Source organism: Haemophilus parainfluenzae (genome assembly GCF_003252725.1).
Lineage (GTDB): Bacteria > Pseudomonadota > Gammaproteobacteria > Enterobacterales > Pasteurellaceae > Haemophilus_D > Haemophilus_D parainfluenzae_L.
On sequence record NZ_QEPO01000003.1, the window covers coordinates 115344 to 200727 of the forward strand.

Annotated in this window: 84 protein-coding genes and 1 rRNA gene (1 of these 85 running past the window's edge); 54 read left to right on the plus strand and 31 right to left on the minus strand. The window is 39.6% G+C overall.

What is annotated here, in order from left to right; genetic code table 11:
• Positions 1 to 592 carry the final stretch of an MFS transporter gene (locus DPV85_RS05445; RefSeq protein WP_049363035.1) on the plus strand. It extends 725 nt beyond the left edge of the window, so only the last 592 of its 1317 coding nucleotides appear in the window; its start codon lies beyond the left edge, outside the window; the stop codon is at positions 590 to 592.
• Between the two features lie 149 nt (positions 593 to 741).
• On the opposite strand, the gene DPV85_RS05450 is transcribed toward DPV85_RS05445, so the two are convergent.
• The 9 genes from DPV85_RS05450 to nrfA all read right to left on the minus strand — a co-directional run bounded on the left by DPV85_RS05450 (position 742) and on the right by nrfA (position 10684).
• Positions 742 to 1836 carry a 5-methyltetrahydropteroyltriglutamate--homocysteine S-methyltransferase gene (locus tag DPV85_RS05450; RefSeq protein ID WP_111327338.1) on the minus strand — a complete coding sequence of 365 codons (1095 nt, stop codon included), beginning with the start codon at positions 1834 to 1836 and terminating at the stop codon, positions 742 to 744.
• Between the two features lie 109 nt (positions 1837 to 1945).
• A complete protein-coding gene (locus tag DPV85_RS05455) occupies positions 1946 to 3148 on the minus strand; it encodes a BaiN/RdsA family NAD(P)/FAD-dependent oxidoreductase (RefSeq protein WP_111327339.1) in 1203 nt (400 codons plus the stop codon).
• 3 nt (positions 3149 to 3151) lie between these two features.
• Entirely contained in the window at positions 3152 to 4207 is a 1056-nt protein-coding gene (nrfF, locus tag DPV85_RS05460; protein WP_111327340.1) for a heme lyase NrfEFG subunit NrfF, read from the minus strand.
• 1 nt (position 4208) lies between these two features.
• Positions 4209 to 4739, minus strand: a complete 531-nt coding sequence (locus DPV85_RS05465) for a DsbE family thiol:disulfide interchange protein (RefSeq protein ID WP_111327341.1) — start codon at positions 4737 to 4739, stop codon at positions 4209 to 4211.
• Positions 4732 to 6636 (minus strand): heme lyase NrfEFG subunit NrfE, encoded by a 1905-nt coding sequence (nrfE, locus tag DPV85_RS05470; protein ID WP_111327342.1) that lies wholly within the window; start codon positions 6634 to 6636, stop codon positions 4732 to 4734. Before nrfE ends, DPV85_RS05465 begins: the two co-directional genes overlap by 8 nt.
• A 147-nt stretch (positions 6637 to 6783) precedes the next feature.
• Positions 6784 to 7749, minus strand: a complete 966-nt coding sequence (gene nrfD, locus DPV85_RS05475; protein ID WP_075875743.1) for a cytochrome c nitrite reductase subunit NrfD — start codon at positions 7747 to 7749, stop codon at positions 6784 to 6786.
• On the minus strand, positions 7746 to 8423 hold the full coding sequence (gene nrfC / locus DPV85_RS05480; RefSeq protein ID WP_005695543.1) for a cytochrome c nitrite reductase Fe-S protein: 678 nt from the start codon (positions 8421 to 8423) through the stop codon (positions 7746 to 7748). The genes nrfD and nrfC overlap by 4 nt, the downstream gene beginning before the upstream one ends.
• Positions 8423 to 9088: a cytochrome c nitrite reductase pentaheme subunit gene (nrfB, locus tag DPV85_RS05485; RefSeq protein ID WP_111327343.1), complete on the minus strand. Its 666-nt coding sequence runs from the start codon at positions 9086 to 9088 to the stop codon at positions 8423 to 8425. The genes nrfC and nrfB overlap by 1 nt, the downstream gene beginning before the upstream one ends.
• Before the next feature lie 72 nt (positions 9089 to 9160).
• Positions 9161 to 10684 carry an ammonia-forming nitrite reductase cytochrome c552 subunit gene (gene nrfA, locus DPV85_RS05490; protein ID WP_197543639.1) on the minus strand — a complete coding sequence of 508 codons (1524 nt, stop codon included), beginning with the start codon at positions 10682 to 10684 and terminating at the stop codon, positions 9161 to 9163.
• 509 nt (positions 10685 to 11193) lie between these two features.
• Between nrfA and DPV85_RS05495 the strand changes: the two genes are divergently transcribed.
• Together DPV85_RS05495 and DPV85_RS05500 are read left to right on the plus strand one after the other, a co-directional pair.
• A complete protein-coding gene (locus tag DPV85_RS05495; protein ID WP_111327344.1) occupies positions 11194 to 16461 on the plus strand; it encodes a YadA-like family protein in 5268 nt (1755 codons plus the stop codon).
• A 114-nt stretch (positions 16462 to 16575) separates the two neighbouring features.
• The gene (locus DPV85_RS05500) at positions 16576 to 17295 is read left to right on the plus strand and encodes a DUF554 domain-containing protein (RefSeq protein WP_111327345.1); all 720 of its coding nucleotides are present in this window, start codon (positions 16576 to 16578) and stop codon (positions 17293 to 17295) included.
• A gap of 20 nt (positions 17296 to 17315) precedes the next feature.
• Here DPV85_RS05500 and mutM read toward each other — a convergent pair whose 3' ends face one another.
• From mutM to radC, 4 genes are all read right to left on the minus strand, one after another.
• Complete coding sequence (gene mutM / locus DPV85_RS05505) at positions 17316 to 18131, minus strand: DNA-formamidopyrimidine glycosylase (protein ID WP_070590532.1); 816 nt, start codon at positions 18129 to 18131, stop codon at positions 17316 to 17318.
• Positions 18132 to 18203: 72 nt separating this feature from the next.
• A complete protein-coding gene (gene rpmG / locus DPV85_RS05510; protein WP_005613503.1) occupies positions 18204 to 18374 on the minus strand; it encodes a 50S ribosomal protein L33 in 171 nt (56 codons plus the stop codon).
• 11 nt (positions 18375 to 18385) lie between these two features.
• A complete protein-coding gene (rpmB, locus tag DPV85_RS05515) occupies positions 18386 to 18622 on the minus strand; it encodes a 50S ribosomal protein L28 (RefSeq protein WP_005599762.1) in 237 nt (78 codons plus the stop codon).
• 218 nt (positions 18623 to 18840) lie between these two features.
• On the minus strand, positions 18841 to 19506 hold the full coding sequence (radC, locus tag DPV85_RS05520; RefSeq protein ID WP_111327346.1) for a RadC family protein: 666 nt from the start codon (positions 19504 to 19506) through the stop codon (positions 18841 to 18843).
• A gap of 202 nt (positions 19507 to 19708) precedes the next feature.
• On the opposite strand from radC, the gene coaBC reads away from it, so the two are divergent.
• The 5 genes from coaBC (at position 19709) to crp (ending at position 23022) form a co-directional block, all read left to right on the plus strand.
• On the plus strand, positions 19709 to 20911 hold the full coding sequence (coaBC, locus tag DPV85_RS05525; RefSeq protein WP_111327347.1) for a bifunctional phosphopantothenoylcysteine decarboxylase/phosphopantothenate--cysteine ligase CoaBC: 1203 nt from the start codon (positions 19709 to 19711) through the stop codon (positions 20909 to 20911).
• A 73-nt stretch (positions 20912 to 20984) separates the two neighbouring features.
• On the plus strand, positions 20985 to 21440 hold the full coding sequence (dut, locus tag DPV85_RS05530; RefSeq protein WP_005698440.1) for a dUTP diphosphatase: 456 nt from the start codon (positions 20985 to 20987) through the stop codon (positions 21438 to 21440).
• 3 nt (positions 21441 to 21443) lie between these two features.
• The gene (gene slmA, locus DPV85_RS05535) at positions 21444 to 22097 is read left to right on the plus strand and encodes a nucleoid occlusion factor SlmA (RefSeq protein WP_005698358.1); all 654 of its coding nucleotides are present in this window, start codon (positions 21444 to 21446) and stop codon (positions 22095 to 22097) included.
• A gap of 21 nt (positions 22098 to 22118) precedes the next feature.
• A complete protein-coding gene (locus DPV85_RS05540) occupies positions 22119 to 22337 on the plus strand; it encodes a YheU family protein (protein ID WP_005695554.1) in 219 nt (72 codons plus the stop codon).
• 16 nt (positions 22338 to 22353) lie between these two features.
• Positions 22354 to 23022, plus strand: coding sequence for a cAMP-activated global transcriptional regulator CRP (crp, locus tag DPV85_RS05545; protein ID WP_065243870.1), 669 nt, complete (start codon positions 22354 to 22356; stop codon positions 23020 to 23022).
• A gap of 509 nt (positions 23023 to 23531) precedes the next feature.
• Here the strand turns inward: crp and nagE are convergent.
• Positions 23532 to 24998: an N-acetylglucosamine-specific PTS transporter subunit IIBC gene (gene nagE, locus DPV85_RS05550; protein ID WP_111327348.1), complete on the minus strand. Its 1467-nt coding sequence runs from the start codon at positions 24996 to 24998 to the stop codon at positions 23532 to 23534.
• 227 nt (positions 24999 to 25225) lie between these two features.
• Here nagE and DPV85_RS05555 point away from each other — a divergent pair, with 227 nt between their 5' ends.
• From DPV85_RS05555 to nagA, 6 genes are all read left to right on the plus strand, one after another.
• Positions 25226 to 25915 carry an N-acetylmannosamine-6-phosphate 2-epimerase gene (locus DPV85_RS05555; protein WP_070582515.1) on the plus strand — a complete coding sequence of 230 codons (690 nt, stop codon included), beginning with the start codon at positions 25226 to 25228 and terminating at the stop codon, positions 25913 to 25915.
• Between the two features lie 11 nt (positions 25916 to 25926).
• On the plus strand, positions 25927 to 26865 hold the full coding sequence (locus DPV85_RS05560; protein ID WP_111327349.1) for an N-acetylmannosamine kinase: 939 nt from the start codon (positions 25927 to 25929) through the stop codon (positions 26863 to 26865).
• The gene (locus tag DPV85_RS05565) at positions 26858 to 27724 is read left to right on the plus strand and encodes a MurR/RpiR family transcriptional regulator (RefSeq protein WP_005698439.1); all 867 of its coding nucleotides are present in this window, start codon (positions 26858 to 26860) and stop codon (positions 27722 to 27724) included. Before DPV85_RS05560 ends, DPV85_RS05565 begins: the two co-directional genes overlap by 8 nt.
• 9 nt (positions 27725 to 27733) lie before the next feature.
• A complete protein-coding gene (nanA, locus tag DPV85_RS05570) occupies positions 27734 to 28612 on the plus strand; it encodes an N-acetylneuraminate lyase (RefSeq protein ID WP_111327350.1) in 879 nt (292 codons plus the stop codon).
• A 90-nt stretch (positions 28613 to 28702) separates the two neighbouring features.
• Positions 28703 to 29506 carry a glucosamine-6-phosphate deaminase gene (gene nagB, locus DPV85_RS05575; protein WP_111327351.1) on the plus strand — a complete coding sequence of 268 codons (804 nt, stop codon included), beginning with the start codon at positions 28703 to 28705 and terminating at the stop codon, positions 29504 to 29506.
• Between the two features lie 36 nt (positions 29507 to 29542).
• Positions 29543 to 30688 carry an N-acetylglucosamine-6-phosphate deacetylase gene (nagA, locus tag DPV85_RS05580; RefSeq protein WP_111327352.1) on the plus strand — a complete coding sequence of 382 codons (1146 nt, stop codon included), beginning with the start codon at positions 29543 to 29545 and terminating at the stop codon, positions 30686 to 30688.
• 63 nt (positions 30689 to 30751) lie between these two features.
• On the opposite strand, the gene recF is transcribed toward nagA, so the two are convergent.
• The 3 genes from recF to dnaA are packed head-to-tail and all read right to left on the minus strand — an operon-like array spanning position 30752 to position 34318.
• On the minus strand, positions 30752 to 31834 hold the full coding sequence (recF, locus tag DPV85_RS05585) for a DNA replication/repair protein RecF (protein ID WP_049385033.1): 1083 nt from the start codon (positions 31832 to 31834) through the stop codon (positions 30752 to 30754).
• Positions 31835 to 31839: 5 nt separating this feature from the next.
• Positions 31840 to 32940: a DNA polymerase III subunit beta gene (gene dnaN, locus DPV85_RS05590; protein ID WP_111327353.1), complete on the minus strand. Its 1101-nt coding sequence runs from the start codon at positions 32938 to 32940 to the stop codon at positions 31840 to 31842.
• Between the two features lie 10 nt (positions 32941 to 32950).
• Positions 32951 to 34318: a chromosomal replication initiator protein DnaA gene (gene dnaA / locus DPV85_RS05595; RefSeq protein WP_111327354.1), complete on the minus strand. Its 1368-nt coding sequence runs from the start codon at positions 34316 to 34318 to the stop codon at positions 32951 to 32953.
• A 318-nt stretch (positions 34319 to 34636) separates the two neighbouring features.
• Here dnaA and rpmH point away from each other — a divergent pair, with 318 nt between their 5' ends.
• The 12 genes from rpmH to rlmC all read left to right on the plus strand — a co-directional run bounded on the left by rpmH (position 34637) and on the right by rlmC (position 44556).
• Positions 34637 to 34771 carry a 50S ribosomal protein L34 gene (gene rpmH / locus DPV85_RS05605; protein ID WP_005539760.1) on the plus strand — a complete coding sequence of 45 codons (135 nt, stop codon included), beginning with the start codon at positions 34637 to 34639 and terminating at the stop codon, positions 34769 to 34771.
• Positions 34772 to 34783: 12 nt separating this feature from the next.
• Positions 34784 to 35152, plus strand: coding sequence for a ribonuclease P protein component (gene rnpA / locus DPV85_RS05610; protein ID WP_111327355.1), 369 nt, complete (start codon positions 34784 to 34786; stop codon positions 35150 to 35152).
• Positions 35107 to 35370 (plus strand): membrane protein insertion efficiency factor YidD, encoded by a 264-nt coding sequence (gene yidD / locus DPV85_RS05615; protein ID WP_005695569.1) that lies wholly within the window; start codon positions 35107 to 35109, stop codon positions 35368 to 35370. The genes rnpA and yidD overlap by 46 nt, the downstream gene beginning before the upstream one ends.
• Positions 35370 to 36998 (plus strand): membrane protein insertase YidC, encoded by a 1629-nt coding sequence (gene yidC / locus DPV85_RS05620; RefSeq protein WP_111327356.1) that lies wholly within the window; start codon positions 35370 to 35372, stop codon positions 36996 to 36998. The genes yidD and yidC overlap by 1 nt, the downstream gene beginning before the upstream one ends.
• 40 nt (positions 36999 to 37038) lie before the next feature.
• Positions 37039 to 37617 (plus strand): hypothetical protein, encoded by a 579-nt coding sequence (locus DPV85_RS05625; RefSeq protein WP_111327357.1) that lies wholly within the window; start codon positions 37039 to 37041, stop codon positions 37615 to 37617.
• A gap of 53 nt (positions 37618 to 37670) precedes the next feature.
• Positions 37671 to 39029 carry a tRNA uridine-5-carboxymethylaminomethyl(34) synthesis GTPase MnmE gene (mnmE, locus tag DPV85_RS05630; RefSeq protein WP_111327358.1) on the plus strand — a complete coding sequence of 453 codons (1359 nt, stop codon included), beginning with the start codon at positions 37671 to 37673 and terminating at the stop codon, positions 39027 to 39029.
• 10 nt (positions 39030 to 39039) lie between these two features.
• Entirely contained in the window at positions 39040 to 39597 is a 558-nt protein-coding gene (locus DPV85_RS05635) for a manganese efflux pump MntP (protein ID WP_049372881.1), read from the plus strand.
• A gap of 67 nt (positions 39598 to 39664) precedes the next feature.
• Entirely contained in the window at positions 39665 to 41542 is a 1878-nt protein-coding gene (ppiD, locus tag DPV85_RS05640; protein WP_111327359.1) for a peptidylprolyl isomerase, read from the plus strand.
• 100 nt (positions 41543 to 41642) lie between these two features.
• A complete protein-coding gene (gene hinT, locus DPV85_RS05645) occupies positions 41643 to 41993 on the plus strand; it encodes a purine nucleoside phosphoramidase (RefSeq protein ID WP_111327360.1) in 351 nt (116 codons plus the stop codon).
• Positions 41993 to 42340, plus strand: coding sequence for a putative periplasmic lipoprotein (locus tag DPV85_RS05650; RefSeq protein ID WP_049363082.1), 348 nt, complete (start codon positions 41993 to 41995; stop codon positions 42338 to 42340). Before hinT ends, DPV85_RS05650 begins: the two co-directional genes overlap by 1 nt.
• Positions 42341 to 42343: 3 nt before the next feature.
• Positions 42344 to 43387, plus strand: coding sequence for a beta-N-acetylhexosaminidase (gene nagZ / locus DPV85_RS05655; RefSeq protein ID WP_111327361.1), 1044 nt, complete (start codon positions 42344 to 42346; stop codon positions 43385 to 43387).
• A complete protein-coding gene (gene rlmC, locus DPV85_RS05660) occupies positions 43384 to 44556 on the plus strand; it encodes a 23S rRNA (uracil(747)-C(5))-methyltransferase RlmC (protein WP_111327362.1) in 1173 nt (390 codons plus the stop codon). The genes nagZ and rlmC overlap by 4 nt, the downstream gene beginning before the upstream one ends.
• A gap of 32 nt (positions 44557 to 44588) precedes the next feature.
• On the opposite strand, the gene DPV85_RS05665 is transcribed toward rlmC, so the two are convergent.
• The 5 genes from DPV85_RS05665 to DPV85_RS05685 form a co-directional block, all read right to left on the minus strand.
• Entirely contained in the window at positions 44589 to 45413 is an 825-nt protein-coding gene (locus DPV85_RS05665) for a metal ABC transporter permease (RefSeq protein WP_111327388.1), read from the minus strand.
• A 1-nt stretch (position 45414) separates the two neighbouring features.
• Entirely contained in the window at positions 45415 to 46266 is an 852-nt protein-coding gene (locus DPV85_RS05670; protein ID WP_111327363.1) for a metal ABC transporter permease, read from the minus strand.
• A gap of 3 nt (positions 46267 to 46269) precedes the next feature.
• Positions 46270 to 47166, minus strand: coding sequence for a manganese/iron ABC transporter ATP-binding protein (locus DPV85_RS05675; RefSeq protein ID WP_070582499.1), 897 nt, complete (start codon positions 47164 to 47166; stop codon positions 46270 to 46272).
• Entirely contained in the window at positions 47166 to 48047 is an 882-nt protein-coding gene (locus tag DPV85_RS05680; protein ID WP_049357006.1) for a metal ABC transporter substrate-binding protein, read from the minus strand. Before DPV85_RS05680 ends, DPV85_RS05675 begins: the two co-directional genes overlap by 1 nt.
• Positions 48048 to 48200: 153 nt before the next feature.
• Positions 48201 to 49076 (minus strand): D-alanyl-D-alanine carboxypeptidase family protein, encoded by an 876-nt coding sequence (locus DPV85_RS05685; protein ID WP_111327364.1) that lies wholly within the window; start codon positions 49074 to 49076, stop codon positions 48201 to 48203.
• Positions 49077 to 49377: 301 nt separating this feature from the next.
• Between DPV85_RS05685 and rlmN the strand changes: the two genes are divergently transcribed.
• The 7 genes from rlmN (at position 49378) to DPV85_RS05720 (ending at position 55779) form a co-directional block, all read left to right on the plus strand.
• Positions 49378 to 50526: a dual-specificity RNA methyltransferase RlmN gene (gene rlmN / locus DPV85_RS05690; RefSeq protein ID WP_049363743.1), complete on the plus strand. Its 1149-nt coding sequence runs from the start codon at positions 49378 to 49380 to the stop codon at positions 50524 to 50526.
• A 68-nt stretch (positions 50527 to 50594) separates the two neighbouring features.
• On the plus strand, positions 50595 to 51137 hold the full coding sequence (gene pilW / locus DPV85_RS05695) for a type IV pilus biogenesis/stability protein PilW (protein ID WP_111327365.1): 543 nt from the start codon (positions 50595 to 50597) through the stop codon (positions 51135 to 51137).
• 75 nt (positions 51138 to 51212) lie between these two features.
• On the plus strand, positions 51213 to 52244 hold the full coding sequence (locus DPV85_RS05700) for a RodZ domain-containing protein (RefSeq protein ID WP_111327389.1): 1032 nt from the start codon (positions 51213 to 51215) through the stop codon (positions 52242 to 52244).
• A gap of 18 nt (positions 52245 to 52262) precedes the next feature.
• Positions 52263 to 53369, plus strand: a complete 1107-nt coding sequence (gene ispG, locus DPV85_RS05705; RefSeq protein WP_005695590.1) for a flavodoxin-dependent (E)-4-hydroxy-3-methylbut-2-enyl-diphosphate synthase — start codon at positions 52263 to 52265, stop codon at positions 53367 to 53369.
• A 9-nt stretch (positions 53370 to 53378) separates the two neighbouring features.
• A complete protein-coding gene (gene hisS / locus DPV85_RS05710; RefSeq protein ID WP_111327366.1) occupies positions 53379 to 54650 on the plus strand; it encodes a histidine--tRNA ligase in 1272 nt (423 codons plus the stop codon).
• Between the two features lie 18 nt (positions 54651 to 54668).
• Positions 54669 to 55283: a YfgM family protein gene (locus tag DPV85_RS05715; RefSeq protein WP_111327367.1), complete on the plus strand. Its 615-nt coding sequence runs from the start codon at positions 54669 to 54671 to the stop codon at positions 55281 to 55283.
• 52 nt (positions 55284 to 55335) lie between these two features.
• Positions 55336 to 55779, plus strand: coding sequence for a methyltransferase family protein (locus DPV85_RS05720; protein ID WP_165816482.1), 444 nt, complete (start codon positions 55336 to 55338; stop codon positions 55777 to 55779).
• A gap of 53 nt (positions 55780 to 55832) precedes the next feature.
• On the opposite strand, the gene sodA is transcribed toward DPV85_RS05720, so the two are convergent.
• Positions 55833 to 56480, minus strand: coding sequence for a superoxide dismutase [Mn] (sodA, locus tag DPV85_RS05725; RefSeq protein ID WP_111327369.1), 648 nt, complete (start codon positions 56478 to 56480; stop codon positions 55833 to 55835).
• A 283-nt stretch (positions 56481 to 56763) separates the two neighbouring features.
• Here sodA and ccmA point away from each other — a divergent pair, with 283 nt between their 5' ends.
• From ccmA to DPV85_RS05785, 12 genes are all read left to right on the plus strand, one after another.
• Positions 56764 to 57405, plus strand: a complete 642-nt coding sequence (gene ccmA, locus DPV85_RS05730; RefSeq protein WP_111314841.1) for a cytochrome c biogenesis heme-transporting ATPase CcmA — start codon at positions 56764 to 56766, stop codon at positions 57403 to 57405.
• Between the two features lie 6 nt (positions 57406 to 57411).
• Positions 57412 to 58077, plus strand: coding sequence for a heme exporter protein CcmB (gene ccmB / locus DPV85_RS05735; RefSeq protein ID WP_049372896.1), 666 nt, complete (start codon positions 57412 to 57414; stop codon positions 58075 to 58077).
• A 68-nt stretch (positions 58078 to 58145) separates the two neighbouring features.
• On the plus strand, positions 58146 to 58886 hold the full coding sequence (locus DPV85_RS05740) for a heme ABC transporter permease (protein WP_049372897.1): 741 nt from the start codon (positions 58146 to 58148) through the stop codon (positions 58884 to 58886).
• Between the two features lie 29 nt (positions 58887 to 58915).
• Positions 58916 to 59119: a heme exporter protein CcmD gene (gene ccmD, locus DPV85_RS05745; protein WP_005699972.1), complete on the plus strand. Its 204-nt coding sequence runs from the start codon at positions 58916 to 58918 to the stop codon at positions 59117 to 59119.
• On the plus strand, positions 59116 to 59646 hold the full coding sequence (ccmE, locus tag DPV85_RS05750; protein WP_049364997.1) for a cytochrome c maturation protein CcmE: 531 nt from the start codon (positions 59116 to 59118) through the stop codon (positions 59644 to 59646). The genes ccmD and ccmE overlap by 4 nt, the downstream gene beginning before the upstream one ends.
• Positions 59646 to 61595, plus strand: a complete 1950-nt coding sequence (locus DPV85_RS05755; RefSeq protein ID WP_049372898.1) for a heme lyase CcmF/NrfE family subunit — start codon at positions 59646 to 59648, stop codon at positions 61593 to 61595. The genes ccmE and DPV85_RS05755 overlap by 1 nt, the downstream gene beginning before the upstream one ends.
• Positions 61596 to 61647: 52 nt before the next feature.
• Complete coding sequence (locus DPV85_RS05760; RefSeq protein ID WP_111327370.1) at positions 61648 to 62193, plus strand: DsbE family thiol:disulfide interchange protein; 546 nt, start codon at positions 61648 to 61650, stop codon at positions 62191 to 62193.
• Complete coding sequence (locus DPV85_RS05765; protein ID WP_111327371.1) at positions 62193 to 62660, plus strand: cytochrome c-type biogenesis protein; 468 nt, start codon at positions 62193 to 62195, stop codon at positions 62658 to 62660. The genes DPV85_RS05760 and DPV85_RS05765 overlap by 1 nt, the downstream gene beginning before the upstream one ends.
• Positions 62657 to 63574 carry a c-type cytochrome biogenesis protein CcmI gene (gene ccmI / locus DPV85_RS05770; protein WP_111327372.1) on the plus strand — a complete coding sequence of 306 codons (918 nt, stop codon included), beginning with the start codon at positions 62657 to 62659 and terminating at the stop codon, positions 63572 to 63574. The genes DPV85_RS05765 and ccmI overlap by 4 nt, the downstream gene beginning before the upstream one ends.
• Positions 63574 to 63972 (plus strand): SMU1112c/YaeR family gloxylase I-like metalloprotein, encoded by a 399-nt coding sequence (gloA2, locus tag DPV85_RS05775; protein WP_070582485.1) that lies wholly within the window; start codon positions 63574 to 63576, stop codon positions 63970 to 63972. The genes ccmI and gloA2 overlap by 1 nt, the downstream gene beginning before the upstream one ends.
• 19 nt (positions 63973 to 63991) lie before the next feature.
• Positions 63992 to 64585, plus strand: a complete 594-nt coding sequence (locus tag DPV85_RS05780) for a DUF8095 domain-containing protein (protein ID WP_070582484.1) — start codon at positions 63992 to 63994, stop codon at positions 64583 to 64585.
• A gap of 5 nt (positions 64586 to 64590) precedes the next feature.
• Positions 64591 to 64887, plus strand: coding sequence for a hypothetical protein (locus DPV85_RS05785; protein WP_049372903.1), 297 nt, complete (start codon positions 64591 to 64593; stop codon positions 64885 to 64887).
• A 56-nt stretch (positions 64888 to 64943) separates the two neighbouring features.
• Here DPV85_RS05785 and hda read toward each other — a convergent pair whose 3' ends face one another.
• The 6 genes from hda to ffh form a co-directional block, all read right to left on the minus strand.
• The gene (gene hda / locus DPV85_RS05790; RefSeq protein ID WP_049372904.1) at positions 64944 to 65639 is read right to left on the minus strand and encodes a DnaA regulatory inactivator Hda; all 696 of its coding nucleotides are present in this window, start codon (positions 65637 to 65639) and stop codon (positions 64944 to 64946) included.
• A gap of 71 nt (positions 65640 to 65710) precedes the next feature.
• Entirely contained in the window at positions 65711 to 66958 is a 1248-nt protein-coding gene (locus DPV85_RS05795; protein ID WP_111327373.1) for a nucleobase:cation symporter-2 family protein, read from the minus strand.
• 120 nt (positions 66959 to 67078) lie between these two features.
• Positions 67079 to 67705, minus strand: a complete 627-nt coding sequence (gene upp, locus DPV85_RS05800; RefSeq protein WP_005695610.1) for a uracil phosphoribosyltransferase — start codon at positions 67703 to 67705, stop codon at positions 67079 to 67081.
• 121 nt (positions 67706 to 67826) lie between these two features.
• On the minus strand, positions 67827 to 68165 hold the full coding sequence (locus DPV85_RS05805; protein ID WP_111327374.1) for a PM0253 family protein: 339 nt from the start codon (positions 68163 to 68165) through the stop codon (positions 67827 to 67829).
• A 183-nt stretch (positions 68166 to 68348) separates the two neighbouring features.
• Positions 68349 to 70592: a nitric-oxide reductase large subunit gene (locus DPV85_RS05810; RefSeq protein ID WP_111327375.1), complete on the minus strand. Its 2244-nt coding sequence runs from the start codon at positions 70590 to 70592 to the stop codon at positions 68349 to 68351.
• Positions 70593 to 70833: 241 nt separating this feature from the next.
• Positions 70834 to 72225: a signal recognition particle protein gene (gene ffh, locus DPV85_RS05815; RefSeq protein ID WP_111327376.1), complete on the minus strand. Its 1392-nt coding sequence runs from the start codon at positions 72223 to 72225 to the stop codon at positions 70834 to 70836.
• Positions 72226 to 72364: 139 nt separating this feature from the next.
• On the opposite strand from ffh, the gene DPV85_RS05820 reads away from it, so the two are divergent.
• From DPV85_RS05820 to selD, 3 genes are all read left to right on the plus strand, one after another.
• Complete coding sequence (locus DPV85_RS05820; protein WP_111327377.1) at positions 72365 to 73150, plus strand: cytochrome C assembly family protein; 786 nt, start codon at positions 72365 to 72367, stop codon at positions 73148 to 73150.
• Positions 73151 to 73228: 78 nt separating this feature from the next.
• Positions 73229 to 74497: an HlyC/CorC family transporter gene (locus tag DPV85_RS05825; RefSeq protein WP_111327378.1), complete on the plus strand. Its 1269-nt coding sequence runs from the start codon at positions 73229 to 73231 to the stop codon at positions 74495 to 74497.
• Between the two features lie 63 nt (positions 74498 to 74560).
• Positions 74561 to 75598, plus strand: a complete 1038-nt coding sequence (gene selD, locus DPV85_RS05830; protein WP_111327379.1) for a selenide, water dikinase SelD — start codon at positions 74561 to 74563, stop codon at positions 75596 to 75598.
• A gap of 47 nt (positions 75599 to 75645) precedes the next feature.
• Here selD and DPV85_RS05835 read toward each other — a convergent pair whose 3' ends face one another.
• Together DPV85_RS05835 and gap are read right to left on the minus strand one after the other, a co-directional pair.
• A complete protein-coding gene (locus tag DPV85_RS05835; RefSeq protein ID WP_111327380.1) occupies positions 75646 to 77463 on the minus strand; it encodes an AMP-dependent synthetase/ligase in 1818 nt (605 codons plus the stop codon).
• Between the two features lie 229 nt (positions 77464 to 77692).
• Positions 77693 to 78712: a type I glyceraldehyde-3-phosphate dehydrogenase gene (gap, locus tag DPV85_RS05840; RefSeq protein ID WP_014063969.1), complete on the minus strand. Its 1020-nt coding sequence runs from the start codon at positions 78710 to 78712 to the stop codon at positions 77693 to 77695.
• Between the two features lie 219 nt (positions 78713 to 78931).
• On the opposite strand from gap, the gene gmk reads away from it, so the two are divergent.
• The 6 genes from gmk to DPV85_RS05870 all read left to right on the plus strand — a co-directional run.
• On the plus strand, positions 78932 to 79558 hold the full coding sequence (gmk, locus tag DPV85_RS05845; RefSeq protein WP_111327381.1) for a guanylate kinase: 627 nt from the start codon (positions 78932 to 78934) through the stop codon (positions 79556 to 79558).
• Between the two features lie 60 nt (positions 79559 to 79618).
• Positions 79619 to 79885, plus strand: coding sequence for a DNA-directed RNA polymerase subunit omega (gene rpoZ, locus DPV85_RS05850; protein WP_005698386.1), 267 nt, complete (start codon positions 79619 to 79621; stop codon positions 79883 to 79885).
• A 75-nt stretch (positions 79886 to 79960) separates the two neighbouring features.
• Positions 79961 to 82081 carry a bifunctional GTP diphosphokinase/guanosine-3',5'-bis pyrophosphate 3'-pyrophosphohydrolase gene (gene spoT, locus DPV85_RS05855; RefSeq protein ID WP_111327382.1) on the plus strand — a complete coding sequence of 707 codons (2121 nt, stop codon included), beginning with the start codon at positions 79961 to 79963 and terminating at the stop codon, positions 82079 to 82081.
• On the plus strand, positions 82081 to 84162 hold the full coding sequence (gene recG, locus DPV85_RS05860) for an ATP-dependent DNA helicase RecG (RefSeq protein ID WP_111327383.1): 2082 nt from the start codon (positions 82081 to 82083) through the stop codon (positions 84160 to 84162). Before spoT ends, recG begins: the two co-directional genes overlap by 1 nt.
• Positions 84163 to 84192: 30 nt before the next feature.
• Entirely contained in the window at positions 84193 to 84984 is a 792-nt protein-coding gene (murI, locus tag DPV85_RS05865; RefSeq protein WP_111327384.1) for a glutamate racemase, read from the plus strand.
• Between the two features lie 321 nt (positions 84985 to 85305).
• Positions 85306 to 85384: ribosomal RNA gene (locus DPV85_RS05870) — 16S ribosomal RNA — on the plus strand; the annotation flags it as partial.

Consider the following 85384-nt stretch of genomic DNA (forward strand, 5'->3'; position numbering starts at 1 on the left):
TACATTTATCATGGTGGCAACCTATTCCTTGTTTTATATTATGACTGCCTTTGCTCAAGCGTATTCTCGTACACCGGCAACGCTTTCAGAAGCGGGCTATCCTATGGGGTTAGGTATTCCTGCTAATACCTTCACAGGATTACTTTTAATGAGCGCGATTGTTTTTGCGATTTTTATCAGTATTTCAGGTCTTTATGCAGATAAAATCGGTCGCCGTAAATGGTTAATTTGGACAACGGTCAGCATTTTAATTTTTGCATTATGTATGCCATTATTCCTTGGAAACGGTACACCAGCTTCTGTATTTGCTTTCTTGGTTATTGGTATGGCATTAATGGGCATGACATTTGGCCCAATGGCAGCGTTATTGCCTGAATTATTCCCAACAGAAGTGCGTTATTCTGGTGCCTCTTTAGCTTACAACATTGCATCCATTATCGGGGCAACCATTGCAGCAATGATTTCATTAAAAATCAATGCGCTTTATGGCTTAATGGGCGTGGGGATTTATTTAGCTATTAATGCATTCTTAACCTTGTTAGCATTATTAGCCTCAAAAGAAACGAAAAATGTCGATTTAACGCAAATCTAGTGATAAATTAATCATGAAAAAGCTGATGTAAATAACATCAGCTTTTTTTATTTGTTGAAAGGATGCAATAAAAAAGAGCGTATTGCTACGCTCTCAGTCGATAAAAGTGCGGTTAAAAACAGCATGTTTTTAACATAGGTATGAAAGAATTAATCTTCACCCCATACTTCTTTGGCAATTTCTTCAACATAACGAACTTTAGCCCATTGCTGTGCTTCCGTCATGATATTCCCTTCTTCTGTTGAAGCAAAACCACATTGTGGGCTTAAGCAAAGCTGCTCAAGCGGAACATATTGTGTCGCTTCTTTAATGCGAGTTTTAATAGCCGCTTTATCTTCTAATTCCGGGAATTTTGAACTGATTAAACCTAATACAACACGGCCTTTGTGTGGATTATTGGCAAAATGTTTTAATGGTTCAAAACCACCAGAACGTTCATCATCATATTCCAGGAAATAGCCATCGTATTGAGTTTGGCCGAATAACGCATCCGCAATTGGGTCATATGCGCCAGTTAGTAAATAAGTTGAACGGAAGTTGCCACGGCAAACGTGCGTTGTGATAACCATATCTGCTGGTTTAGCGGCTAATACAACTTGAATATTTTCAAGCGCTTGTGCTTTATCCGCTTCAAATTCTGGTTTTAAGTGATTATTACAGAGTGAGCCCCAATACACATCATCAAATTGTAAATAACGACAGCCTGCATCATAGAAGGCTTTAATCGCATCTTTATAAGCTTGCTGAACATCTTTGGCAAATTCTGCACGTGTCGCATAAACGCCAGTATCCCATTGGATTGGATACATTAATTGGTTTGGACTAGGGATGGTATATTTTACAACGCCACGATCCCCAACAATGTCTTTTAATTTTTTAAAATGTTCGATAAATGGATGGTTAGGATTCCAAGAGACTTTACCGCAGCAACGTGTATTGTAAGGTTGGGTTTCCACGCCATTAAATTTATAACCGTGTTCTGGGTGATAACCTTCGATGCCATTTAAGTTTTCTAAGAAATCGATGTGCCAAAACGCACGGCGATATTCCCCATCCGTGATGACTTGGATACCTGCATCTAATTGTGCTTGTACTAATTTAGCAATTTCTTGATCTTCAACTTCCGTTAATTGTTCACGAGAAAGTTCGCCTGCTGCAAATTTTGCACGGGCTTCTTTTAAAGGTTGAGAACGTAAGTATGAGCCCACAGTATCAGCATGGAAAGGAAGTGTTTTTGATGTCATGTTTATATCCTTCTTTTAATTTTAGCATGATAATTTTAACGTAAGGATATTTCATGATCAAAGTAATGATTTTTTCACTCATGATGAAAATAATTAATACAGAGAAATATTAGCTTTCAGCAATTCCCATCGCACAAACGGCTGCAGAGCTCCATGCCCACTGGAAGTTATAACCACCTAACCAGCCGACAACATCCAACACCTCACCGATAAAATAGAGACCTTTAATCTTTGTCGCCTCCATGGTTTTGGATGAAATCTCATGAGTATCAACGCCCCCCATCGTGACTTCAGCCGTTCGGTAGCCCTCAGTGCCATTAGGAATAAATTGCCAATTGTGGATTAAATTCTCTAAATTTTCTAACCGCACTTTACTTAAGTTTGCGATCACTTCATCTTGAATCAAGCCTTGTTCTAACCAAAGTTCGACTAATTTTTTCGGCAATAAACGACTTAATACGGTTTTAAGCTGCAATTTCGGCGAAGATTGACGCATCTCATCTAGGTGATGACGAATATCGTTATAAGGCAATAAATCTAAATGAATGCTTTCACCAGGTTGCCAATAATTGGAGATTTGCAAAATGGCTGGGCCAGATAAACCACGATGGGTAAATAGCATTTGATGAGTAAAGGTTTTGTGTTGATTCGTCGCAGCCACATCTAATGAAACGCCAGAGAGTGCAGAGTAGAATTTGTCACTTTCTCGCCACGTAAATGGTACAAGGCTTGCACGCGGAGGAATCACATTTAATCCGAACTGTTCTGCAATTTGATAACCAAAAGGTGAGGCGCCTAAGCCAGGCATAGAGAGCCCGCCTGTCGCAATAATCAAATTCTGGCATTGCCATTCAACCGCATTTACCTTTAATTTAAACCGCACTTTAGGGTTGTTTTCAACCGCTTCAACATCACTCACTTCGCTGCGTAGTTGAATGTGAACACCGTATTTGTCACATTCGGCTCCGAGCATCTTCACAATATCTTCTGCACCGTTATCACAAAATAACTGACCTAATTCTTTTTCGTGGTAAGGAATGCCATACTCAGCGACTAAAGCAATAAAATCCCATTGTGTATAACGTTTTAAGGCGGATTTGACGAAGTGTTTGTTCTGGCTGATATAACGGCCAGACGTAATTTCCATATTGGTGAAATTACAGAATCCACCGCCAGACATTAAAATTTTTCGGCCAATTTTCTTACCATTATCAAAAATAGTGGCTTGTTTGCCCAGTTTGCCTAACTGAGCGGCACAAAATAAGCCGGCGGCACCAGCTCCAATAATGATATTTTCTGAATAGCGACTCATAATTTATTGTGATACTTGCCCTTTTTCAAAATAGTCTATCATTTTGATTCGTTGGATGACAGTACGGCGATCCACGGCAGCATTACCTGAATCTAATAATTGCTGCCAATAAGCTTTGGCTTTTTCAGCTTCATGATTTTTAAAGGCCTCAGTCGCCAATAATGTTATTACCGATATTTCATGTTTATCTTGTTTTAATGCGTCATCCATTATTTGCTGGATTTGTGGTGTGATGTTTTGACCGGCTTGATAATAAAGTGCGGTCGCTTTTAGGCCTAAAATAGCGGGTGTTGTACCTGAAATTTTTTCTGCATTGCTATAGGCGATGAGCGCATGATCAAATTCATCATTTTGCATATAAGCATCGCCTAGCTGAGCCCAAAGCTCAGGGTTATTCACATCTTCTCGAATTTTATTTTGAATTTTGAGTACCACATCTTCTTTTTGATGCACCATTGGCGTATCCGTTTTTTTATTGGCGAGTTCAATCATCTCTTTTTCACCTTGCTGAACACGCTCAAAACGATCAAGGGAGAAGTAATAACTTAAAGGAAGAATCAATAAGATTGCAAAGACCCAAATGGCGGATTTGGTTTCAAATTTGACCGCACTTTTTTCTTCTTTAGGGTCAGTATGAGGTTGATTTTCGAGTTGTTTTGGTTCGCCTTCTGATTTTTTGGTGGAAAATAAAATTAACGCAAAAGCCCCAATTAATAGCAAAATAGGCAATAGCCAGAGTAGTGCCGTATTCCATTGGAAAGGTGGCTTATAGTTCACGAAATTACCGAAACGAGCTGTCATCGTGTCGATAATTTGCTGATTCGTTTTTCCTTCATCTACCATTTTATAGACTTCAATACGTAAGTCATAAGCAATCGGTGAATTAGACTCAACTAAGTTTTGATTCTGACACTGTGGGCAGCGTAAGGATTTTGCCAGTTCAACAGCACGAGTACGATCAGCTTGGTTTTTAAACGCATAGGTATCCACCATTTCTGCGTGAGCAAAAAGGGCGAAAGTCAGTAAAAGTGCGGTCAGAAATCGGGTTAATTTTTTCATTTTACTTTTTAGTTAATTCATCAAGTTTTGGTTTGATCTCAGTGAGCCATGTTTCGCGATCCATATAGCCAGAATGACGATAACGGATCATGCCGTGCTCATCGACAACATAGGTTTCTGGGGCTCCATCTACGCCCAATTGCATCGCAAATTCACCACGGCTATCGTCAATAGTGAGTATGAACGGATTGCCCATACGTTCGAGCATTGCAATGCCGTTTTGAGGTTTGTCACGATAGTCGATTCCAACAATGGGCACTTCTTTTGAAATTTCCATCAAAAGAGGGTGTTCCTGTTGGCAATAGCCACACCAACTTCCCCACACATTAAGTAGGAAAGGTTTCTTTGGAAAATCTCTTGGGCTGACAATTTGATTCGGTTCAAGCAAATTCGCTTGATAGAATTCCGGCACAGGCTTATCAATGAGTGCTGAGGCAATTTGTTTTGGATCTTTGTGTAAGCCAACAAAAAGCAGTAAGCAAATACTCAATAACAAAATCAGCGGTAAAAACAAAATAAACTTTTTATTCATCACGTTTTCTCTTCAAATTGATGGCTGAACATAATGCGCCAAGTGCCATTAAAATGCCTCCGAGCCATAACCAGCGAATAAGCGGTTTGTAATGTAAGCGGAATGTGAACTCGCCTTTGCCTAAGTTATCACCCATAACAATATATAAATCACCCCAAAAGCCTGCATCTAAGCCCACTTCACTCATGGTCATGGTGCGAACATCATAATAACGGCGCTCCGGTACAATTTCAGCGTAAGGTTTGCCTTTTTCTGACACGCTAAAGAAAGCGACTTCGGCGGTAAAGTTTGGCCCAATTTCATTGGAAAAACGATCGTAGTGGAACTCAAATTGGCCTAATTGTTGGCTTTGTTGTGGTGCGAGTCTAACACCTAATTCACTGCCAAAGTAACTACTCATCACTGCACCTATTGTGGCAATAGCTACGCCGCAGTGTGCGAGAATCATCCCAAAATAGGCAAGTCTTACTTTTGCCCAATTTTGCCATAAAGTGACGAATAAGACCCAAATCGCGAGGGTGAGTAATACATAAGCGAAGAAATGGAAACGTAATACACCATCATTTTGCAACGCATTCCAAATCATGCCATAAGCAATTACTGCAGCGGGAATGAGTAATAACAAGCGTTTGAAAAAGCGTTTTTTATCGGCTTTAAACCAACTTAAGCAAAGCGTCGCCGCCATTGCAAAAAGCACTAAAGTGAGCAATGGCAAGAAAATGCTATTAAAGTAAGGCGCGCCCACAGAAATACTTCCCCAATTCATAGCTTGGAATAGCATTGGATAGAAAGTGCCTAAGAAGGTACTGACGGTGGCAACGGTCAATACGATATTTAAGCCTAAAATAGCCCCTGTTTTAGAAATAAGAGGGAATTTGACCGCACTTTCATTGCTATTTGTGCGTAGGGCAAATAAGCTCAGCGAACCAACAGTTAGTAAGAAGAAAATGAGTAATAACACATAACCGCGAGAACTATCCAAGGCGAACGCGTGAACTGATGTTAATGCGCCTGAACGGACAATAAATGTGCCTAATACACTGAATGCAAAAGCGAGTAGGGAAAAGAGTATTGTCCAGTAGCTAAACATGCCTTGTTTTTCCGTCACCATCAAGCTGTGTAGCAGTGCGAGTCCCAATAACCATGGCATAAGTGAGGCGTTTTCTACAGGGTCCCAGAACCACCAGCCGCCCCAGCCTAATTCATAATATGCCCACCATGCACCGAGCACTATCCCTAATGTTAAGAATAACCAAGCAACGAGAACCCAGGCTCGCATCGCACGAGCGATTGCTTGTGCAGAACGATTAAAGATTAAGGCAGAAATGGACATGGCAAAGTTAACGGCAAAGCCCACATAACCCACATATAACAGTGGTGGATGGAAAATTAAGCCAATATCTTGCAGCATTGGGTTGAGATCTCGCCCTTCCGAAGGGGCAGGAAAAGCACGTCCAAATGGATTGGAGTAGAACAAAATAAAAATAGCAAACCCAAGACAAATTAAGCCGAGTAAAGAAAGGGTTTGAGCAGAAAAAGTGCGGTCATTTTTGCGAGAGAAAAAGGCAAAAGCCACTAACCAAAGACTTAATGTGAAAAGCCAAAATAAAATGGAGCCTTCATGTCCGCCCCAGGTGGCGGCGACTTTAAAAAATGTTGGTAGTTGAGAATTGGAGTGCGCTGCCACGTATTCCAAAGTGAAGTCATCCATTGCAAAAGAGTAGGCAAGAATACCGATTGAAACGCTCGTAAAAATACCGAAGCAATAACTTAATCCCCAAGCTGTGTTGGTGAGAGAGGGTTTATTTCGCCAAATACCAATTTGCGGCACGATGGAAAGTAAGAGCGCCGCGGTGGTGGCAAAGAGTAATGAGAGAAATCCGAATTCGGGGAGCATAGTATTGTTCAGTATTAATGGTTGTATTTGACAAAATAAGGTTAATTTTAAGCATGAAAAACATACGTAAAATTAACCGCACTTTAGTCTTCTAAATAAACAAAAGGCGTATTGTATACGCCTTTTGATTAAATAAGAAATTTATCCTTACGCAACGGTAAGTTGTCCTGCATACAAGATGAAGTAACGTAAGCAGAGAACCCCGATTAAGTCGAAGATTGACACAAGGATAATAAAGTTCTTGTTGTATTTTAAGTTGTCTTTTACGGCAAGGTTCGCAAGTAGAGGAATGATGATACCAATTAAGAATACCCCAATCCAGAACACTGCACCCCAGAAGCCGGAAAGTGCATTGTGTAATGCTACTACTTTCTGACCGCCACCGAAGTGTAGACCAACAAAGAAACAGATTAATAAACCAAGTTCAGTCACCATAATTGGCACTTCAAATTTGTGAATGAAGTGTGATTCATGGCTATCACCTTTTAATTTACCTGCAATGAGGATAAATAAGAAGGTTGCTGCGATACCTGAAGAAGTACCAGAAGCCAAGAATAACGCTGGTAGAACAGGGTTATTTAACATTGGGTAACTAATCAATGCTGAAAGTAAGAAACCGGTATAAGCCCCTAGTACAGCAGCTAAGATGAAGAGAATGACTTCTACAGGACCAGTTAAACGTTCTAATACATTGATAATTTTACCGACGAACCCAAGTTTTGGCATAAAACGTTGAATGAACGCCATGATATCTTCTTTGAAGATAACCGCACACCAACATACCAAAAACAGCATATAAACTTGGAATAACATTACCCCCATAGACATTACAGAGTTAAATTGATAGTTAAACATCAATTTCCAGAATGTCCAAGGACGTGCCAAGTGGAAAATTAACAGGGTTAAACCAATTAATGTTGGCACAGAACCTAAAACAGCTGCTGCTCGGATAATCCAATTTTTGCTTGGATTTTCTAATTTGTGACTACGTTTATAAGCAATCGCTAATTGTACCGCACCGGAAGAAATACCAAGTAAGAACAAATAGATAGCGATTGTTGAATCCCACACCAAGTTAGGTGTGTGAAACGGAACAGGATAATCTAATGTCATCTTCTTGGCTCCCCGTGTTGGAATGGAATATGGTAAAGATTTGGTTGAGTACCTAATTCCACTTTAGTGCGATAAACCGGATTTTCTTTCACTTTGCGGGAAACTGCACTGCTTGGATCATTCATATCACCAAAGGTTAATGCTTTGGTTGGACAAGCTTCTACACAAGCAGGTTGTTTGCCTGCTGCTAAGTTTGTATCGCGACAGAAGTTACATTTATCCGCAGTACGGTGTACTGGGTGAATGAAACGTACGCGGTAAGGACAAACTGCAACACAGTATTGGCAACCTACACAAAGATCTTTATGCACATCTACGATACCTGTTTCAGGATCAATAAATGATGCACCGGTTGGACAAACTGCCACACAAGGGGCGTTTGTACAGTGTTGGCAAGATTGACGGAAAAACTCGTATTCTTGATTTGGGAATTCACCGTAAGGTTCACTACGGAGAATTTCCAAACGTGAAACGCCTTCAGGAACGTGGTTTGTTTCACGACAAGCATCCATACAAGCGGTACAGCCGATACAAGCTGTTTCGTCGTGTACCATTGCATAGCGTTTCGGTTTATCCGCCTTTTCCTCTTTCGCTAAAGAGGTAACTGATGTCCCCGTCATAAGGATTAATGCCCCCATGCCGGAAACAAAGTTTCGGCGTGAACAAGCTGTCATTATTTATCCTTTTGTTCGGTTGATTGCGTTTGTGATTGTGCGTCTTTTGCCGCTTTGCGTTTTTGTTGTTCGCCGTGGCAATCTACACAAAGTTTCACACGATTTTTCGGTTGAATACCTTTCATCGCATCATCTTTCGGGTGTAATGTGTGGCAGCTTGCACAAGGCAATTTCATTGCGTGAACATCGTGTGCCCAAAGTTTTTCACGAAGTTTTGCCGGTTGGTGACAAGCAAAACAAACTTGGTTTTGTTCTTGCGCGGTATACATTGGTTTTTTATCACCAAAGATATCGCCATCAAAACGCATCACATCTTTTGCACCACGACGGTGATTTTCCGAAATATTACCGTGACAGTTTACACAGTTGATCGGTTTACCCGTGTTAGGGCTTTTTTGACTTAAGTGTGTACCATGGAATTTACCAAAATGTAATTCACCACCAGATTGATCCAAGGTTTGGTTTTTATCAACTTGGTCAAATTTGTGACATTTCGCACAATATTGGTTTGGATCACGTTGGTTATCCAATTGTGGCTCATAAGTGATTTGAGAGGCCGGTGTTTTTGCCATCTCTTCCGCACTTGCAGCCATTGGCATTGCCGCAAGCATTGCAAGCAATGCGAGGGATTTTGCCGATTTGCTGATTAAAGAAGTTAAATTCATTCTGATTACCTCAAATATATGGTTAAAAATGACCGCACTTCGGCACTTTAGTTACAAAGTGCGGTTCTTTTTTTATTGTTTTGTTGCGGTATCTTCAGCTAATTTGCCATTGGCTTTCGCTTCTTTTACCCATTGAGGTACAACAGTTTCTAAGAATTCTTTTTTCGCTTTACGTTCTTTCTCGATATCAATACCCATTACTTTCCATGCTTTATCAGCTGTAGAAATATCTGGTACTTCAACCGGAGTTTTCACGCCGTGTTTAGTTAAGATTGCTGCAAGTTTAGCACGTGCATCTGCTGCTTTGTCGATACCAGAACCTAATACGCGAAGCATTACATCAGGTGCGTGCATGTGACCACCGTGGCTTGCTGCTGCGTAGTCCCAACGCCATTGAGCGTGACGGATATCCATTAAAGCAGGTTCCATTTCTTCTTTAGTTGCACCAGCATCCCATGCCGCTTTCGCTTCAAAGTGAGCACGAACAACTTGATCTTCTAAACGACCCATTACATCTTTCACTTCTTTTTTACGTGAAGCAACGATGTCTTTAAGTTTTTCTTTGCTTTGATCGTGACAGTTTGCACATGTGGTATCAAATGCATCGAATGGGTTTTGGATTTGGTGGTCGGTGTAAACTTTACCGTCTTTACCTTGTACTTTAGGCATGTGACAGTCGATACAAGTTACGCCGTTTTTACCGTGCATACCTAAAGACCAAATTTCAAAGTCAGGGTGTTGAGCTTTTAACATTGGTGCTTTAGAAAGAGAGTGAGTCCAGTCACTGAAACCGATATCATCGTAGTATTTTTCGATGTCATCAACAGTTTGACCGTTATCCCAAGGGAAGGTTACTTGTTTTAAATCACCTGCGAAGTAGTACTCAACGTGACAGTTAGCACAAACTTCAGCACGTTTTTCAGTGCGAGCAGCTGTGTTAAAGCTTAAGTTAGCTTGTTCTTTACCTTCAGCTTTTGCTTTTGCTTGAAGTGCATTATTTAAGTGATCTAATGCACGAAGAACGTGTGGACGAGCAATACGTAATGCTGGTTTGCCTTCGGCAAAGTCTTTTGATGTAGTATCGTGACAGTCTGCACAACCGATTGAGTTGACCACTTCAGGTCCACCTTTAGCCCATTTTGCACCAAAGTAACCATCTTCACCCCATTCTGCAATTAAACGAGGAACGTCTGGACCTTTACAAGTCCAACATGCCATTGGTTGAGGGCCATCATTTGCATTTTTGGGCGCACCAGTACGTAAAATATTACGTACATCTTCTACTGCATAAACGTGACCACGAGGTGCGTTATATTCTTTTGCGAAAGAATAGCCCCCCCATAACACGATTAAACGAGGATCTTGTTCATTAGCATAGATGATTTTGTCGCCTTTTTCAGTCGCTTTCCACGAATTGAATTGGCTAGGATATTTCTCAGCAAATTTTTCATTCACTGCTTCGATTTTTAAATTAGGGTTTGGTGCTTCCACAGGTTGTTCAACAGGCTTGTATACCATTTCAGCCATCGCTGAGTTATACACACCTAAAGCTGCGAAAGAAGTGGCCAAAACAAGGCTTTTTCTCAATGCGTTCACGATAATCACTCCATTAGGAAAGAATAAAAAAACAATTTTAAATGCGAACAATTCCTATTAAGCTTTTGAATTCACTCATAAAAATAGCTCAACGCAAGCATAAGATACCAAAAAGCAGTAGTTTTCCTAAGGTTTTTTTTCAAAAGTTTGAGGTTGATCAAACTTTAAAATCAAAATACTCACAAAGAGGTATGTTTGGGTATAGATAAAGTGGTAAGAGGAGAATACCTTGAAAGAGGAAAAAGTGCGGTCGATTTTCATCGTGTTTTTTACTTGTTTGAGAGAGATTAAATCCTTGTGATTAGTCACTCTAGATGGCTTTTTCTAATACTATTGTTACGCAAACGTTAAAATGTAAATTTTTTGTAAAAAAACAGTGTAAAAAGCAAACATTTCCTTGATCTTATATTTGGGTCAGTTATACTCCCAAAACTTAATGATTTATTCGCTTAGTTTGTATTATTTGAGCGTGTTAGAAACTTGACCTATTTGTTTGGGAGAACCTTTTTATGAACAAAGTATTTAAGATTATTTGGAACAAAACGACACAATCTTTCGTCGTGACATCAGAATTAGCGAAAGGAGCCGTAAAAGCTTCTTCTAACTCCGAACAACGTGTATCAAGCGAAACACGTTTATCTTCTCTTTTCAAACTTTCTGCATTTGCACTTTCTTTATCTGCAGTGATGATGCCGGCGCAAGCGAACGTGATTGTGGGGGATGGAAGCAATGCGCCTACAAATGTACATCCTTTTAGTATTGCGGTTGGGAACAGTGCCACATCAGCAAGCGGTGGAAGTACTACCGCTATTGGTTATGGCGTAAATGGTCGTTATGACAATAGTGTGCTGATTGGTGATGGCACAGGAAATTATGGTGGAACAACGGGTAGTCGTAATATTCTCATCGGTCAAAATGCTCAAGTTGGCGATAGCACTTCTGTTGTACGAGTAAACCAGTCTATTGCTATTGGAGCTGGCATTAGAGCTGATAAAGCGGCTACATTTGGTGGTAATTCTATTACTGAGGGTGCATGGGCTCGAGGCGATCAATCAATTGCGATTGGCGGTAATGTTATTTCTTATGGTAATGCATCGGTTGCGATTGGTGGGGATGATACTGATAAAGCAGCGGCTACACAAACGACTTATATCAATACTAATGGCCAAGATAAAACGGGAACGGTTCAACAAGCATTTAAAGATTTAACTGGAGGGGATCTTCAAACTCCCCGTTGGATGAATACGATTGCTGGTGAGGCTGCTGTATCATTAGGAACAAAAACAAAATCTGGGGATCTTTCATTAGCATTAGGTTCATTGGCTGCAGCTCAAAAAACGAATGCTGTCGCTGTTGGTACAGGAGCTAATGCAACTTTTGCAAACTCTGTTGCGATTGGTGGCGGTTCTGCGACGGATAAAGCGGGGGTTGCCTATACTACTCGTACTATTTTAGGGACAACTTATACTTGGGCTGGTGGTGCTGATACTATCGCGGGGGACGTTGTTTCCATTGGTAAAAAAGGCTATGAACGTCAACTCATCAACTTATCACCAGGTGATATTTCTGCAAACTCGACTGATGCAATCAATGGTTCTCAGCTTTATGCTGCGATGGCAGAAATTGAAAAAATTCGTTATTTCTCGGTTAATTCGACTGTTGAGGGAAATAAAAATAATAATGGTGCAACGGCAGTTAATTCTATTGCAATTGGCCCAGATGCGAAATCAAGTGCAGTTAATGGCGTTTCATTAGGTAATAATGCAACCAGTAATTTTTCAAATTCTACAGCGATTGGTTTTGCGACCCATGCTAATGGTGGTAATGCTACAGCAGTGGGTACAAATGCTAAAGCCGTTACTAACTCGACAGCACTAGGTTCTAATACAGATGCTAAAGAGTTAGGCGTGGCCATTGGCCATACTGCCTCTTCTGCTTATGCAGGCGTTGCTACGGGGGCAAATGCAAATGTTAGTGGCATTTATGGTATCGCAATAGGTAATAATGCTAATGCTTCAGAACAAGCATCTATTGCTATCGGTAAGGGCGCAGCTGGCTCGGCAGCTGATGGTGTAGCGATTGGTTCATCAGCTAATGCAACGGTGCAAAATTCGGTTGCGTTAGGTAAAGATAGTGTGGCAGGTGGCAATATTTTCGGTGGAACAGCCCATGAAGCCGCTTTCAAAAATGATAATGGCGTGAGTGAAAATAAACAGTTTAAAGCTGGTTTAGCTAATAATTCGCTTGGTGCTGTTTCTGTTGGTAAAGAGGGTTTTGAACGTCAAATTCAAAATGTTGGTGCGGGCCGTGTTACTGCAGACTCTACTGATGCAATTAACGGTTCACAGCTTTATACCGTATTAACTTATAGTGGCTTTAACGTACAACAAAATGGTACTTCTAAATCACGTATCAATAACAATGGTTTTGTGAACTTTAAAGATGGTAATTTAACCACAGTAAATGTAACTGATGCTGAAAATGGCACTATTGTGAAATTTGATGTGAATACAACAAATATCACGACTAATACGACAACTGGTAATGCAACAGCTACAAATCCTAATAATATTGCTACGGCAGGTGATGTCACTGACGCAATTAATAAGGTGCGTAACATGCCAATTACTTTCACGGGTAATACCGGAAGCGCGGTCAAAAAATTAGGTGAATCTTTAGGCATTGTAGGTGATGGTACCGATATTACAAGTACAGCCGATGCAAACAATGTGACATTTACGTTAAATAAATCAACTGCCGTTACAGCAGGGGATAATAAGGCTGTAACCAGTGGGGCAGTTGATACCGCCATTAAAGCCATCAACCTGACTACAGCAGGTAATACAGGGGCTGGCGAGGTTAATCTCGCAACACAATCTTTAAATATCACAGGTTCAAATGGTTTAACGACAGTCGCAACTGGCAATGGTATTGAAGTTAAAATTGATGATGCAACTCGTCAGAAAATTGATAGAGAAGTTTCGGCCTCTGTTTCAAATGGTTCAGCTGCAGTTTCTGTTACAACTAACGGCACGACTAAAAATGCGGATGGCGTAGACGTAACAGATTATGCTGTCGATCTTTCTCAAGCAACAAAAGATGATATTCAAAAAGGTGTTGATGCGAATACTACCGTTAACACTAAAGGTTTAACGTTTACAGGTGATACTAAAGAGTCTGATGTTAAGAAATTAGGTGATAAAGTCGCAATTACTGGTGATGATAATATTACCACTGAAGCGAATCCTAATGGTGTTCAAGTTAAGTTAAACAAAGATCTTAAAGTTGATAGCGTCAAGGCAGGTGATACAACCATTAATAACGATGGTTTAAATGTTAACGGTGGACCAAGTGTAACCAAATCAGGTATTAATGCAGGTGACAAAAAAATCACAGGTGTTGCAGCAGGTACCGATGACACTGATGCAGTGAATGTTTCACAATTGAAAGAAGTGAAAGAGATTGCTAACAAAGGTTGGAATCTATCAGTAAATACCGGTGAAAATAAATCTAATATCGCACCAGATGGGACAGTCGATTTAAGAAGTGCTAATGACAACATTCAAATCACTAAAGATGGCAATAATGTAACATTTAAGTTAAATGACACGATTAATGTGACTAATGTTAATGCTACAGGTAATGTAACAGCAGGTGATACAACCATTAATAACGATGGTTTGACGATTACTGGTGGCCCAAGTGTGACTAAATCAGGTATTGATGCTGCAGGTAACAAAATTAGCAACGTGGCAGACGGTAATGTAGCACCGGATAGCAAAGAGGCTGTAAACGGTAGTCAATTATATTCATTAGGCGATACAATCAATAAGAAAATTGATGGTATGGGCTTTAATTTAACGACGAATGGTACTGAGACACCGGCTCTTTCCGAGGCAGATAAACGTATTACTAGCAATGAAACATTTGCAATTAACCAAGGTAAAAATATTCAAGTAACCCAGATTGCAAATGGCTATGAAATTGCTACAGCGAATAACATGACACTAGGCGAAAAAGCAGAGAATGGTCAACCGGGCAGTGATGGCTCATTAGATGTGAAAGGTAAAGATGGTTCTTCTGTTTCACTCAATGGAAAAGATGGTTCAATCGGTCTAGCGGGCAAAGATGGCGCAAATCCACTTACAATTAAGACCGCAGAGGGGCCTGCTGGTGTAGATGGTGACGATACAACTAAGAAACCGCGTTTAGATGTAAACGGTGAAAGTGTTGCTACTTTAAATGATGGCTTGAAGTTTACAGGTAATAATGAAAGTACAGTAAACAAACATAAACTGAATACCTTAGTGAAAATTAAAGGTGAAGGTGTAGCTGAAGCAGAGTCAACAAACTTTAAATCAGCAGCAGGTAATATCAATGTTAAAGCAGATGGCACTGATACATTAGAAGTTCAGTTAGCTAAAGATTTAAAAGGTTTAAATAGCGCTGAATTTAAAGATGCCGTAGGTGATGTGACAAAAATCACTCCAGCAGGTGTTGAAGTTAATAAAGCGGATAACTTGAATGCAGATGGTTCAGTTAAAGATCCAAATAAAACGGTATCAATCTCTAATACTGGCGTGAATGCAGGTGGAAATAAAGTCACTAATGTTGCAGATGGTGATGTTAATGCTAATAGCAAAGATGCGATAAACGGTAGCCAACTTTATAATGCTGTAGCGACCACTGATTTAACACCTAATACAACAGGAAAAATTGATGCACCTGTAGATGGAGCAAAATTGGTGAATGCAACCACAGTTGCAAATGCAATCAATAATTCTGGTTGGAATGTCACTGTGAATAAAGACGGTGGTGAAGCTGAAGGTGAAACTGTTCAAAAGGTAAGCCCAGGTAATACCGTGACTTATATTGCTGGACAAAATGTCAAAATTAAGCAAGATGGCATGAATTTCACTATTTCTACTACCAAAGATTTAAAAGCTGAAAATGTGACGGCAGCAACCGTTAACACGACTACAATCAATCTTGGCGAAGGCGATAATTCAACGCCAATTACAGTGGTAAGTGGTAAAGGTGCAGCACCAAACTTGGATGGTAAAACACCAAATCGTATGAACTTTGGTGGTGAAACTATCGCAACATTAAGTGATGGCTTAAAATTTGGCGCAAACGTAGGCGATGTTTACGGTGCGAAATTAAATAGCCAAATCAATGTGAAAGGCGCAGATAGCAACACAAACTGGAGTGAGTTTGATGGTGGCGATAATGTGATGACAAACATTGATAAGAGCGGTAATGTTCGTGTAGGTATCAAGAAAAACCTTAAAGTGGAAAGCGTAACTGCAAACAAATTCACTGCGGGTGATACGGTGATTGATGGCAATGGCGTCACCATTAAAAATGGTCCAAGTATGACTAAAAATGGTATTGATGCAGGTAATAAACAAATTACCAATGTTGCACCAGGACGCATTGCAGCAGACAGTACTGATGCGGTAAACGGCAGCCAATTACACGAAGTAAAAGCTGACATGAATAACAAGATCAACCACTTAAATGGTCAAGTGAACAAGTTAGGTAAACGTGTAAATGCAGGTACAGCAAGCGCGTTAGCGGCGTCTCAATTACCACAAGCTTACATTCCAGGTAAGAGCATGGTATCTGTGGCAGCGGGTAATTACCAAGGTCAAAATGCAGTGGCATTAGGTATGTCACGTATTTCAGACAACGGTAAAATCATTATTCGTTTAGCCGGTACTAGCGATACACAAGGTAAAGTGGGTGTAGCAGTTGGTGCAGGTTACCACTGGTAATTTATTGTTAATGAATAAAAGGCATGGGAAACCATGCCTTTTTTATTGTTAAAAGTGCGGTCGATTTTCATCCTGTTTTTCGTATAATAGAAAGAACTTAACTCGGAGAAGAATATGATTATCGGACCTTATATTAATGCACTGGCGATTATCAGTGGCGCAGTTATTGGGGCCGCACTCGGTGGGCGCATCCCAGAGCGTTTACGCACTCATCTAACCTTAATCTTTGGTTTGTGTTCCATGGGGATGGGTATTGTGATGGTGGCGAAAACCACCAATATGCCGGCAATGATTTTATCGGTGCTATTAGGGACGATAATCGGGGAATTGCTTTTATTAGAACACGGAATAAATAGGCTTGCCTCATCAGCGAAAGGCCTTGTTGAAAAGATGTTCCCTGATACACCAAGTAGCATGCATAGCCAAGAAGAGTTCTTGTCTAAATTTGTTGCAATTGTGATTTTATTTTCATTTAGTGGAACAGGGATTTTCGGGGCGATGAATGAGGGGATGACGGGGAATTTTGATATTCTTATTGTGAAATCCTTTCTAGATTTCTTCACGGCGATGATCTTTGCTACATCGCTTGGCATTTCTGTAGCGAGTATTTTTGTGCCACAAACATTAGTTCAAGTGATTTTAGCTTATTCTGCGGTGTTTATTATTCCTTTCGTGACACCTGAAATGCGAGGTGATTTTGCTGCGGTAGGCGGTATGCTAATGATAGCGGCAGGCTTTCGCATTTGTAATATCCAAATGTTCCATGTAGCGAATATGCTGCCGGCTCTTTTCCTTGCCATGCCAATTTCTCATTTCTGGAGTACCTTTTTCTAAAAAATAGGCGTGTATAACGCCTATTTCTTTTTCTGACAATAAGGACAATAAAAGCTGTTGCGTTGCCCAATAATCATGCTTTCAATTTTAGTGCCACATTTGGGACAAGGTTTGTCTTTGTTTCCATAAACCAACAATTTCTGCGCAAAATAACCAGGGCGACCATCGGGTTGTAAGAAATCTTTTAATGTTGTACCGCCTTGTATAATAGCTTTTGCTAATATATCTTTAATTGTTTCAACGAGTAAGGCGCATTGGTTTCGCGTGAGATTTTCAGCTAATTTCATCGGATGCAAACCACATAAAAAGAGCGTTTCATTAGCATAAATATTTCCTACGCCCACAACGACAGCATTATCCATTAAAAAGGTTTTAAGTGCGGTCGATTTCTTGCGTGATTTTTTAAAAAGGTATTCGGCGTTAAATTCATCTGAAAGCGGTTCAGGACCAAGTTTTAGGAAAAGATGAAAGTCATCTAAGCTTTCCGTCCATAACCATGCACCGAAGCGTCTCGGGTCGTTATAACGCAGTAATTTGCCATTATTCATTACAATATCAAGGTGATCGTGTTTATCAATAGGACTATCGTGCGGCACAATTCGAACAGAGCCAGACATGCCTAAATGGCCAATGATATAACCTTTTTCAGTATGAATAATGAGGTATTTCGCACGGCGAGAAGTATCTAAAATTTTGACGTTTTTGAGCGTTGTTAATTCAGGAGAGACAACCCAGCGTAATTGTGGTTGACGCACTACAATTTTTTCAATGGTAAAACCTTTTAAATAGGGACTGACACCGCGTAGGGCTGTTTCGACTTCAGGAAGTTCAGGCATAGATAATCTCGGTAATGAATTTGTGATATAAAAAAACCCGAACAATGTCGGGCTTTTTTCAAATCAGCAAAATTATTTGATTTTTGCTTCTTTATAGATAACGTGTTTACGCACTACTGGATCAAATTTTTTGATTTCCATTTTTTCAGGCATATTACGTTTGTTTTTATCAGTTGTGTAGAAGTGACCAGTCTCTGCTGTAGAAACTAAACGGATTTTCTCACGAGCGCCTTTAGCTGCCATGTTTTAGCTCCTTAGATTTTTTCGCCACGAGCACGGATTTCAGCTAACACTGCATCAATGCCTTTTTTATCGATAATACGCATACCTTTCGCAGTTAAACGTAAGGTCACGAAACGGTTTTCACTTTCAACCCAGAAACGGTGAGTGTGAAGGTTTGGAAGAAAACGACGACGTGTCGCATTCAACGCGTGTGAGCGGTTGTTACCCACAGCTGGACGCTTGCCTGTTACTTGACAAACTCTAGACATAATAATCTCCAATAATTTAAATATAAGCTCGAGCTTATGGTTCGGATAATGAAGCTTAAAACTAAGCTTGCTTCCTCGTCAGGTCGCAGTATCCGACCCACTTACTATATTAAAGGTCGCAAATTATACTGACTTTATTTTCATTTCTCAAGTCCAAAAGCGATTTTTCCGTCTTTAAATGGAAATGAACGATAAAAAAATCATCAAATTCCCTAAAACTATAACAGATTATGTTCTGCAAAAGAATAACAAGTCCCTTTGCCGACAATAAAATGATCTAAAATGCGAATATCCATTAACTCAGCGGCTTCAATAATTTTTTGTGTAATCAGTTTGTCGGAATAACTGGGTTCTGCGATACCAGAAGGATGATTATGAGCCAAAATTAAAGCGGCTGCATTGCAGTAAAGGCTTTCTTTGATGATTTCTCGTGGATAAACATTCGTTACATTAATTGTGCCTAAAAATAACCGCTCTTTTTTAATCAAACGATGTTGATTATCTAGAAATAACACCATAAAAATTTCACGTTCTTCGTGGTGAAGCTCCGCTTGAAGATAAAGCTTTACCGTAGATGTGTCGCTAAATACATGCTCTATCAGTAATTCTTGCTTCAGATAGCGTTTTGTCATTTCTGTGGTGGCTTGCAGTTGAATAAACTGAGTAATGCCTAATCCTTTTACTTTGCAAAAGGCTTCTTTATCTGCGCTTAATAAGGTTCGAAGAGAGCCAAAATGTTGCAGCACGTTATGTGATAATTCCATGACAGGGCAACCTTTAATCCCTGTTCGTAGAAAAATAGCAAGTAATTCATGATCTTCGAGGGCTTCAACGCCATATTTCAGTAATTTTTCACGAGGCATTAAAGGAGAGTTTGTCTGCATATTAAGATGATGAAAAGAAAAAAGTGCGGTCAATTTTCAGGATGTTTTCAATCTTTGCGAGAAATCAGTTTTGTTTTTGGTATAGCGATCGCAAAAATAAAATTTTTTATTGGTGAAATTTGAAGTAAAATAGGCGACCTTAAGTTGTTAAGTACTAACACACAAAACATATCCATTCTATTAAGTCGTAGCGGAGTAGCAGATGAGCTTGAGCGGAAAGCGTATTGTTGTCGGGATTACAGGGGGCATAGCCGCCTATAAAACCATTGAGTTTATTCGTTTATTACGCAAATCTAACGCAGAAGTTCGAGTAGCTTTAACGCCTGCCGCCGCTGAATTTGTCACGCCTTTAACGTTACAAGCCATTTCAGGCAATGCGGTTTCTCAATCTTTACTTGATCCTCAAGCCGAATTAGCCATGGGGCATATTGAGCTGGCTAAATGGGCTGATGCGATTGTGATTGCGCCAGCCAGTGCCGATTTTATTGCGCGTTTAACCGTTGGAATGGCAAATGATTTACTAAGTACGATTTGTCTTGCGACAAGTGCGCCTATTTTGCTCGCACCGGCTATGAATCAGCAAATGTACCGCCAGGCGATTACACAACAAAATTTGACCGCTCTTTCTGCGCGAGGCATTCATTTTGTTGGACCCAATAGTGGTTTTCAGGCTTGTGGTGATGTGGGCGCGGGCAGAATGTCAGAACCCGCTGAAATCTTTGAGTCGCTTCAATCACTTTTTGCTGTTCAACAAGATTTAGCTGATTTAAGTGTCACCATTACGGCAGGTCCGACGCGTGAAGCTATCGATCCTGTTCGTTATATTTCTAATCACAGCTCAGGCAAAATGGGCTTTGCAATTGCCGAGGCTTTTACAAAACGTGGGGCAAATGTCACCTTAATTGCAGGCCCTGTTAATCTGACTACGCCGAAAAACGTTCATCGTATTGATGTGACAACTGCCCATGAAATGTGGCAAGCCTCTCTTGAAAGTGCGGTCAAAAATCGTATCTTTATTGGCTGTGCCGCAGTGGCAGATTATCGAGTTGCGGAAGTTGCCGAGCAAAAAATTAAGAAAACCAATGATAACGATGAGCTTTCCCTTAAATTGGTGAAAAATCCAGACATTATCGCAAGTGTGGCAAGTTTAGAAAAAGATCGTCCATTTGTTGTGGGCTTTGCAGCTGAAACACAAAATGTTGCTGAATATGCGAAGAGCAAACTTCAACGTAAAAATTTAGATATGATTTGTGCCAATGATGTATCGGGTGGGCAAGTATTCGGACAAGATCAAAATGCCTTACAGATCTTTTGGAAAACAGGCGAAAAATCGTTGCCGTTGGCTGACAAAAATAAATTGGCAGAAGTGTTAGTCACCGAAATTGTTGAGCATTATCACAAATAAAATAGGCTCAAAATTCGTTGGATTTTGTGACCGCACTTTTGTATGACAGATTTCTTTTAAAGGATAAATAAGCATGAAAAAAATTGATGTAAAAATTTTAGATAGCCGTATTGGCAACGAATTTCCTTTACCAACCTATGCAACCGAAGGTTCTGCAGGTTTGGATTTACGTGCATTGCTTGAAGAGGGCATTGAAATTCAACCAGGTGAAACTAAACTTATCCCAACAGGCCTTTCAATTTATATTGCCGATCCGAACCTTGCAGCAGTGATTCTGCCTCGTTCGGGTTTAGGCCATAAACACGGTATCGTATTAGGTAACTTAGTGGGCTTAATTGATTCAGATTATCAAGGTCCATTAATGGTATCTGTATGGAATCGTGGCCATGAACCGTTCAAAATTGAAGTTGGCGATCGTATTGCACAATTAGTGTTTGTGCCAGTAGTACAAGCGGAATTCAATATTGTCAGCGAATTTACCGAAACTGAACGTGGTGAGGGCGGTTTTGGTCATTCAGGTAAAAAATAAACTATGGTAGAACAATTATCTCTCGTAGAAGTTGATGAGATTGCCGCGGAAATCAAACCGCCAAAAATCGAAAAACGTACAGTAAAAGAACGTCGGCAACAAGTGTTGACGGTGCTTACCCATATGCTGCATTCTGAACGCGGAATGGAGCGTATGACAACAGCGCGTTTGGCGGAAGAAGTGGGGGTGTCAGAGGCGGCACTTTATCGTTACTTCCCAAGTAAAACCAAAATGTTTGAAGCGTTGATCGATAATATTGAAGCAAATTTATTTAGCCGTATTACCACATCGATTCGTAATGAAACTAATACGATGAATCGAGTGCGTGACATTATGCAGATGATCCTCGACTTTGCGCGTAAAAATCCTGGTTTGACACGTATTTTAACCGGACATGCCTTGATGTTTGAAGAGCCACTTTTACAGGCTCGTGTTGCCCAATTCTTCGATCGCCTTGAAATGCAATTTGTGAATATTTTACAAATGCGAAAATTACGCGAAGGGCGCGGTTTTAATGTCGATGAACGTATTATTGCGGGGCATTTAGTGACGCTTTGTGAAGGACAGTTTATGCGTTATGTCCGCACAAACTTCCGTTTAGGCGCAAATCAAAGTTTTGAACAGCAATGGCGTTTTCTCGAACCGCTTTTTGCTTAATTGACTTTAGTTGATAAATATATGATTATTCCGTGGCAAGAATTGCCAACAGAAACCTTAGAAAATATTGTGGAAAGTGTGGTACTTAGGGAAGGCACCGATTATGGTTCACACGAATTTTCTTTAGAACAAAAAAAACAACACCTACTAAATAAGATTCACAATGGAAGTGCAGTGATTGTTTGGTCAGAATTACATGAATCCATTGATATCAAAGATAAAATGGAATTTCTAAAATGAATCAATAGGAGCTTATATGTCAGAAGATGTAGAATTACTTGAAGAACAAAAGTTACAAGACGATGATCAGCAGCGCGATCCTGCTCTGGATTGGTTCCTAACTCACTGCCATTTGCATAAATATCCGGCAAAATCGACCTTAATCCATGCAGGGGAAGATGCGAATATTTTATATTTCTTAATTAAAGGAAGTGTGATGGTTTCATCGAAAGATGATGAAGGCAAAGAGATGATTTTATCTTATTTAGGTGCCGGACAATTTTTTGGTGAAGCGGGTTTATTTGACGAAGGTTCGAAACGTTCTGCTTGGGTGAAAACCAAAACCCCTTGTGAAATTGCAGAAATTTCCTATAAAAAATATCGTCAGCTTATTCAAATTAATCCTGAGATTTTAATGTTCCTTACTTCTCAGTTATCAAAACGCTTGCAAAACACGTCTCGACAAGTGACTAACCTGGCCTTTTTAGATGTGGCAGGGCGTATTGCTCAGGCGCTTATGCATCTAGCAAAACAACCTGAAGCCATGACTCATCCTGATGGTATGCAGATTAAAATTACGCGTCAGGAAATTGGTCAAATGGTGGGCTGTTCACGTGAAACCGTAGGGCGAATAATTAAGATGCTGGAAGATCAGAATCTCATTCATGCGCACGGCAAAACCATTGTTGTTTACGGCACTCGATAGCAAAAATAACCGTCTTTAATCAGACGGTTATTTTATTTTTGTTACATTGATGTGATAGTTGAAATGCCTTTGTTAATTTTTATACAAAAAGTGAGAAAATACTTCTTTTAGTGAAATATCTTAATTGACAAAATAGCGGAAGACTTCTATCATAATACAGCCTTCCAATGTGGTTTGTTTGGAAGTCAGGATTGGTCTCCTGAATATATAAGTGGCTTTTAAAAGATTCTTAATCTTTTAATTTTATATCGCAGACTGGAACCCCAGAGATGCTTTAAATCTATGGTGGGCTAGGTAGAAATCCCGCAGGGATGCGATGCAGTAAGCCACTTGCTGTTAAGACCAATTCTGCTTAGTTCCACCACCCTTCAAAACAATCTTCAATTTTCAAACTTTCATTTAACTCACTTCGAACGAGAAATTCTCAGCTAAAGAGCGGTCATTTTTTACTTTATTTTTGGCAAAAAAATACCGACCCATTTCTGAGTCGGTATTTCATTTTGTGTATTTTATTTTACTTTTTGTTTCATGGCTTCTGCCACAAGTTCAGCTTCAGGTCCAAGAACCACTTGTAAGCCATCGTTACCAATTTTCACGATACCTTTTGCACCAAGAGACTTAAGCTGTTCTTCATTGATTTTGTGTTGATCCACTAAGCTTAAACGTAAGCGAGTGATACAAGCATCAATATTTTTGAAGTTATCTGCACCACCTAAAGCATCAATAAATTTGACCGCTCTTTCTTCGCGAGATTGGCTCGCTGCTGGTTGTGCAGTAGTGGTTTCTTCCGCTTCTTCGGTACGACCTAATGTTTTTAAGTTGAACGCTTTAATTGCAAAACGGAATACGGCATAGTAAATCACGAAGAATACTAAGCCTTGTACGATTAGCATATACCATTCAACGGCTAACGGGTTGCGTGATGAAAGCACCATATCCACGAGACCCGCACTGAAACCGAAGCCTGCAATCCAATGCATTGTCGCCGCGATAAAGACGGAAATACCGGTTAATACCGCGTGGATGAAGTAAAGCACTGGCGCAACAAACATGAAAGAGAATTCTAATGGTTCAGTGATACCGGTAAAGAATGAGGCAAATGCACCTGCAAGCATAATGGATGCAACTTTCGTTTTTTGGCTTGGTTTAGCACTGAGATAAATCGCTAATGCCGCACCCGGTAAGCCGAACATCATGACAGGGAAGAAACCGGCTTGATACATACCCGTTACACCAACTGTTGCCGTACCTTCAGTAAGTGATTTTGCACCACCTAAGAAGTTTGGAATATCGTTGATACCGGCTACGTCAAACCAGAATACTGAGTTTAATGCGTGGTGTAAGCCAACCGGAATGAGTAAACGGTTGAAGAAACCATAAAGACCCGCACCAACTGCACCTAAATCTTTAATGCTTTCACCGAATGACACTAAACCGCCGAAAATATATGGCCAGATGTAAAGCAATACGAAGCTGAGAAGCATCATAACAAAAGAGACAACAATCGGCACGAGACGTTTTCCGCTAAAGAAGGAAAGGGCTTTTGGTAATTCCACTTGATAGAAGCGGTTATAAAGTTCAGCCGAAATTACCCCGATTAAAATCCCAATAAATTGGTTATTGATTTTCCCGAAAGCGGCGGGCACTTCACTTACATCGATATGTTGTAGCTGAGCAACACTGCCAGGTGAAAGTAGAGTGGTTACCACATAGTAACCCACTAAACCTGAAAGTGCAGCGGAGCCATGTTTGTCCTTAGATAAACCGAAAGCAACACCAACGGCAAAAAGCAGGCCCATGTTATCGATGATAGCACCGCCTGATTTAATTAAAAATGCAGCAAGTTGACTGTTAGCTCCCCAGCCATCTGGGTCAAGCCAATAACCAATACCCATCAGTACAGCCGCTGCTGGTAAGACAGCAACAGGTACCATTAAGGCTTGCCCAATTTTTTGCGCATAACCTAACACATTCATTTTTTTCTCCTATTTATAAGTAATGAAGTATTACTTCATATTCTAAAGTAAAAAAAAATATTTTGTACAAATGTGGCAACTTTATCTCAAAATTGAGAAGCCGATCACAAATTTTGAAATTGTACTTCAAAAAATATTTTTTTATGGTGCAAGTTTTACTGCGTTTTACTATAATGACCAAAAAGCCAAAAGGAAACCAAGTGTTACTGTCTAATGTAGGAGTTTATATGTCGAAATTATCACATAATGAAGTCTTAGATAAAATCAAATTTGGTCTTATTGCTTCTTGTCAGCCTGTCGATGATGGCCCGATGGATAAACCAGAAATCGTGGCGGCCATGGCACAGGCTTCTGTTGCTGGTGGCGCAGCGGGCTTGCGTATCGAGGGCATAGAAAATCTTAAAGCAACACGCCCTACCGTGAATGTACCAATTATCGGTATTGTGAAACGTGATTTACCTGACAGCCCTGTACGAATTACCCCATTTTTGCATGATATTGAAGATTTAGCGAAAGCTGGTGCAGATATTATCGCCGTGGATGGGACAAATCGCCCTAGACCCGTAGATATTGAAAGTGCGGTCAAAAAAATACACGAATCAGGCTGTTTAGCCATGGCGGATTGTTCGAATTTAGAAGAAGGCTTGTACTGTCAAAAACTCGGTTTTGATATTGTGGGCAGTACGATGTCTGGCTACACCGGTGGCACTGTGCCGGAAGAGCCTGATTATCAATTAGTTAAAGATTTGAAAGCAGCAGGTTGTCGAGTCATGGCAGAAGGACGCTATAACACCCCTGAGTTGGCGAAAACGGCAATTGAAATTGGTGCTTATTGTGTGACAGTAGGTTCTGCATTAACTCGCTTAGAGCATATCGTAAGTTGGTTTACCGAAGCCATTCATTCAGCAAAAAAATAAAGGAAGAAGATATGTCATTAACAGTGGATAGTGGTCAGACATTACAGCGTTGTTTGGCATTAGATATTGGTGGCACGAAAATCGCTTCTGCTATAGTGAAAAATGGTGAGATTCAACAGCGAAAACAGATTTCCACGCCACAAGATGATGCTGCGCAAGCAATGCATCAAACCCTTGCTCAGTTGCTAAAAGAATATGAAGGACAGTTTGATTATGTCGCCGTTGCTTCAACAGGCATTATTAATCAAGGCATTCTGACCGCACTTAACCCTAAAAATTTGGGTGGATTAGCCCAATTTCCATTAAAAGATAGCATTGCACAGCATACTGATAAACCGATTGGTTTACTTAATGATGTGCAAGCTGCCGCCTATGCCGAGTATCAATTACAAAATCCTAATGATGTTCAAAATTTTACCTTTATTACGGTTTCAACAGGCGTAGGGGGCGGTTTAATTTTAAATCATCGTTTACTTACTGAGCCAAACGGCATTGCTGGGCATATTGGCCATACATTATCTGATCCTAATGGTCCAATTTGCGGCTGTGGTCGCCGTGGTTGTGTTGAAGCCATTGCATCCGGTCGCGCGATTGAAGCAGTTTCTTCTCAATGGGATGATCCTTGCGATCCAAAAGAGGTCTTTGCACGTTTCCGTCAAAATGATGAAAAAGCAACCGCACTTGTGACTCGTTCAGCACAAGCCATTGCGAATTTAATTGCGGATTTGAAGATTGGATTAGACATGCAAAAAGTCGTGGTTGGCGGTAGCGTAGGGTTGGCAGAAGGCTATTTACCGTTAGTTCAATCTTTATTAAGTGAACTTCCCGCTGTTTATCACTGCGAATTAGAAAGCGCTCAATTTGGACAAGATGCGGGCTTGATTGGTGCGGCGTACTGGGTAAAAGATTGCTTATTACAAGCAAAAAATACGGGGGTAGTGTATGGCTAAAAACGGCAATATTTTAAATACCATCAGCTCGTTATATCGTAGTTTAACGAAGACGGAAAAGAAAATTGCGGATGCAATTTTATTGAATCCCGATCTTGCAGTGCAAGCTCCTTTAGCTGAAATTGCCGCTCATTTAGAAGTGGGGGAGGCGACCTTTGTGCGTTTTTGCCGTACTCTCGGCTTTAAAGGCTTCAGTGATTTTAAATTGGAATTATCCATCGAGCTTGCCACAAAAGATGGCAAAGATAATACCGTATTAGATTCAGATATTACCGATTCTGACAACTCATTGAATATTGCACATAAGCTGAAATCTGCCATCAATAACGTGATGGATGAAACCATTAATTTATTAGATTTTGAGCAGTTGGAAGAGGCAGTAAAAGCCATTCAACAAGCAAATCGTGTCTTTTTATTTGGTGTGGGCACATCCGGCATTACTGCGGAAGATGCCAAAAATAAATTGATGCGTATCGGTGTGCAAGTGGATGCGACAGGTAACAACCATTTTATGTATATGCAGGCATCGTTATTGACGAAAAAAGATGTGGCAATTGGTTTGAGCCATTCAGGTTATTCTCAAGAAACCACTCATACCATGAAAATCGCCAAAGAAAACGGTGCCAAAACCATTGCGATTACGCACAGTTTGCGTTCACCCATCACAGAATATGCTGATCTTGTTTTAGTGAATGGGAATAAGCAAGGTAAGCTACAAGGCGACTCTATCGGCACGAAGATTGCTCAATTATTCGTATTAGATTTGATTTACGCTTTATTGGTACAGGCATCACAGGAAAGTGCGGTCAAAATAAAGCAAAAAACATTAAATGTCATTTTAGAACAACGTATCAAATAGGAGAGAAAAATGCGTAACTTAAAAGGTATTTTTAGTGCGTTATTAGTATCATTCAATGAAGATGGCTCTATCAATGAAAAAGGTTTGCGTGAAATCATTCGCTATAACATTGATAAGATGAAAATTGATGGTTTATATGTAGGCGGTTCAACAGGTGAAAACTTCATGCTTTCTACGGAAGAGAAAAAACAAATTTTCCGTATTGCGAAAGATGAAGCAAAAGACCAAGTCGCGCTAATCGCACAAGTGGGTAGTGTGAACTTACATGAAGCAGTGGAATTAGGTAAATATGCAACCGAATTAGGCTATGACAGTCTTTCTGCAGTAACCCCGTTCTACTATAAATTCAGCTTCCCTGAAATCAAACATTACTATGACACGATCATTGCTGAAACAGGCAATAATATGATTGTGTACTCAATTCCGTTCTTAACAGGCGTGAATATGGGGATTGAGCAATTCGGCGAACTTTATAAAAACCCGAAAGTGCTTGGTGTTAAATTTACCGCTGGGGATTTATATTTATTAGAACGCTTGAAAAAAGCTTATCCAAATCACCTCATTTGGGCTGGTTTTGATGAAATGATGGTGCCGGCAGTCTCTCTCGGTGTAGATGGTGCAATTGGTAGTACATTCAACGTAAACGGTGTGCGCGCAAGACAAATCTTTGAATTAACCAAACAAGGTAAATTGGCTGATGCACTTCAAGTTCAACACGTGACCAATGACCTTATCGAAGGCATTTTAGCAAATGGCTTATATCTCACTATCAAAGAGTTATTGAAACTAGAGGGTGTGGATGCAGGTTATTGCCGGGAACCAATGACAGCAAAAGCAACACCAGAGCAATTAGCGAAAGCGAAAGAGTTAAAAGCAAAATATTTATAAATTAATGGAAAAGTGACCGCACTTACTTCTTTCCTCTCTCTATAGCGGGGAGGAAAGAGTGTCAGTGTGGTACGGATAAGGAAGGTTATTATGCGTCTCATTCCTCTGAACAATGAACAACAAGTCAGCCGTTGGGCGGCGCGTCATATTGCTGATCGAATTAATCATTTTAAACCTACAGCAGAACGTCCTTTTGTATTAGGTTTACCAACAGGCAGTACACCACTTAAGACCTATCAAGAATTGATTAAATTAAATCAAGCCGGAGAAGTGAGTTTTAAACATGTGGTGACCTTTAATATGGATGAATATGTGGGTTTGTCAAAAGAACATCCAGAAAGCTATCACAGTTTTATGCATAATAATTTCTTCAATCATATTGATATTCAACCGCAAAATATCAATATTTTGAATGGTAACACAGCTGACCATGATGAAGAATGTCGTCGTTATGAAGAAAAAATTAAATCTTACGGCAAGATTCATTTGTTTATGGGCGGTGTAGGCGTTGACGGTCATATTGCCTTCAATGAGCCAGCGTCTTCTTTAAGTTCGCGTACCCGTATTAAAACCTTAACACCAGATACGATTATTGCGAATTCTCGTTTCTTTAATAACGATGTAAATCAAGTACCAAAATATGCTTTAACAATCGGTGTGGGTACATTACTTGATGCAGAAGAAGTAATGATTTTAGCAACAGGCCATAATAAAGCCTTAGCCGTGCAAGCTGCGGTAGAAGGCAGTATTAATCACCTTTGGACAGTAAGTGCCTTACAGCTCCATCGTCATTTTGTTTTAGTATGTGATGAGCCAGCACTGCAAGAATTAAAAGTGAAAACAGTGAAATATTTTACTGAATTGGAAAGCCGTGCGATTCATAGTGTGTTATAAGTGCGGTTAATTTTAATTGGATTTTAGGAAGGTATGATGAAGTATGCATTGATTAACAGCGTAATCTACACCAAAAATGAGGTGTTAAGAGATTATGCGGTGGTTATTGAAGGGGAATATATTCAATCCGTTATTCCACAAAGCGAATTAGAAAGTGGGATTAAAGCCATTGATTTAAAAGGGCATAATCTCACAGCTGGCTTTATTGATCTGCAATTAAATGGCTGCGGCGGCGTGATGTTTAACGATCAAACAAGCGTAGAAACATTAGAAATCATGCAAGCCACTAATTTGAAATCAGGCTGTACCAGTTTCTTACCAACGTTTATCACTGCACCAGATGAAGATATCAAACGTGCAGTAAATATTATGAGAGAGTATTTGAATAAGCATAAAAATCAAGCGCTTGGATTACACATCGAAGGTCCTTATTTAAGTATTGAGAAAAAAGGGGTGCACCGCCCAGAATATATCCGTGAAGCGACGCCTGAGATGAAAGATTTCTTATGTGATAATGCGGATGTTATCACCAAGCTTACCATTGCAGCTGAAAACCCAACGGTGCAATATATTCCTGATTTTGTGAAAGCAGGTATTATCGTGTCTATTGGGCATTCTAATGCGACTTATGAAGTGGCGAAAGCTGCCTTTCATAAAGGTGCGACTTTTGCGACTCACTTACACAATGCCATGTCGCCGATCAGCTCAGGACGTGCGATGGGTGTAGTTGGTGCGGTATTAGACTCCGATGTTTACACAGGCATTATTGTAGATGGCGTGCATGTGAATTTTGGTAATGTTCGCTTAGATAAAAAAGCGAAAGGTGACAAACTTTGTATCGTGACCGATTCTCTTGCTGCTGCAGGTGCGCCACCTGAATTGGAAACCTTCACTTTTGTAGGAAAACCGATTTATGTGAAAGAAGGTCGTTGCTACGATGCGAATGGTACGATTGCAGGTGCATCAATTACCATGATGGAATCCATCAAAAATGCTGTGGAGTATGTGGAAATTCCATTAGCAGAAGCAATTCGTATGAGTAATCTTTACCCAGCAAGAGCTATTGGCGTAGATGATCGTTTAGGCTCAGTTGAAGCTGGTAAGGTAGCGAACTTGGCGGTGTTCACAAAAGATTATGATGTGATTGGTACCGTATTGAATGGTGAATGGAAACCAAACTAAAGTGCGGTCAAAAATAGCATTGTTTTAAACGTAATCCGATCCTTAAACCGATCGGATTATTTTTTATGGTTGCAATTCGGTGATCTTACCGGTATCCACTTGGAACAATTTTCCTTTTTCCACTTGCATCTCTTTGAGTTGACCTTGAGTGATGGCAGTAACAAAGACTTGAGATCCACTTTGTTGCAAGCGTTCAGCTAGAAGCGCACGTTTATGTTGATCCAATTCAGAGGCAAAGTCATCAATTAAAAAGATACAATGACGTTGTTTTTGAATCATTAAGTGTTCACCTTGGGCTAAACGTAGCGCACACATCAATAATTTTAATTGACCGCGAGAGAGTACATCTTCCACGGGGAGCCCATTGGCTTTAAAGCGGAAATCGGCTTTTTGTGGACCTGAAACCGTATAGCCAATGGCTTTATCTCGCTCAAAGTTTTGCGCCAATAATTCTCCATATTCTGTCTCTTTCTCCCAGCCTTGATGAAAGCTCACAGTAATTTCTAATTCAGGTAAAAATAACTGGCAGGTTTTTTCGATCTCAGGACGTAAGGCTTCTGCATATTCAGCGCGCCAATCACTCACTTGATGGGCTAATTTAGCTAATTTAATGTCCCATATTTTTATTGCAGAATAAGGCTGGTTTTGACTGAGTGCGGCATTTCGTTGTTTTAATAAACGGTTTAAGGCAACCCAAGAGGAATGAAAGCTATTATGGTGGTGGAATAAACCCCAATCTAAAAATGCACGTCGAAAACTTGGCCCACCGTTTAATAGGGTAAGTCCTTCAGGCGTAATTAATTGCATGGGTAAAAGGTGAGCTAGATCGGCAATTTTATTACCGTCTTCACCATTTATTTTCGCAATGGTATTACCTTGACGAAGTTTTTGTAAGCCAACAGACCATTGATGCTGGCTTTCTTGAATTTGTCCAAAAAGCGTGAAATGAGGTTCGTCGTAAGAAATGATGCGATTTGCGACCGCACTTTTGAAAGAGCGCCCATGTCCGAGATAAAAAATGGCTTCTAATAAGCTTGTTTTTCCGCTGCCGTTGTTGCCGACTAAAAAGTTAAAGCCGTGATCAAATTCAAGATCCACGGCATTTAAATTTCTAAATTTTTCAACAATTAAGCGAGAAATGGCCATTATTTTTAGAGGCGCATTGGCATAATGACGTATTCTGCGCTTGCATCATCGCTGTTTTCAATTAAGCAGCTTGATGACGCATCTGTGAGGCGAATACGTACTTGTTGGCATTTTAAGGCATTTAATACATCTAAAATGTAAGTCACATTAAAGCCCACTTCCATTTCTTCACCTTGATAATTCACATCCACGATTTCTTCTGCCACTTCGTGTTCTGGGTTAGATGCGGTAATTTTAAGTTGGTTTTCACTTAAGTTTAAACGCACGCTACGTACACGTTCATTTGAAAGGATAGATGCACGAACAAAAGCTTGTTTTAAGGTTTCCCAGTTACCTTCTACGATACGAGTTGCATTACGTGGTAATACACGACGATAATCAGGGAAGCGACCATCAATGAGTTTTGAGGTAAACACTATGTGGTTTAAGTGGATACGAAGATTATTCGTGCCAATTTGCAAACGAGCAAGTTCGTCACTGCTTTCTAATAGGCGATTCAATTCTAATACACCTTTACGAGGGAGAATAACTGAATGAGTTTGCAGATCTTGATCTAATTCGATCGTGCAAACCGCAAGACGGTGACCGTCAGTGGCAACAGTACGTAATAAATTACCTTCTGTTTCAAATTTCATGCCGTTTAAGAAATAACGAGCATCCTGGTTTGCCATTGAAAATTGGGTTGCTTCAATTAAGCGACGCAAGGTGCTTTGCGGTAAGGCAAAATCCACTTCAGATTGCCAATCCGTTAGATTTGGATATTCTTCAGCAGGCAGAGTAGTGAGATTAAACTTACTGCGGCCTGATTCTACAATGGCGCGATCTTCTTCAAAGGTAACTGTAATTTCAAATTCATCTGATAGCGTGCGGCAAATATCTAAGAATTTTTTAGCCGGAATGGTGAAAGCGCCATCAGCGCTTGAAGAAGAAAGTTGAGTATAGCTAGAAAGCTCAACTTCAAGGTCTGTACCTGTAATGGTTAAACGGTTATCTTCAATTTGTAATAACACGTTATTTAATACAGGAATATTCGGACGATTGCTTAATACGCCACAAACTTGCTGTAAGGGTTTTAATAGATTTTCTCTTGAAATGCTAAATTGCATCATTGGCTCCTTATGCAGATAATGTGCGAATTAAATTCGCCCAATCTTCTTGAATACTGCTGTCTTTTTCACGGAATTTTGGCACTTCACGGCAGGCATTTAAGACTGTCGTGTGATCGCGTTCAAAGGCACGGCCAATTTCCGGTAAGCTTTTATTGGTTAATTCTTTTGCTAACGCCATCGCAACTTGACGAGGGCGAGTAACTGATCTCGCTCTGCTTTTTGATTTTAAATCAGCCACTTTAATTCGATAGTATTCTGCCACGACTTTCTGAATGTTTTCAATGGTTACCAAACGTTCTTGTAAGGCAAGAATATCTTTTAATGTGTCACGCACAAAATCAATATCAATGTGACCACCTTTGAAGTCTTGCATCGCTTTCACACGGTTTAACGCACCTTCTAATTCACGAACATTGGTGCGTAAGCGTTGGGCAATAAAGAATGCCACTTCTTCTGGCAGATCCATATGATGTTCTTCTGCTTTTTTCAGTAAAATCGCAACACGAGTTTCTAAATCAGGTGGTTCAATAGCAGTGGTTAAACCCCAACCGAAACGAGATTTTAGGCGTTCTTCAATTTTCTCAATTTCTTTTGGATAGCGGTCAGAGGTCAAAATAATTTGACGGCCGGTTTCAAATAAATTATTGAAAATATGGAAAAATTCTTCTTGTGTTTTTTCTTTTTCAGCAAAGAATTGAATATCATCCACTAATAATGCATCAAGAGAACGATAGAATTTTTTAAATTGATCCATTTTATTATCACGCATCGCTTTTACCATGTGTTGCATAAAATTATTAGCATGGATATAAAGCACGCGGGCATTCGGTTTATTCGCTAAAATGCCATTACCGATTGCGTGTAATAAGTGGGTTTTACCTAAACCTGTACCCCCATATAAAAAGAATGGGTTTGCTGTTGGTTCACCTGGTGCGAGAGCGAGTTTTTGACCTACGGCACGGGCGAGTTGGTTTGATTTACCTTCAACAAAGTTTTCAAATAAATGCTTACGATTTAGGTGCGATTCAAATTTGCTTGGTGCATCAGATTCTTGCTGAAAACTGACCGCACTTTCTTGATGATTAACTGTTTGAGTTGGGGCCGATTCAACAGCTTTTGGAGCAGGTTTTACCCCTTCTTTTACGATAATGTGTAAATTTGGATTTTTAGCAAGGGCTTGGCAAATTTGATGAATTTGAGCCAAATAATGATTTTCCACCCAGCTTTTTACAAACATATTGGACGCATATAACACCACTTGATTTTGCGAGATTACATCCGCTTGTAGTGGGCGTAACCAAGTGCTGAGATCCATCGGAGAAACCTGATCTTGTAGTTGTGATAAGCAATCTTGCCATAGGGTAGAAAGGCTCACGATAAATTATCCTTATGTTATATGCGTATAAAATAAAAGCCGCAAAAGTGCGGTTAAAAATCGAAGAGAATTTTACAATAATTTAGGCAAAAGATCTTCTGTTGCCCATCAAAAAAAGACAAAAAGGTTGCTTGAGATTTTGCCCAAAATCCGTATAATCCCCACGATTTTAGAAGAAACGGAAGATTATTTCGGAATTTTCTCTTTTCTTATTTGACGAAAGCCCAATTTATGATTAAAATTGCGGTCTATTTTTTATAACCCTTGTTGTGTTTTGAATATCAAAACAGTAAACCATTTTGATTTAGGTAGATTACAATGAAACGTACATTTCAACCTTCTGTATTAAAACGTAGCCGTACTCACGGTTTCCGTGCTCGTATGGCAACTAAAAACGGCCGTCAAGTTTTAGCTCGTCGTCGTGCTAAAGGTCGTAAGAGTTTATCTGCATAATCACCTCTTTTAGTGATTAAGCTAAACTTCTCTCGGGAGTTACGATTGTTAACTCCCGCTCAATTCAAAAATGTCTTCGAACAACCGTTTCGAGCAAGCACCCCTGAAATTACCATTCTCGCACGCAAAAATAATCTTGAGCATCCACGCTTAGGTTTAACTGTGGCTAAAAAACATCTTAAACGAGCACATGATCGTAATCGTATTAAACGTTTAGTTCGTGAAAGTTTTCGTTTATCTCAACATAATTTGCCTTCTTGTGATTTTGTCTTTGTGGCGAAACGTGGCATTGGTCAGCTTGATAATAAAACGTTTTTACAAACTTTGGATAAATTATGGGCACGTCACATTCGTTTGGCACAAAAATCCTCATCGCTTTAATTAAGTTTTATCAAGTAGCGATTAGCCCTTTAATCGGGCCCCGTTGTCGTTTTGTGCCAACCTGTTCTTGTTATGGTATTGAGGCGTTAAAAACACATGGATTGTTAAAAGGTAGTTGGCTTACGCTAAAACGTGTATTAAAATGTCACCCCTTAAGCGCCGGTGGATTCGATCCTGTTCCGCCGAAAAAGATTAATAATAACGATGAGAAAAAATAATGGACTCAAGACGTAGCCTATTAGTGCTTGCACTACTCTTTATTTCTTTCCTTGTTTATCAGCAATGGCAACTTGATAAAAATCCACCTGTTCAACAACAGACCACGGAACAAACAACAGCCGCCTCTTCTGATGTCCCGGCAAGTTCTTCTTCATCTGCCGAAGTAGTGGCAGACTCACAAACAAAAGGTCAAATTATCACATTAGAAAATGATGTACTCCGTTTGAAAGTGGATACATTAGGTGGTGATGTAATCAGTTCTGAACTATTAAAATATGATGCAGAATTAGGTTCAAAAGAACCTTTCGTCTTGTTAAAAGATACAAACGAGCATGTTTACATTGCACAAAGCGGTTTAATTGGTAAAAACGGGATCGATACAAAAGCAGGTCGCGCGCAATATCAAGTTACTGGCGACAATTTCAAATTAGCAGAAGGTCAAAATGAACTTTCAGTGCCATTAACATTTGAAAAAGATGGTGTGACTTATCGTAAAATCTTTGTATTAAAACGCGATAGCTATGATGTAGGTGTTAATTTTGAAATTGTGAACCAAAGTGGTAGCACAATTGAAGTTGAACCTTACGGCCAATTAAAACATACATTAGTTGAAAGCAGCGGTAACGTGGCAATGCCTACTTATACCGGTGGTGCATATTCTTCTTCTGAAACAAATTACAAAAAATACAGCTTCAGCGATATGAAAGACAAAAATCTTTCTATCGATACCAAAGCAGGTTGGGTTGCTATTTTACAACACTATTTCGTATCAGCTTGGATCCCAAATCAAGATGTAAATAACCAACTTTATAGTATTACAGACAGCAAAAATAACGTTGCGTCTATTGGTTATCGTGGTCCAGTAGTATCTGTTCCAGCGGGTGCAACAGAAACAATTACCAGCTCATTATGGACTGGTCCAAAATTACAAAACAAAATGGCTGAAGTGGCTAACCACTTAGACTTGACTGTAGATTACGGTTGGGCATGGTTTATCGCGAAACCATTATTCTGGTTATTAACGTTCATTCAAAGTATTGTATCTAACTGGGGTGTGGCAATTATTTGTGTCACCTTAGTGGTGAAAGCGATTTTATATCCGCTTACAAAAGCACAATACACTTCTATGGCGAAAATGCGTATGTTGCAACCGAAAATGCAAGAAATGCGTGAACGTTTTGGTGATGATCGCCAACGTATGAGCCAAGAAATGATGAAACTTTATAAAGAAGAAAAAGTGAATCCACTTGGCGGTTGCTTACCATTAATCCTTCAAATGCCAATTTTTATCGCATTATACTGGACGTTTATGGAAGCGGTTGAACTTCGTCATGCGCCATTCTTTGGTTGGATTCAAGATTTATCGGCACAAGACCCTTACTACATTCTCCCAATCTTAATGGGCGGATCAATGTTCTTGTTACAAAAAATGTCACCGACACCAGTTGCAGATCCAATGCAACAAAAGGTGATGAACTTCATGCCGTTGATCTTCATGTTCTTCTTCCTCTGGTTCCCGGCAGGTCTAGTACTTTACTGGTTAGTGTCTAACTTAATCACTATCGTACAACAACAAATGATCTACCGTGGTTTAGAGAAAAAAGGGTTACATACCCGTAAAAAATAATCACTAACCGCACCTTTGGGTGCGGTTTTTACATATATTTATGATGTTCAATACAAGACTAAAAGTCATTTCGTTATTTATTTTAATTGGGTTAATTATATATCCTACGTTTTCAGATAAGACCCTACTTCCTGGTGCACGTCTTGATGTTTATGTTTCCCTTGTATTAAGCATTCTTCTTTTTTTTGTCGTGATTTATTGGAAAGTGGAAAATGTCCTTTTACAAAGAAAGGCAAAGCCTAAAAGAGCTTCCAATAAAAAGAAACCCAAAGAAAATATTTTTTATCACATACTCATGAAAGTATTGGGGTATATTATTATGTGTAGTGGTTTTTTTTGTTGCTTTTTCTTACTTTCAAACACTTTCTTAACTTTCTATGTTTCCATTTGGGGACAAGAAGAAAACTATATAGCCGAGGTTACTTATAAGCGTAAAAACAAATCGATATATAGTATTAATATTTCATCTAATCAATATGGAAATGAAAGATTCACTTCTAAAAAGGTTTATAATTCGGTAGAGAATGGGCAAATACTCCAAATTTATAAAAAAAGAACGAGCTCGCTCTCCTATATTGATGCATCTGAAGTAATGAAACTTAATGCTCTTTCCAATTAATTTTTCCTCAAGATAACCGCAATATTAGAGCGGTCAATTTTTAGTGAGTTTTTATGAAAGAAACAATCGTCGCACAAGCGACAGCGCCAGGACGTGGTGGTATTGGTATTTTGCGTGTATCCGGCCCAAAAGCGGTTGAAGTAGCACAAGCAGTTCTCGGTAAATGTCCTAAACCAAGAATGGCAGATTATTTACCTTTTAAAGATGCTGATGGCACAGTATTAGATCAAGGCATTGCACTTTATTTTAAATCGCCGAATTCCTTTACCGGTGAAGACATATTGGAATTGCAAGGTCATGGCGGACAAGTGGTATTAGATTTGTTGCTAAAACGAATTTTACAACTTGATGGTGTTCGTCTTGCTCGTCCAGGTGAATTTTCTGAACAGGCTTTTTTAAACGATAAATTAGATTTAGCTCAAGCAGAAGCGATCGCGGATTTAATTGATGCGACTTCTGAGCAAGCTGCTCGTTCTGCATTAAAATCGCTACAAGGTGAATTTTCCAATAAAGTGAATCAGTTAGTGGATTCCGTGATTTATCTGCGTACTTATGTGGAAGCGTCGATTGATTTCCCCGATGAAGAAATTGACTTTTTGGCAGACGGTAAAATAGAAGCAAAATTACGAGAAATTATTGATCAACTTGATTTAGTTCGTAGCGAAGCGAAACAAGGCTCGATTTTGCGTGAAGGGATGAGAGTGGTGATTGCCGGTCGTCCAAATGCAGGTAAATCAAGTTTACTGAATGCTTTAGCGGGCAGAGAGGCCGCCATTGTGACAGATATTGCAGGAACCACTCGTGATGTGTTGCGTGAGCATATTCATATTGATGGCATGCCTTTACATATTATTGATACCGCAGGGCTTCGTGAAGCGACAGATGAAGTTGAACGTATCGGGATCTCGCGTGCCTGGACGGAGATTGAGCAAGCCGATCGTATTATCTTAATGTTAGACAGTAGCGATCCTGATAGCCAAAATATTGAAAAAGTGCGGTCAGAATTTTTGTCAAAATTACCTAATAATATGCCGGTGACTATCGTTCGCAATAAAGTAGATTTAAGTGGCGAGGCCGTTGGGCTAAAAGAAGAAAATGGAACAACGACCGTTTGTTTATCCGCCCAAACACATCAGGGTGTAGATTTATTGCGTGAGCATTTAAAACAGGCTATGGGCTTCCAAACAGGGATGGAAGGTGGTTTCTTAGCACGCCGTCGTCATCTTGATGCCTTAGAAAAAGCGGCTGAACATTTACAAATTGGGTTAGTCCAATTAACTGAATTTCATGCAGGTGAATTATTGGCGGAAGAACTTCGTTTAGTACAAGCTAACTTAAGTGAAATTACGGGGCAATTTACTTCGGATGATTTGCTCGGCAATATTTTCAGTTCTTTCTGTATTGGAAAATAAACTGTAGTTTATGACTTTTCATATGTTGTGGGTCATTGCACTTGGTCTTTCGATGGATGCCTTTGCAGTTTCCATCTCTAAAGGCTTAGCAATGCGCGCTTTTCGATGGAAACAAGCATTAGCTATCGCATGCTGTTTTGAGCTATTCCAAGGCATCATGCCTGCGATAGGCTATGTTGTCGGACTGCAATTTAGTCAGATGATTCAAAATTGGGATCATTGGCTTGCCTTTGTTTTGCTTGCGCTCATCGGTGTGAATATGATTCGAGAAGGACTTAGCTCGAATGATGAACCCGCTCCCTCATTGATTAGTTTAAAACACTTGCTAACACTTGGTGTGGCAACGAGTATTGATGCGTTAGCCATTGGTGTCTCTTTTGCTTTTCTTTCCGTGGACATTTTATTGGCTGTCTTCATCATAGGTTTAACAACCTTTGTCATCTCTTTTATTGGAGTAAAGAGCGGTCATTTTTTAGGAAAAAAATTCAAAAGCAAAGCAGAGATTTTTGGTGGTTTAGTGTTATTAGTCATAGCTGTGAAAATCCTACACGAACATGGTGTTTTTTAAGTGCGAATTTTCGCCTTTTAGATTATAATCTTACGAACTTTGTCTTTTTTAAAAGGGTAATAATTGAATGTTAATTGAAAAAATGCATGGCATCGCCCACAGTTTTATCGGAAAAGCGATCTTTGCTTTAATTCCAGTTTCATTTTTGATTGGTGGGATGTCGGGTTATCTGTATAGCAGCAATGATAGTTTTGCAGCAAAAGTAAATGGTGAAACAATCTCTCAACAAGATTTTTTAAATCGTTACAACCAAGAGTTTGAAGCGCGCGCACAACAAGAAGGCGAGAGTTTCTTAGCGAAAACTGACTCTGTGGAATTTGTGACAGCACTTCGTCAAAATTTAATTCAACGTTTAGTGGATCAAGAATTAATCCGTCAATATGCGAAAGAATTAAAATTAGGTGTAAGTGACGACATGATCAAACGTGCTATTGTCAGCGATCCTAACTTACAATCTAACGGTAAATTTGATAACGCCCGTTATCAACAATTATTGACTCAAAATGGTTTAACGTCCGATACTTATGCGGCTATTTTACGTAATGCATTAACACTTGAACAAATGCAAAACGGTTTGGCTGATAGTGAGTTTGTTGTGCCGGCTCAAGTAAAAGATAGTGCACAAACCTTTTTCCAAAAACGTATCGCTCGTCTTGCAACACTTCCATTAGCGGATGAAGTGGCAAAACAAAAGGTTACAGAAGAAGAAATTAAAGCATATTACGATGCGAATGCGAAATCACTTGTTCAACCAGAACAGGAGAAAGTGCAATATATTCGCGTTTCAGCAAATGCATTAGGTAAATTACAACCTGTAACTGAAACACAAATTGCACAATATTATCAAGAAAATAAAGCGCAATTCATTAGCCAAAAATTAGCACATATCCAATTAGCAACTGAGAAAGAAGCGGATGCCGTTTATCAAGAACTGCAAAAGGGTGCTGATTTTGCTGAATTAGCAAAAACAAAATCCCTAGATAAACTTTCTGGTGCACACGGTGGTGAATTAGGTTGGGTAAAAGACAACGAATTACCGAAAGACTTTGAAGATGCGGCATTATTATTAAATGTTGGTCAATACAGCACACCAGTTAATGTGGATGGGGCTTACCATATTATTTTAGTGCAAGATCGTAAAGAACGTACTTTAGACGAAGTAAAAGAGCAAATCGCGGATACTGTACGTAAAAACTTAGCAGAAAGCCGTTTCCAAGCGGTAGAAAAAGCGGTTCGTGAAAAAGCAGCAGAAAGTAGTGATTCTTTAGCTGCAGTAGCAGAAGCAGCAGGCGTGAAAGTGGAAGAAACAGATTATTTCGGTAAAAATAATGTCCCTGCGGCATTAAATTTCCCAAATGTGACTTCTGCCATTTTTGAATCAGATATTGCAAATGGCGGTGCAAATTCTGAACCATTAACTGTTGGTGAAAATGAATTTGTTGTGGTGCGTGTCGTGGATCATAAAGCTGAAGGTTTACAAAGCCTTGATGAAGCGAAATCAACGATTGAGCAATTCTTAAAACGTGAAAAAGCTGATAAAGTATTAGCTGAAAAAGCAGAGCAAGCGGTTAAAGCGTTATCTGCCGATCCAACTAAATTACCAGCAGGTATTAGTTTTGGTGAGCCACAAACCTTTACGTTAGTGGATAATAAAGATCCAGTGCTTTATGAAGGTGTATTTGCCATTGCAAAACCACAAGATGGCAAAGCGGCTTATCAAGTTGCTCGTAACAGCAAAGGTGATGTGGTTGTGGTTGCCCTTGAACGTGTAGAAGAACCTACTTTAAATGAGCAAGAATTAGCAAAATTTAGCACTCAACTTCTTCGTGCGCGTCAAGGTGAATTACAAGGACAGTTAATGCAAGCATTGCGTGAAAAAGCACAAATCGAGATTAATACCAGCTTTATTAATCAAGATGATTCGGAAGAAGGTGCGGCTCACTAAGCCGATTGAAATATCATTCATCATCAATTTCTGATGGAAAATAAAAGCAAAGTGCGGTAAATTTTAACCGCACTTTTTTATATAAAACAAGGAGAAGACTATGGCTCAAGAAACCATTTTCAGCAAAATTATTCGCAAAGAAATTCCTGCTAATATTGTTTATCAAGATGAATTAGTGACCGCATTCCGTGATATTTCACCTCAAGCGAAAACCCATATTTTGATTATCCCAAATAAAGTTATTCCAACGGTTAATGATGTGACAGAACAAGATGAAATTACCTTGGGTCGCTTATTTACTGTCGCGGCTAAAATTGCTAAAGAAGAAGGCATTGCCGAAGACGGTTATCGTTTGATCGTGAATTGTAATAAACACGGTGGACAAGAAGTATTCCATATCCATATGCATCTTGTTGGTGGTGAACCTTTAGGTAGAATGTTGGCAAAATAATGAAAAAGATCCTCATTACAGCAACGGTATTATTTTTAACGGCTTGTTCATCTGCACCAAATATTGTGGGAACCAATAAGCCAATTTTAAATATGGCGGCAAATTTAGCACCGGCTTTAGATGTTGATTTGTCTGATAATACGGCAGCTTTAAAAAATAAAACCACGCAACAACTCAATGTGCTTTACCATCTTTATTGGTATAACACACAAGGTGTAACGCAAGTTTGGCCGAATCAGCAAGAAAGCCAATCAGGCAATATTTTATTGCAACCACAAGAGAAGAAAGTGTTTGAACTACCAAAACCAAGCACAGAAAGTAGCAATTACCGTCTTTATTTACAATAGTTTATGTCTACACTATTAATTGACCTTGAAGGTCATGAACTGAAACAAGAAGAAGTTGAATTACTGGAACATCCTTTAGTTGCCGGTTTAATTTTATTTACCCGCAATTTTTATGATCGTCAGCAAGTTCAAGCGCTAATTAAATCCATTCGTCAGCGAGTAAAAAAGCCTTTATTGATCACAGTTGATCAAGAAGGTGGTCGCGTGCAACGTTTTCGTGAAGGTTTCACTCAGCTCCCTGCGATGCAAGTTTTTGCGGCGTTAGTTGAGGGCTCAACTCAGCAACAGCAAATAGCAAAAGAAGCGGGTTGGCAAATGGCGGCTGAAATGGTGGCGTTAGATATTGATTTGAGTTTTGCGCCAGTGTTGGATTTAGGTCATGAATGTCGTGCGATTGGTGATCGTAGTTTTGGCTGTGATGTAAAAAGTGCGGTCAATTTAGCAGCAGCTTTTATTGATGGTATGCACCAGGCGGGCATGGCAACAACAGGAAAACACTTCCCAGGACACGGCCATGTTTTAGCCGATTCTCATCTTGAAACCCCTTATGATGAGCGACCAAAAGAAGTGATTTTTAATCATGATATTTTGCCATTCCAGCAATTAATTCAACAGAGTAAGCTTGATGCGATTATGCCGGCTCACGTGATTTATACACAATGTGATAGCCAGCCAGCAAGCGGGTCGACTTATTGGTTAAAAGAAGTTTTGCGTAAACAGTTAGGCTTCCATGGGGCGATTTTCTCTGATGATTTAGGCATGAAAGGCGCAGGCTTTATGGGTGATTTTGTGGCTCGCAGTGAAAAAGCCTTGAAGGCTGGTTGTGACTTATTATTGCTTTGTAATGAGCGTGAAGGAGTCATTCAAGTGCTTGATAATCTGAAGCTAGAGGAAACAACGGAGCATTTTGCAGCTCGCCAAGCTCGCTTGAAATCGCTCTTTAAACAAAAATTCTTTGATTGGTCAGAACTCACCAAAACTTCGCGTTGGATTGAAAATCATCAAAAACTGACCGCACTTCAACAAGAGTGGCTTGCTTCTAAATGATTGATTGCCATCATTATCAAAAAGGTGATTGCCGTTCTTGTCAATGGCTTGAAATGCCTTATGAAGAGCAACTCGCCAAGAAAGAAGAGCATCTTAAACAACAACTTGCCAAATTAGATTGTAATAATTTAATTTGGCATCCACCTTTTTATTCCTCCGAGTCTGCCTTTCGTAATAAAGCGAAAATGGTGGTAAGTGGCGCAGTGGAACGTCCCATTTTAGGTATTTTACAAGACCCGAATGATCCACAAAGTGCGGTGGATTTATGTGATTGTCCGCTTTATCCGCAACGCTTTGCAGAGCTATTCCCAATTCTAAAAGATTTTATTGGACGCGCGGGTTTAGTTCCTTATAACGTGGCTAAACAAAAAGGTGAACTGAAATATATTCTGCTTACAGAAAGCCAACATACAAAAAAATTGATGTTGCGTTTTGTATTGCGTTCAGAAACTAAATTACCGTTAATTCAACGTGAATTTGCAGGGTTATTGGAAAAATTACCACAACTTGAAGTGGTGAGCGTGAATATCCAACCTCTGCACGCAGCGATCTTAGAAGGTGAGAAAGAAATCTTTTTGACGGACCAGCACACCTTATCAGAAAGTTTTAATGGTATTCCGTTGTTTATTCGCCCTCAAAGTTTCTTCCAAACGAATCCACTTGTCGCGCAAGGGTTATATGCAACGGCACAAGATTGGGTACAAGATTTACCAATTACTAAACTTTGGGATCTCTTTTGTGGCGTTGGTGGCTTTGGACTTCATTGTACTAAAGCTTTACAGGATAAACATCAACAAGAAGTGGAGTTGACGGGGATTGAAATTTCCCCATCTGCTATTCAAGCGGCGACTCAATCCGCTCAGGCGTTAGGGCTAAACAACGTTAAATTCCAATCTTTGGATGCCGCTAATTTTGCTTTAGCACAAGATGAAAATAAACCAGATTTGGTGATCATCAACCCACCTCGTCGAGGCATCGGAAAGGAACTCGCAGAATTTCTCAATGAAATGCAACCGCACTTTATTCTTTATTCCAGTTGCAATGCGATTTCCATGGGAAAAGATTTGCAACATCTAACCAATTATAAGCTTACTCAAATTCAATTATTTGATATGTTCCCGCATACAGCACATTATGAAGCACTGACATTGCTGGAACTCAATCCTTAATAAAAAAGCTAACAGAAATGTTAGCTTTTTTATTAAGGATTTAATCGCACTTTTATTTTGCTATAAATCAGGGCAAGCAAGAAAAATGCCGCTTGTAACAAAATAATGCATGCACCAGTGGACGCATCAAAATGATAGCTAAGTAGCACGCCTAGTAAACTTGCAGTTACAGCACTGATGATCGCGATAACAAGCATCTTATCGAAGCGATTCGTCAGGGTTAGCGCGGTGATGCCAGGCGCAATTAGCATCGCTACAACTAGAATAACCCCAACGACTTGCATCGTACTCACAATGGTGAGTGCGAGTAATGTGAGCAAGCCATAATGCAATAATTTAGGCGAGAGACCCGCAACGCGAGCATGGCTAGGATCAAAGCAATAAAGCAGAAAATCACGGCGCTTTAAGCCAAGTAAAATAAAAATGATCAAGGCAATAATTGCCGTTTGAATGAGCTCTTCTCGGCTTACACCCAATACGTTACCGAATAAGATGTGTGTGAGGTGTTGTGAGGTTTGGATTTTAGTGAACAGCACCAAACCAATGGCAAACATCCCTGAAAATACAATCCCCATCGCGGTATCTTCTTTGATACGGCTGTTTTCTTTTAAATAACCTACCCCTAAGGCGCAGGCAATACCTGAGACAAAGGCTCCAATCACTAATGGAATACCGGCTAGAAAAGCTAATACAATACCTGGTAAGACGGCATGGGAAATAGCATCACCCATTAATGACCATCCTTTCAACACTAAATAGCAAGAGAGTAGCGCACATATAACGGCAACGACTAATGCCGTGAGTAACGCATTTTGCATAAAAGCAAATTGAAATGGCTCAACTAAAATAGAGAATATTTCACTCATGGGCCACCGCCTTACGTCGTTTTTGACTCATTAATCCGTATTTAGGCGAGAAGAGAAAAGCCAATAAAAATAACAAGGTTTGTAATGTCACGATGACACCACCCGTTGCACCATCTAAATAATAGCTTAAATAGACGCCGACGAAACCCGTGATTGCCCCTAATGCTACGGCAATTTTGATCAGAGTTTTGAACTTGTCAGTAAGTAAATAAGCGGTTGCGCCTGGTGTGATTACCATCGCAATCACTAAAATCGCCCCGACAGTTTGTAATGCCGCAACGACACAAGCACTCAAGAGTGTAAAAAAGAGAACTTTGTAAAACAGTGGTGAAAGTCCAACTGTAATTGCTTGCGTTTCATCAAAGAAAATCAGTAACAGATCCTTCCAAAAAATAAGCAATAAGACCAAGCAAATCAACATAATGATGGCTACTTGATAAATATCTTCATCGGCAATCCCGAGAATATTACCGAGAATGATGTTTTGCACATTTATCGAGGTCGGATTCAAGGAAATAATCAGCAATCCAAGGGCAAAGAATGTGCTGAAAATAAAGCCGATAACGGCATCTTCTTTGAGTTTAGAAATGGATTTTATCCATAAAATGGAAAGTGCGGCCAAAATTCCGGCAAAAAAAGCACCTAAAGCATAGGGGAGTGAAAAGGCATAAGCTATCGCCACACCCGGAACCACGGAATGAGAGAGCGCGTCGCCAATTAATGACCAGCCTTTCAACATTAAATAGGCGGAAAGAAAGGCACAAATGCCACCAACTGCGGCACTTATCCACATGGCTTTTTGCATATATTCATAGGAGAAAGGTTCCAGTAAATATTCAAGCATGACTTATTCCTTGTCAGACGGAGGTAGACGACAGGATTTTACAGCCGTTGCGGGCGGATCATTTTTGGTTTCGCCATAGAAGACAACGGGACGTTCATCATCCGTAAGCACGGTGACTGCACGTTTATCTTCATCATTATGCAGATCTTCACCCAATAATTTGATGTGTCGTAATACACCACCAAAGACTTTTTCCAAATTATGCTGATTGAATGTATCTTCCGTTTTACCGGCAGCAATCACAGTACGGTTAATCATCACCACTTGATCACAGAAGTCTGGTACTGAACCTAAGTTGTGGGTAGAAACTAAAATTAAATGGCCTTCAGCACGTAATTGGCGAAGGAGTTCCACAATGGCATTTTCGGTTTTAACATCCACACCTGTAAAAGGTTCATCAAGCAAGATAATTTTACTTTGTTGTGCTAATGCACGAGCCAAAAATACGCGTTTTTTCTGCCCACCAGAAAGCTCGCCGATTTGCCGTTCAGCTAAATGCTCGATGTTTACTCGTTGCATCGCTTCGAGCACTTTTTGTTTGTCTTCAGCTTTTGGAATGCGTAGGAAATTCATGTAGCCGTAGCGTCCCATCATGACAACATCATAAACGGAGACTGGAAATTGCCAATCGACCTCTTCCGCTTGCGGCACATAGGCAACCAAATTTTGTTTCAACGCTCGATTAATTGGCAAACCACAAAGCGCAATATTGCCTTGCTGTGGCTTGATTAAGCCCATGATGCTTTTGAATAGCGTTGATTTTCCGCTCCCATTTACGCCGACAAGAGCACAGATGGTTCCCCCTTGTAATGCAAAGGTCACATCATAAATTGCAGTGTGCCCGTTGTTGTAACGTACGGTTACATCATTAACGGAAATAGAAGCGGAAAGTTCAGTCATTATTTTTCAAATCCTTTCACGATGGTGGATACAGTGACATTCAGTAAGTCAATATAAGTTGGTACAGGACCGTCAGCGGCAGAAAGAGAATCGACATAAAGTACGCCACCGTACTTAGCACCGCTTTCTTTTGCTACCTGCTGAGCAGGTTTAGCTGATACGGTACTTTCACTAAATACCACTGGAATGTGATTTTTTTTCACTAAATCGATAAGTTTACGCACTTGTTGAGGCGTACCTTGTTGTTCTGCGTTAATTGGCCATAAATAGCCTTCTTTGAGATCGTAATCTTTCGCTAAATAACTAAAGGCACCTTCACTGGTCACTAACCAACGTTGGTCGGCAGGAATCTGTGAGAGTTTTTCACGTAAAGGTTTATCGAGCTGTTTGATTTTTTCTGCATACGCCGCTGCATTTTTTTGATAAGTATCAGCATTTTGCGGATCGTATTTAACTAATGCATTTTTGATATTTTCGACATAAATCAACGCATTAGATGGCGACATCCAAGCGTGTGGGTTAGGGGCATCTTTATAAGGGCCTTCATAAATAGAAAGTGGCGTGATGCCTTCGGTTACCACAACGGCTGGTTTATCTTTGATATTTTGGAAGAAACGCTCAAACCAACGCTCTAAATTTAATCCGTTCCATAAAATTAAATCAGCAGATTGAGCTTTTACAATATCTTTAGGGGTCGGTTCATACTCGTGAATTTCTGCACCAGGTTTGGTGATAGATTCCACCGTCGCGGCATCGCCCGCAACATTTTGTGCGATATCCTGAATCACAGTAAATGTGGTCACCACTTTAAATTTCGCTTCGGCTTGTAAAGCTGCTAAACCTAGAGCGATAACAGATAGGCTTTTAAATAAATGCTTCATGAGATCTCCTTAAAAATAATGATCGATTAGCATTCTGCAGAATAATATCATTTTTTATAAAGTTTTCAAATGAAAATAATTATCAAATCGATAGGTGATTAAAATTAAAAAGCGGAAAATTTTGTGCAAAATTGACCGCTCTTTTTGAAATGATTAACCACCAACTTGTTGGATTAGGCGATCCATACCCGCTTCATCATAGCCTTCTTCATATTGGGCTTCATCAACGGTAAAGTTGTGCATGCTACGCCCTGCGATACAACCGTATTGTTCCAATTTTCCTTTAGTAAAGTTAGTACGAAACGCAGATGAATGGTTATTTAAACTGATCACCCCAATGGTAGCGCGATTACATGGATTTTTATTCACAAAGACTAAATTATAGCCAGATTCGCGAATGTAACCGGTTTTATTAATTGCCGCATCGAAGACTTCTTCACGTACTAATTTATTGGTATTTTTGACGAAAACACTGCGTCCACCTGCTTGAATGAAGGCGCTTGGCATATTAGAAAGATTTTTAATTTGAGCTTTGTTGAGCGAGTATTTGGCTAGCTTAACCAAATCCATTGCACTTGAAATGTTGCTGTCAGATAAACCTGAGCTGTCTGAAAAGCGAGTAGAGCGCATGCCTAATTCTCGTGCTTTTTCATTCATTTTTTGGATAAATTGCAAACGACTCATACCTGCAGAACGAGAAAGTGCATGAGCAGCATAGTTATCAGAATGAACGAGCATTGCTTTTAACAATTCATTACAAGAAATTGGCGTATATTTAGGTAATTTTGTATGAGTTCCTTTAATGTAATCGAAATCATCGTCAGTAATCGATGCAGTACAGTTTGCGTTTCGATTATTTTCAAGGAACACATTCGCCGTCATTAATTTGGTGACCGAGGCGATAGGTTGAACATGATTGGGAGAGCTACTTTCTAATACTCTATCATGGGTGAAGTCATACACAATATAAGATTGTGCCGTTGCGACGGCGGGCACTAAACACAATACAGAAAGCACTTTTTTTAACATATCTTTTAATATTGCCAACTTAGAGAATAAAACAAAGCTTGTATTCTATCAGTTTTTGTAAGGGTTTGGGATGTGTGAAAGAGAAAAAATTTAAAGTTTTTTAACCGCACTTTTTTCTTTTGTTTTTTGATTTTTGCGATAGCGATCGCAAAGAAGTGCAGTCAAAATTTTCTTTGTTTTTCAAATCTGCTAGCTTATCCGTCGGTAAATCTGTAAAATCTCGGCTCATTTTTAATATGCGAATTTTTTGTTGCTCAATTCTGAGTAACATCATCGCCGTAATGTGTAATAACGAGGCTTTATGTTAGAACAACCCCTTTCATCCGAAACGAATACAAAAAAGATTAACTTAATGGATTTAACGCGTCAGCAGATGCGTGAGTTTTTTGCTGAATTAGGCGAGAAACCATTTCGTGCGGATCAATTAGTGAAATGGATTTATCATTTTGGCGAAGATAACTTCGACAATATGACCAATATTAATAAAAAATTACGAGAAAAATTAAAAGCGGTCGCTGAAATTAAAGCGCCTGAAGTCGCGGTTGAGCAACGCTCTGCGGATGGTACCATTAAATGGGCGATGCAGGTAGGTGAACAGCAAGTTGAAACGGTCTATATTCCTGAGGCGGATCGCGCAACACTTTGTGTTTCTTCTCAAGTAGGCTGTGCCTTAGCTTGTACTTTCTGTTCAACAGCACAACAAGGCTTTAACCGTAATTTAACGGTGTCTGAAATTATTGGGCAGGTTTGGCGTGCATCAAAAATTATTGGTAATTTTGGTGTGACGGGTGTTCGTCCGATTACCAATGTGGTGATGATGGGCATGGGTGAACCTTTGTTAAATGTGGCCAATGTTGTACCCGCGATGGAAATTATGCTCGATGATTTTGCATATGGATTGTCTAAACGACGCGTGACGTTATCCACTTCAGGTGTTGTGCCTGCACTCGATATGTTACGTGATAAGATTGATGTAGCATTAGCGATCTCGCTTCACGCACCGAACGATGAATTGCGTGATGAAATTATGCCGATCAATAAAAAATATAACATCAAAATGTTGATGGATTCGGTACACAGATACTTAGAAGTATCAAATGCTAACCATGGTAAAGTGACTATTGAATATGTGTTATTAGATCATGTGAATGATGGCACAGAGCATGCGCATCAATTAGCTCAAGTATTAAAAAATACCCCATGTAAAATTAACTTGATCCCATGGAATCCGTTCCCAGAAGCGCCTTATGGTAAAAGCTCAAATAGCCGTGTCGATCGTTTCCAAAAAACTTTAATGGAATACGGCTTTACGGTGATTGTGCGCAAAACCCGTGGTGATGATATTGATGCCGCTTGTGGTCAGTTGGCGGGCGATGTAATCGACCGAACCAAACGTACAGCAATGAAACGTAAGTTTGGTGAAGGTATTGACGTAAAAGCTGTTAACTAAGCTAAATATAGCAATACTTGTAAAGGGAAAATGGCTTTAGAAGAGTGATAAGATAGAGGAGTGATAAGATGAAATTAATCCCAATTAACATTCTAAGTGCGGTCATTTTTCCTTTTGTTTTTTCGGCTTGTGTCTCTCAATCTTCTGTTGATTTTAATAAACAACAAGCAGCCAAAGCGCGTGTTGAATTGGCATTAGGCTATCTGCAACAAGAGGATTTTGTTCAAGCAAAACTGAATTTAGATAAAGCCTTTGAACATGATGACCACTATTATCTTGTGCACTCGGCACTTGCGCATTTTTATCAATTACAAGGCGATACGGAAAAAGCGAAGCAAGCTTATTTACAGGCGATTAAGTTAGATGATAAGCAAGGCGATGTGTATAACAACTTTGGTGCATTTCTATGTGGGCAAGGTGAGTTTGAACAAGCTTATTCACAATTTAATGCGGCCCTCGCTGCACCAAATTATTATCATCAAGCCGATACTTACGAAAACATGGCACTTTGTGCTTTTGCTGGAAAACAAACCGATGTTTATCAACAAGCGTTGGATAAATTACGCCAAGTTGATCCTTCTAGAGCGGAAAAGCTCCGCACGCTCAAATAATCATTGCCAAAAGCCCCTTTCGACTTTAAAATTTGGTATTTAGTTTTTTATTTCTATTTCTCTATTTTTATACCTATGAATACAATCGTCGAACAAACTGAAACAACTGAAATCTCCTTTGGGGATAAACTTCGCCAAACACGCGAAGCACTAAACCTTTCTCTAGAAGATGTGGCAAAGGCTATTTCTTTACGTCCAAGCATTTTGGCAAAATTAGAAAATAATGAATTTGTCCAAAAAAATGTACCTTCAACCTTTTTGAGAGGTTACGTTCGCAGTTATGCGAAATTTTTACGTATTCCTGATGCTGAATGGACACATTTAACTTTTGGTGAAGCACATAAAAATGATTTAAGTAAAAATACACGTGCGACTCGTTCAGTTAACCAATATTCTTCTCACAGCCGTTGGGTAGGCACACTCACAACAATTATTTTACTCGCTGCTGTTGGAATGACTGGCTTATGGTGGTGGCAAAATTATCAAAAATCAAACGAAGAACGTGATAATTTAGTGCAAACCTACGTTGAAAAAGAAAAAACAGCAGAGGTACCAGTTACTCATTCGAATGAAATTCCAGTAACAGTAAATAGTCAGCCTGCGGTGTCAAGCAATGAAACTACGTCTGTAGCGGAAAAAACAAATAATGCCGCTGCTGAACCTGCTGTTTCAACGACTCAAGAAAATCAAGCTCAAACAGTAAACGCAGAAGTTTCAACCGCTGCAACTTCAGCGCCTACCGTTGAACAAGCTCAAGCACCGGTTGTGGAACAAACGTTACCTAACACAGAACCAACAACAGAGAAAACCGTGCCAGATACACAAAGTGCGGTTGAAAACCCCGCTATTTCTGAAGCACCAACTACAGCGAAAGGCGATCTCGTTATTGAGATCACGAAAAATTCAAGCTGGATTAGTGTGAAAGACCAAAACCGTAAAGTATTAGCACAAAAAGAATATAAACAAGGCGAAGTTTTAACCTTTAATGGTAACGAATATGCTTTGATTATTGGTGCACCAGGTAACGTTCGCATTACTTATAAAGGCGAAGCGTATCCGCTTACAGTTGATGGCCGTGTGGCTAAATTTAAATTACCAAAACCTTAACGAATAATTTACGAAAGAATGTCAGCAGTAAAACCTACTATCAAACGTCGTGAATCGACAAAAATTTATGTGGGCAATGTACCAATCGGTGGTGATGCGCCGATTGCAGTGCAATCCATGACAAATACTCGCACAACTGATGTTGAAGCGACCGTTGCACAGATTAAATCTTTGGAACGAGTTGGAGCAGATATTGTGCGTGTTTCTGTACCTACCATGGATGCCGCCGAAGCCTTTAAAATCATTAAACAGCAAGTGAATGTGCCATTGGTGGCGGATATTCATTTTGACTATCGCATTGCGTTAAAAGTGGCTGAATATGGGGTGGATTGCTTACGTATTAATCCAGGCAATATTGGTCGTGAAGATCGTATTCGTGCAGTGGTGGATTGCGCGCGTGATAAAAATATCCCGATCCGTATCGGTGTTAATGCTGGATCATTAGAAAAAGATATTCAAGAGAAATTTGGAGAACCAACACCAGAAGCCTTATTAGAATCAGCGTTACGCCATGTTGAGATCTTGGATCGTTTAAACTTCGATCAATTTAAAGTGAGCGTAAAAGCATCCGACGTCTTCCTTGCAGTGGAATCTTACCGTTTACTAGCAAAAGCCATTAAACAGCCGTTGCATTTAGGAATTACGGAAGCAGGTGGCGCGCGAGCGGGCTCTGTGAAGTCAGCGATTGGTTTAGGAATGTTGTTAGCAGAAGGTATTGGTGATACCTTGCGTGTCTCTTTAGCTGCAGATCCAGTTGAAGAAATCAAAGTTGGTTTTGATATTTTAAAATCATTACGTATTCGTTCTCGCGGGATTAACTTTATTGCTTGCCCAACTTGCTCTCGTCAGGAGTTTGATGTGATCGGCACGGTGAATGCACTGGAACAACGTTTAGAAGATATTATCACCCCAATGGATGTGTCTATTATTGGTTGTGTGGTAAATGGCCCTGGTGAAGCATTAGTGTCTGACCTTGGCGTGACCGGTGGTAATAAGAAAAGTGGTTATTATTTAGATGGTGAGCGTCAAAAAGAACGTTTTGACAACGACGCGATTATTGACCAATTAGAAGCAAAAATTCGTGCCAAAGTTGCACAACAAGATCCAAAAAATCGAATTATTTAAGGAAAACTCGTGGCAAAAAATATTCAAGCAATTCGTGGGATGAATGACTGTTCCCCAACTGAATCTCCACTTTGGCAATGGATTGAAGGGCAGGTTCGCCAAGTTTTAAGCAGCTACGGCTATTCAGAAGTGCGTATGCCAATCGTGGAAAGTACGCCATTATTTGCTCGTGCAATCGGTGAAGTAACCGATGTTGTATCAAAAGAAATGTACACATTCTGGGATAATGATGAACAATTAACGCTTCGCCCAGAAGGCACAGCTGGATGTGTACGTGCTGCGATTGAACACGGTTGGATTTACAACAATGAACAACGTTTATGGTATATGGGACCCATGTTCCGCCATGAACGTCCACAAAAAGGTCGTTACCGTCAATTCCATCAAGCGGGCGTCGAAGTATTTGGTATCGCAACCCCTGAAATTGATGCTGAGTTAATTATTTTAACGGCACGTTTGTGGAAAGCCTTAGGTATTGATCAACATGTTTCACTTCAATTAAATTCGATTGGTTCATTAGAAGCACGTGCAAACTATCGTTCAGCATTAGTGGCCTTCTTAGAAAATCACCAAGATTTAATGAGCGAAGAAGAGAAAGAACGCCTTGTAAAAAATCCATTACGTATTTTGGATACTAAAAATCAAGCATTACAAGATGTATTGGACGGTGCGCCAAAATTATTGGATTATTTAGACGATGAAAGTCGCGAGCATTTTGCGCAGTTATGTGGTCTATTAGATGCGGTTGGTATTCAATATGAAATTAATCCAAAATTGGTTCGAGGTTTAGATTATTATAATAAAACTGTATTTGAATGGGTGACATCAGCATTAGGTGCGCAAGGGACTGTATGTGGTGGTGGACGTTATGACGGCTTAGTTGAACAACTTGGTGGCCACGCAACAAGTGGTGTCGGTTTCGCAATGGGCTTAGAGCGTTTAGTGCTACTCGTTCAAGAAGTGAATAAATCGATTCCGGTAAAAAGTGCGGTAGATATTTACGTTGTTTATCAAGGTGAAGGCACTACATTAGCCGCATTCCAACTAGCTGAAAAACTTCGCTCAGAATTACCGCACTTAAGCACAATGTTGCATTGCAGCGGCGGTAACTTTAAAAAACAATTTAAACGCGCAGATAAGTCTGGTGCGACTCTAGCTCTTGTGCTTGGCGAAAGTGAAGTGCAAAATAATCAAGTTGTGGTAAAACACTTACTTGGCGCAGCGGAGCAGCAAACCATTGATGTGGACAATTTAATTGAACACGTAAAAGCCCAATTTTAATTTTAGAAGGATAGGAAAATGGCATATACCATTGAAGAAGAACAAGAACTGAACCAGTTAAAAGAATGGTGGAAAGACAATGGCAAAACCATTATTGCTGCTTTCATCCTTGGCGTAGGCGGGATGTTGGGCTGGCGTTATTGGCAGTCTTATCAAGCCAATCAAATTATGCAAGCGTCTGCTGAATATGATGCCTTAGTTTATACCACAAACAAAGATGCCGCCGCACAACAAGCTAAAGTAGCTGAATTTGTGAAAGCGCATGATAAAACTAGCTATGCGGTATTTAGCTTATTAGATGAAGCAAAAGGTTTTGTTGCAAAACAAGATTACGCCTCTGCTGAAAATAGCTTAAAACAAGCGATTGCTCAATCACAAGATGATATCTTAACTTCTCTTGCAGCGCTTCGTTTGTCTGCGGTGCAATTCCAACAAGGTCAATTTGATGCAGCATTAACAAGTCTAAATCAAGTGAAAAGCCAAGGCTTTAGTGCGCGTAAAGATCTTTTAGCGGGCGATATTCAAATCGCAAAAGGCGATGTGAATGGTGCTAAAGCAAGCTTTGAGAATGCACAAAAAAGCGGTAATCCGTTAGAAAAACAAATGGCTCAGATGAAATTAAATAATCTGTAATATTTTAATTTAGCCCGAATTGCTCGGGCTTTTTTATTGGATTTTTGATCTTATGATTCAGAAACCTATTTTGCCGCCACCCGTCATTTTTATTGGGTGTGCACTTATCATGGCATATTTGCCTAATCCTTATCCATTTAAAATCAATGTATTAGCAGTTTATTTGATTATATCGGTTTCTTCTGCCATCGCTTTTTTTAGCCTTTGGCAATTCTATAAAAGTAAAGCAAATATCAATCCAATTCACTTAGAAAAAAGTAATGTGTTTGTGGTAAATGGTATTTATCGTTTTAGCCGCAATCCAATGTATTTAAGCTTAGCAGGCTTGTTAGTGGCATGGGCATTTTATTTGCAAAGTGCGGTCAGTTTTCTCGGTGTTTTTCTGTTTATTTATTTCATCACACAATGGCAAATAAAACCTGAAGAATACTGGCTAGAGAAGAAGTTTGGTGAGTCTTATTTAGCTTATAAGAAAAAAGTCAGACGTTGGATTTAACCAATAAAAAAATCGCCTAAAATAGGCGATTTTTTATATATTTTGAGAAGCTATTATTTAGCTGCACATCCGCAATCTGCTAATTTTTTAGCTAAACGCTCTGCAACAAAATCCCAGTTCACTACGTTCCAGAATTCTTTGATGTAGTCTGGACGACGGTTTTGGAATTTCAAGTAGTAAGCGTGTTCCCAAACATCTAAACCTAAAAGAGGGAAACCTTCACAACCTGCGATTTCTTTACCCATTAATGGAGAATCTTGGTTTGCGGTAGAAACAACAGATAATTTACCTTGGTTAATCACTAACCATGCCCAACCAGAACCGAAACGAGTCGCCGCTGCTTTTTCAAATTCATCTTTGAAGTTTTCTACAGAACCGAAATCACGTTCGATAGCTGCTTTTAAATCACCTTGTAAAGTAGTACCTTTTTTCAATGATTTCCAGAATAAGCTGTGGTTTGCGTGACCGCCTGCGTTGTTACGTAATGCAGTACGTTTTTCAGCAGGGATTTTATCTAATTGGCTGATTAATTGACCTGCACACATTTCAGAAAATTCAGCAGGTAAAGTTTCTAACACCGCGTTTGCATTATTTACATAGGCTTGGTGGTGTTTAGAGTGGTGAATTTCCATTGTTTGTGCATCAAAATGTGGTTCTAACGCATCATAAGCGTAACCTAATTCAGGTAGAGTATAAGACATAATATGTTCCTTTTTTAAATGAAGTTAAGGTAATGTTTTTGATAAAACAACATCAAAAAGTAGTTAAATGGTAGCAGAAAATTTGATTTAGATCAGTAAATCTTTTAATTATTTGATTATCCGATGAATAGACTAGAAAAGCTTAATTTGTTTTAAATCAATAAACACACCGATCTACTTCTAAATAGTTATACCTTTTAGCCCTTAAAATCTCGTCAAAATTTCCCCTTGTGGTAGAATACCCGCTGATTTTTAACAAGGTTTTATTTTTAAGGCTGAGACTATGTTTCCTGCTCATCAACTTCAATTAGAACAATTAGCGTGTCAACGTGGCGATCGCATATTGTTCACTGATCTTTCACTGCAATTTCAAAGCGGTGATTTCGTGCAAATTGAAGGGCACAATGGTATCGGCAAAACAAGTTTATTGCGCATTTTAGCTGGCCTTGCACAGCCTGTAGAAGGTAAAGTGCGGTGGAATTCAGACGAGATTACAAAACAACGCGAAGAATACCATCATCAGCTACTTTATCTCGGCCACCATTCTGGTGTGAAACCTGAATTAACGGCATGGGAAAATTTAAAATTTTATCAGCAGATTAGTCAAAGTCAGCAGGGCACAGATATTTTATGGGATGTGTTGGAAACTGTGGGCTTACTCGGTCGCGAAGATTTACCGGCAGCCCAACTTTCAGCAGGTCAGCAAAAGCGAATTGCCTTGGCGAGATTATGGATCTCTGAAGCGCCACTTTGGATTTTGGATGAACCTTTTACAGCAATAGACAAAAAAGGGGTTGAAGTTTTGACCGCACTTTTTGAAAATCATGCTAAAAAAGGTGGAATGGTCATTTTAACGAGCCACCAAGAAGTGCCGAGTACATTATTGAAAAAAATCAATCTTGCTGATTATAAATATAACTCTTAGATTTTTATGATATTTTTACAGATTATAAAGCGTGAGCTGAAGATTGCGACCCGTAAACAAGCGGAAATATTGAACCCGCTTTGGTTCTTTTTAATCGTGATCACGCTGTTTCCATTGGTAATTGGGCCGGATCCTAAACTACTTTCTCGCATTGCACCCGGGGTTGCTTGGGTGGCGGCATTGCTTTCTGCGTTGCTATCTTTTGAACGTTTATTCCGAGATGATTTTATTGATGGCTCTTTAGAACAATTGATGCTTACGGCTCAGCCTTTAGCCCTAACGGCGCTTGCAAAAGTTGTTGCGCACTGGTTATTAACAGGTTTGCCGTTGATTCTGCTTTCTCCTATTGCCGCTTTATTGCTCTCATTAGAAGTGAATATTTGGTGGGCATTGGTGCTTACACTCTTAGTGGGCACGCCGATTTTAAGCTGCATTGGTGCAATTGGTGTGGCATTAACGGTGGGGTTGCGTAAAGGTGGCGTATTGCTTAGTTTACTTGTGGTACCATTATTCATTCCGGTTTTAATTTTTGCTTCAGCAATTTTAGATGCCGCTACGTTAAATCTCCCTTATGGTGGACAGCTTGCTATTTTAGGTGCAATTTTGGCTGGCGCAATAACCTTATCGCCTTTTGCTATTGCCGCGGCACTACGAATTAGTTTAGATAATTAATCATCATGACGGTGAAAGTGCGGTCAGATTTTTAACTGTTTTTTATTTTTTGGAATTAAGGATCTTTTATGTGGAAGTGGTTACATCCTTACGCAAAACATGAAACCCAATATCACTTATGTGGCAAATTAAGTCCATTTTTTGGTGTGATTGCGGTTTTATTATTGGCTGTTGGCATCGTTTGGGGTTTAGCTTATGCTCCGGCAGATTATCAGCAAGGCAATAGTTTCCGAATTATGTATGTCCATGTGCCTGCAGCAATTTGGTCAATGGGTGTGTATGGTTCTATGGCTGTGGCTGCCATTATTGCGTTAGTTTGGCAAATTAAAGCCGCTCATCTTTCAATGATAGCCATGGCACCGATTGGTGCAATGTTTACCTTTATTGCCTTGGTAACAGGTGCAATTTGGGGCAAACCAATGTGGGGAACTTGGTGGGTATGGGATGCACGTTTAACTGCTGAGCTCATTCTTTTCTTCTTATATATCGGTGTATTAGCGCTTTATTCTGCATTTTCTGATCGTGCTGTGGGCGCAAAATCAGCGGGTATCTTGTGTATTGTTGGTGTGGTGAATTTACCAATCATTCACTTCTCCGTAGAGTGGTGGAATACCTTACATCAAGGGGCAAGTATCACTAAGTTTGAAAAACCTTCGATTGCAACACCGATGTTAATTCCACTGATTTTATGTATTTTTGGATTTTTATTTTTATCCATTTGCTTTACGCTTGTGCGTTACCGCGTTGAATTGCTAAAAGAAGACAGCAAACGCCCATGGGTAAAAGAGTTAGCAAGTAAGCTGAAATAGTTTTTTATTTTTATTTTAGGGAGCGGAAAATGTTTTTCCAAAGTTGGAGTGATTTTATCAATATGGGAGGCTACGGTTTTTATGTGTGGCTTTCCTATGGCATTAGCCTCGTGGCAATGATCATTTTGGCGATACAAAGCGTCAAGGGGCGTAAAGCAGTATTAAAAGAAGTGTTACGCGAGCAACAACGTGAAGCCCGTTTAAACCAAGCTAATAAAGGAAATACGCTATGAATCCAAGACGTAAATCAAGACTTTCGATCATCATCTTTGTGATTTTAGGTATTTCGATTGCGACAGGTTTGGTGCTTTATGCGCTTCGCCAAAATATTGATTTATTTTATACCCCTTCGGAAGTTGTAGAAGGGAAAGACGGAAATCCTGATCAAAAACCTGAAGTTGGGCAACGTATTCGTGTTGGTGGTATGGTGGTTGAAGGCTCTGTTAATCGAGATCCGAAAAGTCTCAAAGTTCGCTTTGATGTGAATGATATTGGTCCATCAATTACAGTTGAATATGAAGGTATCCTGCCGGATCTTTTCCGTGAGGGACAGGGTATTGTTGCGCAAGGTGTGTTAAAAGAACCAACCTTATTAGAAGCAACAGAAGTGCTTGCTAAACATGATGAAAATTATGTGCCGCCAGAATTAGGTGAGAAAATGCAGAAAATGCATAAACCAATGGGGGCAGAACTAAAAGGCGAGAGTGAAGCCGATCGTCGTTATAAAGAAACCCAGCAAAAATCGCAAGAAGGTCGCTAATGATTGCTGAATTAGGAAATTATGCGCTTGCTTTAAGCCTTGCCGTTTCATTCTTTTTAGCCATTCTCCCATTATGGGGGGCTGAAAAAGGTCATCCGCAACTTATGTCATTGGCTCGTCCAATGACTTATGGTTTATTTTTTACTTTAACCATTGCGTTTGCAGCATTGTTCTATCTGTTTGCTGTAAATGATTTCAGTGTGCAATATGTGGTAAATAACTCTAACAGCAGCTTGCCGATTTATTATCGTTTATCTGCAGTTTGGGGCTCACATGAGGGGTCATTATTACTTTGGATTTGGTTATTAACACTTTGGGGTGCAGCAGTAGCCTTATTTAGCAAACACTTGCCACAGGAAGCAGTAGCTCGTGTATTAGGTATTATGGGGATTATTAGCATCGGCTTTTTACTCTTCGTATTATTTACCTCAAATCCGTTTACCCGTACATTCCCTGACTTCCCAGTAGATGGCAGAGAACTCAATCCAATGTTGCAAGATGTGGGCTTAATTTTCCACCCACCATTACTTTATATGGGATATGTTGGTTTTTCTGTTGCTTTTGCCTTTGCGATCGCATCATTAATGACGGGTAAATTAGACTCAGCTTGGGCTAGATGGTCACGTCCTTGGACGATCGCTGCTTGGGTGTTTTTAACACTCGGGATCGTGCTCGGTTCTTGGTGGGCATATTATGAGCTCGGCTGGGGTGGCTGGTGGTTCTGGGATCCAGTAGAAAACTCTTCTTTAATGCCTTGGCTTGCGGGAACCGCATTAATCCACTCTTTAGCGGTGACTGAAAAACGTGGCTCTTTTAAAGCTTGGACTGTGCTTTTAGCGATTTTGGCGTTCTCCCTTTGCTTACTGGGTACATTCTTAGTTCGTTCCGGTATCTTAGTGTCAGTACACGCCTTTGCTTCAGATCCAACACGTGGTTTGTATATTCTTGCTTATTTGGTTGTAGTGATAGGTGGCTCGTTAACCTTGTATGCTTATAAAGGCAACCAAATTCGTTCGCGTGATAATGCAGAGCGCTATTCTCGTGAAACGTTATTATTATTAAATAACATCCTATTAATGACCGCACTTTGTGTGGTGTTCTTAGGAACGTTATTGCCGTTAGTTCATAAACAATTAGGTTTGGGATCTATTTCGATCGGTGCGCCATTCTTTGATCAAATGTTCTTGATTATTATGACTCCGTTTGCCTTATTACTGGGTATTGGACCGTTAGTAAAATGGCGTCGCGATCAGTTCTCTGAAATTCGTACACCGGTTGTTGTGAGTGCCATTGTGATGGCGATTGCAGGTTTTGCTTTACCGTATTTCCTACAAAATAAACTCACCGTCAGTGCTGTGCTTGGTACCATGATGTCCGTCATTATTGTGTTACTGAGTCTCTATGAAATGAAACAACGTGCAACACACCGCGAATCTTTCTTTAAAGGTATTACTAAACTTTCTCGTTCCCATTGGGGGATGATTTTAGCTCACCTTGGTGTAGCGATGACCGTTTGGGGAATTGCCTTTAGCCAAAACTTCAGTGTAGAACGTGATGTGCGAATGGCTGTGGGTGATACAGTGCAGATTGCTAATTATGACTTTAAATTTGCTGGCGTGAGTGATGCAAATGGTCCTAACTATATGGGCGGTAAAGCACAAATCGACATTTCAAAAGCGGGTAAACCAGAAGCAACATTATTTGCTGAAAAACGTTTTTATACCGTCAGTAAAATGCCAATGACGGAAGCGGCAATTAATTGGGGCTTTACTCGCGATCTTTATGTCGCTTTAGGTGAAAAAATAGATGATAACTCATGGGCACTACGTCTTTACTATAAACCATTTATCCGTTGGATTTGGATTGGCGGATTGTTTATGGCATTAGGTGGCTTGCTCTGTATGTTTGACCGTCGTTATCGTTTTAGTCGATTAGTTAAACAGTCTTAATTGTAATAAGGGGCCTATTGCCCCTAGAAATAGATGTAAAATTGATAGTGTTATGAATAAAAAACTACTTATCCCACTTATTGTTTTTCTTGCCGTGGCGGCAGCTTTTTTAGTTCAGTTAGGACGTAACGCGCAAGGTGATGATCCAAAAGCGTTAGAATCTGCGCTTGTGGGAAAACCAGTGCCACAGAAAACATTAACGGATTTATTGGAAAATAAAACCTACGGTAATGAAATTTTCCAACAAGGCAAACCGATTCTATTAAATGTGTGGGCAACTTGGTGTCCAACTTGTTATGCCGAGCATCAATACTTGAATCAATTGGCTAAACAAGGTGTAACAATCATTGGTATCGACTATAAAGATGAATCACCAAAAGCGATAAAATGGCTGAAAGATTTAGGCAATCCTTATAGTCTTGTGCTTAAAGATGAAAAAGGTTCTTTTGCATTAGATTTGGGGGTTTACGGCGCACCAGAAACATTTATCGTGGATGGCAAAGGTGTGATTCATTATCGCTTAGCGGGTGATGTGAATGAACGCGTTTGGAATGAGACCTTAAAACCGATTTATGACAAACTCGCGGAGAAACCATAATGAAAAGATCATGGCTTTTTTTAACCGCACTTTTTGTGAGTATCTCGGCGACAGCTTCTATTGATGCATTGAATTTTGCATCACCAGAGCAAGAAAAAGACTATCATCAATTAACACAAGAATTGCGTTGTCCTCAATGTCAAAATAACAATATTGCTGATTCGAATGCAACCATTGCAGTAGATATGCGTGGTAAAGTGTTTGAGCTGTTACAAGAAGGTAAAAATCGAAATGAAGTGGTGGATTATATGATCCAACGCTATGGCAATTTCGTGACTTATGATCCACCAATGACGATGTCAACAATCGTTCTATGGATTGCCCCAATTTTGTTAGTGTTGATTGGCATTCTATTTGTATTTAAACGTAAATCTAAAAGCCCAAGTGCGGTCAATTCTGACGCGATTTTAGATGATGAAGAGAATGCACGTCTATCGGCTTTACTCAAAGAAAAGGATAAATCATGAATTTTGCATTAAGTATTATTGCGCTCACTTTAGTCGTGGGATTGATTTGTTTTTATCCCTTGTTACGTTCTGTTAAAGCGAAAGAAGATAAAAAGCGTGATGAATTAAATAAAGCGTTATATTTTTCTCGTTTGCAAGAGATTGAGCAAGATAATCAACAGGGTTTAGTTGAAAATGTTGAACAACTCAAGCAAGAGCTACAAAAAACATTATTGGAAGATATTCCTCAAAAAGAGACTCAAACAATCGATAAAAATGCTAAAAATTACGGTAAGTTGTGGTTTGTTTCTGGTTTATTAGGTTTGGCCATTATTGCTGGTGCGGCTTATTTCCCTCTGGGATCTTGGAAAGCCGAAGATATGATGGAAAAGACATTGGCAAAATTACCTTATTTCTTTGAACGGATCAAAGAAGAAGACACAAACCCAATGACAGATGCAGAAATGCAGCAATTTTCGACCGCACTTCGTTTGGATTTACAAAAAACACCAAAGGATGCTAAAAAATGGTGGTTGTTAGGTCAGGTAGGGATGAATTTAGGTAATGGAAAATTAGCCTTTGATAGTTATCAACAAGCGAATAAACTTGAGCCGGATAATTTAGATTATAAGCTTTCTTATGCGCGTATGTTAATGTCTTCTGAAGATCAAACGGATAAACTGAAAGGTAATCAGCTTTTACGCGAGATTATTCGTCAAGATCATTCTAATCCTGAAGCATTAAGTTTACTTGCTTTCAGTTATTTTGAAGGTGAGGATTATAAAATGGCAGCCGTTACCTGGGCAATGATGCTACGTTTATTGGAACCAGATGATCCTCGCGTGCCAATGCTTGAAAAGAGTATTCGTGCGGCACGTGATGCTCTTGCTTTACAGGAAGAAGAAAAAGCAAAAAGTGTCACACCGGAGAAATAATGAAACCTCAATTATTAGGTTTTCACCATATTGCAATTATTGCTTCGAACTATGCTCGTTCGAAGCATTTTTATATGGAGATTTTAGGGGCAAAACAGTTAAATGAAACTTATCGTGAAGAGCGAGATAGTTATAAATTAGATTTAAGTTTTCCTGATGGGAGTCAAATAGAGCTATTTTCTTTCCCAAATCCGCCTCAAAGAGTAACTAGCCCTGAAGCCTGTGGTTTACGGCATTTGGCATTCAAAGTAGAAAATATTGATGAGTATGTCGCTTATCTTTTTGAAAATAGCATTGATAGTGAACCAATTAGGGTTGATGAATTAACGGGAATGAAGTACACTTTCTTTAGAGACCCAGATTATTTACCTATTGAGTTATACGAAAATAATTATTAACGTAGAAAATCAAATTATTATGAGTCATATTAAGAAAAAAATTGGGATTTACTCTTTTTGTATTTTAGCATCGTCAGTTGTTTTAGCCGAAGGTAGTAGTGTTGTATATGCAACAAAGGTAAAAACGCCTGAAAATAATCTTTCAGTTAATGTTTCTGAAAGTAATATTTCTGAAACAGTGAAATATATTGATGGAAAAGGGCAAAGAAGTTTAGATCCTAAATCTGAAAAAGATATGGAAGAGCTTGCTAATAGTGTTGAATTTGAAGTATATAAATTTAACGAAGTTGCGGCATCCAAAACAACGTTTCTTTCACCAGCGGGAATCTGTAGCGGTTTTAAAAGTACAGATGGTGTAGATGTAACAAATTCTAGTAATTATTACATTAAGCCAAATGATGCCAGTGAATATTATGGAAGCGTGTTAGGGGCAACAATTTATAAACAGAGCGAAACGAAAACTTCGCAGTATGTGCCTGTTTATGCAATAAAGAATGCCAATGTAGCGAAATACATTGAAAATAACGAAGATCCTAATGTTAGAAGAAAAGCGAACGAACGGATCAAAGAAGGCAGAGAAACACTTAATAAAGTGGTTTGTAACAAAAGGTAAAATTTATGAAAAAATTAATCTCTATTGCAGCGTTAGCTGTTTTAACTGCGTGTACTGCACCTCAGGAAGCTTCAAGTATTGGTAATGGCGCAGCTGCGTATGATATGAATACTGTACAAGATTATAATGCTCGAGTAACAAGTGGTAATACTGTTACTGCTCGAGAAAAAGCGAGAGTCGCACAAAGAGATAGCGTTCCAAATGAAGTGAATGCAAGCGATCATCGTCCAAAAATGACAGGCTATTCTCGTTATCCAGTGGCCATTATGCCGGCATTTGGCTATTGTCACCATTGCTGGTAATTAAATAAAGAAAAAATAACCGCGCTTGAAAAAGTGCGGTTATTTTTTTTGCTTGTTTATAAGCCTAAAATCGATTTCACAAAAGGAATCGTCAGATTTCGTTTGGCTTGTAGTGAGGCTTCATCGAGTTTCACTAATGCTTCTTTTAGTGTTGCCATATCACGATCTAAACGCGTGAATATAAAATTGGCAGTCTCATCTGAAAGTATGATGCCTCGTTGATGGGCATTCTGTTTCAATACTGCAAATTTTTGTTCATCGCTGAGTGGAATCAATTGATAACTTTCTCCCCATTTTAAGCGAGAAGCAAGATCCGGTAATTTAACGGGTAGAGCCGTTGGAGATTGATCTGCACTGACAACTAATAAAGTTTTGCCATTAGCCTTAATACGATTAAAGAGATCAAATAAGGCAATTTCCCATTCTGAATTTCCAATAATTGTTTGCAAATCATCTAAACAAACTAATTCTTGATGTTCCAAATTCTCAAAAACTGCAGTAGAAAAATATTGTGATTTGCTCAATGGGACATAAATGGCGCTCCGTTGTTTCTGAATATATTCATTACAGAGTGCGCGTAGAAGATGAGTTTTTCCGACGCTTTGGTTTCCCCAAAGGTAGAAGAATTGCTGTTGTAAATCAGTCATGTTTTGGCGTAAAGAATTGAGCAATAATGCATTATTATCGCTATAAAAATTCTCAAGCGTTTCATCATCAATTTGATGAATAGGTAAAGAAAGTTGCTGATTCACGGATTAACGAGTTGATTTAAAATAAAAAAGAAAGGGCTAAATTTTCATTTAACCCTTTTGTTTGGGAAGTTTTATTCTACTTCATTTTTCGCTTTTGGCAAAATCAAGTTCAGCACAATGGCAACGATGGCACAAAGGCTAATTCCTTTTAGGGAAACAACATCGCCTACGTTGACAAACATATTACCGATACCGAAGGTCATAACTACCGAAATGATACAAAGGTTGCGAGGTTCAGTTACATCTACTTTGCCTTTAATTAAGGTACTCATCCCAACAACGGCAATCGAGCCGAATACCAACATCATAATGCCCCCCATTACGATGGTTGGAATAGTAGAAAGGAATGCGCCTACTTTACCACAGAAGGAAATCGAAATTGCCCATACCGCAGCCCAAGTCATAATATTTGGATTGAAGTTGCGAGTTAGCATGACTGCACCCGTTACTTCGGCATAAGTGGTATTTGGTGGACCACCTACTAATGACGCTGCAGCCGTTGCTACACCATCCCCTAATAGAGTACGGTGTAAGCCTGGTTTTTTAAGGAAATCTTTACCTGTTACAGAACTGATTGCCATAATACCACCCACGTGTTCAACGGCTGGTGCGATAGCAATCGGTAGCATATAAAGAATAGCTTCTAAATTAAATTCTGGTTTGGTTAACTCAGGTAATTCAAACCATTTTGCGTCTAAAACAGGTTGGAAGTTAATTAATCCTAAGAATAAACAAACCACATAGCCAGCAACGATACCAAACATAATTGGAATCAGTTTCATCATACCTTTAGCAAATACCGCAACAGAAAGGGTAGTGACCAAGGTAATCATAGAAACTAATACCGAATGCTCATAGCTATATGCACTGTTTTTACCTAATGCCATATCCACAGCAACGGGTGCAAGTCCCATACCAATAATGATAATTACGGGACCGACAACAACAGGCGGGAAGATACGCTCAAGTGCAGCACTACCGCGTAATTTTACTAAGGTTGATAGTGCGAAATAGACTAAGCCTGCACAAGCAAGTCCACCCATTGTGGTTGGGATACCCCAAGTTTGTACACCATATTGAATAGGCGCAATAAAGGCAAAAGAGGAGGCCAAGAAAATAGGAACCTGTTTACCGGTACAAAGTTGGAAAAGTAGTGTACCGATACCTGCGGTAAGAAGGGCTGTATTAGAATTTAATCCGGTGATTAAGGGAACTAATACTAAGGCGCCGAAGGCCACAAATAACATCTGTAAACCGACAAACGCTTGTTTGCCCATGCTTTGCACCTCAACAGGTGCGGTTGTAGTTTGATTACTCATTTAGTTTCAACTCTCGGTTTGAATTAACTGAAAGTGCGGTCGGTTTTAATGCTTTTTTAGCTTTTGTGTTTTCACGCACGGAAAAAAGACGGCCATAAATGCCGTCTTATTAAAAGGGAATTATTTCGTCCCAAAAATCTTATCGCCTGCATCACCCAAGCCTGGAATGATGTAGCCTTGTTCATTTAAGTGATCATCAATAGATGCGCAATAAAGTTCGATATCTGGATGCGCTTTTTCTAATGCTTTGATTCCTTCAGGTGCCGCGACTAATACTAATACTTTGATGTGTTGGCAACCTTTTGCTTTTAATAAATCAATTGTGGAGATCATTGAACCACCGGTTGCGAGCATTGGATCCACAACGATAGCTAAACGTTCTTCTAAATCACTCGCAAGTTTTTGGAAATAAGGAACAGGTTCAAGGGTTTCTTCATTACGATAAATCCCGACTACACTGATACGAGCGCTTGGAACGTGCTCTAATACACCGTCCATCATACCAAGACCCGCACGTAAAATTGGCACAACAGTGACTTTTTTGCCTTTGATACGTTCAATTTCAACAGGACCATTCCAACCTTCAATAATCACTTTTTCTGTTTCAAGATCGGCAGTGGCTTCATAGGTAAGTAAGCTACCCACTTCAGTTGCAAGTTCACGGAATTTTTTGGTATCAATATCAGCTTCGCGCATCACGCCTAATTTATGTTTAACAAGCGGATGTTTAACTTCAACAAGTTTCATCTTTTTTCTCCCTTTTAAAAAACAAATCGGAGAATTTTATATCAGAAATATTGAATTTCCTAGTGTTTTTATTATGACAGTTCGGTATAAAAACGGGGATAAAATTTACCGCACTTTGCTATTAAATACATCCACCACAGCTCCCACATCGCCAGTCTTCCTTATTCACCGCTTGATAGAATGCACGCATGGTTTCTTCTTCTAAAGGGATATTATGCTCGATAAAAACATCTGAAAGCCAATCGATATTTTCCACAATCCAATCATCTTCCATTAAGCCTTCTCGATAAAGCTCATCTTCGGGATCCATGAAATTATAAATATTATTTGTTCTCATATCTTTATCACGGCGTTCAAGTGGCAGTACCACAGGTAAACCAAGATAAGTAATATCCCAATGACCTAGACATAGCGTATTGCCCTTTGATGACCAACTAGCGTTGAATGGATTGTCACTCATGTTGAAATGTTATAAGAAAAGTTGAAAAGTATGGAAAGTATAGCTCTAAAGACAAATTTAATCATACTTAAAAGAAGGTAAATGGTTTGATGGAGATCAAAGTAGAGTCAGAAAATTTAACGAATTTTTCACAAATAAAAAGCGGCCAATTACTTAGCCGCTTTTGCATGATTATTAATTTAATTATGCTGCTCTTTTCGGTTTAAAGAAAATCATCGTAAAGATTTGCCAGAAGAAAGCTAATGCACCGAAGATGAAGACAACGTCGCCACCGAAACGAACCCAACGTAGGGTATCGAATAGAGGTTGTTGCATAAATTCTTCACTACGAGCATACCATAAGCCTTCAGAGATACTTGCATAACCTTGAATAATACCGATTGGTAATAAGCTTGATACGATCATTAATACTAAACCGCCATTTAATAACCAGAAGCCCCATTTCATTAACTTATCGTTAAATGGTGTATCCGGACGTAAATAACGAGCGATTAAGAATACGAAGCCTAGTGCTAAGAAGCCATACACACCGAATAATGCGGCGTGAGCATGAACAGCAGTCGTGTTCAAGCCTTGGATGTAGTAAAGCGAAATTGGTGGATTGATTAAGAAACCAAATACGCCAGCACCTAACATATTCCAGAACGCTACAGCTACGAAGCAGTAAAGAGGCCATTTTAAACGGTCCATCCAAGGTGTTTTTTGTTGCATTGCCCAGTGTTCCCAAGCTTCATGACCTAATAACACTAATGGAACCACTTCAAGCGCAGAGAATGATGCACCTACTGCGATAATTGGTGTGGTTGCACCTGCGAAGTATAAGTGGTGGAAAGTACCAGGGATACCACCGATTAAGAATAACGCTGCTTCAGTAATGGTTGCCACAGTTGCAGTACGACGTGAAACTAAACCTAAACTTACAAAGATGAATGAGAGTGCCGCTACAGAGAATACTTCAAAGAAGCCTTCTACCCATAGGTGAACTACCCACCAACGCCAGTATTCCATCACAGAAATGTGAGTGTGCTCGCCATAGAATAATGCAGGGCCATAGAATAAACCGATCGCAATTACTGAGGCGAAGAATAATGCCAATAAGTTTTTATCACCAGGTTGTTTGAAGGCATTCACTGTACCGCGAAGCATTAATACTAACCAGAATAAGATGCCTGCGAATTTCACTGCTTGCCAGAAACGACCTAAGTCAATGAATTCATAGCCTTGGTGACCGAACATGAAGCTCCATTCTTCAGGGAGAATATGAGCAATTGCTAAGTAGCTACCAGTGAATGAACCAACGACTAATACCACTAATGCCCAGTAGAGAACATCCACACCCAATTTTTGGAATTTCGGATCTTTACCGCCATTAATGATTGGTGCGAGGAATAAACCACCGGCTAAGAATGCCATTGCAATCCAGAATAAGGCAGCTTGAATATGCCATGTACGAACTAATGAATATGGGAAGTATTGAGAAATATCAATACCATAGAATTCCTGACCTTCAACCGTATAGTGTGCTACAACCGCACCTAATGTGACTTGCAATACGAAAAGAGCAAGCACAGTAAAGAGGTATTTACCTAACGCACGTTGAGAAGGAGTAAGTTGTAATTTTGTGAGTGGATCGAACTCAGGCATTGGTGGTTCTTTTTCATCTTCACGTTTTTTGAATGACCAAATCCATACAACAAAACCAATACCTGCAATGAGGAATACCACACTCGCAATAGACCAAATTACGTTTTCTGGTGTTGGTACGTTATTAATTAACGGTTCATGTGGCCAGTTGTTGGTGTAACTTGCGTGAGTGTTTGGACGTTCAGCTGATGCAGTCCATGCTGTCCAGAAGAAGAATTTAGCTAAGTCTTTACGAGCTTGTAAATCAGGAAGAGTATTATCCTTCATCGCAAAGTGTTCACGAGTCACTTTGGTTGCAGGATCATCACCATATAAAGAAATGTAGTATTGTGCTGTTTTTTCCATTGCCGCTAAACGGGTGTTTGACAGCACAACAGTACCGTTTTCAACTTTGCTACCACGATATTCTTTGGTTAAACGCGCTTTTAATAACGTTTGCTGTTCATCATTTAAATCAGCAAAGTTTTTACCAAATTCTTGGTTCGCTGTAATATCCAACCAGTTAGTTAATTCACGGTGAAGCCAATCTGCTGTCCAGTCTGGTGCTTGGTATGCCCCATGACCCCAAACAGATCCCACTTGCATACCACCAGTGGTTTGCCAAGCGGTTTGACCATGTAAAATTTCATCGTGAGTAATCACTTTTTCACCTGATTCTGAAACATATTGTTGCGGAATTGGTGGTGCTTCACGATAAACTTCGAACCCATAGTAACCGAGAATGGAGAATGCTCCAATTAATACGGCGACTAATAGGTACCAGAACTTTTTATACTGTCCCATTTTATCACTCCTAGATGATTAAAAAATATGATGCCATGATGGTTAACTTTCCGAGAATAGCCATCAAGGGCTAGATTTTACTCGAAGAAAAATACCTGAGCAATTATATCGACTATCAAATGATGAAAATATTACCTAAAACTGAGTAATTTAATCGGGTAATAGGAAATGCTAACTAAAAAGATAAAAAAAACGGCCAAAAACCTATTGATTTTTGACCGCACTTTATTTGAAGAGGGGATTAACGTTTAAACATGCCGCCTAAACCACCGAGACCGCCTAAGCCGCCTCCGCCCATTAAGCCTTGCATGCCGCGCATCATTTTTGCCATTCCACCTTTGCGCATTTTCTTCATCATGCGTTGCATTTCGTCAAATTGTTTCAGCAACTTATTCACATCTTGCACTTGTGTACCTGAACCTAATGCAATGCGACGACGGCGAGATCCTTTGATAATATCTGGATTGGCTCGTTCTTTTAAGGTCATGGAATTAATGATGGCTTCCATTTTGATAAACATTTTGTCATCTACTTGATTTTTGACATGATCCGGTAAGTTTTTCGCACCCGGTAATTTTTCAAGCATCGACATCATACCGCCCATTTTTTTCATTTCACGGAGCTGTTCACGGAAATCGTCCAAGGTGAAATCATCACCTTTCTTGAATTTCTGTGCCATTTTTTCCGCTTTTTCACGATCCACTGAACGTTCTAGATCTTCGATAAGGGAAAGTACATCGCCCATGCCTAAAATACGCGATGCTACGCGATCAGGGTGGAATGGCTCAAGGGCTTCTGTTTTTTCACCCACACCAAGGAATTTAATCGGTTTGCCAGTGATTTGACGAATAGATAAGGCCGCACCACCTCGTGCATCACCATCCACTTTGGTTAAGATAACCCCGGTAAGTGGCAAGGCCTCGTTGAAGGCTTTTGCTGTATTTGCCGCATCTTGACCGGTCATTGCATCAACGGTGAAAAGCGTTTCGATTGGATTTAATGTCGCGTGAACTTGCTTGATTTCATCCATCATCTCGCTATCAACGTGTAAGCGACCTGCCGTATCCACAATTAACACATCGTAGAATTTGAGTTTAGCGTCGGCAAGTGCCGCTTTTGCAATCTCTACCGGTTTTTGTTTGACATCAGATGGGAAGAAATCCACACCAACAGATTGTGCTAAGGTTTCAAGCTGTTTGATTGCCGCAGGACGATATACGTCGGCAGATACTACAAGCACTTTCTTTTTATGACGTTCGCGTAAGAATTTTGCTAATTTACCCACGCTGGTGGTTTTACCCGCACCTTGTAAACCCGCCATTAAAATAACTGCGGGTGGCTGTGTTGCAAGGTTTAAGCTTTCATTAGCTTCACCCATAGCTTTTTCGAGTTCGCGTTGAACGATTTTTAAGAACTCTTGGCCAGGTGTTAAGCTTTTATTAACTTCTTCGCCTAACGCGCTTTCTTTTACTTTGGTGATAAATTCACATACGACAGGCAAAGCAACATCAGCTTCTAATAACGCCATACGAACTTCGCGTAGGGTTTCTTTAATATTATCTTCAGTTAAACGCCCTTTACCGCTAATGTTTCGTAGCGTTTTGGAAAGGCGATCCGATAAATTCTCAAACATTTTAAATCCTGTTTTTTCTTAAAAAATTGCCGTGATTATACCGAAATTTGGGCGTTTTTCATCATTTCAAATAAAATTATGGCGATCTAGAGAAAAGATCCGTTAAAATAAGAATAATTCCTAGTAAAGAGAAAGCATTATGTGGTTTGCCCTTTTTTCGATTATTTTTTACATTCTTAGTTTATTGTTGATCGCCCCGTTTTTGATGAACTCATCAGAAGGGAAGTTGAGTCAAAGTAAAATCCCGTTTTTTCTGACCGCACTTGCAGCAATCATTCTGCATGCTGTTAGTACTTTCCCTCTGTTAGAGGATCTTGCTTCAGGGCACAGTTTTACGCTAATGCAAATTGCTTCCTTAATGAGCGTAATTATTGCGGCATTGGCGACGCTTTCAATGTTTCTCGTTTCGACAATGTGGTTTGTTTTACCGATAGTGTATGCGTTTTCGATCATTAGCTTGATCTTTGCGACATTCTTATCAAGCCACATTATTCAAATGCTTAATCAAAATACATTGATGTTATTCCATATTGGCTTGTCGCTATTTACCTATGCAGTTTGTTTTATTGCAACGCTTTATGTGATCCAATTGGTATGGTTAGACCGTAATTTGAAAAAACGTAAAATTCAATTTTCGCCAGCAATTCCGCCATTGATGGCAGTAGAACGCCATTTCTTTTGTTTATTTGCCATGGGGGAGGTTTTACTCACGCTGACGTTAATTTCAGGCACTTATCATGTGTTGCAAGCAGTGACCCCAGAAAATCTGCACAAAGCAATTTTCTCTTTCCTAGCTTGGATTAGTTTTGGTATTGCTTGTTTTGGTCATTGGCGATTGGGCTGGCGTGGAAAAAGGATGATTATTTACGCAATTTCAGGTATCATTCTGCTTACGATTGGCTATTTTGGTAGCCGTTTGATTTAATTAAAATCAAAGAACAGGTAAAAAGTGCGGTGAAAATGACCGCACTTTTTGTTGATTAACGAACAAAAGGATTTACCCTTGGACAGTATCCCCCTTAGTACTTTATTTATTACACTCATTATTTGTTTAGTTTTATCAGCCTATTTCTCCGGCTCAGAAACCGGATTACTCTCTCTCAATAAATATCGCCTTCGTTTTATGGCGGAACAAGGCAATAAAGGCGCGCAAAAAGCAGAAAAACTGCTCGAGAAGCCCGATACCTTGTTAAGTTTTATTCTGATCTTTAATAACCTTGTTAACATCAGTGCTTCCGCTATTGCAACCATGATTGGTATGCGTTTATATGGTGATGCGGGTGTAGCAATCGCAACAGGTTTATTAACCTTTGCTATGCTTGTTTTTTCTGAAATTTTCCCTAAAACCGTTGCGGCGATGCATCCAGAGAAAGTGGGATTATTTTCAAGTCACATTTTGTCGCTATTGTTAAAAGTGTTCTATCCATTAGTTTGGTTAATGAATATTTTTACGAAAACCTTAATGCGAATGGTGGGTTTAAAACCCGATATGCAAAAACAAGTGATTAGCCGTGAAGAACTTCGTAGTATTGTATCGGAAGCGGGAGAAGCTACTCCAGATGAACAGCATCCACAAATGTTGCTCTCTATTTTAGATATGGAAACGGTGACTGTCGACGATATCATGGTACCACGTAATGAAATTGCTGGGATTGATATCGATGATGATTGGAAAGCTATTATGCGCCAACTTAATCATGCACCACATAACCGAATTGTGTTGTATAAAGGCAGCCTTGATGAACAAGTATTAGGGATTTTGCGTGTGCGTGAAGCGTTTCGTTTGTTATTAGAAAAAAATGAATTTACCAAAGAAACCTTATTACGTGCCGTCGATGAAGTATACTTCATTCCAGAAGGGACACCACTGAAAACACAATTAGCGAATTTCCGTACGAAAAAAGAACGTATCGGTTTAGTGGTGGACGAATATGGTGATATTAAAGGATTAGTTACTCTTGAAGATATTTTAGAAGAAATTGTAGGTGATTTTACAACCACTACAGCACCGACCATTGAACAAGAAGTTGTTCAGCAATCTGATGGTTCGATGATTATTGAAGGTTCGGCAAATCTTCGTGATTTGAATAAAATGTTTAGTTGGGAATTAGATACAGAAGATGCACGCACCTTTAATGGTTTGATTCTCGAGCATCTTGAAGATATTCCTGATGAAGGAACTGTTTGTGAAATCAATGGCTTAAGAATTACCATTTTAGAAGTCAGCGATAACATGATCAAGCAAGCAAAAGTGGAGAAGTTAGCCTCTTAAATACGGCTTTTTCTGACCGCTCTTTTTGTTTAAGAAATACGTTATTTTAACAAAGGATTGAATATGACGGATGAGATTCGTTTAACACAATACAGCCACGGCGCAGGTTGAGGCTGTAAAATTTCGCCTAAGGTGTTAGGGACAATTTTACAGACTAAACTCGAAAAATTTGCTGATCCCAATTTATTAGTGGGAAATGAAACAGCGGATGATGCAGCGGTTTATGATCTTGGTAATGGTACTGCAATTATCAGTACCACGGATTTCTTTATGCCGATTGTGGACGATCCTTTTGATTTTGGACGTATTGCCGCAACCAATGCCATTAGCGATATTTTTGCAATGGGTGGTAAGCCGATTATGGCAATTGCCATTTTAGGTTTCCCGATTAATAAATTACCGGCAGAAGTGGCACAGAAAATTGTTGATGGTGGCCGTTTTGCTTGTCATCAAGCGGGGATTTCACTGGCTGGTGGACACTCGATTGATGCGCCAGAACCTATTTTTGGTTTAGCCGTAACAGGCGTTATAGCAACGGATCGTGTAAAACGTAATGCCTCAGCAGAAGCAAATTGTAAGCTTTATTTAACCAAGCCATTAGGTATCGGTGTGCTGACTACTGCTGAGAAAAAAGGCAAGTTAAAACCAGAACATCAAGGATTGGCAACTGCAGCCATGTGTCAAATGAACCTGATTGGCAGCCAATTTGCAGAAGTTGCAGGTGTAACCGCCATGACAGATGTAACTGGTTTTGGTTTATTAGGGCACTTAGCTGAAATCTGTGAAGGCTCAAATCTTAATGCGGTTGTGCATTTTGATAAAATCAAGTTATTAGATGGTGTAACAGATTACATTGAAGAAGGCTGTGTGCCAGGTGGAACAAACCGTAACTTTGAAAGCTATGGTCATAAAATTGGTCCTCTTACGGATTATCAAAAGGCGGTACTTTGCGATCCTCAAACCTCTGGTGGCTTGTTGATTGCGGTTAAACCAGAAAGTGAGGCGGAAATCTTAGAGATTGCAAAAAAAGCCGGTATTGAGCTTAGTGAGGTCGGTGTATTAAAACCTCATCAAGAAGGTGTATTGGTTAAAGTCGAATAAATTATTTTCGTCAAAATAAAAGTGCGGTGAAATTTACCGCACTTTTTTTATTCTTTATTTTCCTTGTTTTCTTTGTTGTTGGAATACATCGAGTCAATAATATGACGATAGCGTTCCATAATCACTTTTCGGCGTAATTTGAGCGTAGGCGTGATTTCACCAAGTTTGACGCTAAATGCCTGAGAGAGTAGCGTAAATTTCTTCACTTGCTCGAAGTGAGCCAATTCTTTTTGAAGGCTTTCGATACGTTGTTCAAACATCTTGATAATTTCAGAGTGTTTGAGTAATTCCATGCGATCTTGATACTTAATATTCAGTTTTTTCGCATATTCTTCTACGCTATCAAAACAAGGTACGATCAACGCTGAAACATATTTTTTTGCATCAGCAATAATCGCAATTTGTTCGATAAATTTATCTTTACCGATTTTACCTTCGATATATTGTGGCGCAATGTATTTACCGTTGGAGGTTTTCATCAATTCTTTAATGCGATCGGTAATAAATAAATTACCTTCAGCATCAAATTCACCGGCATCTCCCGTTTTTAAGAAATCATCCTCAGTGAAGGCTTGGGCAGTTTCTTCAGGCTTTTTATAGTAACCTTTCATTACCATGCCACCACGAACCAGAATCTCGTTATTTTCCCCAATTTTAACTTCGGCATTTGGCATTAATTTACCAATAGAATTCGGATTAAAATGATGGTCACCCCAGCAAGAAACGGTAGCTGTGGTTTCTGTCATGCCATAACCGAGTTTGATATTAATCCCAATGCTATGGAAGAAAAGGCCAATGGTTGGTTCTAATTTTGCGCCACCACAAGGCATCATTTTGATACGTCCGCCTAACAATGAACGCAGTTTAGACAGCACCAGTTTATCGGCAAGCGCATAACGTTTTTGCAAGAAGAACGGGACTCTTTTATTTTGAGAGAGAAGATCAAAACGTTTTTGTCCCACTGCAATCGCCCAATGGAAAATCATCTGACGAATAAAAGGCGCTTTTTGGACTTTATCCAGTACAGCAGAATAAATTTTTTCATAGAAACGCGGTACGGCACACATAAAGGTTGGGCGCACTTCTGTTAATGCTTCACGTACTTGATTGGTATCTTCGAGATAACAAAGGATTGCTCCGCGATGTAACACATAGGCAACCCAAGCTCGCTCAAAAATGTGGCTAAACGGTAAAAAAGAAAGTGAAACCTCATCTTGATTAACATCTAATGCAATATCATGGGCTTCAAGTTGATGCGCTAAGTTACTGTAATCGAGCATTACGCCTTTCGGTTCACCTGTTGTGCCTGAGGTGTAGATGATCGTGAATAAATCATCCATCGTTTTATTTGCTAAACGAGTTTCAAATTCAGTCTGGAACTCTTCTGTACCTAATTGAATTAAATCTTCCCAATGGCAAGAAAGTGTAGTTTCAGTCAATTGAATCTGTTCTTTCATGGCCACAATTTTTTGTAATTGTGGGCATTGATGCGCAATTTCTAACGCTTGATCATATTGTTCTTGAGCGCCGACAAACAGAATTTTGACATCGGCATGGTTTAAAATAAATTCAGCTTGTTGTGCGGTATTTGTTGCATAAATTGGAACGGTGATGGCACGGATTTGAAGTGCTGCAATATCTGCGATTGTCCAACGTGACATATTGTGCGCAAAAATTGCAATTTTATCTTGTACTTGAATATTACAAGCAAGAAAAGCTAATGAAAGCTGATCAAGCTGTTGTTGGAATGCGTTCCATGAAATATCTTTCCACAAGCCATTAATTTTATGGCGAAGTGCGGTTGCATTTTGACGAGTTTTTGCCTGCTGGCGAATTCGATTGACGAAATGACGTTCTAAATTCATATAAGCCTTATTTGAGCGAACAACTGTACGCTAATATAAACGAAATAAATTTAAAATCTAGTAAAATGTTATTCTTTTGTGAATATAGAATAAATAATAGACATATTATTTTTCTATTTTTATATTGAAATGAGCAATAAAGAATATATAAAATATTGAGAAAATCTAAATTGATTAGAAATAAAAAAAACCGCTCTAAAAAGAGCGGTTAATTTTTTAGCTATTTTGATTAGCCTTTGTAGTTGTATACGTGTGCAACTAAGTCTAATACTTTGTTTGAGTAACCAGTTTCGTTATCGTACCAAGATACTAATTTAACGAAAGAGTCAGTTAATGCGATACCCGCGTCAGCATCAAATACAGAAGTTAAAGCACAACCGTTGAAGTCTGTAGAAACTACTGCATCTTCAGTGTAGCCTAAAACGCCTTTTAATTCGCCGTTGAAAGTTTTACCTTCAGCTGCATCTTTGATTGCTTGTTTGATTTGTTCGTAAGTTGCTGGTTTTTCTAAGTTTACAGTTAAGTCAACTACAGAAACGTTTGGAGTAGGAACACGGAACGCCATACCAGTTAATTTACCGTTTAATGCTGGTAATACTTTACCCACAGCTTTCGCTGCACCGGTAGATGAAGGGATGATGTTTTGTGCTGCACCACGACCACCGCGCCAGTCTTTAGCTGATGGACCATCAACAGTTTTTTGAGTTGCTGTGGTTGCGTGAACAGTGGTCATTAAACCATCTTTGATACCGAAAGTTTCGTGAACAACACGTGCTAAAGGTGCTAAACAGTTTGTCGTACAAGAAGCGTTAGACACAATGTCTTGACCTGCATATGCACCGAAGTTTACACCACGTACGAACATTGGTGTGCTATCTTTAGAAGGACCAGTTAATACGACTTTTTTCGCACCAGCAGTGATGTGTTTGCGTGCTGTTTCATCAGTTAAGAACAAACCTGTTGCTTCAACTGCAACATCAACGCCGATCGCACCCCAGTTAAGGTTTGCAGGATCACGTTCAGAAGTAACACGGATAGTTTTACCGTTTACGACTAAGTTACCGTCTTTAACTTCAACAGTACCGTCAAAACGACCGTGAGTTGAATCGTATTTCAACATGTAAGCCATGTATTCAACGTCGATTAAGTCGTTGATACCTACAACTTCGATGTCATCGCGATGTTGTGCTGCACGGAATACGATACGACCGATACGGCCGAAACCGTTGATACCAATTTTAATAGCCATAAGATTTTCACCTTCTATTTTTTTAAGTTAAACAAAATCGTTGCTCTAACGAGTTCTCATGGATTATAGCATGGGCATTTTGATAAAAAAAAGGGTATATACCACTTTTTTGTGATCTCGATCACTTTTTAACAATTTGGTAAAACAAATGAAAATTTGACCGCACTTTTCATTTTCTTTTTGTATAATAAAAACAAACAACAAGAAGAGGTTTCAATTATGTCTCAAGGTAATTTATACATTCTTTCTGCACCAAGTGGGGCGGGCAAATCATCATTAATTTCCGCGTTATTAGAAAAAAATCAAGGCACGAAAAAAATGGTGTCTATTTCACACACAACGCGTTCACCTCGACCAGGTGAAAGTCATGGTGTGCATTATTATTTTGTTTCAGTAGAAGAATTTAAAACCTTAATTGAAAAAGGCCACTTCTTAGAATATGCAAAAGTGTTTGGCGGTAATTATTACGGCACTTCATTGCCAGCAATTGAAGAAAACTTAGCAAAAGGCATTGATGTGTTTTTAGATATTGACTGGCAAGGTGCGCAGCAAATTCGTCAAAAAGTACCTTCTGTAAAAAGCATTTTTATTTTGCCTCCATCATTGCCAGAATTGGAGCGTCGCTTGGTTGGGCGCGGACAGGATAGCAAAGAGGTTATTGCTGAGCGAATGTCAAAAGCAATCAGCGAAATTTCGCATTATGATGAATATGATTACGTTATTGTGAATGATAATTTTGAACAGGCATTGGCGGATTTGCAAAGTATTTTGCAGGCAGAACGCTTGACCAAAGCTTATCAACAAACAGAAAATGCGGACTTAATTCATCAGCTACTAGCAAAATAAGCTTGAATTGAGTACAATATTTTCCCTTTATAGACATTATTTTTAACATCGGAGTAAAACATGGCTCGAGTGACTGTGCAAGATGCAGTAGAAAAAATTGGTAACCGTTTTGATTTAATTTTAACCGCCGCTCGTCGTGCGAGACAATTAGAGTTACATCAAAGTGAGCCGTTAGTGCCGGAAGATAACGATAAACCAACTGTAATCGCATTACGTGAAATCGAAAAAGGTTTAATCAACCAAGAAATCATGGATGCAAAAGAGTATTTAGATGCGGCAGCTTCTCAACGTAACGAAGAAGTGGCAGTAGCGTTAATCGCAGAATAATCTCATTAAAGTGCGGTCAAAATTAAAGTATTTTGATCGCCTAGTCTTTCTCTCTACAAAAAAGTCAGGTGTCCTTTGGAATTGTTTGCAGATTTAGATCGAATTATTCAGGGGTATTTGTCCGTCGATAAAATTGAATTAATCAAACGTGCATTCGTCATTGCGCGAGATGCTCACGAAGGACAATTTCGCTCAAGCGGCGAACCTTACATTACTCACCCTGTTGCAGTAGCCTCAATTATTGCGGAAATGCATTTAGACCATGAAGCAATCATGGCAGCATTGTTGCATGATGTTATCGAAGATACCCCTTATACCGAATCTCAATTAAAAGATGAATTTGGCGCTAGCGTAGCCGAAATTGTTGATGGTGTATCGAAACTAGATAAATTGAAATTCCGTACCCGCCAAGAAGCACAGGTTGAAAACTTCCGCAAAATGATTTTAGCGATGACTCGAGATATTCGTGTCGTCTTAATCAAACTGGCTGACCGTACCCATAATATGCGAACACTGGGAGCATTACGTCCAGATAAACGTCGTCGCATTGCAAAAGAAACCCTAGAGATTTACTGTCCATTAGCCCACCGTTTAGGCATCGAGCATATCAAGAATGAATTAGAAGATTTATCTTTTGAAGCAATGCATCCTCGCCGTTATGAAGTACTTAAAAAATTTGTCGAACAGGCGCGCGGTTCTCGTCAAGAATTAATCCAACGTATTTCTAATGATATTTCACAACGCCTTGAGGATGCGGGTATTCGAAGTCGTATTTGGGGACGTGAAAAACATCTCTATAAAATCTATCAAAAAATGCGCATGAAAGATCAGAAATTCCATTCTATTATGGATATTTATGCTTTCCGCGTTATTGTGAATTCGGTTGATGATTGCTATCGTGGATTGGGGCAAATGCATAGTTTGTATAAGCCTCGCCCTGGTAAAGTGAAAGATTATATTGCTGTGCCACGTGCAAATGGCTACCAAGCACTACAAACCTCGATGATAGGCCCTCATGGGGTGCCTGTGGAAGTCCACTTGCAAACTGAAGAGATGGAACAGGTTGCTGAAATGGGAGTTACCGCCCATTGGGTGTATAAAGAAGGTGGTAAAAACGATAGCACCACAGCTCAAGTACGCGCGCAGCGTTGGTTACAAAGCCTGGTAGATATTCAACAAAACGTGGGTAACTCCTTTGAGTTTATTGAGAACGTAAAATCTGAGTTTTTCCCGAAAGAAATCTATGTCTTTACGCCGAAAGGTCGCATCGTTGAATTACCAATGGGCGCAACAGCTGTCGATTTTGCTTATGCAGTGCATTCTGATGTGGGAAATCATTGTGTTGCGGCAGTAGTAGAGCATAAACCTTATCCGTTATCACAAGCTTTAGAATCTGGTCAAACCGTTGAGATTGTGACCAGTGAAAATACTCATCCAAGCGTTAGCTGGTTAAACTTTGTAGTGACGGCTCGCGCAAGAACCCGTATTCGTCATTTCTTAAAATTATTGCGTGCAGATGATGCCGTTCAAACTGGTAAAAAACAGCTAGAAATGGCTTTGAAACCTCATTATCTCTCTGAAGTTTCTGAAGAGAAAATCCAAGCGTTACTAAATGAATTGAACCTCTCAAGTCTCAATGAGCTTTTTGAGGAAATCGGTGTAGGCAATCAAATGTCGAGTGTCATTGCGCATCAATTAATGGATGAAGCTATTGAAATTGATGTGGATGGTGTGTCTGAAAATACTCAAAGTACACTAACATTGAGCCGAGATGGAGAAATGAAAGCGTCTTTCGCTCAATGTTGTCATCCAATTCCAGGTGATCCTATCGTGGCATTAGGTACTGCGAAGAAAGGTGTGGTTGTACATCATCAAGCTTGTTCTAATTTAACGTCAGGTAATGCCAAAGATTTCACCGCGGCAAAATGGGAAGAGGCTGAAAGTGCGGTCAATTTTGATGCCGAATTACGCATTGAAATGCTTAATGAACAAAATGTATTAGGTAGCCTCATGACAGCCGTCGCGACTTGTGAAAGTAATATTCAAAGTATTTGGACGGAAGAATTAGAGAATAATGTGCTATTAGTCATTATCCAAGTTGGCGCGAGAGATATCTATCATTTAGAAAACATTATGCGAAAAATCAAACAAATTACCAGTGTGATTCGTTTGAAGCGCAATATTAATGAAGCATAATGAGTACGCAACTTCTCGATGCCGTTCCTCTAACCACTTTATCTGGTGTTGGCGCGGCAATCTCCGATAAATTAAGCCGTCTTGGAATTCATAATCTCCAAGACTTGCTTTTTCATTTACCTATCCGTTATGAAGATCGCACGAGAATTACACCCATTGCCGATCTTCTTCCTGAACAATATGCCACCATTGAAGGCGTTGTCCAAACCTGTGAAGTTGCCTTTGGGCGCCGTCCTATTTTAACCGTAAGTCTTTCTGATGGAACGAGCAAGATTATGCTCCGTTTCTTCAATTTTAATGCGGGGATGAAAAACAGTTTTCAGATTGGTACGCGCGTCAAAGCGTTTGGTGAAATTAAACGTGGACGCTTTATGGCGGAAATTCATCATCCTGAATATCAAATCATACGGGATAATGCGCCATTGGTTTTAGAGGAAACACTTACGCCTATTTATTCCACAACTGAAGGTTTAAAACAAAATTCATTACGTAAGCTAACCGATCAAGCCTTGGCTTTACTCGATAAAATCCAATTAACGGAAATTTTACCTAATGAATTTAATCCACATCCTTTTAGCCTAAAGGATGCTATTCGATTTTTGCATCGTCCACCGCCAGATATCTCATTAGATATTTTGGAGAAAGGACAACATCCCGCACAGCAACGACTTATCTTTGAAGAGCTTCTTGCACATAATCTTGCGATGCAAAAAGTGCGGTTGGGTACGCAGCAGTTTTTAGCGTTGCCATTGCATTATCAAACCGATTTGAAACAACGTTTTCTTGCATCTTTGCCTTTTCAACCAACAAATGCTCAAAATAGAGTAGTGGCGGATATTGAACAGGATTTAGCGAAAGATTATCCAATGATGCGCCTTGTTCAAGGGGATGTAGGCTCAGGGAAAACGTTAGTGGCAGCCTTAGCTGCCTTATTAGCGATTGATAATGGCAAACAAGTGGCTTTAATGGCACCAACGGAAATTTTAGCAGAACAGCATGCAAATAATTTCCGCCGTTGGTTAGAACCTTTTGGTATTGAAGTTGGCTGGTTAGCGGGTAAGGTAAAAGGGAAAGCTCGCCAAGCCGAATTGGAGAAAATTAAATCTGGAACGGTACAAATGGTGGTGGGTACGCATGCTTTATTCCAAGAAGAGGTAGAATTTGCGGATTTAGCCTTGGTGATTATTGATGAGCAACATCGTTTTGGGGTGCATCAACGGTTAATGTTGCGAGAAAAAGGTGAAAAAGCAGGATTTTATCCCCATCAACTGATTATGACTGCAACACCAATCCCAAGAACATTAGCGATGACGGTTTATGCTGATCTTGATACGTCGATTATTGACGAATTGCCACCAGGCAGAACGCCGATTACGACAGTGGTTATTTCAGAAGAGCGTCGTGATGAAATCGTTGCTCGAGTCAAAAACGCCTGTATTAATGAAAAACGTCAGGCTTATTGGGTTTGTACGTTGATTGATGAGTCTGAAGTATTAGAAGCGCAAGCAGCCGAGGCAATTTGGGAAGATTTAACAAAAGCGTTGCCGATGCTTAAAATTGGTCTTGTACATGGGCGAATGAAACCGCAAGAAAAACAAGATATTATGGCTGCCTTTAAAAATGCAGAACTCGATTTGCTTGTGGCCACAACCGTGATTGAAGTGGGCGTAGATGTGCCGAATGCCAGTCTAATGATCATTGAAAATGCAGAGCGTTTGGGCTTATCACAACTCCATCAGTTACGTGGACGAGTAGGGCGTGGCAGTACGGCGTCTTTTTGTGTCCTAATGTATAAACCGCCGTTGGGTAAAGTGTCGCAAAAACGTTTACAGGTATTGCGTGATAGCCAAGATGGCTTTGTGATTTCGGAAAAAGATTTAGAAATTCGCGGTCCAGGTGAGGTGTTAGGCACCAAACAGACGGGAATTGCCGAATTTAAAGTGGCGAATTTAATGCGCGATCGTAAAATGATCCCAACAGTTCAACATTATGCTAAGGCATTAATTGTAAAATATCCGGATGTGGCAGAAAGTTTAATCCGCCGTTGGCTAAATAATCGAGAAATTTATTCGAATGCCTAAAGTGCGGTTATTTTTGAAAGAGTTTTATAAATGAATAAATCAACGGTACTTTTCTTTGATTCTGGAATGGGGGGCTTAAGCGTTTATCGCGAAGCGAAAAAGCTGATGCCAGATAACCATTATTTGTATTGCTTTGACAATGCTGGCTTTCCTTATTCAGAAAAATCAGAAGAAACAATTATTCAGCGAACATTGGGTATTTGTAAAAAAATTAATCGGAATTATCCACTTGATGCCATTGTGATTGCTTGTAATACCGCGAGTACGGTGGTGTTGCCGCCTTTACGTGAACAATTTTCTATTCCGATTGTAGGCACCGTACCAGCTATTAAGCCTGCAGCAGAAATCTCACAAACGAAACATATTGGTCTATTGGCAACAAAGGGTACGGTTAAACGCCCTTATGTTAATGATCTTATTCATCAGTTTGCCTCCCATTGTATAGTTGAACGATTAGGCTCAACTAAACTGGTTGAAATCGCAGAGCATAAAATCCAAGGGAAATCGGTCGATTTGATTGCATTGAAAAATGAATTAAGTCCTTGGGCTTCAATAGAGAACTTAGATACGATTTGTTTAGGCTGTACCCATTTCCCTTTAATAAAAGATGAAATACAAATTTGCTTACCTCAAGTGAAGAATTTTATGGATCCAGGATTCGCCATTGCCAAGCGATTGCAGTTCTTACTTAATAAATTAGAAGTGCGGTCACAATCAGAGGTAAAAAATCAGGTTTTTTGTACGCAAGACGTAGAGAATAAACACCAATTAGAACAAGCATTGGCTCTCTGGGGATTTGATGGCATTACCGTTTTAAAATGATTTTTTCTCGTCACGTTGATGCGTTTGTAAGCAAATAGCAAAAAAATTTACATTTTTTTACAAAAAGATCTTGCAAAGGCATCTGAAATGCCTATAATACGCCCCACACAACGACGCGCTGTTGTGAATCTTAAGAAAAACCAGTGCGTCGTTATTTTTTGCTCTTTAACAATATATCAGACAATCTGTGTGGGCACTTGTTGATTGACTTGTTTTAAAAATATTTTTTAATTTTGAAGTCTTGATAGGTGCTAACTAGAAATTCATAATACTTTTTTAAGTAGTGACATTTTATGTCAGCAGTATTGAGCGATTGAACTTGAATTGAAGAGTTTGATCATGGCTCAGATTGAACGCTGGCGGCAGGCTTAACACATGCAAGTCGAACGGTAACATAAAG

Coding starts and splice junctions, on each gene's coding strand:
- upp (WP_005695610.1), bottom strand. CDS start 67,705: ATGAAACTTGTTGAAGTTAAACATCCGCTTGTTAAACATAAATTAGGC.
- ccmE (WP_049364997.1), top strand. CDS start 59,116: ATGAATCCAAGACGTAAATCAAGACTTTCGATCATCATCTTTGTGATT.
- DPV85_RS05785 (WP_049372903.1), top strand. CDS start 64,591: ATGAAAAAATTAATCTCTATTGCAGCGTTAGCTGTTTTAACTGCGTGT.
- DPV85_RS05635 (WP_049372881.1), top strand. CDS start 39,040: ATGACTTTTCATATGTTGTGGGTCATTGCACTTGGTCTTTCGATGGAT.
- DPV85_RS05625 (WP_111327357.1), top strand. CDS start 37,039: ATGATGTTCAATACAAGACTAAAAGTCATTTCGTTATTTATTTTAATT.
- rpoZ (WP_005698386.1), top strand. CDS start 79,619: ATGGCTCGAGTGACTGTGCAAGATGCAGTAGAAAAAATTGGTAACCGT.
- coaBC (WP_111327347.1), top strand. CDS start 19,709: ATGAGCTTGAGCGGAAAGCGTATTGTTGTCGGGATTACAGGGGGCATA.
- ccmD (WP_005699972.1), top strand. CDS start 58,916: ATGTTTTTCCAAAGTTGGAGTGATTTTATCAATATGGGAGGCTACGGT.
- DPV85_RS05755 (WP_049372898.1), top strand. CDS start 59,646: ATGATTGCTGAATTAGGAAATTATGCGCTTGCTTTAAGCCTTGCCGTT.
- DPV85_RS05650 (WP_049363082.1), top strand. CDS start 41,993: ATGAAAAAGATCCTCATTACAGCAACGGTATTATTTTTAACGGCTTGT.
- DPV85_RS05700 (WP_111327389.1), top strand. CDS start 51,213: ATGAATACAATCGTCGAACAAACTGAAACAACTGAAATCTCCTTTGGG.
- DPV85_RS05670 (WP_111327363.1), bottom strand. CDS start 46,266: ATGCTTGAATATTTACTGGAACCTTTCTCCTATGAATATATGCAAAAA.
- DPV85_RS05685 (WP_111327364.1), bottom strand. CDS start 49,076: ATGTTAAAAAAAGTGCTTTCTGTATTGTGTTTAGTGCCCGCCGTCGCA.
- murI (WP_111327384.1), top strand. CDS start 84,193: ATGAATAAATCAACGGTACTTTTCTTTGATTCTGGAATGGGGGGCTTA.
- DPV85_RS05810 (WP_111327375.1), bottom strand. CDS start 70,592: ATGGGACAGTATAAAAAGTTCTGGTACCTATTAGTCGCCGTATTAATT.
- rpmB (WP_005599762.1), bottom strand. CDS start 18,622: ATGTCTAGAGTTTGTCAAGTAACAGGCAAGCGTCCAGCTGTGGGTAAC.
- nagB (WP_111327351.1), top strand. CDS start 28,703: ATGCGTCTCATTCCTCTGAACAATGAACAACAAGTCAGCCGTTGGGCG.
- DPV85_RS05495 (WP_111327344.1), top strand. CDS start 11,194: ATGAACAAAGTATTTAAGATTATTTGGAACAAAACGACACAATCTTTC.
- DPV85_RS05835 (WP_111327380.1), bottom strand. CDS start 77,463: ATGAATTTAGAACGTCATTTCGTCAATCGAATTCGCCAGCAGGCAAAA.
- DPV85_RS05805 (WP_111327374.1), bottom strand. CDS start 68,165: ATGAGTGACAATCCATTCAACGCTAGTTGGTCATCAAAGGGCAATACG.
- yidD (WP_005695569.1), top strand. CDS start 35,107: ATGGGCACGTCACATTCGTTTGGCACAAAAATCCTCATCGCTTTAATT.
- yidC (WP_111327356.1), top strand. CDS start 35,370: ATGGACTCAAGACGTAGCCTATTAGTGCTTGCACTACTCTTTATTTCT.
- recF (WP_049385033.1), bottom strand. CDS start 31,834: ATGGCCATTTCTCGCTTAATTGTTGAAAAATTTAGAAATTTAAATGCC.
- gap (WP_014063969.1), bottom strand. CDS start 78,712: ATGGCTATTAAAATTGGTATCAACGGTTTCGGCCGTATCGGTCGTATC.
- DPV85_RS05540 (WP_005695554.1), top strand. CDS start 22,119: ATGATTATTCCGTGGCAAGAATTGCCAACAGAAACCTTAGAAAATATT.
- DPV85_RS05455 (WP_111327339.1), bottom strand. CDS start 3,148: ATGAGTCGCTATTCAGAAAATATCATTATTGGAGCTGGTGCCGCCGGC.
- mutM (WP_070590532.1), bottom strand. CDS start 18,131: ATGCCTGAACTTCCTGAAGTCGAAACAGCCCTACGCGGTGTCAGTCCC.
- dnaN (WP_111327353.1), bottom strand. CDS start 32,940: ATGCAATTTAGCATTTCAAGAGAAAATCTATTAAAACCCTTACAGCAA.
- ccmI (WP_111327372.1), top strand. CDS start 62,657: ATGAATTTTGCATTAAGTATTATTGCGCTCACTTTAGTCGTGGGATTG.
- ccmA (WP_111314841.1), top strand. CDS start 56,764: ATGTTTCCTGCTCATCAACTTCAATTAGAACAATTAGCGTGTCAACGT.
- nrfB (WP_111327343.1), bottom strand. CDS start 9,088: ATGAATTTAACTTCTTTAATCAGCAAATCGGCAAAATCCCTCGCATTG.
- nrfF (WP_111327340.1), bottom strand. CDS start 4,207: ATGAAAAAATTAACCCGATTTCTGACCGCACTTTTACTGACTTTCGCC.
- DPV85_RS05740 (WP_049372897.1), top strand. CDS start 58,146: ATGTGGAAGTGGTTACATCCTTACGCAAAACATGAAACCCAATATCAC.
- DPV85_RS05765 (WP_111327371.1), top strand. CDS start 62,193: ATGAAAAGATCATGGCTTTTTTTAACCGCACTTTTTGTGAGTATCTCG.
- DPV85_RS05500 (WP_111327345.1), top strand. CDS start 16,576: ATGATTATCGGACCTTATATTAATGCACTGGCGATTATCAGTGGCGCA.
- recG (WP_111327383.1), top strand. CDS start 82,081: ATGAGTACGCAACTTCTCGATGCCGTTCCTCTAACCACTTTATCTGGT.
- nagA (WP_111327352.1), top strand. CDS start 29,543: ATGAAGTATGCATTGATTAACAGCGTAATCTACACCAAAAATGAGGTG.
- DPV85_RS05675 (WP_070582499.1), bottom strand. CDS start 47,166: ATGACTGAACTTTCCGCTTCTATTTCCGTTAATGATGTAACCGTACGT.
- rpmG (WP_005613503.1), bottom strand. CDS start 18,374: ATGGCAGCTAAAGGCGCTCGTGAGAAAATCCGTTTAGTTTCTACAGCA.
- DPV85_RS05465 (WP_111327341.1), bottom strand. CDS start 4,739: ATGAATAAAAAGTTTATTTTGTTTTTACCGCTGATTTTGTTATTGAGT.
- nanA (WP_111327350.1), top strand. CDS start 27,734: ATGCGTAACTTAAAAGGTATTTTTAGTGCGTTATTAGTATCATTCAAT.
- DPV85_RS05680 (WP_049357006.1), bottom strand. CDS start 48,047: ATGAAGCATTTATTTAAAAGCCTATCTGTTATCGCTCTAGGTTTAGCA.
- nagZ (WP_111327361.1), top strand. CDS start 42,344: ATGTCTACACTATTAATTGACCTTGAAGGTCATGAACTGAAACAAGAA.
- mnmE (WP_111327358.1), top strand. CDS start 37,671: ATGAAAGAAACAATCGTCGCACAAGCGACAGCGCCAGGACGTGGTGGT.
- ispG (WP_005695590.1), top strand. CDS start 52,263: ATGTCAGCAGTAAAACCTACTATCAAACGTCGTGAATCGACAAAAATT.
- DPV85_RS05780 (WP_070582484.1), top strand. CDS start 63,992: ATGAGTCATATTAAGAAAAAAATTGGGATTTACTCTTTTTGTATTTTA.
- nrfC (WP_005695543.1), bottom strand. CDS start 8,423: ATGACAGCTTGTTCACGCCGAAACTTTGTTTCCGGCATGGGGGCATTA.
- ppiD (WP_111327359.1), top strand. CDS start 39,665: ATGTTAATTGAAAAAATGCATGGCATCGCCCACAGTTTTATCGGAAAA.
- gloA2 (WP_070582485.1), top strand. CDS start 63,574: ATGAAACCTCAATTATTAGGTTTTCACCATATTGCAATTATTGCTTCG.
- nrfE (WP_111327342.1), bottom strand. CDS start 6,636: ATGCTCCCCGAATTCGGATTTCTCTCATTACTCTTTGCCACCACCGCG.
- nrfD (WP_075875743.1), bottom strand. CDS start 7,749: ATGACATTAGATTATCCTGTTCCGTTTCACACACCTAACTTGGTGTGG.
- rlmC (WP_111327362.1), top strand. CDS start 43,384: ATGATTGATTGCCATCATTATCAAAAAGGTGATTGCCGTTCTTGTCAA.
- DPV85_RS05555 (WP_070582515.1), top strand. CDS start 25,226: ATGTCGAAATTATCACATAATGAAGTCTTAGATAAAATCAAATTTGGT.
- gmk (WP_111327381.1), top strand. CDS start 78,932: ATGTCTCAAGGTAATTTATACATTCTTTCTGCACCAAGTGGGGCGGGC.
- sodA (WP_111327369.1), bottom strand. CDS start 56,480: ATGTCTTATACTCTACCTGAATTAGGTTACGCTTATGATGCGTTAGAA.
- rlmN (WP_049363743.1), top strand. CDS start 49,378: ATGTTAGAACAACCCCTTTCATCCGAAACGAATACAAAAAAGATTAAC.
- DPV85_RS05565 (WP_005698439.1), top strand. CDS start 26,858: ATGGCTAAAAACGGCAATATTTTAAATACCATCAGCTCGTTATATCGT.
- DPV85_RS05450 (WP_111327338.1), bottom strand. CDS start 1,836: ATGACATCAAAAACACTTCCTTTCCATGCTGATACTGTGGGCTCATAC.
- DPV85_RS05715 (WP_111327367.1), top strand. CDS start 54,669: ATGGCATATACCATTGAAGAAGAACAAGAACTGAACCAGTTAAAAGAA.
- slmA (WP_005698358.1), top strand. CDS start 21,444: ATGGTAGAACAATTATCTCTCGTAGAAGTTGATGAGATTGCCGCGGAA.
- pilW (WP_111327365.1), top strand. CDS start 50,595: ATGAAATTAATCCCAATTAACATTCTAAGTGCGGTCATTTTTCCTTTT.
- ccmB (WP_049372896.1), top strand. CDS start 57,412: ATGATATTTTTACAGATTATAAAGCGTGAGCTGAAGATTGCGACCCGT.
- nagE (WP_111327348.1), bottom strand. CDS start 24,998: ATGAATGTGTTAGGTTATGCGCAAAAAATTGGGCAAGCCTTAATGGTA.
- radC (WP_111327346.1), bottom strand. CDS start 19,506: ATGCAGACAAACTCTCCTTTAATGCCTCGTGAAAAATTACTGAAATAT.
- rpmH (WP_005539760.1), top strand. CDS start 34,637: ATGAAACGTACATTTCAACCTTCTGTATTAAAACGTAGCCGTACTCAC.
- crp (WP_065243870.1), top strand. CDS start 22,354: ATGTCAGAAGATGTAGAATTACTTGAAGAACAAAAGTTACAAGACGAT.
- ffh (WP_111327376.1), bottom strand. CDS start 72,225: ATGTTTGAGAATTTATCGGATCGCCTTTCCAAAACGCTACGAAACATT.
- DPV85_RS05760 (WP_111327370.1), top strand. CDS start 61,648: ATGAATAAAAAACTACTTATCCCACTTATTGTTTTTCTTGCCGTGGCG.
- DPV85_RS05820 (WP_111327377.1), top strand. CDS start 72,365: ATGTGGTTTGCCCTTTTTTCGATTATTTTTTACATTCTTAGTTTATTG.
- DPV85_RS05795 (WP_111327373.1), bottom strand. CDS start 66,958: ATGAGTAATCAAACTACAACCGCACCTGTTGAGGTGCAAAGCATGGGC.
- hinT (WP_111327360.1), top strand. CDS start 41,643: ATGGCTCAAGAAACCATTTTCAGCAAAATTATTCGCAAAGAAATTCCT.
- DPV85_RS05720 (WP_165816482.1), top strand. CDS start 55,336: ATGATTCAGAAACCTATTTTGCCGCCACCCGTCATTTTTATTGGGTGT.
- DPV85_RS05560 (WP_111327349.1), top strand. CDS start 25,927: ATGTCATTAACAGTGGATAGTGGTCAGACATTACAGCGTTGTTTGGCA.
- dut (WP_005698440.1), top strand. CDS start 20,985: ATGAAAAAAATTGATGTAAAAATTTTAGATAGCCGTATTGGCAACGAA.